The 115343-nt window shown below is 72.3% G+C and carries 77 protein-coding genes, 7 pseudogenes and 1 riboswitch (2 of these 85 cut by a window edge); of the genes and pseudogenes, 23 read left to right on the plus strand and 61 right to left on the minus strand.

Features of this window, described 5'->3' with window-relative positions:
• The 6 genes in view from K7B10_RS11805 to K7B10_RS11830 are tightly spaced (at most 43 nt apart) and all read right to left on the minus strand, a layout consistent with a single transcriptional unit that may run on beyond the window.
• On the minus strand, nucleotides 1-20 hold the beginning of the coding sequence (locus K7B10_RS11805) for an LLM class flavin-dependent oxidoreductase (protein ID WP_229336066.1). Its footprint begins 1312 nt before the window's first position; the window shows 20 of its 1332 coding nt (coding positions 1-20); it begins with the start codon at nucleotides 18-20; its stop codon lies off the left edge, out of view.
• Nucleotides 21-52: 32 nt separating this feature from the next.
• Complete coding sequence (locus K7B10_RS11810; RefSeq protein WP_229336067.1) at nucleotides 53-1006, minus strand: ABC transporter permease; 954 nt, start codon at nucleotides 1004-1006, stop codon at nucleotides 53-55.
• Nucleotides 1003-1848 carry an ABC transporter ATP-binding protein gene (locus tag K7B10_RS11815; protein ID WP_229336068.1) on the minus strand — a complete coding sequence of 282 codons (846 nt, stop codon included), beginning with the start codon at nucleotides 1846-1848 and terminating at the stop codon, nucleotides 1003-1005. Before K7B10_RS11815 ends, K7B10_RS11810 begins: the two co-directional genes overlap by 4 nt.
• Nucleotides 1849-1853: 5 nt before the next feature.
• Nucleotides 1854-2885 (minus strand): ABC transporter substrate-binding protein, encoded by a 1032-nt coding sequence (locus tag K7B10_RS11820; RefSeq protein WP_229336069.1) that lies wholly within the window; start codon nucleotides 2883-2885, stop codon nucleotides 1854-1856.
• A gap of 37 nt (nucleotides 2886-2922) precedes the next feature.
• Entirely contained in the window at nucleotides 2923-3486 is a 564-nt protein-coding gene (gene ssuE, locus K7B10_RS11825; RefSeq protein ID WP_229336070.1) for an NADPH-dependent FMN reductase, read from the minus strand.
• Between the two features lie 43 nt (nucleotides 3487-3529).
• Complete coding sequence (locus K7B10_RS11830; RefSeq protein WP_229336071.1) at nucleotides 3530-4465, minus strand: TauD/TfdA dioxygenase family protein; 936 nt, start codon at nucleotides 4463-4465, stop codon at nucleotides 3530-3532.
• Between the two features lie 947 nt (nucleotides 4466-5412).
• Here K7B10_RS11830 and K7B10_RS11835 point away from each other — a divergent pair.
• Genes K7B10_RS11835 through meaB form a run of 3 tightly spaced genes read left to right on the plus strand, consistent with a single transcriptional unit; the run spans nucleotide 5413 to nucleotide 10545 of the window.
• Nucleotides 5413-7347: a methylmalonyl-CoA mutase family protein gene (locus K7B10_RS11835; protein ID WP_229336072.1), complete on the plus strand. Its 1935-nt coding sequence runs from the start codon at nucleotides 5413-5415 to the stop codon at nucleotides 7345-7347.
• Nucleotides 7344-9530: a methylmalonyl-CoA mutase gene (gene scpA / locus K7B10_RS11840; protein ID WP_229336073.1), complete on the plus strand. Its 2187-nt coding sequence runs from the start codon at nucleotides 7344-7346 to the stop codon at nucleotides 9528-9530. Before K7B10_RS11835 ends, scpA begins: the two co-directional genes overlap by 4 nt.
• 10 nt (nucleotides 9531-9540) lie before the next feature.
• On the plus strand, nucleotides 9541-10545 hold the full coding sequence (gene meaB / locus K7B10_RS11845) for a methylmalonyl Co-A mutase-associated GTPase MeaB (protein ID WP_229336074.1): 1005 nt from the start codon (nucleotides 9541-9543) through the stop codon (nucleotides 10543-10545).
• Nucleotides 10546-10614: 69 nt separating this feature from the next.
• On the opposite strand, the gene K7B10_RS11850 is transcribed toward meaB, so the two are convergent.
• Nucleotides 10615-11616 (minus strand): asparaginase, encoded by a 1002-nt coding sequence (locus tag K7B10_RS11850; protein WP_229336075.1) that lies wholly within the window; start codon nucleotides 11614-11616, stop codon nucleotides 10615-10617.
• 132 nt (nucleotides 11617-11748) lie between these two features.
• Between K7B10_RS11850 and K7B10_RS11855 the strand changes: the two genes are divergently transcribed.
• A complete protein-coding gene (locus tag K7B10_RS11855; protein ID WP_030868896.1) occupies nucleotides 11749-12198 on the plus strand; it encodes an Lrp/AsnC family transcriptional regulator in 450 nt (149 codons plus the stop codon).
• A 156-nt stretch (nucleotides 12199-12354) separates the two neighbouring features.
• Here the strand turns inward: K7B10_RS11855 and K7B10_RS11860 are convergent, their stop codons facing one another.
• From K7B10_RS11860 to K7B10_RS11915, 12 genes and pseudogenes are all read right to left on the minus strand, one after another.
• Nucleotides 12355-13098, minus strand: a complete 744-nt coding sequence (locus K7B10_RS11860) for a hypothetical protein (protein ID WP_229336076.1) — start codon at nucleotides 13096-13098, stop codon at nucleotides 12355-12357.
• Nucleotides 13099-13115: 17 nt separating this feature from the next.
• Complete coding sequence (locus tag K7B10_RS11865; RefSeq protein WP_229344949.1) at nucleotides 13116-13427, minus strand: phosphopantetheine-binding protein; 312 nt, start codon at nucleotides 13425-13427, stop codon at nucleotides 13116-13118.
• Nucleotides 13416-14261 (minus strand): annotated as a pseudogene (gene ddaH, locus K7B10_RS11870) (dimethylargininase); the annotation flags it as partial. The pseudogene ddaH and the gene K7B10_RS11865, both read right to left, overlap by 12 nt.
• 96 nt (nucleotides 14262-14357) lie before the next feature.
• On the minus strand, nucleotides 14358-15902 hold the full coding sequence (locus K7B10_RS11875) for an AMP-binding protein (RefSeq protein WP_229336077.1): 1545 nt from the start codon (nucleotides 15900-15902) through the stop codon (nucleotides 14358-14360).
• Nucleotides 15903-15927: 25 nt separating this feature from the next.
• Complete coding sequence (locus tag K7B10_RS11880; RefSeq protein WP_229336078.1) at nucleotides 15928-16584, minus strand: FMN-binding negative transcriptional regulator; 657 nt, start codon at nucleotides 16582-16584, stop codon at nucleotides 15928-15930.
• A 2-nt stretch (nucleotides 16585-16586) separates the two neighbouring features.
• A complete protein-coding gene (locus K7B10_RS11885; protein WP_229336079.1) occupies nucleotides 16587-17879 on the minus strand; it encodes a lysine N(6)-hydroxylase/L-ornithine N(5)-oxygenase family protein in 1293 nt (430 codons plus the stop codon).
• 22 nt (nucleotides 17880-17901) lie between these two features.
• Nucleotides 17902-18258: a nuclear transport factor 2 family protein gene (locus K7B10_RS11890; RefSeq protein ID WP_229336080.1), complete on the minus strand. Its 357-nt coding sequence runs from the start codon at nucleotides 18256-18258 to the stop codon at nucleotides 17902-17904.
• 6 nt (nucleotides 18259-18264) lie between these two features.
• Entirely contained in the window at nucleotides 18265-18483 is a 219-nt protein-coding gene (locus tag K7B10_RS11895; RefSeq protein WP_229336081.1) for an MbtH family protein, read from the minus strand.
• 28 nt (nucleotides 18484-18511) lie between these two features.
• Complete coding sequence (locus tag K7B10_RS11900; protein WP_229336082.1) at nucleotides 18512-28114, minus strand: non-ribosomal peptide synthetase; 9603 nt, start codon at nucleotides 28112-28114, stop codon at nucleotides 18512-18514.
• A 1-nt stretch (nucleotide 28115) separates the two neighbouring features.
• Nucleotides 28116-32681: a non-ribosomal peptide synthetase gene (locus K7B10_RS11905; protein WP_229336083.1), complete on the minus strand. Its 4566-nt coding sequence runs from the start codon at nucleotides 32679-32681 to the stop codon at nucleotides 28116-28118.
• The gene (locus tag K7B10_RS11910) at nucleotides 32678-43723 is read right to left on the minus strand and encodes a non-ribosomal peptide synthetase (RefSeq protein WP_229336084.1); all 11046 of its coding nucleotides are present in this window, start codon (nucleotides 43721-43723) and stop codon (nucleotides 32678-32680) included. Before K7B10_RS11910 ends, K7B10_RS11905 begins: the two co-directional genes overlap by 4 nt.
• Nucleotides 43724-43797: 74 nt before the next feature.
• Nucleotides 43798-44835 carry a branched-chain amino acid aminotransferase gene (locus K7B10_RS11915; protein WP_267501376.1) on the minus strand — a complete coding sequence of 346 codons (1038 nt, stop codon included), beginning with the start codon at nucleotides 44833-44835 and terminating at the stop codon, nucleotides 43798-43800.
• A gap of 405 nt (nucleotides 44836-45240) precedes the next feature.
• On the opposite strand from K7B10_RS11915, the gene K7B10_RS11920 reads away from it, so the two are divergent.
• The 4 genes and pseudogenes from K7B10_RS11920 (at nucleotide 45241) to K7B10_RS11935 (ending at nucleotide 48741) form a co-directional block, all read left to right on the plus strand.
• Complete coding sequence (locus tag K7B10_RS11920) at nucleotides 45241-46047, plus strand: alpha/beta fold hydrolase (RefSeq protein ID WP_229336085.1); 807 nt, start codon at nucleotides 45241-45243, stop codon at nucleotides 46045-46047.
• 45 nt (nucleotides 46048-46092) lie between these two features.
• Nucleotides 46093-46794 (plus strand): formyltransferase family protein, encoded by a 702-nt coding sequence (locus K7B10_RS11925; RefSeq protein ID WP_229336086.1) that lies wholly within the window; start codon nucleotides 46093-46095, stop codon nucleotides 46792-46794.
• A gap of 109 nt (nucleotides 46795-46903) precedes the next feature.
• Nucleotides 46904-47356, plus strand: a pseudogene (locus K7B10_RS11930) (ATP-binding cassette domain-containing protein); the annotation flags it as partial.
• 56 nt (nucleotides 47357-47412) lie between these two features.
• Nucleotides 47413-48741, plus strand: a complete 1329-nt coding sequence (locus tag K7B10_RS11935; protein WP_229336087.1) for an Ig-like domain-containing protein — start codon at nucleotides 47413-47415, stop codon at nucleotides 48739-48741.
• A 426-nt stretch (nucleotides 48742-49167) separates the two neighbouring features.
• Here K7B10_RS11935 and K7B10_RS11940 read toward each other — a convergent pair whose 3' ends face one another.
• The gene (locus tag K7B10_RS11940; RefSeq protein WP_229336088.1) at nucleotides 49168-50499 is read right to left on the minus strand and encodes a class I SAM-dependent RNA methyltransferase; all 1332 of its coding nucleotides are present in this window, start codon (nucleotides 50497-50499) and stop codon (nucleotides 49168-49170) included.
• A gap of 96 nt (nucleotides 50500-50595) precedes the next feature.
• The gene (locus tag K7B10_RS11945) at nucleotides 50596-52644 is read right to left on the minus strand and encodes an APC family permease (RefSeq protein WP_229336089.1); all 2049 of its coding nucleotides are present in this window, start codon (nucleotides 52642-52644) and stop codon (nucleotides 50596-50598) included.
• A 209-nt stretch (nucleotides 52645-52853) separates the two neighbouring features.
• On the opposite strand from K7B10_RS11945, the gene K7B10_RS11950 reads away from it, so the two are divergent.
• On the plus strand, nucleotides 52854-53522 hold the full coding sequence (locus K7B10_RS11950; protein ID WP_030154367.1) for a potassium channel family protein: 669 nt from the start codon (nucleotides 52854-52856) through the stop codon (nucleotides 53520-53522).
• Nucleotides 53519-54181 (plus strand): potassium channel family protein, encoded by a 663-nt coding sequence (locus K7B10_RS11955; RefSeq protein WP_030859497.1) that lies wholly within the window; start codon nucleotides 53519-53521, stop codon nucleotides 54179-54181. The genes K7B10_RS11950 and K7B10_RS11955 overlap by 4 nt, the downstream gene beginning before the upstream one ends.
• A 65-nt stretch (nucleotides 54182-54246) precedes the next feature.
• Here the strand turns inward: K7B10_RS11955 and K7B10_RS11960 are convergent, their stop codons facing one another.
• The 7 genes from K7B10_RS11960 to K7B10_RS11990 all read right to left on the minus strand — a co-directional run bounded on the left by K7B10_RS11960 (nucleotide 54247) and on the right by K7B10_RS11990 (nucleotide 60801).
• On the minus strand, nucleotides 54247-54981 hold the full coding sequence (locus K7B10_RS11960; protein WP_229336090.1) for a DUF3159 domain-containing protein: 735 nt from the start codon (nucleotides 54979-54981) through the stop codon (nucleotides 54247-54249).
• A 3-nt stretch (nucleotides 54982-54984) separates the two neighbouring features.
• On the minus strand, nucleotides 54985-55404 hold the full coding sequence (locus K7B10_RS11965; RefSeq protein ID WP_078621928.1) for an OB-fold nucleic acid binding domain-containing protein: 420 nt from the start codon (nucleotides 55402-55404) through the stop codon (nucleotides 54985-54987).
• Between the two features lie 24 nt (nucleotides 55405-55428).
• Nucleotides 55429-56115 (minus strand): response regulator, encoded by a 687-nt coding sequence (locus tag K7B10_RS11970; protein WP_229336091.1) that lies wholly within the window; start codon nucleotides 56113-56115, stop codon nucleotides 55429-55431.
• Entirely contained in the window at nucleotides 56112-58736 is a 2625-nt protein-coding gene (locus K7B10_RS11975; protein WP_229336092.1) for a DUF4118 domain-containing protein, read from the minus strand. Before K7B10_RS11975 ends, K7B10_RS11970 begins: the two co-directional genes overlap by 4 nt.
• A 163-nt stretch (nucleotides 58737-58899) precedes the next feature.
• Complete coding sequence (locus tag K7B10_RS11980) at nucleotides 58900-59679, minus strand: DUF3710 domain-containing protein (RefSeq protein ID WP_030859504.1); 780 nt, start codon at nucleotides 59677-59679, stop codon at nucleotides 58900-58902.
• Nucleotide 59680: 1 nt separating this feature from the next.
• A complete protein-coding gene (gene dut, locus K7B10_RS11985; RefSeq protein WP_030859505.1) occupies nucleotides 59681-60217 on the minus strand; it encodes a dUTP diphosphatase in 537 nt (178 codons plus the stop codon).
• Nucleotides 60217-60801: a PaaI family thioesterase gene (locus K7B10_RS11990; RefSeq protein ID WP_229336093.1), complete on the minus strand. Its 585-nt coding sequence runs from the start codon at nucleotides 60799-60801 to the stop codon at nucleotides 60217-60219. Before K7B10_RS11990 ends, dut begins: the two co-directional genes overlap by 1 nt.
• Before the next feature lie 58 nt (nucleotides 60802-60859).
• On the opposite strand from K7B10_RS11990, the gene K7B10_RS11995 reads away from it, so the two are divergent.
• The gene (locus K7B10_RS11995; RefSeq protein ID WP_229336094.1) at nucleotides 60860-61315 is read left to right on the plus strand and encodes a DUF3093 domain-containing protein; all 456 of its coding nucleotides are present in this window, start codon (nucleotides 60860-60862) and stop codon (nucleotides 61313-61315) included.
• Nucleotides 61316-61387: 72 nt separating this feature from the next.
• On the opposite strand, the gene K7B10_RS12000 is transcribed toward K7B10_RS11995, so the two are convergent.
• The 4 genes from K7B10_RS12000 to K7B10_RS12015 all read right to left on the minus strand — a co-directional run bounded on the left by K7B10_RS12000 (nucleotide 61388) and on the right by K7B10_RS12015 (nucleotide 64919).
• Nucleotides 61388-62323 (minus strand): EcsC family protein, encoded by a 936-nt coding sequence (locus K7B10_RS12000; protein WP_229336095.1) that lies wholly within the window; start codon nucleotides 62321-62323, stop codon nucleotides 61388-61390.
• Nucleotides 62324-62335: 12 nt separating this feature from the next.
• Complete coding sequence (locus K7B10_RS12005) at nucleotides 62336-62632, minus strand: DUF4193 domain-containing protein (protein WP_030154344.1); 297 nt, start codon at nucleotides 62630-62632, stop codon at nucleotides 62336-62338.
• Nucleotides 62633-63015: 383 nt separating this feature from the next.
• On the minus strand, nucleotides 63016-64260 hold the full coding sequence (locus K7B10_RS12010) for a sensor histidine kinase (RefSeq protein ID WP_030859513.1): 1245 nt from the start codon (nucleotides 64258-64260) through the stop codon (nucleotides 63016-63018).
• A gap of 5 nt (nucleotides 64261-64265) precedes the next feature.
• Nucleotides 64266-64919, minus strand: a complete 654-nt coding sequence (locus K7B10_RS12015) for a response regulator transcription factor (protein ID WP_030154340.1) — start codon at nucleotides 64917-64919, stop codon at nucleotides 64266-64268.
• A gap of 244 nt (nucleotides 64920-65163) precedes the next feature.
• On the opposite strand from K7B10_RS12015, the gene K7B10_RS12020 reads away from it, so the two are divergent.
• Complete coding sequence (locus K7B10_RS12020; RefSeq protein ID WP_229336096.1) at nucleotides 65164-65331, plus strand: hypothetical protein; 168 nt, start codon at nucleotides 65164-65166, stop codon at nucleotides 65329-65331.
• Between the two features lie 86 nt (nucleotides 65332-65417).
• Here the strand turns inward: K7B10_RS12020 and K7B10_RS12025 are convergent, their stop codons facing one another.
• Complete coding sequence (locus K7B10_RS12025; protein ID WP_229344953.1) at nucleotides 65418-66218, minus strand: inositol monophosphatase family protein; 801 nt, start codon at nucleotides 66216-66218, stop codon at nucleotides 65418-65420.
• On the minus strand, nucleotides 66218-67402 hold the full coding sequence (locus tag K7B10_RS12030; RefSeq protein ID WP_229336097.1) for a ferrochelatase: 1185 nt from the start codon (nucleotides 67400-67402) through the stop codon (nucleotides 66218-66220). The genes K7B10_RS12025 and K7B10_RS12030 overlap by 1 nt, the downstream gene beginning before the upstream one ends.
• A gap of 184 nt (nucleotides 67403-67586) precedes the next feature.
• On the opposite strand from K7B10_RS12030, the gene K7B10_RS12035 reads away from it, so the two are divergent.
• Together K7B10_RS12035 and K7B10_RS12040 are read left to right on the plus strand one after the other, a co-directional pair.
• On the plus strand, nucleotides 67587-68843 hold the full coding sequence (locus tag K7B10_RS12035) for an MFS transporter (protein WP_229336098.1): 1257 nt from the start codon (nucleotides 67587-67589) through the stop codon (nucleotides 68841-68843).
• On the plus strand, nucleotides 68794-70131 hold the full coding sequence (locus K7B10_RS12040; RefSeq protein WP_229336099.1) for a D-arabinono-1,4-lactone oxidase: 1338 nt from the start codon (nucleotides 68794-68796) through the stop codon (nucleotides 70129-70131). The genes K7B10_RS12035 and K7B10_RS12040 overlap by 50 nt, the downstream gene beginning before the upstream one ends.
• Nucleotides 70132-70137: 6 nt before the next feature.
• Here K7B10_RS12040 and K7B10_RS12045 read toward each other — a convergent pair whose 3' ends face one another.
• Nucleotides 70138-70986 carry a hypothetical protein gene (locus tag K7B10_RS12045; protein WP_229336100.1) on the minus strand — a complete coding sequence of 283 codons (849 nt, stop codon included), beginning with the start codon at nucleotides 70984-70986 and terminating at the stop codon, nucleotides 70138-70140.
• 537 nt (nucleotides 70987-71523) lie between these two features.
• On the opposite strand from K7B10_RS12045, the gene sepH reads away from it, so the two are divergent.
• Nucleotides 71524-72552 carry a septation protein SepH gene (gene sepH, locus K7B10_RS12050; protein WP_229336101.1) on the plus strand — a complete coding sequence of 343 codons (1029 nt, stop codon included), beginning with the start codon at nucleotides 71524-71526 and terminating at the stop codon, nucleotides 72550-72552.
• Nucleotides 72553-72604: 52 nt separating this feature from the next.
• Here sepH and K7B10_RS12055 read toward each other — a convergent pair whose 3' ends face one another.
• Nucleotides 72605-73459: a sulfurtransferase gene (locus K7B10_RS12055; RefSeq protein ID WP_229336102.1), complete on the minus strand. Its 855-nt coding sequence runs from the start codon at nucleotides 73457-73459 to the stop codon at nucleotides 72605-72607.
• A 174-nt stretch (nucleotides 73460-73633) separates the two neighbouring features.
• Here K7B10_RS12055 and K7B10_RS12060 point away from each other — a divergent pair, with 174 nt between their 5' ends.
• On the plus strand, nucleotides 73634-74431 hold the full coding sequence (locus tag K7B10_RS12060; RefSeq protein WP_229336103.1) for a VOC family protein: 798 nt from the start codon (nucleotides 73634-73636) through the stop codon (nucleotides 74429-74431).
• Nucleotides 74432-74443: 12 nt separating this feature from the next.
• On the opposite strand, the gene K7B10_RS12065 is transcribed toward K7B10_RS12060, so the two are convergent.
• From K7B10_RS12065 to K7B10_RS12080, 4 genes are all read right to left on the minus strand, one after another.
• Entirely contained in the window at nucleotides 74444-75094 is a 651-nt protein-coding gene (locus tag K7B10_RS12065) for a thymidine kinase (protein ID WP_229336104.1), read from the minus strand.
• A 75-nt stretch (nucleotides 75095-75169) separates the two neighbouring features.
• A complete protein-coding gene (locus K7B10_RS12070) occupies nucleotides 75170-76372 on the minus strand; it encodes an alkaline phosphatase family protein (protein WP_229336105.1) in 1203 nt (400 codons plus the stop codon).
• Entirely contained in the window at nucleotides 76372-76977 is a 606-nt protein-coding gene (locus K7B10_RS12075; RefSeq protein ID WP_229336106.1) for a DUF5998 family protein, read from the minus strand. The genes K7B10_RS12070 and K7B10_RS12075 overlap by 1 nt, the downstream gene beginning before the upstream one ends.
• Nucleotides 76978-77032: 55 nt before the next feature.
• Nucleotides 77033-79810: a bifunctional acetate--CoA ligase family protein/GNAT family N-acetyltransferase gene (locus tag K7B10_RS12080; protein ID WP_229336107.1), complete on the minus strand. Its 2778-nt coding sequence runs from the start codon at nucleotides 79808-79810 to the stop codon at nucleotides 77033-77035.
• A 184-nt stretch (nucleotides 79811-79994) separates the two neighbouring features.
• Between K7B10_RS12080 and K7B10_RS12085 the strand changes: the two genes are divergently transcribed.
• The gene (locus K7B10_RS12085) at nucleotides 79995-80276 is read left to right on the plus strand and encodes an HPr family phosphocarrier protein (protein ID WP_048477591.1); all 282 of its coding nucleotides are present in this window, start codon (nucleotides 79995-79997) and stop codon (nucleotides 80274-80276) included.
• 223 nt (nucleotides 80277-80499) lie between these two features.
• Here the strand turns inward: K7B10_RS12085 and K7B10_RS12090 are convergent, their stop codons facing one another.
• The 4 genes from K7B10_RS12090 to K7B10_RS12105 form a co-directional block, all read right to left on the minus strand.
• A complete protein-coding gene (locus K7B10_RS12090) occupies nucleotides 80500-81165 on the minus strand; it encodes a GntR family transcriptional regulator (protein ID WP_229336108.1) in 666 nt (221 codons plus the stop codon).
• Between the two features lie 178 nt (nucleotides 81166-81343).
• The gene (locus K7B10_RS12095; RefSeq protein ID WP_229336109.1) at nucleotides 81344-82138 is read right to left on the minus strand and encodes a M23 family metallopeptidase; all 795 of its coding nucleotides are present in this window, start codon (nucleotides 82136-82138) and stop codon (nucleotides 81344-81346) included.
• Nucleotides 82139-82150: 12 nt separating this feature from the next.
• A riboswitch (cyclic di-AMP (ydaO/yuaA leader) is annotated at nucleotides 82151-82310 on the minus strand.
• 184 nt (nucleotides 82311-82494) lie between these two features.
• Nucleotides 82495-83862 carry a M16 family metallopeptidase gene (locus tag K7B10_RS12100; protein ID WP_229344955.1) on the minus strand — a complete coding sequence of 456 codons (1368 nt, stop codon included), beginning with the start codon at nucleotides 83860-83862 and terminating at the stop codon, nucleotides 82495-82497.
• Nucleotides 83863-83882: 20 nt separating this feature from the next.
• Nucleotides 83883-85241, minus strand: a complete 1359-nt coding sequence (locus tag K7B10_RS12105; protein WP_229336110.1) for a M16 family metallopeptidase — start codon at nucleotides 85239-85241, stop codon at nucleotides 83883-83885.
• Between the two features lie 252 nt (nucleotides 85242-85493).
• Between K7B10_RS12105 and K7B10_RS12110 the strand changes: the two genes are divergently transcribed.
• Together K7B10_RS12110 and K7B10_RS12115 are read left to right on the plus strand one after the other, a co-directional pair.
• The gene (locus tag K7B10_RS12110; protein ID WP_229336111.1) at nucleotides 85494-87950 is read left to right on the plus strand and encodes a DNA gyrase/topoisomerase IV subunit A; all 2457 of its coding nucleotides are present in this window, start codon (nucleotides 85494-85496) and stop codon (nucleotides 87948-87950) included.
• A gap of 100 nt (nucleotides 87951-88050) precedes the next feature.
• On the plus strand, nucleotides 88051-90147 hold the full coding sequence (locus K7B10_RS12115) for a restriction endonuclease (protein WP_229336112.1): 2097 nt from the start codon (nucleotides 88051-88053) through the stop codon (nucleotides 90145-90147).
• On the opposite strand, the gene K7B10_RS12120 is transcribed toward K7B10_RS12115, so the two are convergent.
• Nucleotides 90148-91314, minus strand: a complete 1167-nt coding sequence (locus tag K7B10_RS12120; protein ID WP_229336113.1) for a CobW family GTP-binding protein — start codon at nucleotides 91312-91314, stop codon at nucleotides 90148-90150.
• 14 nt (nucleotides 91315-91328) lie between these two features.
• Nucleotides 91329-92495, minus strand: coding sequence for a citrate synthase/methylcitrate synthase (locus K7B10_RS12125; protein WP_229344958.1), 1167 nt, complete (start codon nucleotides 92493-92495; stop codon nucleotides 91329-91331).
• Between the two features lie 55 nt (nucleotides 92496-92550).
• On the opposite strand from K7B10_RS12125, the gene K7B10_RS12130 reads away from it, so the two are divergent.
• Nucleotides 92551-93792: a citrate synthase gene (locus tag K7B10_RS12130; protein ID WP_229336114.1), complete on the plus strand. Its 1242-nt coding sequence runs from the start codon at nucleotides 92551-92553 to the stop codon at nucleotides 93790-93792.
• A gap of 48 nt (nucleotides 93793-93840) precedes the next feature.
• Here the strand turns inward: K7B10_RS12130 and K7B10_RS12135 are convergent.
• From K7B10_RS12135 to K7B10_RS12160, 6 genes and pseudogenes are all read right to left on the minus strand, one after another.
• Nucleotides 93841-95046 (minus strand): annotated as a pseudogene (locus K7B10_RS12135) (alpha-amylase family glycosyl hydrolase); the annotation flags it as partial.
• A gap of 56 nt (nucleotides 95047-95102) precedes the next feature.
• Nucleotides 95103-95747 (minus strand): annotated as a pseudogene (locus tag K7B10_RS12140) (carbohydrate ABC transporter permease); the annotation flags it as partial.
• Between the two features lie 14 nt (nucleotides 95748-95761).
• A pseudogene (locus K7B10_RS12145) lies at nucleotides 95762-96641 on the minus strand (carbohydrate ABC transporter permease).
• A gap of 46 nt (nucleotides 96642-96687) precedes the next feature.
• Nucleotides 96688-97367, minus strand: a pseudogene (locus tag K7B10_RS12150) (extracellular solute-binding protein); the annotation flags it as partial.
• Between the two features lie 289 nt (nucleotides 97368-97656).
• The gene (locus tag K7B10_RS12155) at nucleotides 97657-98667 is read right to left on the minus strand and encodes a LacI family DNA-binding transcriptional regulator (RefSeq protein WP_229336115.1); all 1011 of its coding nucleotides are present in this window, start codon (nucleotides 98665-98667) and stop codon (nucleotides 97657-97659) included.
• A gap of 113 nt (nucleotides 98668-98780) precedes the next feature.
• Nucleotides 98781-98984: pseudogene (locus K7B10_RS12160) on the minus strand (hypothetical protein); the annotation flags it as partial.
• Nucleotides 98985-99396: 412 nt separating this feature from the next.
• Between K7B10_RS12160 and K7B10_RS12165 the strand changes: the two are divergent.
• Nucleotides 99397-101013, plus strand: coding sequence for a sensor histidine kinase (locus tag K7B10_RS12165; RefSeq protein ID WP_229336116.1), 1617 nt, complete (start codon nucleotides 99397-99399; stop codon nucleotides 101011-101013).
• Nucleotides 101010-101717, plus strand: coding sequence for a DUF7342 family protein (locus K7B10_RS12170; protein ID WP_229336117.1), 708 nt, complete (start codon nucleotides 101010-101012; stop codon nucleotides 101715-101717). Before K7B10_RS12165 ends, K7B10_RS12170 begins: the two co-directional genes overlap by 4 nt.
• A 27-nt stretch (nucleotides 101718-101744) precedes the next feature.
• On the opposite strand, the gene K7B10_RS12175 is transcribed toward K7B10_RS12170, so the two are convergent.
• The 3 genes from K7B10_RS12175 to K7B10_RS12185 form a co-directional block, all read right to left on the minus strand.
• Entirely contained in the window at nucleotides 101745-103337 is a 1593-nt protein-coding gene (locus tag K7B10_RS12175) for a monocarboxylic acid transporter (protein ID WP_229336118.1), read from the minus strand.
• Complete coding sequence (locus K7B10_RS12180; RefSeq protein WP_229336119.1) at nucleotides 103334-103831, minus strand: DUF485 domain-containing protein; 498 nt, start codon at nucleotides 103829-103831, stop codon at nucleotides 103334-103336. Before K7B10_RS12180 ends, K7B10_RS12175 begins: the two co-directional genes overlap by 4 nt.
• Nucleotides 103832-103981: 150 nt before the next feature.
• Complete coding sequence (locus K7B10_RS12185; RefSeq protein ID WP_229336120.1) at nucleotides 103982-106102, minus strand: DNA gyrase/topoisomerase IV subunit B; 2121 nt, start codon at nucleotides 106100-106102, stop codon at nucleotides 103982-103984.
• Between the two features lie 444 nt (nucleotides 106103-106546).
• On the opposite strand from K7B10_RS12185, the gene K7B10_RS12190 reads away from it, so the two are divergent.
• Nucleotides 106547-106780 carry a DUF7455 domain-containing protein gene (locus K7B10_RS12190; protein WP_030154305.1) on the plus strand — a complete coding sequence of 78 codons (234 nt, stop codon included), beginning with the start codon at nucleotides 106547-106549 and terminating at the stop codon, nucleotides 106778-106780.
• 115 nt (nucleotides 106781-106895) lie between these two features.
• On the opposite strand, the gene K7B10_RS12195 is transcribed toward K7B10_RS12190, so the two are convergent.
• The 6 genes from K7B10_RS12195 to K7B10_RS12220 form a co-directional block, all read right to left on the minus strand.
• On the minus strand, nucleotides 106896-107876 hold the full coding sequence (locus tag K7B10_RS12195; RefSeq protein WP_229336121.1) for a serine protease: 981 nt from the start codon (nucleotides 107874-107876) through the stop codon (nucleotides 106896-106898).
• 126 nt (nucleotides 107877-108002) lie between these two features.
• Complete coding sequence (locus K7B10_RS12200; RefSeq protein ID WP_308284572.1) at nucleotides 108003-109577, minus strand: RNA polymerase sigma factor; 1575 nt, start codon at nucleotides 109575-109577, stop codon at nucleotides 108003-108005.
• A gap of 273 nt (nucleotides 109578-109850) precedes the next feature.
• Nucleotides 109851-110792 carry a FadR/GntR family transcriptional regulator gene (locus K7B10_RS12205; protein ID WP_308284573.1) on the minus strand — a complete coding sequence of 314 codons (942 nt, stop codon included), beginning with the start codon at nucleotides 110790-110792 and terminating at the stop codon, nucleotides 109851-109853.
• Between the two features lie 151 nt (nucleotides 110793-110943).
• Complete coding sequence (locus K7B10_RS12210; RefSeq protein ID WP_229336123.1) at nucleotides 110944-112713, minus strand: ATP-binding cassette domain-containing protein; 1770 nt, start codon at nucleotides 112711-112713, stop codon at nucleotides 110944-110946.
• A 116-nt stretch (nucleotides 112714-112829) separates the two neighbouring features.
• On the minus strand, nucleotides 112830-113576 hold the full coding sequence (locus tag K7B10_RS12215; RefSeq protein ID WP_229336124.1) for an NUDIX hydrolase: 747 nt from the start codon (nucleotides 113574-113576) through the stop codon (nucleotides 112830-112832).
• 69 nt (nucleotides 113577-113645) lie between these two features.
• Nucleotides 113646-115343: the 3' portion of a glycogen debranching N-terminal domain-containing protein gene (locus K7B10_RS12220; RefSeq protein ID WP_229336125.1), read on the minus strand. It continues 270 nt past the right edge of the window; only the last 1698 of its 1968 coding nucleotides appear in the window; the start codon falls outside the window, past its right edge — the gene reads right to left on this strand; its stop codon occupies nucleotides 113646-113648.

The following is a 115343-nucleotide window of genomic DNA, read 5'->3' on the forward strand; positions in this document are numbered from 1 at the left end:
AGGGTCCGGGGTGCGGTCATGGTGGTGTTCCTCGGGGTGGAAGAGACGGGTGTCAGGCGGGGACGCGCCAGAGGCTGAGGCGGCGTTCGACGATGACCAGGAGCTGGTTGAACGCCACGCCGATGGCCGAGATGGTGACGATGCCCGCGTACATCTCCGGGATCGCGAAGTTGAACTGCGAGGCGTTGATCAGATAGCCGAGCCCCGCCTTGGCGCCGATCATCTCGGCGGCCACGAGGACCAGGATCGAGACGGCGCCGGCCAGCCGGATACCCGTGAAGACGGCCGGTACGGAGGCCGGCAGGATCACCTTCTGGAAGAGCCTCGGCGTCGACAGGTCCATGGAACGGGCCAGCCTGACCAGGGTCGGATCGGCGTTGCCGACGGCGCTGATGGTGTTCAGCAGGATCGGCCAGACGCAGGCGTACACGACGATGGAGACCTTCGAGGTCTCGCCGATGCCGAGGAGCAGGACGAACACCGGCAGCAGCGCGAGGGCCGCGGTGTTGCGGAACACTTCGAGCAGCGGGCCGAGCAGCACCGCGACGGGGCGGTACCAGCCGATGAGCAGGCCGAGCGGGACCGCGACGACGACGGCGATGCCGAAGCCGCCGAACGAGCGGACCAGGCTGGCCTGCGTGTGCTCGGCGAGCTGGCCGTTGCCCGCCAGTTCCCACCAGGCCGCGGCGACCTCGCTGACCGGCGGGAGGAAGGTGGAGTCCACCAGCCCGAGCCGGGGGGCCGTCTCCCAGAGCGCGAGCAGGGCGAGGACCGCCGCCGAGCGCAGGGCCGCCGCGCGCAGCCAGTGGGCGGCGGCGCGCAGGGCGTTCCGTGCCGCCGGAGCCGCGGCCGGCCCGGGTTCGCGTGCCGGCGCCGTCTCCCGTACGGGCGCGGAGTCCGGCGCCTGGGCCGGTTCGCGTACCGGCGCGGGCGTACGGGTGGCCCGCACCCCGTCCCCGGGGGCCGCCCCGGCCCCGGTGGTCTTCGTATCGGCTGCGGTGCTCATACGGTGGCCTCCTCCTTCTCCAGTTGCTGGGCGCGGGCCACCTCGTCGTGGAGCAGGGTCCAGATCTCGTGGCGGTAGCGGGCGAATTCCGGGCTGGAGCGCAGCTCCTCCCCGCCGGCGCCGGTGGCCCGGTCGCCGAAGGAGACGGGGACGGCCTCCTTGATCCGGCCGGGGCGGGAGGTCATCACGGCCACCCGCTGCCCGAGGTACACGGCCTCCTCGATCCCGTGCGTGATGAACACGACGGTCTTTCCGGTGCGCTGCCAGATGCGGCGCAGCTCGTCCTGGAGGGATTCGCGGGTCTGCGCGTCGAGCGCCGCGAACGGCTCGTCCATCAGCAGGACGTCCGGGTCGTAGGCGAGCGACCGGGCGATGGCCACGCGCTGGCGCATGCCCCCGGACAGCTCGTGCGGGTGGCGGTCCTCGAAGCCGGTGAGGCCGACGAGGTCCAGGAACTCCCGGGCCCGCGCCGTGCGTTCACGGCGGGGGACGCCCGTCGCCTCCAGCCCGAACTCGATGTTGCCGAGGGCGGTGCGCCAGGGCAGCAGGGCGTACTGCTGGAAGACGATGCCCCGGTCCAGTCCGGGCCCGGTGACCGGCTCGCCGTCGAGCAGGATCCGGCCGGAGCTGGGCCGGGTCAGTCCTCCCAGCAGGTCCAGGAGGGTGGACTTGCCGCAGCCGCTCGGGCCGACGACCACCACGAACTCCCCTGCCCCGATCTCCAGGTCCACGCCGTCGAGGGCGGTGAAGCTGCCGCCGGCGCCGAGGACCCCGGCCCTCCTCCCCTTGGCCTGCTTCCTCGGGAAGGTCTTCGTCACGGACTCGAACACGATCTTCGCCATGGTGCTCAGCCCTTCCCCTGGCCGTTGAACTCGTTCGTGTACAGGTCAGCGGGCTTCAGCTGGCCCTTCTTGATCTCGCCGCGCTCACCGAGCCAGTCGATCCACAGCTGGAACTCCTTGTCGGCGATCCGGCCGCCGGTCTCGGCCACCCCGAACGAGCGCCAGTACCGGAGGGTGGAGGTGTCCTCGTTGCGGCCGCGCTTCTTGACGATCTCGGTCATCCGGGCGATGACCTCCTCGCGCGGGGTGGTCCGGGACCACTCGATGGCCTTGGCGACACCGGTCGTGAAGGTCCGTACGGTGTCGGGGTTCTCCTTGATGAACCGCCGCGTCATCACGTACGAACCGGCGCTGAAGGCGCCGAGCAGCTCGAAGTCCTTGAACAGCGGGCGTATGCCGCCGGTGGCGAGGGCCTTGTCCCGCAGGACCCCGCTGAGCACCCCGACCTCGATCTGCTTCTGGCGCAGTGCCTGCTCGGTGTTGACGGGCGGGACCACCAGGGACTCGACCTTCGCGGCCTCGGCCTTGGAGAGGCCGTTGCGCTCCAGGTAGATGTCCAGCAGCGCCTGGGCGTGGGCGCCCAGGGTGTTCATGCCGACCTTCTTGCCGATCAGGTCGCGGGGCGAGCGGATCGGGCTGTCCTCCAGGACGTAGTAGCCGAGGTAGGTGTCCTTGTCCGAGCCGTAGTAGGAGATGACGGACTGGATCTGGGCCTTGCTCGCGGCGAGTTTGACGATGGCTCCGTTGAAGGCTCCGCCGAAGTGGGTCTGGCCGGTGGCCGCGGACTGGATGTCCTGGGGGCCGCTGATGGTGTTGCCCACCCAGTCGAGGGTCAGGCCGCCCAGGTAGCCGAGGTCCGCTGCCAGTTCGGGGAGCAGGACGGAGCCGACGGCGCCCTGGTACTTCAGGGACGTGACCTGCTTTCCGGATCCGCCGGAGGCGGTGGCCGTACCGCAGCTCACCGCCGCCGCCGAGATGCCGAGCAGGGTGAGGAACTGGCGTCGGGAGGTGCGGGTGGAGCCGAGGGCTGCGGGCATGGGGGTTCCTTGTCCGAAATCAGGGGCTTCTCGACCGCTACGGGGCGGTCGTCACGAAAGCGGCGGCCGAGGCTCCGGCGCTCAGCGCCTCGGCGAATTCGTCGACGGCCTGGAAGAGGTCCAGCTCCGCCTCGGGCCGCAGCCGGCCGGGGCCGGTACCGCGCTCCACGGACGAGTCCAGGACGAACCGGCCGGCGGTGACGTGCCGGGCTCCGAGCGCGGCGAGCACCGGACGCAGGGCGTAGTCGAGGGTCAGTACGTGGGCGAGGCTGCCGCCGGTGGCGATCGGCAGAACCGTCTTGCCGGCCAGCCCGTCCTGCGGCAGCAGATCGAGGAAGGCCTTCAGCAGGCCGGTGTACGAGGCCTTGTAGACCGGGGTCGCGACGATGATCCCGTCGGCCGCCGCGACGGCTTCGAGGGCCCGGCGGATCTCGGGCTCACCGCGGCGGGCGGCGAGGAGGTCGGCCGCGGGGAGCTCCCGTACGGCGAGGTGGGCGGTGTCGAACCCGGCGTGGGCGAGCCGGCGCAGCACGTGGTCGGCGACGACGGCGGTACGGGAGTGCGGGGAGGGGCTGCCGGTGAGGGCGAGCAGGCTGGGCACGGTGCCTCCTGGGCTGTCGTACGGGCGGTGCGGGCGGGTCGCGTCAGGCGGTGGCGGACGCGCCCGACGGGATGCCGAAGGACGGGTCGGGGACGTTCTCCGGGCTGATCAGACGGGACGGGGCCCCGTCCGGACCGACGGGTACGTCACCGTCGACCGTCACGCGGCGCAGGGTGCGCTCGTGGTCGTCGGAGTCGTCGACGCCGTAGTGCTGGGTGGCCCGGTTGTCCCAGATCGCGACGTCGCCGGCCCGCCACTGCCAGCGGACGGTGTTCTCGGGGCGCTCGATGTGCGACTGGAAGAGGTCGACCAGCGCTCGGGAGTCCTGACCGGTCAGGCCGTCGATCCGCTGGACGAAATTGCCGAGGAGCAGGGTGCGTTCGCCGGTCTCGGGGTGGACGCGCACGACGGGGTGCTCTGTGCGGAACTTCGTGGACGTGAACACCTCGCGGTACTGGGCGAGGGCCTCGGGGAGCGCGTCGGGCTTGAGGGCGGCGTAGTCGTACTCGTTGGTGTGAACGGCGCGCAGGCTGTCGGCGAGGACACGGAGCGGCTCGGGGAGGTGGGCGTACGCGGTGGCGGTGTTGGCCCAGAGGGTGTTGCCGCCGTACGGGGGGATGGTGACGGCGCGCAGGACGGAGAAGGCGGGGTAGGCGGGGACGAAGGTGACGTCGGTGTGCCACTGGTTGGCGCGGGCGCCGTGGTGGGAGTCGATGCCGAGGGCGTAACGGCCGTCGGCGGAGGGCACGGTGGGGTGGGCGACGGGGGTGCCGAGCAGTCGGGCGAAGGCTTCGTGGCCGGCCTCGTCGAGGTGGTCCTGGTCGCGGAAGAAGACGACCTTGTGGGCGAGGAGGGCGGCCCGGATCTCGGCGACGACCTCCTCCGGAAGCTCGCCCCCGAGCCGCACGCCCCCGATCTCGGCGCCGATGCGGCCGCCGATCCGGGTGACGGTGGTCTGGGTGCGGGTGGCGGTGCTCATGGGGACTCCTTGGGATTGGTTCGGACAGCACGGGCCGGCCCGGGACGGCGAGGCCGGGCAGAGAACGGAGAAGGGTCCGGCCTGCGGGCAGGGCTCGTCGCGGGACGGGGACAGGGTGTGGCTGGGCAGACCCGTTGGCCGGAGGCCGAGCGGGCTTGGTGCCGGGCGGGACCGGTCGGAGACCGAAGGAGAACGGCCGGTGCGCTACCGGCCGACGACGGAGGGCCGGCCGGGAGGCGGGCCGTCCCGGGTCGGCGAGGGACCGGGGGCCGGTTCGGCGGGAGGCCGAACGGTCATCGGGCGGGACCCGGGGCGGCGCTCAGGCGCGGCGCGGGGCCTGACAGCGGCCCGGACACGCACCCGGCGCGGTACAGGAGCCGGGGGTGCGGAACCGCGGGGCGAAAAGCTCGAACGCGGACATGGCTCGGAGCCTGGCAGCGACTCCGGTACGGGTCAAGCCCCGCCCGACACGCCGAAACAAACCCGCGCCGAAGCCCCCACCCACTCCGGCGCACCCACCCTGACCAGGCACTTCAACCACGCCTCGAGAGGCCGTCCAGCACCCCCGAACGGCTGAAAAGCGTGGCTGGATTTCACGGTCCCGCAACGCGACCGCCACGCGGCGCCGACACCCCGGCCGTCACCCGCCCTCGCGGCCGAAGCCGCCGGCAGGGGTCGGGGGCGGGGTGGGGTGACGTCCGGAGTGTCAAACGTGATGTGTTGGCGCCCCGTCCCGAGCACGTCACCAACCCGGAGAAGGCGCCATAAATCATGCCCTGCTCCGGACGGCACCCCACCCCGCCCCCGATACCGGCCCCACCACGCTCCGCCACCCTGCGCCGCTGCTCAAAACGCTCTTTCGAGACACTCCCCATCTCACATGAGAGGGCGAGATCACATCCGGTGGTTATAGTCGTTCCCAAGGCGGCCCCCCTAGCATTCGAGCCATGACGGTCCTGCCTGATGACGGGCTCTCCTTGGCCGCCGAGTTCCCTGACGCGACGCATGAGCAGTGGCAGCGCCTGGTAGAGGGCGTTCTACGCAAGTCCGGCAAGGACGTATCCGGCGAAGCCGCAGAAGACGCGTTGTCCACGAAGCTCGAGGACGGGCTCACCACCCGCCCGCTGTACACCGCACCCGAAACGGCCGACGAAACCGGTTTTCCCGGCTTCGCCCCGTTCCTACGGGGCGGCAGCCCGGCCGGCGGTGCCGCCGCCGGCTGGGACGTACGCCAGCGGTACGTCGGACACGACCCCGTACGGGTGAACGAGGCCGTTCTCACCGACCTCGAGAACGGGGTCACCTCCCTCTGGCTGTCCCTGGGCAGCGGCCTCGGCGGCCTCCCCGTCGACGCACTCCCCCGCGCGCTCGACGGCGTCTACCTCGACCTGGCTCCCGTCTCCCTCGACGCCGGAGCCGAATACGCCGACGCCGCCCGCGCCTTGCTGCGCCTGTACGCCGAGCGGCAGGTGGCCCCCGAGGCCGCCCGCGCGAGCCTCGGCGCCGACCCGCTCGGCCACGAGGCCCGTACGGGTGAGGTCCTGGACGTCGCCGACGCCGTCGGCCTCGCCCGGGAGGCGTCCGCGCACTGGCCCGGCGTCCGCGCCCTCCTGGTCGACGCGCTGCCGTACCACGAGGCCGGCGGCTCGGCCGCCGAGGAGCTCGGCCTCTCGCTCGCGACCGGAGTCGCCTACCTCCGCGCCCTCACGGAAGCCGGAGCCGACACCGGCACGGACACCGGCACCGGCACCGGCACCGGCACGGACCCCGGCACCACCGCCGGAGGCCTCGGGGTCAACGCCGCCCTCGGACAGTTCGAGTTCCGCTACGCCGCGACCGCGGACCAGTTCCTCACGATCGCGAAGTTCCGCGCCGCGCGCCGTCTGTGGGCCCGGATCGCCGAGGCCTGCGGGGCCCCGGAGGCCGGTGCCCAGCGCCAGCACGCCGTCACCTCGCCCGTGATGATGACCCGCCGCGACCCGTGGGTGAACATGCTGCGCACCACCGTCGCCTGCATGGCGGCGGGCGTCGGCGGGGCCGATTCGGTCACCGTGCTCCCCTTCGACCACGAGCTGGGCCTGCCGGATGCCTTCGCGCGCCGCATCGCTCGCAACACCTCCACCATCCTGCTGGAGGAATCGCACCTGGCCCGCGTCATCGACCCGGCCGGCGGCTCGTACTACGTGGAGCGGCTGACCGACGAACTCGCGCACGCCGCCTGGGAGTTCTTCCAGACGATCGAGAAGGCCGGCGGCCTCGCCGCCGCCCTTCGCTCCGGCCTGGTGGCCGACCGGCTCGCCGCCACCTGGGCCGAGCGCGCGAAGAGGCTCGCGAAGCGCCGCGAACCCATCACCGGTGTCAGCGAGTTCCCGCTGCTCTCGGAGAAGCCCCTCGACCGCGAGCCCGCCCCGGCGGGCCCCGCCGGCGGGCTGCCGCGCGTACGGCGGGACGAGGCGTACGAGGCCCTGCGCGCCCGCAGCGACGCGCACCTGGCGGTGACCGGGAACCGTCCGCGGATCTTCCTCGCCGCGCTGGGACCCGCGGCGGCGCACACCGCGCGCGCCACCTTCGCCGCGAACCTGTTCCAGGCGGGCGGTGTCGAGCCGGTCCACGACCCGGTCTCGGTGGACCCGGCGACGGCCGCCGAGGCCTATGCCGCGAGCGGCGCGGACGGCATGGCCGTGCTGTGCTCCAGCGACGCGCTCTACGAGGAGCAGGCCGAGGCGGTGGCCGCGGCCCTGCGCGCGGCCGGCGCGACGACCGTGTTCCTCGCGGGCAAGCCCGGCACGTCGGCGCAGGCCGTGGACGAGTACGTCTTCGCGGGCTGCGACGCGGTCGCCGTGCTGTCCTCCGTACTCGACCGGATGGGAATCGCGTCTTGAGCATCCCCGATTTCTCCGAACTCGCGCTGACCGGCGTGGGCCCGGCCGCCGGGTCCGAGGACCAGTGGCGCGCCGCCGTCAAGGAGTCCACCGGGACCGCCGCAGGCGACCTGCTGTGGGAGACCCCCGAGGGCATCGGCGTGAAGCCGCTGTACACGGGCCGGGACCTGGAGGGGCTGGACTTCCTGCGGACCTACCCGGGCGTGGCCCCCTACCTGCGCGGCCCGTACCCGACGATGTACGTCAACCAGCCCTGGACGATCCGCCAGTACGCGGGCTTCTCCACGGCCGAGGAGTCGAACGCCTTCTACCGGCGCAACCTCGCGGCCGGCCAGAAGGGCCTGTCGATCGCCTTCGACCTGCCCACGCACCGCGGCTACGACAGTGACCACCCGCGCGTCACGGGGGACGTCGGCATGGCGGGCGTGGCGATCGACTCGATCTACGACATGCGGCAGCTCTTCGACGGCATCCCGCTGGACAAGATGACGGTGTCGATGACGATGAACGGCGCGGTGCTGCCGGTCCTCGCCCTCTACATCGTGGCGGCGGAGGAGCAGGGCGTCTCCCCCGACAAGCTCGCCGGGACCATCCAGAACGACATCCTCAAAGAGTTCATGGTCCGCAACACCTACATCTATCCGCCCACGCCCTCGATGCGGATCATCTCGGACATCTTCGCGTTCACCTCGCAGAACATGCCGCGGTACAACTCCATCTCGATCTCCGGGTACCACATCCAGGAGGCCGGGGCGACGGCCGATCTGGAGCTCGCGTACACCCTCGCGGACGGTGTGGAGTACCTGCGCGCCGGGCAGGCGGTCGGGCTGGACGTGGACGCCTTCGCGCCGCGCCTGTCGTTCTTCTGGGCGATCGGCATGAACTTCTTCATGGAGGTCGCGAAGCTGCGCGCCGCCCGCCTGCTGTGGGCGCGGCTCGTCAAGCAGTTCGACCCGAAGAACGCCAAGTCGCTGTCGCTGCGCACGCATTCGCAGACCTCCGGCTGGTCGCTGACCGCTCAGGACGTCTTCAACAACGTGACGCGTACGTGCATCGAGGCGATGGCGGCGACCCAGGGGCACACCCAGTCGCTGCACACCAACGCCCTCGACGAGGCGCTCGCGCTGCCGACGGACTTCTCGGCGCGCATCGCCCGCAACACCCAGCTGCTGCTGCAGCAGGAGTCGGGCACCTGCCGGTCGATCGACCCGTGGGGCGGCAGCGCGTACGTGGAGAAGCTGACGTACGACCTGGCGCGCCGGGCCTGGCAGCACATCCAGGAGGTCGAGGCGGCCGGCGGCATGGCGCAGGCCATCGACGCGGGCATCCCGAAGCTGCGCGTGGAGGAGGCCGCCGCCCGCACGCAGGCGCGGATCGACTCGGGGCGCCAGCCGGTGATCGGCGTGAACAAGTACCGGGTGGAGAACGACGAGCAGATCGACGTGCTCAAGGTCGACAACTCCTCGGTGCGCACGCAGCAGATCGAGAAGCTGCGGCGGCTGCGCGAGGAGCGCGACGAGGCGGTCACGCAGGACACCCTGCGGGCGCTGACGAACGCGGCCGAGCGCGGCGACGGCAACCTGCTCGCGCTGGCGGTGGACGCGGCGCGCGCCAAGGCCACGGTGGGTGAGATCTCGGACGCACTGGAGAAGGTGTACGGGCGGCACGCGAGCCAGATCCGTACGATCTCGGGTGTGTACCGCACCGAGGCAGGAGAGTCCCCGAACGTGGAGCGCACGCGTGCGCTGGTCGACCGGTTCGAGGAGGCGGAGGGCCGCCGTCCGCGTGTCCTGGTCGCCAAGATGGGCCAGGACGGGCACGACCGCGGCCAGAAGGTGATCGCGACCGCCTTCGCCGACCTGGGCTTCGACGTGGACGTCGGCCCGCTGTTCCAGACCCCGGCGGAGGTGGCCCGCCAGGCCGTCGAGGCGGACGTCCACGTGGTGGGCGTGTCGTCGCTGGCGGCCGGCCACCTGACCCTCGTACCGGCGCTGCGCGAGCAGTTGGCGGAGGAGGGGCGCGAGGACATCATGATCGTGGTGGGCGGTGTGATCCCGCCGGCCGACGTGCCGACGCTGCTGGAGATGGGCGCGGCGGCGGTGTTCCCGCCCGGCACGGTGATCCCGGACGCGGCCCACGACCTGGTGACGCGGCTGGCCGCGGATCTGGGCCACGAGCTGTAGGGCGCGGCCGATGCCTCCGAAGATCGAGATCGAGGCCTACGCGAAGGGAGTGCTCGACGGGAAGCGCGCGTTCATCGCGCGCGCCATCACCCTCGTCGAGTCCACCCTGCCCGCTCACCGCGCCCTGGCGCAGCAGCTGTTGACGGAACTGCTCCCCCACACGGGGCGGGCCCGCCGGATCGGGATCAGCGGGGTGCCGGGGGTCGGCAAGTCCACCTTCATCGACGCGTTCGGCACGATGCTGACGGGGCTGGGCCACCGGGTGGCGGTGCTGGCGGTGGACCCCTCCTCGACGCGCACGGGCGGTTCCATCCTGGGCGACAAGACCCGGATGGAACGCCTGTCGGTGGACCCGGCGGCGTTCGTACGGCCCTCTCCTTCGGCCGGCACGCTGGGCGGGGTCGCGAAGGCCACCCGCGAATCCATGATCGTCATGGAGGCGGCGGGCTACGACGTGGTCCTGGTCGAGACGGTGGGCGTGGGCCAGTCGGAGACGACGGTGGCGGGCATGGTGGACTCCTTCCTCCTGCTCTCCCTGGCCCGTACGGGAGATCAGCTGCAGGGCATCAAGAAGGGCGTCCTGGAGCTGGCGGACGTCCTGGCGGTGAACAAGGCGGACGGCCCGCACGAGCGCGACGCGAAGGCGGCGGCGCGGGAGCTGTCGGGCGCCCTGCGCCTGATGCACCCGGCGGACGCGGCCTGGACCCCGCCCGTACTCACGTGCAGCGCACGGGAGTCGGCGGGTCTGGACGAGGTGTGGAACCGCCTGGAGCAGCACCGCCGGCTGCTGGACGCGGGCGGCCGCCTGGCGGCCAAGCGCGCGGAGCAGCAGGTCGAATGGACCTGGTCGATGGTCCGTGAGGAGCTGCTGGAGCGGCTGCGCGCGAACCCGGCGGTCCGCGACCTGGCCCCCGGCCTGGAAGCATCGGTCCGGGCGGGCGCGGTGACCCCCACCTCGGCGGCGGACCGGATCCTCGCGGCGTTCACGGACAAGGGCGGCCCCGCCGGCGTGTGAGGCACGGGGGGCGCCCCCGGTACGGCGAGGGAGAGGTGCCGGGGACAGCGCCCCGGCACCCTGCCCGGCTCAGACGGTGACCAGCGCCGGTCCGGCCGAATCCACACTCCGCCGCAGGACGCGGACCCGGTCCGCGGCCTCCTCGGAGGCGAGCAGCGCCGACAGCACCGCGATCCGTGCCTGCGGCGCCCGCAGCGTCCCCGTCGGGACCGCCCCCGCCGCCACCAGGTCCACGGCTCCGCCGTGCGTGTAGATCTCCGTCACCGGCCCGGCGGCGACCCGCGTGGTCAGCGCCACCAGCACACCCCGCGCCACGGCGTCCTTCACCGCGTCCACGATCTCCGGCGTCGCGTTCCCCGCGCCGGTGCCGACCAGTACGAGACCCCGCGCGCCCGCCGCGAGCGCCGCGTTCAGGAGCACCGGGTCCCCGTCCGCGTGGTGCATCACGACGTCCACGCGCGGCGGCACCTGCGGCATCGCGGGCAGCGGCAGCGGCTCCGGGCGCTGCGGAGACCGCAACATCGTGACCTTGCCGAAGCCGATCTTCCCGAGCAGTTCCTTCGAGGGGTCGGCGAAGGCGTCCAGCGCCACCGCCTGGGTCTTCACCGTGCCGCGGGCCGCGTGCACCCGGCCGGCGAACGTGATGAGGACGCCGAGCCCCCGCGTACTCGCCGCGGTGAGCAGCGCGTCGTACAGGTTGCCCGGTCCGTCCCCGTCCGCGGTGCCCATCGGCCGCTGCGCGCCCGTGAACACCACGGTGCGCGGGTCGTGGTGGTGCAGGTCGACGAGGAACGCCGACTCCTCCAGGGTGTCGGTGCCGTGGGTGACGACGATGCCGTCCACGCCCGGGTCGGCCAGCACCTCGTGCACGGTGCGCAGCAGGGTGAGCTGGTGGGCGGTGGTCAGCCGGGGGCTGTTCACGCTGAACAGGTCCACCACCTCGACGGTGATGTCCTCGGGCAGCGGCGCGGTGGCCATGACCTCGCGCCCGTCGGCATCGGCCGCGAAGCCGGAACCCTGCCAGCGGCTGGCTATCGTGCCGCCGGTGCTGATGACGACGATCCGTCCCATGGCCACCCTCTCTCACGTACGGGTGATACCTCGTACATCCGTCCTATCGAAAGCAATGATAGTGAGATCTACGCGCAATACGATTGCCAGTTCAGGCCCACTAGGCGGATGACTCCGGTCAATAATTGCCCCATGGACGCCATTGACCGTGAAATCTTGCGCGAGCTCCAGGCCGACGGCCGCCTCAGCAACCAGGAGCTGGCCCAGCGTGTCGGCTTGACCCCCTCCCCCTGCATGCGGCGGGTACGCCAGCTCGAACAGGACGGGGTGATCCAGGGCTACCGCGCGGTGATCGCCCCCGAGGCGGTCGGCCGGGGCTTCGAGGTGCTGGTCTCGGTCGAGGTGCGCCGCGACCGCGCCGCCGTCGAGGCCTTCGAGGCGGCCCTCCAGGACATCCCCGACGTCATCGAGGCGTACCGCCTCTTCGGCAGCCCCGGCTGCCTCCTGCGCATCGCGGTGGAGGACCTCCGCGCCTACGAGCGCCTCTGGATCGAGAAACTGACGGCCCTCTCCGGCGTCACCGAGGTCAACTCGCAGATCATCATGAAGCGCATCAAGGAACCGACGGGCCTGCCGGTCTAGGCCGTGTCCTTCGGGTCAGGGTGGATCGTCCGGGCCCGTCCTGATCCCCACGAAACGGCCTGGCCGCCGGCCGATGAAGCCGGCCGGCGGACGGTGTCCCGGACCCCCCGATCCGGGACACCGCCGTTCCCCTTCCCCCGTCGCGTCCTCGCCGGCTCACGCCAGCAAGGACAGCACCGTGTCGCGGGTGGCCGCGTCGGCCAGCAGGCCCGCACGGTCCCGCGCCGTTCGCACGACCCGCGTGGCGCGGGCCCCCGGCCACTCCCCCTGGAACGGGTTCCCGGCCGACACGATGTTCACCACGTCCCCGCCCCAGGCGGGAGCCGACCCGTGGTAGGCGGCGATCTGGTGCGTCAGCAGGTCCAGGTACACCCGTACGATCTGCTCGGCGGCCAGGTCCACCTCCTCCTCGTCGAAGAGGTCCTCCGCGAGGGAGTTCCGCGTGTACCGGGTCATCTCCTCCCGCATGGCCCGCACGAGCTCTTCGGGAGTGCCGATGAGGGAGGCGACGTCCGTCCGTGAACCGCTCTCCTCGAACGCCGAGGCGTCGATCTGCTTGAGGACGGTCGCGTAGTCGTCGGTGATGTCCTGCGCGGTCAGCGGCGCCGCGTCGAAGAAGACGAGCGGGGGCGCCTGCCTCCCCGCCTCCACCATGTGGCGCGCCAGTTCCTGCGCCAGCGGGGCCGAGGCGCAGTAGGCGAGTATCGCGGCGGTCTCCCGCTCGGCGAGACCGTGTGCGCGCAAGAGCTCCTGCGCGTACTCACGACCGGTCAGCGCGTCGGGAAGCGGGGCGGTGAGCAGGTGCGCCACTTCGTATCCGTGTGCTTCGAGGCCGAGGTCGGCGATCTTCGCCTCCGCGCGGCGCCCCGGGTAGTCCAGGGCCAGCAGCGTTCGTACCACTTCGGCGTCCTTCCGGGTCAGGGCTGGGCGGGGGCCTGGGCGGACCGCACCATGAGGTCGATCTGTTCGGCGAGGTCCTTCAGCACGGGGTGGTCGAGCACGACCTGGACGGTCAGGCCGATGTCCCACGTCTTGCGCGCCCGCAGGACGACCCTGGTCACGAGCAGCGAATCCCCGCCGGCGCCGAAGAAGTCCCGCTCCCGGTCCTCCTGGGCGGAGCCCAGGACCTCCGCCCAGATGGCGGCCAGCGCACGCTCCGTCGCGGTCCGCGGCGCGCGGGACCGCGCGTCCGGGGAGCCGCCCGGGACGGGCCGGGAACGCAGTTCCAGGGTGCAGCACTTGGCGCTGCCGCCGGCCTTGAGCAGCTCGGAGAGGTCGACCCCGATCGGGTTGAAACCGCGCTGCCTGAGCTGCTCGGCGAGACCGGTCGCGGCCTCCGGCATGATCACGTTGTAGCCGTCGCTGAAGGCGTTGAGGCCGAAGACCGCCGCGTCCTCGGGGGAGGCCAGGACCGCGTCGGGGAAGAGCTCCTCCAGGACGGCCCGGCTGCCCGGCGAGAAGGCCTCCGGGTAGTACATGATCTCGGTGTCCGAGAGCACCGCGAGCGCGGTGTCCAGGTGGTAGTGCTCGGGATTGACCAGGGTCAGGCCCGTGACCGGAACACCGAAGAACTCCTGCGCCTCGGCGTGGGAACGCGGGTCCGTGCGGAAGCCGGTTCCCGCCAGGAGGCGTCGGCCGACCAGGAGGTAGTCGCCCTCGCCCTCGTTGATGAACTCCGGCCACAGGACCTGGTCGAAGCCCTGCTCGTGGAGCCAGGAGAGGTAGGCGGGACCCTCGGCGGTCCGCTCGGCGTGCCGGAAGCGGGCACCGAGGACCTTGCCGTCCACCACGGTCGCGCCGTTGGCGGCGAAGACCATGTCGGGCAGGCCCGCGAGGGGGTCGATCACGTCCACGGTGTGGCCGAGCGAGCGGTAGAGCTCGTACAGCTTCTCCCACTGGGCGAGGGCCAGGCCGGCGTCGCACGGCTTGTCGGGGTGCATCCACGGGTTGATGGAGTACACCACGTCGAAGTGCTCGGGCCGGCACATCAGCAGGCGGCGTGGGGTGGCCACGCGCCGGCTGGCGTACTGCTGGGCCGGGAGGATCGCATCGGTGATGGGCACGGACTTGCTCCTACGGGGAGTGAGGGGATGGTGCTCGATGTACGGGGACGGCCGCTGCGGCCTGTTCACGGTGCGGCGTCGGGGAGGCGACGAGGGCTACGGAGCGCTCGCGAGGAGTTCCCTGCCGATCCGCTGCCGGTCGATCTTCCCGCTCGCGGTCCGCGGCAGTGCCTCGACCACGGTGATCGACACCGGCACGGCGGGGGCGGGGAGCACCTCGGCGAGGCGGCGCAGGAGCTCGTCGGTGTCGGTCGGTGCCGCGTCCTCTTCCACGGTGATCACGGCTCGGAGGGTGCGGGAGCCCTGGGCCGCTTCGACGGCGACGCAGGCGGCCTCGACCACGCCGGACTGCTCGAGCAGCCAGACGTCGACCTCCAGCAGGTTGACGCGGAAACCGCGGATCTTGACGTCGTGGTCGCGCCTGCTCAGGAACTGCACCACGCCGTCGTCGAGCCGGACCAGGTCGCCGGTGCGGAACACCCGGGTGTGGCCCTGGGGCGACGGGTCGACGGTGACGAAGCGCTCCGCATTGAGCTGCTCCTGGTTGAGATAGCCGAGCGACACCGGCAGGCCCGCCACGAGCAGTTCGCCCACTTCGGGCTCCGCCGGGTCCACGGGATCGATCAGGAGCTCGCACCCCGGCAGGGGGATGCCGATCGGCGGCAGCGCCGGCCAGGTCGAGGCCGGTCCTGTGAGCGTGTGGGCCGTGACCATCGCCGATTCGCTCTGGCCGTAGTGGTTGTTGAGCCGGCATGCCGGCAGGCGCTCGAAGAATTCGCGGATCGGGCCGGTGCAGACGAACTGCTCGCCGGCGGTGTTGATCTCCTGGAGGGCCATGTGGTCCAGGGAGTCCTCCGCCGAGGCCGCCACGGCGAGCATGTTGAGGGCGAGGTACGGCAGGAAGAGCCGCTCGATCCTGTTCTCGCCGAGCCAGTCGAGCAGCGAGAAGGCGTCCCGCCGCAGCTTCTCGGGCACGATGACGAGGGTGCCTCCCCCGCAGAGCGTGCCCAGCACCTCCTGGAAGCAGACGTCGAAGTTGAGGGGTGCGAACTGTCCGGTGCGCAGGTCGCGGCGGACCGAGTGAGAGGTCTGCCAGGCCGCCATGCCGTCGAGGCAACTGTGCGGGATGCTCACGCCCTTCGGCCATCCGGTGGTGCCGGAGGTGTAGATGACGTAGACGGGGAGGTCGGGGTGGCACGCGACCGGCTGCCACCGGGTGTCCACCGCCACCGATTCCGGCTCCGGGATCCGCAGCAGTGCCGCCGAGGTCTCGAACCCGGGCTCGTCCCCGGTGTACAGCAGCACCTTGGCTTCGCTGTCGTTCAGCATGTGGGCGAGACGCTTGACCGGGTACTCGGGGTCGAGCGGGACGTAGGTGGCCCCGATCGCGACCGTTCCGAGGAAGGCCGCGACCACGGCGGCGCTGCGGGGCCCGGTGACGGCGACCCGGTCGTGCGGCCCGATCCCCGAAGCGGTGAGCAGTGCGGCCACCGTTCCCGCCCAGTCCCGCAGCCGGGCGTAGGTGAGCTCGGTCTCCCCGTCGACGACCGCCACCGCGTCGGGCCGTTCGGAGACGACCTCCAGGAAGGAGTCGATCAGGCAGTTCGGGGTGGCGGGGCCACCCCACAGGTTCAAGAGCACGGGGCTCACGGCGCCTTTCGGGGTATCAAGCGGCATGGTCTTCGTCGAGGTAGAACTCGCGCATCAGGTGTCCGAGGTCGCGGCTGGGTCCGGCGTCGGCGGTGCTGAGCCGCTCGGAGACCCGGCTGCGGACCTCCGGGTCCTTCTCCTGGCTGAGCTTGAACATGCCGTCGGCGGACTCCACCTCGAAGCGGAAGGCACCGACCGCCGTGCCGATCCGGGCGAAGTAGTCGAGCGAGCCGTCCATCTGCCAGCCGTCGCCGTGAGCCGACTCGTACGCGTCGACCGTCAGCTGCACGACGTCGAGGGTCTCCTCCATGGTCCGCAGCAGCCGCAGCCTGCCCTGCACGTGCACCGAGACGAAGTTCCAGGTCGGCGCCGCCGGCGTGGTCCGGTAGAGCGTGGGGGTGACGTATCCGTGCGGCCCGGTGAAGACGAGCTGGGCGCTCGCACCGTCGGTCAGGGAGTCCCAGTGGGAGTTGGCCCTGTTCATGTGCCCCAGCAGCGTGGCTCCCTCGGGGCCTCCGGTGCCCGCGGCGTCCTCGGGCGAGAAGATCACCGGGAGGTGCGTGGCGTACGGCATCCGCTCCCCGTTGGTGATCATGGTGGCCAGGGGGTAGCGCTGGATGATGCGGCGGAGCCAGCCGCGGTCTTCGGGCTGATAGATGGGCGGTACGTACATCGTTATCCCTTGAGGATGGAAGCGGCGATCTCTCCGGACCGGACCGCGGTGTTGGACAGGAGGCCGGCGGCGAGGCCGTGGGAGTGCTCCGTGCTCGCGCCCTGGAGGTAGATCCCGCACCGGACCGCGTCCGAGGTCGTGACGCGGTAGTCCCGCCCCACCACCAGCCGTCCCTCCCCGTCCCGCTTGCAGTCGGCGAGGAGCTCCCGGAAGAGCGGCAGCGGGTCGCTCGGCCGGTAGCCGGTGGCGTAGACGACCACGTCCGCGTCGATGACCCGGGAAGAGTCGCCCGCGAGCGAGTCGACGGTCACGCGCACGCCGTCCGCGTGTTCCTCCGCGGCGGTGGCCCGCGCGGCGTTGAGCATCTTGAACCGCTGGGTCCCCAGGACCTTCTCCTGGTAGATCCGGCGGTAGAGCTCCTGCGACAGGTCGAGGTCGACCACGGAGTAGTTGGTGTTGCTGTGGTAGCCGATCAGCGTCTGCTTCACGTCCTGGGGCGCGGAGTAGAACTGGCCGACGGCGTCCGGGTCGAAGATGCCGTTCACGAACGGGCTGTCGTCGGCGACGCTGTACCCGTAGCGCGAGAGCACCGCGTTGACCTCGGCACCCGGGAAGGTGCGGTGCAGGTAGTCGGCGGCCTCGGCGGCGCTCTGGCCGGAGCCGACGACGACGACGGTGCGGGGCGCACGGGTCAGGGCGGCGGTGCGGTGCAGCAGCCGGGAGCTGTGCCAGATGCGGTCGCTCTCCTCGACTCCGGCCGGCATCCGGGGCGAGAGACCCGCGCCGATCACCACGTTGCGGGCGCGGCTCACGACGGTCGGAGCGGCGCCGGGAGAGGTGCGGGCGAGGATGTCGAGGTATTCCACCGCACCGTTCTCGACCACCGGTCGGATTCCGGTGATGTCCGATGCGTACGAGACCACCGAGGCGAACTGTTCGGCGACCCATTCCAGGTAGTCGTGGAACTCGACCCGGAGCGGGAACAGCGTCTTGCTGTTGATGAACTCGGCCATCCGCCCCTTCGCCTTGAGGTAGGAGACGAAGGTGTAGGCGCTGGCGGGATTGCGCATCGTCGCCAGGTCCTTCAGGAAGGAGACCTGCATGGTCGCACCTTCCATCAGCATGCCGCGGTGCCAGCCGAACTCCTCTTGCCGCTCGAAGAACCGCATGCCGACGCCCGGGTTTCCCGAAGCCGGGCCGGCCGATTCCTCCAGGGCGATCGCCAGTGCGAGGTTCGAAGGGCCGAACCCGACCCCTACTACATCCTCCGTGAGCGGTCCTGACCGTGCAGTCATGCCGTGGACTTCCTTCCCTTTTTCATATCGCTCGATCGGCGAAGTAGGTGTACCGGCGCCATATCTTCCCGCCGCGGAAGAGATGGAAGTCCGCCCAGTTGACGGACACTTCCTCGGCGGTCTTCAGCTGCCCGGTGAACACGCCGCGGGCGGCCACCCAGTCCCCGCTCTCCACGATCGAGGCCACATCGTGCCGACCGGACTCGATGATCCTGTCGGCCAGATAGAAGCGTTTGAACTCGTCCATTCCGACGATCGCTTCGGTGCCGCCCCGCTCGTAGACCAGGTCCTCGCAGAACATGTCGAAGACCGCCTCGTAGTCGGCCGCGTCCACGCGTTCGTAGTATTCGCGGACCGTGCTCTCTCGACTCGCCGCCATGTCGGGCTACTTCTCGTGCAGGGCCATCGCCCGGACCAGTGAGGCGGGCCGCAGATCGGTCCAGTTTTCATTGACGTAGTCGAGGCATGCCGCCCGGTCGGACTCGCCGAAGACGGTCGTCCAGCCGGCCGGGATGTCCGCGAAGGCCGGCCAGAGGGAGTGCTGGCCCTCGTCGTTGGCCAGCACGACGTATACGCCTTCTTCCTTCTCGAACGGGTTGCTCATGGTGTCCCCACCTTTCGGGAGATTCTTGTCAGTTCGTTTCGCCGCGCATCTTGGCGGCGACGATCTTTCCGATGCGCGCGATCATGCGCGGCTGGGTCATTCCGCCGTGGTCGCAGTCGAGGTCGTGGTTTTCGATGCGGCCGTCGACGTGCGGGCTCCAGGCGTCGTGTCCGAACGACGCCTCGGTCCGGCCTTGCAGTGCGGTGAAGAAGAGGAGGTCCCCGCGGAACCGGTCGGGTTCGAAGATGCGGAGCTGCTTCATGCTGTTCAGGCAGATTTCCTTGACCGCTTCCAGGTGCGACTCCTGCAGCTCGCCCAGGACGCCGCCTTCCCGGCGGATCGTCTCCATCAGCAAATGACCCTGAAGCAATTCACCCTTGGTCTGGTCGACTTCCCGCAACACGACCTGGAACAGCGCGGGGAGGACTTCGTCCTCGGGCACCTGGAACATGGCTTCGTCCTGGACCGGGAAAGCGTCCATGAGGGCCAGCAGTGCGACTTCTTCACCCTGTCGCTGCAATTCGGTCGCCATGGCGTAGGCCAGATGCCCGCCGAATGACCAACCCAGCAGATGATAGGGGCCGCTCGGCTGGACCTTTCGGATCCTGTCCACGTATTCGGCGGCGGATTCCACTATATCCACGGGAAGTTCGCCGCCACCGGCCAGCCTCGGGGACTGGAGACCGTATATCGGTCGATCCTTGCCCACGTGCGGAACCAGGCCAGAATAGCACCAGCTGAGACCACCGGCCGGATGCATGCAGAAAAGGGGCGGGAGTTCACCGCTTTCCCGCAGGGGCAGGACGACGTCGAAAGCATCGTGATGCGCGACTTCGTCGAGCCGTTCGGCCAGAGCCGCGACCGTGGGGTTCTCGAAGAGGTGGCGCAGGGACGTGTCCACGCCGAGCGCCACGCGCACCTTGCTCATCAGGCGGGTCGCGGCGAACGAGTGGCCCCCGAGCTCGAAGAAGTCGTCCTCCAGGCCCACCCGGTCCACGCCGAGCACCTCGGCGAACAGCTCGCACAGGATCTGCTCCCGCGCCGTCCGGGGTGTCCCGTCGCCGCGGCCGCTCCCGGAGTCGGGTGCGGGCAACGCCGCCCGGTCCAGGGCGCCTTCCGCGTCGAGGGGAAGGCGGTCCACGACCGTGAGGACCTCGGGCACCAGGTGCTCAGGCAGGAGCCCGCGCGCCGCCTCGCGGACGGAGCCGGCGAGACCGTCCCGCCCGTGCACCGCGTCCGCGCCGCCGGCGGGGACCAGGTACCCGACGAGCCGGTGGACTCCGGCCGCGTCCGCCCGTACGGCCACGGCCGCCGCGGCGACCCCCGGGTGCCCGCCGAGTACCGCTTCGACCTCGGCGGGCTCGACGCGCAGGCCCCGGACACGCGTCCGGTCGTCCGTACGGCCGAGGAACTCGAGCGCGTTCCCGGCTCCCCAGCGGACCAGGTCGCCGGTGCGCAGCATCCGCGCCCCCGGAGGGCCGAAGGGGTCGGCCACGAACCGCTCGGCGGTCTCGCCCGGCAGGTCGTGATAGCCGCGGGCCAGGCCGTGGCCCGCCGCGTAGAGCTCGCCGGGAACGCCGCGCGGGACCGGGCGCAGCCGCGCGTCCAGCACGTACACCCGCCGGCCGGGCCTCGGGCGGCCCGTCGGCACCGCCGAGTCGGACAGCGGCCCGTCGCCCACCGGGCCATCGCCCACCGGCCCGTCCTGCGGCAGGTGCTGCGCGAAGGGGCCGGCGGCCTCCGCCTGGCCGTGGCCGTGGGCACCCGGGGCGACGGCCGTGTCGCCGGCGGGCGCCACCGTCAGCCGTCCGCCGGAGAGCAGGGGCCGCCACCACGCGGCAGACGGTCCCCCGGGCAGCTGCTCGGGGAGGAGCACCGTCCGGGCTGCGTCGGCCGCCGGGATCCCGCCGGTGACCTGGTCCGCCATGTCGCGGTGGGTGAGGGCCACGCCCAGCGGGCCCGTCGTCCCCGACACGTAGTGCACGCGGGCGAGCCGGTCCGGCTCGACCGCGAGGCCGAGGTCGTCCGTACGGCCTCCGTCCGCCCCGTCGTCGATCGGCAGCTCGAGCGCGCCGGCCGTACCTCCCGTGCCGTCCGCGGCGCGGTCGACGATCACCACGCGGGCGTCCGCCGCCGTGAGGACGGCCTGCCACCGGGCCGTGGGCGCGGCCCCCTCCAGGGTCACGTACGCGCCTCCCGACTTGGCCACCGCGACCGCGGCGGCCATCAGGTCCAGGGGCCGCTCCAGGCGCAGGGCCACCCGGGATTCGGCGCTCACGCCGGCCGCGACGAGCCGGTGGGCCAGGCGATTGGCCCGGGCGTTCAGCTCCGTGTACGTCAGGGACTCGCCGTCGGCCTCCACGGCCACCGCCGAGGGCGTCAGCGACACCTGTCGCTCGAAGAGCGCGGCCAGGCCCTCGGCCGGGGCAGGCGTCTGCGCGGCGGTGCCGGCCGCGAGGAGCTCCTCGCGCTCGCCCGGCACGAGCACCTCGTACCGCCCGATCGCCAGCGCGGGATCCGTGACGGCCGCCTCCAGCAGCCGCTCCAGGCGCGCGGCCAGAGCGGCCACGTCCTCGCGGTCGAAGAGGTCGGTGGCGAACTCGACGAATCCGGCGACTCCTTCGAGCGTTCCGTCGGCGGCGAGCTGCTCCCGGAAGAAGAAGGAGAGGTCGAACTTGGCGGTGTGCGTCCCCATGGGCTCCACGGCCATGCTCAGACCGTCGAGCGCGAAGTCGGGCGTCGCCATGTTCTGCAGGACCAGCAGCACCTGGAACAGCGGCTGATGGGCCTGCGAGCGGGTGGGGTTCAGCGATTCCACCAGCCGCTCGAAGGGCACGTCCTGGTGGGCGTGGGCGGCCAGGTCCGTGTCGCGGACCCGGTCCAGCAGCTCCAGGAAAGCGGGGTCGCCGGAGGTGTCCGTACGCAGCACCAGGGTGTTCGCGAAGAACCCCACGAGGTCGTGCAGCGCCTCGTCGGTGCGGCCGGCGACGGGGGTGCCGATCGGGATGTCGGTTCCGGCGCCCATGCGGGTCAGCAGGGCGGCGAGGCCTGCCTGCAGGACCATGAACAGGCTGGTGCCGGTCTCCCGCGCCAGCCGGACCAGCCCCGCGTGCAGTTCGGGCGACAGGCGCAGGTCCAGCATGTCGCCCCGGTAGCTCGCCACGGGGGGCCTGGGGCGAGCCGCCGGCAGCCGCAGGGTCTCGGGCGCGCCGGCCAGCGCGTCCTTCCAGTAAGCGAGTTGGCGCGCGGCGCGGCTGGAGGGGTCGCTCTCGTCGCCGAGGAACTCGTCCTGCCACAGGGTGTAGTCCGCGTACTGCACGGGGAGCGCATCCCGGTGCGGTGCCTCGCCCGCCGTCCGGGCCCGGTAGGCCTCGGCGAGGTCGCGGGCCAGCGGCGCGAGGGAGGACCCGTCGCCGGCGATGTGGTGGATGAGGATCGTCAGGACGTGGTCGTCCGGCGCGAGGGCGAAGAGGGAGGTCCGCACCGGCGGCCTGGAGGCGAGGTCGAAGGAGTGGGACACCGCCTGCGCGAGCAGGCCGGGCAGGGCGTCGGCGGTCGTGTGCGCCGTGTGCAGCCCGCCCCAGGCCTCGGAGGTGTCCAGGACCTGCTGGCGGGGGACGCCGTCGACCTCGGGGAAGACGGTGCGCAGGCTCTCGTGCCTCTCGGTCACGTCGCGCAGGGCGGCCGCCAGGGCCTCGCGGTCCAGTTCCCCGGTCAGGCGCAGTACCAGCGGGATGTTGTAGGTGGGGCTGGGGCCTTCGATCCGGTGCAGGAGCCACATGCGGCGCTGCGCGAAGGAGAGCGGAACGGTCTCCGGGCGCCGTACGGGACGCAGCGCGGGCGGCGCTTCGTCCGCGCCGTCGAGCCTCGCCGCCAGTCCGGCGACGGTGGGGGCGTCGAAGAGGAGCCGGATCGCCAGGTCCACCCCGAAAGCGGCGCGGATCCGGGCCATCAGACGGGTCGCGAGCAGCGAGTGGCCGCCCAGCAGGAAGAAGTCCTCGTCGATGCCGACGTCCTCCCGCCCGAGGACCTCGGCGAACAGGGCGCACAGGACCTCCTCGCGGGGCGTGCGGGCCTGTCGGCCGGCCGGCCGCTCCTGCGGGGCGGGGGCCGGAAGGGCCTTGCGGTCGAGCTTGCCGCTGGCGGTCGACGGGAGCTCGTCCAGGACCACGAACGCGGCCGGCACCATGTGTCCGGGCAGGCCTGCGGCCGCCAGGGCGCGCAGCTGCGCCGGATCGAGGTCCTGCGACGCGCGGCGACGGGCCACGTACGCCACGAGGCGCTGGTCACCCGGCTGGTCCTCGCGCAGGACCACCACGGCCTGGCCCACCCGCGGGTCCTCCTCGAGCACGGCTTCGATCTCGCCGGGCTCGATGCGGAATCCCCTGAGCTTGAGCTGGTGGTCGGCGCGTCCGGCGAACTCGAGCTGTCCGTCCGCCGTCCAGCGCGCCATGTCCCCCGTGCGGTACATGCGGGAGCCGGCCGGCCCGAAGGGGTCGGCGACGAAGCGCTCGGCCGTCAGTGCGGGGCGGTGCAGGTAGCCGCGGGCGAGGCCGGCGCCGGCGATGTACAGCTCGCCCACGACGTGGGCGGGCACCGGCTGGAGTGCGGCGTCCAGGACGTAGACGCGGCTGCCCGGGACGGGGCGGCCGATCGGGGGCGCCCCGGCGCCGTCCAGCGGCTCGCTCATCGTGGCGGCCACGGTGGACTCGGTCGGCCCGTAGGCGTTGATCATCCTGCGGCCCGGCGACCACCTCGCCACGAGGGCGGGCGAGCACGCGTCTCCGCCGACCACGAGGGTGGCGAGGGAGGGCAGCTCGTGCTCCGGCATGCTGGCGAGCGCGGCCGGGGAGATGAACGCGTGGCTGACGGCCTGCGCCGCGAGGAGTTCGGCCAGTTCGCGACCGGCCAGCGGGCCGTGCGGCGCCACGACGAGCGTCGCGCCCGCGGCGAAGGCCATGCAGATCTCCAGGACCGAAGCGTCGAAGCTGGGCGAAGCGAGCTGGAGGACCCGGCTCGCGGGCCCGACGCGGAAGCGGTCCACCTCGGCGGCGGCGAAGGCGGCGATGCCCGAGTGGGTGACCAGGACGCCCTTCGGCCGGCCCGTGGAGCCCGAGGTGTAGATCACGTAGGCCGGGGTGGCCGGCCCGGTCTCCACCGCGGGGTCCTGCCCGGGGTACGCGGCCAGGGCCTCACGGCACTCGGCGAGGTCGAGCAGGTCCGGGAACCCGAGCACGGCGGGGGGCACCGGCCCGGCGCCGGTGTCCGCGACGGCGTACGCGGGGGCGGCGTCGGACAGCATGAAGGCGATCCGGTCGTCCGGGTAGTCGGGGTCGACCGGCAGGTAGGACGCGCCGGTCTTGAGCACGGCCAGCACGGCCACGATGAGCTCGGCGGAACGGGGCAGCGCGAGGGCGACGATCCGCTCCGGACCCACGCCCCGGGCGAGCAGCAGGTGTGCCATGCGGTTGGCGGCGGCGTTCAGTTCGGCGTACGAGTACGCGTCCTCGCCGCACACCAGGGCGGTCGCGGCGGGCGTCGCGGCGGCGTGCCGTTCGAAGATCGTGTGCAGCGGGGTGGCCGGCGCCTGTTCGCCGGTCTCGTTCCACTCCCCCAGGATCTGCAGCCGTTCGGCCGGGGCGACGACCTCGATCTGGCTGAGGGGCAGGTCCGGCTCGTCGGTGACGGCGGTGAGCAGCCGCACGAAGCGCTCGCCGATGCGCCGCGCGGTCTCCTGGTCGAACAGGTCGGTGCCGTACTGGATCCAGCCCTCGATCCCGGCGGCCTTGCCCTCCTCGGACCGGTTCTCGCTGAGGTGCACCGAGAGTTCGAACTGGGAGAGTCCGAGGTCGACCGGTTCCAGGCGGGCGTCGGCACCGGGCAGCCGGAAGACCGGCCGGGTGTTGTTCTGGAAGGCGAGCATGACCTGTACGAGGGGCTGGTACGAGGACGTGCGCGCCGGGTTGAGCGCTTCCACGAGCCGCTCGAAGGGCAGGTCCTGGTGCGCGTAGGCGGCCAGGTCGGCAGCCCGGACGCGCTTGATCAGCTCGCGGAAGCCGGGGTCCCCCGAGGTGTCCGTACGCAGCACGAGCGTGTTGACGAAGAGCCCGACGAGGTCGTCCAGGGCGTCGTCGGTACGGCCGGCGACCGGGCTGCCGACGGGGATGTCCGTCCCCGCCCCGAGACGGGTGAGCAGTGCCGCCAGACCGGCTTGGACGACCATGAAGAGGCTGGCCCGGTTGCTCCTCGACAGGTCCCACAGCTTCTGGTGGAGTCCGGCGTCGATCCGGAAGGGGACCGCGTCCGCCCGGAAGCTCGCGACGGCGGGGCGCGGCCGGTCGGCGGGCAGGGCCAGGTTCTCCGGGAGGCCGTCCAGTGCCTCGGTCCAGAAGGCCAGTTGACGGGCGAGCGGGCTGTCCGGATCCGCCTCGTCCCCGAGCGTGCGGTGCTGCCACAGGGCATAGTCGGCGTACTGGACCGGGAGGGGCGACCAGGACGGCGCGCGGCCGTCGCACCGGGCGGCGTAGGCCTCGGCGAGGTCGTGCGCGAGGGGCGCCAGGGACCATCCGTCGCCGGCGATGTGGTGCAGGAGGAACAAGAGCACGTGCTCCCGCGGGCCGGTCCGGAAGAGCGAGGGCCGTACGGGCGGCTCGGCGGCGAGGTCGAAGGTGTGCCGCGCGGCCTCGGCGAGGGCCCGGGGCAGTTCGGCTTCCCGGACGTCGACGACGCGCAGGCGCGCGGGCAGGGCCTCACGGCCCAGGACGACCTGGTGCGGTCCTTCGGCCGTTTCGGGGAAGACCGTGCGCAGGCTCTCGTGGCGCTCCATCACGTCGAGGAGCGCCTGTTCCAGGGCCCTCAGGTCCAGGTCCCCGGAGACCCTGAGGGCCGGCGAGATGTTGAGGGCCGGGTTGGCCCCGTCGAAGTGGTTGAGGAACCACAGCCGGCGCTGGGCGAAGGAGAGCGGTACGCGTTCGGGCCTCGGCGCCGCCGTGAGGGGGTCGGCGGCCGATCGGCCGCTTTCCAGCACCTTCGCGAGGGCGGTCACCGTCGGCGCGTCGAACAGCGCCCGGACGTTGAGGTCCACGCCCAGGGTGGAGCGGATGCGGCTGGTGAGCCGGGTCGCCAGCAGGGAGTGGCCGCCGAGGTCGAAGAAGTCCTCGTCGACGCCGACCCGGGGCAGACCGAGGACCTCGGCGAACAGGCCGCACAGGACCTCCTCCTGGGGGGTGCGCGGCGCGCGGCCCTCCCGGGGTACGGAGGGTGCCGGAGATGCGGGCACCGTCGTGTCCGTCGCGGGTCCGGCCGCGGACCCGTCGGCGCGGCGTACGGGCTCCAGGGCTCCCGAGGGTGTGCGGCGCGCGAGTTCGCCGGTGCGGTACATCCGCCCGCCGGGGGCTCCGAAGGGGTCGGAGACGAAGCGTTCGGCCGTCAGGTCGGCGCGGTGCGCGTAGCCCCGCGCGAGCCGGGTTCCGCTCAGGTAGACCTCGCCGACCCCGCCGGGCAGTACGGGCCGCAGGGCGTGGTCGAGTACGTGCGCCCGGATGTTCGGCACGCGCGGGGCGGTCGCGGCGGCTCCGGTGGCCTCGGGCAGCCCCTCGGACCTCGGCGCCGGCAGGTCGGGCAGGGCCTCGATCGTGCCGCCGCTCATCAGCGCGGGCAGCAGCGCCAGCGGGGAGACGGCGGAGGTGAAGAGGTCGGGGACCGACACGCTGGACCGGCGGGGGGCGTCCTGTACGAGGTCCACCACGTTGGCGTGGGGCAGCAGGACGCAGGAGCCGTCGGCGGAGGGCAGGACGCAGGCGGTGTTGGAGTGCAGGAGGGGCCTGCGGCGGACGGCGTCCGAGAGGTCGGTCTCCGGGCCGGTCCGCAGGGCCGCGGCGCTCTCCGGGGAGTCCAGCACCACGGTCGGCAGCTCCGCGGGAAGCGCGAACCCGGTGGCGGAGTCGACGAGGGCGCAGACGGGCCGGGTTTCGGCGAGGATCCGGGCGATCAGGTCCCGCGGGGTGTCCGCCGCCAGGGGGAGGCACGCCGCTCCCGCCTTCAGTACGGCCAGCAGGCCCACCACGGTGTCGGCGGTCTTCGGCAGGGCGAGGGCCACGACGTCCTCCGGGCCGGCGCCGCGCGCGACGAGGAGCCGCGCGAGCCGGTTGGCCCGTACGTTCAGCTCGTCGAAGTCGATCCGTGCGTCGCCGAGGGCGAGGGCCACCGCCTCCGAGGTGAGCGCGGCCTGCGTCTCGAACATCGCCGCGAGGGTGAGGGGTTCGGTCGGCCGCGCGGTGTCCTCGTCCGGGGCCGGGGCGGCCCGGCCGGCCTTCCGGGGCGCCGGCAGACCGGTCCGGCCGATCGCCTGGTGCGGGTCCCGGGCGATGGACTCCAGCATCGCCAGGAGGCGGTGGGCGAGCTGCTCGGCCGTGTCCCGGTCGATGAGGTGGGGCTGGAAGTCGAGGCGTATCAGGAGGCTCTCGGCCGGAACCACGAGAAGGGTGAGCGGGTAGTGGGTCCCGTCATGGGTCTCCACGCCCGCGATGCGCACCCCGCCCGGGTCCGCCTGGAGCGCGTCGGGGTCGCTCGGGTAGCTCTCGAACGCCACGAGCGTGTCGAAGAGCTCTCCGTGGCCGGCGAACTGCTGGATGTCCGCGAGCCCGACGTGCTGGTGGTCCATGAGGGCGGTCTGCCGGTTCTGGAGCCGGGAGAGCGTGGTCAGCACGCTCTCGTGGGCGCTGAAACCGACGCGCACCGGGAGGGTGTTGACGAAGAGGCCGATCATGCTCTCGACGTCGGGGACCTCCGGCGGGCGTCCGGAGACGGTGGCCCCGAAGACCACGTCCTCCCGGCCGGTCATACGGCCGATCAGGACGCCCCAGGCACCCTGGAAGACCGTGTTCAGCGTCAGGTCGTTCTGGCGCGCCAGGGCGGTCAGGGCGGAGGCGAGCCCGGCCGGCACCTCCAGCGTCACGCGCTCGGCGGTCACGGGCACGGCGTCCCGCGCCTGGGGGGCGACGAGCGTCGGCCCCGTGAGTCCGTCGAAGGCCTCGCGCCAGGCGGCCTCGGCGCTCTCCCGGTCCCTCGTGGCCAGCCAGCTCACGAAGTCCCGGTACGGCGCCGCCGGGCGCAGCGCGCGCTCGTCGCCGCCGCTCCCGTACAGCGCCAGCAGGTCCGCCATGAGCAGCGGCACCGACCAGCCGTCGATGAGGATGTGGTGGACGCTCAGGACGAGGCTGTACTTCTCCTCGTCGAGACGGACCAGGGTGCAGCGCATCAGCGGCGGACGGGCGAGGTCGAACCGGCGGGTCCGGTCGGACGCCCGCACGGCCGCGAGGGCCTCCTGCCGGGCCTCCGCGGGCGTGTCGCGCAGGTCGACCTCCGCCCACGGCAGCTCGCAGTGGCGGGGGATGACCTGCACGGCCTGGCCCCGGCCGGTGATCCGGAAACCGGCGCTCAGGTTGGGGTGCCGTCGCAGCAGCGCCTCGGCCGACGTCCGCAGCGCGGAGGCGTCCAGCGGCCCGTGCAGTTCGAAGGCGAACTGCACGAGGTAGAGGTCCGCGGCCTGGTCGTCGTAGAGGGCGTGGAAGAGGAAGCCCTCCTGCATGGGTGACAGCGGGAGAACGTCCTTCAGCCCTGACTGCTTCACGTTACAGCTCCCACTCTGAGTCGAGATCGTCGATGTCGGCCTGGCTCAGCGAGACCAGGGGCAGGTCGGACGGGGTGTGGCCGCCGGACCGGAGGGTGTCGATGCGCTCGGGCAGCGCCCGGAGCACGGCCACGAGGGCGTCGGCCAGTTCGTGCACGGCGCTCTCGGGGAGGAGGGCCTCGGGCCACATGAGGCTGATGTCCAGGCGGGGGCCGTCCGCCTCGTCGCGGGTGAGCATGGCGACTTCCAGCGCGTGGGGTACCGGCATCCCGTCGTCCGAGCCGCTGCCGAGCAGGTCCTCGGCCGGGGCGGGGGCCCAGTCGCCGGCCGTCGGGGCCGAGAACCGGCCCAGGTAGTTGAAGCCGATCTGCGGTGGGGCCTGCGTTTCGAGTTCCGCCGCCGTGCGGGGGTTGAGGTGGCGCAGGAGTCCGAAGCCGATGCCGTGGTCGGGCAGTGCCCGGCGCTGCTCCTTGACCCGCTTGAGGCCCTGGAGGAGGGAGGGGCTGGTGCGCCAGTTCGACACCTTGGGGTCCAGACGCACCGGGTGGATGCTGGTGAACCAGCCGACGGTCCGGGAGAGGTCGACGCCTTCGCCCAGCTCCTCCCGGCCGTGGCCCTCGACGTCGACGAGCACGGCGGTGTCCTCGCCCGCGCCGCGGCGGCGGCGCCAGTCGGCGGTGGCGAGCGCGAGGCCCGTGAGCAGGACGTCGTCGACACCGCCGTTGACGGCCGCGGGCACGGTGGTCAGCAGCTTCTCGGTGGTGCCGGCCGGGAGCTCGCGGCGGACGTAGCGCACGGTGCCCGCGGTGTCCCGGGCCGGGTCGAGCGGACGGTCGGTCAGCAAGGGCTCCGAGGCACCGAGTACGCGTCGCCAGACGGGCAGTTCCGCCTCCCGCGTCGGCGCCTGCGCCTGCTGACGGAGCAGCTGCGACCAGCGGCGCACGGAAGTGGCGCCCCCGGCGGTGTCGGGCCTGCGGCCGGCCGCGAGGGCCGCCGCGGCCTGCGCCAGGTCGGGCACCAGGATCCGCCAGGACACTCCGTCCACCGCGAGGTGGTGGACGACGAGCAGCAGCCGCCCCGGACGCTCCGGTCCGGCGTCGAACCAGACGGCCTGCACCATCGTGCCGTCCTCCGGAGCGAGCCGGGCCCTGGCGGCTTCGGCGTGCCGGCCGGGCCAGGCATCGCCTTCGGCGGCGAGGTCGACGCGGTGGAGGCAGTCGGCGGCCCGGACCGTGCCCTTCGGCGGGATCTGCAGCGTCCACCGATCGGGGCCGCGGTGCAGCCTCATGCGCAGCGCGTCGTGCCGGTCGAGCAGGAACTGCAGTGCGTCGCGGAGCAGTTCTCCGTCGAGTCCGGCGGGTACCTGGAGGGTCATCGACTGGTGGAACCCGTCGATCGGCCCGCCGAGGCCGCGCAGCCATTCCATGACCGGGGTGGGCTGCAGCTCGCCGACGGGCTCGTCGGCCACGGTGTCCGGGGCCGTGTCCACGGCGCGGGCCGCGGCGGCCAGCGCCTCGACGGTCTTGAGCTCGAACACCTGGCGCGGGCTCAGGACGAGTCCTGCCTTGCGGGCCCGCCCGACCAGCTGGATGGACATGATGCTGTCGCCGCCGAGGTCGAAGAAGCTGTCCGCGACCCCGACCCCCGGCACCGCGAGGACGTCCGTGAAGAGGGCGCACAGCACCTCCTCGCGGGGCGTGCGGTGCAGTCGGCCTACCGGGGCGTGCTCGATCGCGGGGCGCGGCAGGGCGGCGCGGTCGACCTTGCCGTTGCGGGTCAGCGGTAGTTCGTCGAGGACGACGAACGCCACCGGGACCATGTACGCGGGGAGCGCCTCGGCCGCGTGCCGGCGCAGCTCCTCGGTGTCGAGGACCGCTCCGTCGGCGGGGACCAGGTAGGCGGTGAGACGCTTGTCGCCGGGCCGGTCCTCGCGGACGACGACGGCGGCGCGGCCGACGGCGGGGTGCCGGCCGAGGATGGTGCGCACCTCCCCCGGCTCGATGCGGAAGCCGCGGATCTTGACCTGGTCGTCGGCGCGGCCGACGAACTCCAGCGCTCCTGCCGTGCCCCAGCGAACGAGGTCGCCGGTGCGGTACATCCGCGATCCCGGCGCCCCGAAGGGGTTGGCCAGGAACCGCTCGGAGGTGGCCGCGGTCCGCCCCAGGTAACCCCGGGCCAGGCCCTCACCCGCGACGTACAGCTCTCCGACGGCTCCGCGGGGAACGGGTCGCAGCCGCTCGTCCAGGACGTGGACCTGGTGGTTGTCGAGCGGACGGCCGATCGGGACCGACGCCGCGGGCGGCGTGTCGGTGTCCATCCGGTGGTGGGTGGCGAACGTCGTCGTCTCGGTCGGCCCGTAGCCGTTGACCACGGCGGTGCCCGGGCAGTGGTCGAGGACGCGGCGCACCGCCTCGGCGGGGACGACGTCGCCGCCGGTCCAGACCTCCCGTACGCCGGCGAAGAGTTGGGGCCGCTGCTCGGCGGCCAGGTCGAAGAGGCCGGCGGTGAGCCACACCCGCTCCACCCGCTCGTCGGCGATGACCCGGGCCAGGGCGTCGATGTCGAGGTCGCCCGCCGGGGCCACCACGAGCCGGCCGCCGAAGAGCAGCGGCACCCACAGCTCCGCGGTGGAGGCGTCGAAGGCGTGCGGTGCGTAGACCAGGGTCCGGGCGGGCCCGGTGGCCTCCCAGGAGCGGTCGTACGCCAGGCTGACCACGTCGCGGTGCGTGGCGGCCACTCCCTTGGGCTCGCCGGTGGAGCCCGAGGTGTACATGACGTACGCCAGCCGGTCGGGGGCGGCCGGCAGGCCGAGGTCCGCGGAGGGCCCCTCGTGCGACCGGTCGCCGATGACGATCTCGCGGAGCCCGGGTCCGCACTCGCGCCCCCGGCCGGCCCGGTCGGTCAGGACGACCCGGGCGCCGGTTTCGGCGGCCACGCTCTGCCACCGGCTCTTCGGCGCGTCCGCGTGCAACGGGACGTACGCGCCGCCGGCCTTGAGGACGGCCAGGATCGCCACGACGAGGTCGGGCGAGCGGTCCGCCAGCAGCGGCACGCAGCTCTCCGGACCGACGCCTTCGGCGACGAGGCGACGCGCCAGCCGGTTGGCGAGGGCGTTCAGCTCCGTGTACGTGAGCCGGACCTCCCCGGACACCACGGCCACGGCCGCGGGTGTCCGCCGGGCCTGCGCCTCGAACAGCGCCGCCAGATCGTGCTCGGGCAGGGCCGTGGAGGCGCCGGTGCCCGGCTGCGAGGACTCCGGGGACGGCGGCGGCGTGAGCGCCTCGGCCTCCTCGACCGGCGCCAGCAGGTTCTGCGTCATCGTGACGAGCAGCCGGCGCAGGCGGTCCGCGATCTCGGTGACGGCCTCCCGGTCGAGCAGGTCTGGCCGGTGGTCCAGGCGGAAGCGCAGGCGCGGGCCGGGCATGGCCGCCACGGTGAGCGGGTAGTGGGTGGCGTCGTAGCTCTTGGCCCGGGTCACCCGCAGTGCGCCGGCGGCCGGCAGGGCGTCCGGTGCGAAGGGGTAGTTCTCGAAGACCAGGAGCGTGTCGAACAGTTCCCCCGCGCCCGCCTGCCGCTGGATGTCGGCCAGGCCGACGTGCTGGTGCTCCATCAGGCGGGCCTGGCGGTCCTGGAGGGCCCTGCAGGTGTCCAGCAGGGAGTCGGTCCGCCGGTACGGGAGGCGCACTGGGACCGTGTTGATGAAGAGGCCGACCATCGACTCGATGCCGTCGATCTCGGGCGGCCTGCCGGAGACGGTCGTGCCGAAGACCACGTCGTCACTGCCCGCGAGACTGCCGAGCAGCAGCCCCCAGGCGGCCTGGACGAGGGTGTTGAGGGTCAGGCCGTGGCGGCGGGCGGTGGCCTCCAGCGCCGCGGAGACCTCTTCGGACAGCTCCAGTTCGACCGTGTGGGGCATGGCGGTGGCCCGCTCGTGGTCGCCCGGGACCAGCAGGGTGGGCCCCTGGAACCCGGCGAGGGCCTCGCGCCAGGCGGCGAGGGCGGGCTCGCGGTCGCGGCCCGCGAGCCAGGCCAGGTAGTTCTTGTACGGGACGGCCCGGGGCAGGGTCCCGCCGGCGTACAGCCGGAAGAGCTCGTCGAGGAGCACCGGCAGGGACCAGCCGTCGAGCAGGATGTGATGGTTGGTCAGGACGAGGCGGTGGCGCTCGGACGCCAGGCGCACCAGGGTGCAGCGCAGCAGCGGCGCGTCACCGAGGTCGAAGCGCCGGTCCCGGTCCCGCGTCAGCAGGTCCTCGAACTCCCGGTCCTGCGCGTCCCCGGTCAGTGCGCTCAGGTCGCTCTCCTGCCAGGGGAGCTCCACCTCGTGCGGGATGACCTGCATGGTGCGGTCCAGCCCCTCGTGCCAGAACATCGCGCGCAGGTTGGGGTGCCGGCTCAGCAGGGCTTCCACCCCGGCCCGCAGGGCGGGGGCGTCCAGCGGGCCCTGGAGGTCCAGGACGAGCTGGGTGTTGTAGAGGTCGGGTGCATCCGTGTCGTACGAGGAGTGGAAGTACATGCCTTCCTGCAACGACGTCAGCGGCAGGATGTCGGCCAGCCCGGAACGCTTCACTTCCTATTCCTCCATACGGCTTCAAGCAGGTCGATGTTGGTCTGGTCGAGAGAGACCAGGGAGAGGTCCGATGCCGTCAGACCGCCCGCTTCGGGGGCCGCGCCGTGTGCGGCGAGCCCGTCCAGTGCGGCGGCCCACAGCTCGGTCAGTTCGTGCACCTCGGCCTCGGTCAGCAGCCCGTCGGGCCACGACCAGGTGCAGGTGAGACGGGGGCCTTGGCCGTCGTCCCGGGTGAGCGCGTTGAGTTCGAGCACGTGCGCCGCCGGGGCGGCGGCATCCGTGCCGCCGCCGTACGCCCCGTCCTCGGCGACGGGCGCCCAGTCGGTGTCCGCCGCGCCGTTGAACCGCCCGAGGTAGTTGAAGGCGATCTGCGGGCGGGTGGCCAGGGCCGGCAGGCCCGCGGTGTCGGGGTTGAGGTGGCGCAGGAGTCCGTAGCCGATGCCACGGTCGGGCAGGGCCCTCAGCTGCTCCTTGATCCGCTTGACCGCCGCGCCCACCGCGGGGCCGCCGGCGAGCACCTCGCTCCAGGCCACGGCGCCGGGGTCGAGTCGCGCGGGGTGCATGTTGGTGAACCAGCCGACGGTGCGGGACAGGTCCGTGCCCTCCGTGAAGGGCTCCCGTCCGTGGTCCTCCAGGTCGATCAGGACCGCGCTGTTGGCGCTGCGCCCCGTGGTGCGCCGCCACTGGGCGACGGCGAGGGTGAAGGCGGCGAGCAGGATGTCGTTGACGGTGCCCCGGAAGGTCGACGGCAGGGTCGTCAGCAGCGGTTCGGTGCTCTGCGCGGACAGCACCCGGGTGAGGCTGCGGGTCGTGGCGTGGGTGTCCAGCCGCGCGTCCAGGGGACGCTCCCCCAACTCGGGGTCGGCGGTGGCGAGCACCTCGGTCCACAGCGGCAGTTCCGCCAGGCGCCGCGGTGAGCGGGCCTCGTCGCGCAGGGTCCGTGCCCAGGTCCGCAGTGTGGTGGTGACGGAGGGGAGTCCGGGCTCCTGGTCCCGCACGGCGGCCGCGGCGGCGGTGGCCAGGTCGGGCAGCAGGATGCGCCAGGAGACTCCGTCCACGGCGAGGTGGTGGACCATCAGCTGCAGCCGTCCGGAGCGATCCGGGCCGGCGTCCAGCCAGACGGCCTGGAGCATGACGCCGTCCTGCGGGCTCAGCCGGGACCGGGCGGCCTCGCCCGCGGCGGCCATTGCGGCCCGCATCCCGTCGGCGGGTACTCCCGTGGCGTCGACGCGCGTCAGGCACCGGCCGGCGTCCACCGCGCCCGGCGGCGGCACTTCGAGCGCCCACCGCTGCTGCGTACGGTCCAGTCGCAGGCGCAGGGCGTCGTGGTGGTCGAGCAGGGTCTGCAGCGTACGGACGAGACGGGCCTCGTCGATGCCCGCGGGCACCTTCACCACCACCGACTGGTGGAACCCGTCGACCGGGCCGCCCCGCTCGCGCAGCCAGTGCACGATGGGCAGCAGGTCGACCTCGCCCGTGCCGATGTCGGGGGCCCGCTCGGGTGCGGACTCCAGGGGGCGTGCGACGGAGGCCAGTTCGGCGACCGTCGGGTTCTGGAACACGTCCCGCGGGGTGATCTCCAGACCGGCCCTGCGCGCCCGCCCGACGAGCTGGATGGACATGATGCTGTCGCCGCCGAGGTCGAAGAAGCCGTTGTGCACGCCGACCGACGGCACTCCCAGCACCTCGGCGAACAGCTCGCACAGGCTCTCTTCGAGCGGTGTCCGCGGCGCCTGCCCGGCCGCCTGGGCGCCGTAGTCGGGGGCGGGCAGGGCGCCTCGGTCGATCTTGCCGCTGGAGGCCAGCGGGAAGGCGTCGAGGAGTACGACGGCAGCGGGCACCATGTAGTGCGGGAGCCGGCCCGCGAGGTGGCTGCGCAGGTCCGACGCGGAGGGGGAGCTCCCGTCCACCGGTCCCGCGTAGGCCACCAGGCGCCGGTCGCCCGGCCGGTCCTCGCGGACCGCGGCGACCGCCCGCGCGACGTCGGGATGGTCCGACAGTGCGGCGGCCACCTCCTCCAGCTCGATGCGGAAGCCCCGGATCTTGACCTGTCCGTCGGCCCGGCCGAGGTAGTCCATCCGCCCGTCCGCCCTCCAGCGGACGAGGTCGCCGGTGCGGTACATGCGCTCTCCCGGCGCCCCGAAGGGATCGGGCAGGAAGCGCTCCGCCGTCAGGTCGGGACGGTTCAGGTAGCCGCGGGCGGGGCCCGCGCCGCCGACGTAGAGCTCTCCCGTCACCCCGGCGGGCACCAGGCGCAGGTGCTCGTCGAGCACGTACGCCCGCACGTTGGGCAGGGGCCGGCCGATCGGCGGGGTGCCGCCCTCGGTCAGGGCGGTGCTCACCGTGGAGCAGACCGTGGCCTCGGTGGGCCCGTACGCGTTGAGCAGGCGTACCCGGCCCGACCAGCGGCGGACGACGTCCGGCGGACACGCCTCGCCGCCGGTGAAGATCGTGGCCCCGGGCCCGAAGGCGTCCTCGGGCAGGACGGCGAGGGCCGACGGCGGCAGGAGCGCGTGGGTGATGCCGCTCTCGCGGGCCAGTTCCGCCAGCGGCCTGCCGGGCGCCAGCCGGGCGGCCGGTGCGAGCACCACCGCGCCGCCCGACAGCAGCGGCATGAACAGCTCCATGACCGACGCGTCGAAGCTCAGCGAGGCGAACTGGAGGAACCTGCTGCCGGGACCGACGTCCGCCGCGTCGTTCAGGGCGCGCACGAGGTTCGGGATCCCCGCGTGCGGTACGAGGACCGCCTTGGGGCGCCCGGTGGAGCCCGAGGTGTAGATGACGTAGGCGGTGTTGCCCGTCGTCAGCGGGGCCACCCGGTCGGTCTGGGCCGGGGCGTGTCCGGGACCCGCGGCCAGCTCCGCCGAGACCTCGTGCGCGTCCAGTACCAGCATCCGTGCGGCGGGGGCCGGCGCGAGCAGCGCGGCGGCCTCCCGCGTGGTCAGGATCACGGCCGGGTCGGCGTCGGACAGCATGAAGGCGATCCGGTCCGCGGGGTGTTCCGGGTCGATCAGCATGTAGGCGGCGCCGGCCTTGAGCACGCCGAGCACGGCGACGGCCAGCTCGGTGCTCCGGGGCAGGGCCAGGGCCACGATCGCCTCCGGTCCGACCCCTCGCCGGATCAGCGCGTGGGCGATCCGGTTGGCCCGGGCCTCGACCTCGGCGTACGAGAGCTCGGTGCCCTCGAAGACGACGGCCGTGGCAGCGGGGGTCCGTGCGGCCTGGAGCTCGAACAGCTCCCCCACGCAGCCGTGCGGGACCGGCGGGGTGCCGGTGTTCCCGTGCCGCAGGAGTTCCTCCCGCTCGGCCGGGGAGAGGACGGGCGCCTGGCTCAGCCGGGCGAGGGGGTCGGCCGTCATGGCCTCCAGGACCCGTACCCAGCGCTCGGCGAGCCGTTCGACGGTGGAGCGCTCGTAGAGGTCCGTGCTGAATTCGACGAAGCCCGTGACGCCGGCGGGCTCCCCGGCGTCGTCCTGGCGCTCGGACATGCCGAAGGACAGGTCGAACTTGGCGACTTCCAGCTCCACCGGTTCCCGCGTGACCGCGACACCGGGGAGGTCGAGGTCGTACGCGGGCACGTTCTGCAGCGCGAGCACGACCTGGACGAGCGGCTGGACCGAGAGCGAGCGCTCCGGCTTGAGGGCGTCCACCAGGTGTTCGAAGGGCAGTTCCTGGTGGGAGAAGGCCGCCAGGTCCGTCGCGCGGACCCGGTCCAGGAGCTCGGTGAAGGTGGGGTCGCCCGAGGTGTCGGTGCGCAGCACCAGCGTGTTGACGAAGAAGCCCACCGCGTCGTCGAGCGCCTCGTCACCGCGCCCGGCGACCGGGGTGCCGATCGGCAGGTCGGTGCCGGCTCCCAGCCGGGTGAGCAGGGCGGCCAGGCCGGCCTGGAGCACCATGAAGAAACTGGTCCCCCGGGCCCGTGCCAGCTCGTGCAGAGACCGGTGCAGGCTCTGCGGCAGGTCGAAGCCGACCATGGCTCCGCGGTGGCTCGCCACCGCGGGCCGGGGCCGGTCCGTGGGCAGTTCGAGCCGGTCCGGCAGGTCCCGCAGGGCCTCGCGCCAGAAGGCGAGCTGCCGGGCCGCGAGGCTGGAGTCGTCCTCCGCCTCGCCCAGCACCTCGCGCTGCCACAGCGCGTAGTCGGCGTACTGGGCGCCGGGCGGCGTCCAGCCGGGCTCCTGCCCCGCGGTCCGTGCCCGGTACGCGGCGCCCAGGTCGTCGGCCAGGGGTGCGAGGGACCAGCCGTCGCCCGCGATGTGGTGGAGCACGAGGTGCAGGACATGGGTGTCGCCGTCCAGGCGGAACGCGTCGACGCGCAGCGGCGGTTCGGCGGCGAGGTCGAAGGCGTGGCCCGCGGAGGCGGTCAGAGCGGCCGGCAGGTCGGCCGCCGCGACGTCCGCGACCCGGAAGACCGGCGGCACCTCGGTCGCGGGCAGCACCTTCTGGTACGGCACTCCGTCGCGCGCCGGGAAGACGGTGCGCAGGGACTCGTGGCGGCCGATCACGTCCTGGACCGCCCGGCGCAGCGCCGGGACGTCCAGGGCCCCGGACAGGCGCAGCGCCAGGGAGATGTTGTAGGTGGCGCTGGGGCCTTCGAGGTTCTGTACGACCCACAGCCGCCGCTGGGCGTACGAGAGCGGCAGCACCGCCGGGCGCTCGGCCGCGCGCAGGGCGGGCAGGGCCCGCGGCGTACCGGCGATGCGGGTGGCCAGCGCGGCCACCGTCGGCGTCTCGAAGAGGGCGCGCATGGGCAGCTCGACGCCCAGGGCCGACCGGACGCGGCCGACGAGGCGGGTCACCAGCAGGGAGTGGCCGCCCAGTTCGAAGAAGCCGTCGTGGATGCCGATCCCGCCGACGCCGAGGACGTCGCGGAAGAGGCCGAGGAGCACCTCTTCCTCGTGGGTGCGGGGGGCCGCGTCATCGGCTTCGGCGCCCGCCCCGAGGGCGGGGTGGGGCAGGGCCGCCTGGTCCAGTTTGCCGTTGGCCGTCATCGGCATGGCGTCCACGGTCACGAAGGCGGCGGGCACCATGTGCTCGGGCAGGTTGCCGGCCAGGTGCCGGCGCAGCTCGCCGGCGCCGGGGGCCTCGCCCCGGTCGGCGACGACGTAGGCGACCAGGCGCCGGTCGCCCTCGCCGAACTCCCGCAGGACGACGGCCGCGCGGGTGACGGCCGGGTGCTCGGTGAGCGCCGTCTCGATCTCGCCGGGCTCGATCCGGAAGCCGCGCACCTGGATCTGGTGGTCGGCGCGACCGAGGAACTCGAATCCGCCGCCGGGGAGCAGCCGGGCCAGGTCCCCGGTCCGGTACATCCGGGAGCCGGGCGGGCCGAACGGGTCGGCGACGAAGCGCTCGGAGGTCACGCCCGGCCTGTTGAGGTAGCCGCGGGAGACTCCCGGTCCGCTGACGTACATCTCGCCGATGACACCGGCGGGCAGCGGCTGCAGGGCCTCGTCGAGCAGTCGCACCCGGAGGTCGGGCAGGCCCTCGCCGATGAGGCTGCGCGGGGCGGCCGCGGCGTCCTGGCCGAGGGCGAGGTGGCTGACGTGCACGGTGGTCTCGGTGATCCCGTACATGTTGACCAGGACCGGGGCGTCGTCGGCATGGCGTTCGTACCAGTCCGCGAGCTGTCCCAGGTCCAGCTGTTCCCCGCCGAAGACGACGCGGCGCAGGGCGAGCCGGCTGCCCAGCCGCGGGTTCTCGCGATCGCTGCGCATCAGCTCGTAGAACGCCGAGGGGGTCTGGTTGAGGATCGTGACCCGCTCCTCGACCAGCAGCGCGAGGAGCTCCGCGGGTGATCGGACGATCTCACGCGGGATGACGACGAGGCGCCCGCCGTGCAGGAGCGGTCCCCAGATCTCCCAGACGGAGAAGTCGAACGCGTAGGAGTGGCACAGGGACCAGACGTCCTCGGCGCCGAACCGGAACGAGTCCTCGGTGGTCCCGAAGAGGCGGACGACGTTGTGGTGCGGGACCACGACCCCCTTGGGGGTGCCCGTGGAGCCGGAGGTGTAGATGATGTACGCGGCGTTGCCCGGCCGGGGCGCACCGGACGGGTGGGCGTCCCCGAGGTCGAGCGGTGCCTGCGCGGCGAGTTCGCCGATCACGCCGCGGTCGTCCAGCAGGATCGTCGGGGTGCCGTCCGGCAGGGCGCACGAGACCGCGGAGGTCGTCACCGCGCACAGCGGGGCGGCGTCGCCCACCATGAGGGCCAGCCTCTGGGCCGGGTAGTCGGGGTCCATCGGCAGGTACGCGGCTCCGGACTTCAGCACCGCGAGGATCGCCACGATCATCTCGGGCGAGCGCGGCAGGAGCAGCGCGACGACCCGCTCCGGGCCTGCGCCCCGCGCGACCAGCAGCCTGGCCAGCCGGTTCGCCCGCTCGTTGAGCTCGCGGTACGTCACGGAGGTCCCGTCGAAGGAGACCGCGACGGCCTCGGGGGCCCGCCGGACCTGCGCCTCGAAGAGTTCCGGCAGGGTGCGGCCGGGCGCCTGCGACGGGCCGTCCGGCTCCGTCGCCAGGAGGCGGCGCTCGGTGTCGGTCAGCAGGTCGATGGTCGTGACGCGGCGCGCGGGATCGGTCACGGCCGCCCGCAGGAGGCGGGTGAACCGCTCGGCGATGGACCGGGCCGTCGCGCGCTCGAACAGGTCGGTGCTGTATTCCAGACCGCCGACGAGTCCGTTCGCGGTGCCGTCGGCCCCGTACCGCTCGGTGAGGTTGACGAGGAGGTCGAACTTCGCGGCCAGGGCCTCGATGGGTTCGAAGCGGGTCGTCGCGCCGGGGAGGGAGAGCGTGCCGTCCTCGCTCCCCTGCAGCGCCAGCATGACCTGGAAGAGCGGGTGGCGGCCCAGGGCGCGCGGCGGCTTCAGGGCCTCGACCAGGTGCTCGAACGGGACGTCCTGGTGGGAGTAGGCCTCGAGCGCGCTGTCGCGGACGCGGCCGAGCAGCTCCTCGAAGGTCGGGTGGCCGGACGTGTCGGTGCGCAGTACGAGGGTGTTGACGAAGAACCCGACCAGGTCCTGGAGGTTCTCGTCGCCGCGGCCGGCGACCGGGGTGCCGATCGGTATGTCCGTACCCGCGCCCAGCCTGGTCAGGAGGGCGGCCAGCGCGGCCTGGAGCACCATGAAGACACTGGTGTTGGTCCGGGCGGCGAGTGCGGCGAGCTCCTGGTGGAGCTCGCCCGGCAGCCGCAGGGGGACGGTGTCCACACCGTGGGTCGGCCGGGCGGGGCGCCCGCGGTCGCTCGGCAGCGCCAGTTCGTGCGGGAGTCCTTCGAGCTCGCGACGCCAGAAGTCGGTCTGGCGTGCCGCCGGGCTCTGCGGGTCGTCGACGTCACCGAGGACGGCCCGCTGCCAGAGGGTGTAGTCGGCGTACTGCACGGGAAGTGCGCTCCACTGCGGGGCGCGGCCCGCGGTGCGGGCGGTGTAGGCCTCGGACACGTCGCGGACGATGGGACCGAGCGACCAGCCGTCGGCGGCGATGTGGTGGAAGAGGAGCAACAGGACGTGCTCGGAGGGGCCCAGGCGCACGACGGTCGCGCGCAGCGGGAGTCCGGCGGTCAGGTCGAAGGCGGCGCGGGCGGCTTCGGCGAGTACGGCGGCCGCCGTCTCGCCGCTCCCCGTGCCGGCCTCGTCGCCCTCCACGAGACGCACGTCCACGCGGGTCTCGCCGGGCGCCAGGATCCGCTGGTACGGGGCCCCGGCCAGGACCGGGTAGACCGTGCGCAGCACCTCGTGGCGGTCCACGAGGTCGTCGAGGGCCGCACGCAGGACGGTGAGGTCGAGCGCGCCGGAGATCCGGAAGACGAGGGGCACGTTGTAGGCGGGCGCCGCCTCCTGCACCTCGTTGAGGAACCACAGGCGGTTCTGTGCGTGGGACAGCGGAACGTGTTCGGGGCGGGGCCCGGCCACGAGCGCGGGCCTGTCGGCGCCGCCGGTCTCGTGGGCCGGCGCGGCGAGCTGCCCGACGGTGGGGTTGTCGAAGAAGGTGCGCAGCGTGAATTCGACGCCCAGCTGCGTACGGATCCGGTTGATGAGCCGGATCGCCAGGAGCGAATGGCCGCCCATCTCGAAGAAGTTGTCGTCCACCCCCACGGACGGCAGCCCCAGCTCCTCGGCGAAGAGCGCGCACAGCGCCTCCTCACGCGGGTTGGACGGGCCGCGCGCGGCGCTCTTGGCACCGAACTCCGGGTTGGGCAGCGCCGCACGGTCGAGCTTGCCGTGGCTCGTGAGCGGCAGGCCGTCCAGCAGCACGAAGGCGGCCGGGACCATGTACCCGGGCAGGATGGCGGCGGCGTGCTCGCGCAGCCGCTCCTCGTCGGGTGCCTCGGGCCCCGCAGCCGGGACCACGTAGGCGATCAGCCGGTCGTCGCCCGCCCGGTAGCGCCGTACGAGGACGGCGGCCCGGGTCACTCCGGGGTGGCGGGTCAGGGCCTCCTCGATCTCGGCCAGCTCGATGCGGAACCCGCGCAGCTTGACCTGGTCGTCGGAGCGGCCGACGAACTCCAGCTCGCCGTCCTCGCAGCGGCGGACGAGGTCGCCGGTGCGGTACATCCGTGAGCCCGCCGGGCCGAAGGGGTCGGCGACGAAGCGCTCGGCGGTCAGCCCGGCCCGCCCGGCGTAGCCGCGCGCCAGGCCGGCCCCGGCCACGTACAGCTCACCGGTGGTTCCCGGGGGGACGGGGAGCATCGCGCCGTCGAGGACGTAGAGCCGCATGTTGTCCAGCGGCCGGCCGATGGGAACCGCCGCGCCGAGCACCTCGCCCGCGGAGATCGGGTTGCGCGTGGCGAAGACCGTGGTCTCGGTGGGGCCGTAGCCGTTGACGACCGTCAGCTTCGGGTTTTCGGCCAGGGCGGCCCGCACCGCCGCGGGCGAGACGACGTCTCCGCCGGTCCACACCTCCAGGACGTCGCGGAAGCATTCCGGGCTCTGCTCCACCAGCAGGTGGAAGAGGCCGGCGGTGAGCCAGAGCGCGGTGATCCCCTCGTCGACGACGAGCGTGCGCAGGGTGGGCAGGTCGAGGTCCCCGGCCGGCGCCAGGACGACCTCGCCGCCCGTGAGCAGCGGCACCCAGGCTTCGAGGGTGTAGGCGTCCCAGGCGTGCGGCGAGTGCAGCAGGACGCGTGCGGTGGCGCCCGTCTCCCACCAGCCGTCGTGGGAGAGCTCGGCCACGTCGAGGTGGGTGATCGCGGCGCCCTTGGGCCGGCCGGTGGAGCCGGACGTGTACATCACGCAGGCCAGCTGGTCGGGGTGGACCGGGACGCCGGGGTCGGTCGCGTCCATCCCGGCCCACCGGTGCCGCTCGTCCACGACGAGGACGGTCGCCTCGTGAGTGAAGCGGTCGTCGCGCAGGGCGCGGTCGGTGAGCAGGACCGGGGCCGCGGTCTCCGCCATGATGACTTCCCGGCGGGCGGCCGGGTAGCTCGGGTGGATGGGGACGTACGTGCCGCCGGCCTTGAGGACGGCGAGCGTGGCGACGACCAGGTCGACGGAGCGCTCCATGAGCACCGCGACGGGCGTCTCGGCACCCACTCCCATCGTCAGGAGCTGCCGTGCCAGGCGGTTGGCGCGCGCGTCCAGCTCGCGGTAGCTGAGCCGCTCCTCCGGCGAGCGCAGCGCCGGCGCGTCCGGCCGCTCGGCCACGAAGTGGGCGAACCGGTCGACGATGGTCCGGGCCCGGCCCGCCGTCTCGCGGGCCGTCGCGTTGTCGGCGACCAGGACCTGCTCGCGTTCCCGCTCGTCGAGGAGGTCGAGGCGGCCGACCCGGCCGCCCGGGTCGGCCGCCATGGCGTGCAGCACGGCGAGGAAGCGGCGCCGGTGGGTCTCGACCTCCTCGGCCGTGTACATGTCCGGGTTGGCGTCGAAGTCGATGCGTATGCCCCGGCCGTCCATCCGGTCGTGGACCACCACGGAGAGGTCGGGGACGGGCCCGGTGGAGAGGTTGTGCGCGACCGACGTGCAGTCGCCGAAGCGGAGGTCGTAGCCGAACCGCATCACGTTGACGATCGTGCCGAACAGCCGTCGTCCGTCGCCGACCTGCTTGAGGTCGCGCCGGAGGTCCTCGTAGCGGTAGCGCTGATGGGCCATCACCCGGCGGACTTCCCGGGACACCTCCGCGACCAGCTCGGCGACGGTGTCCTGCGGACGTACCGTCAGCCGGAACGGCATGATGTTCGAGGCCATGCCGGGGACGGCGCGCTCGGTGTCGCTCACCCGTCCGGTCACGGGCAGCCCGAGGACGACGTCGGTCGCCCCGGTCACCCGGTGCATGTACGCCGCCGTCGCCGCGATCACCAGCCGCGGCCAGCTCGCGCCGATCCCGCGCGCCGCCTCGCCCAGGGCGTCCACGGCGGCCGCGTCCAGGTGCACGCTGCGCCTGATGAACGTCGCCGCGGTGACCGCCGGCCCCTCGGCCAGCACCGGGACCTCGGGCAGGTCGCCCACGCGCTCCAGCCAGTATTCCCGGTCCGCCTCGTGCTCCGCGGAGCCGCGGTAGTCGCTGTCCTCGTCGAGCAGCAGCCGCAGCGAGCCGAACGCCCCGTCCTCGTGGGGGGTTCCGGCGACCAGGGCGGTGTACACCTGCGCGACGCGCCGCACGATCAGGGAGAGGCCGAAGCCGTCGATCATCACGTGGTGGATGCGCTGGTACCACAGGACCCGGTCGGGCGCCGCCCTGAACAGGACCTGGGTGAAGGCGGCTTCACGTTCGAGGTCCATGGGGCGGGCGAGGTCCGCGCGCATCCACCGCTCCGCCGCGAGCGCGGGGTCGGGCTCGTCGCTGACGTCGACGTGCCGCAGCCGCCAGCCGGAGTCGGGCCGGACGGCCTGTCCCACCGCCCCGGAGCCGGTGACCACGCGCGCCCGCATCGTCTCCGCCTCCCCGATGACGGTCCGCAGCGCCGTCTCGAAGAGTTCCGTGTCGAGTTCGCCCCGGATGTCGAGGTACTCGCCCCACGTGAAGATGGGATTGTCGGGATCCAGCTGCTGGGCGAACCACATGCCGGACTGGGCAGCGGACAACGGCCAGTGGCCGTCCACGGGGGCAGACACGGTACAGCGCCTTCCGGTCGTACGTGAGATCAGCTAAGGGACAGAAGAGGTGGAGCCCGCGAAACGCGGGGGAGTCAGTCGACGAGGTGCATCCACCGGTGGGAATCCGGCCGGCGGCCGTACTGGATTCCCTGGAGCGCCTCGGACAGCGCGGCGGTGACCGGGCCGACGGACCCGTCCGCGATCTGCCAGGAGGCGCCGGCCGTGCGGACCTGCCCGACGGCCCGGACGCCCGCGGCGGTGCCGGAGGCGAAGACTTCCGTGATCCGTCCGCTCCGGCAGTCGTCCTGCCATTCGCCGACCGACACGCGGTCTTCCAGGACCTTCAGTCCCATCTCCCCGGCCAGGACGGTCAGGGAGTCCCGGGTCACTCCGGGCAGCAGGCTTCCCGACAGCGGCGGGGTGACCAGTTCGTGCGACCGGCCCGACGTCCGGACGAAGAAGAGGTTCGTGGCGCCCAGTTCCTCGACCCAGCGCAGCTCGGCCGGGTCCAGCCACACCACCTGATCGCATCCGTTGTCCTGAGCCACCGCCTGGGCACGCAGGGCCCCCGCGTAATTGCCGGCGCACTTGACGCTGCCGGTTCCGCCGACGGCGGCGCGGGGGTGGTCCTCGTTCACCCAGACCTTCAACGGCCTCGGCTCGCGGCCGAAGAGCGCGTCGGTGACGAAGGCGATGAGGAGGAACCGGTACTCGCGGGCCGGACGCACGGCCAGGTCCGGCTCACTGGCGAACATGACCGGACGCAGGTAGAGAGTGGCCGAGGAATCACCGGGAACGGAGCCCTGGTCCTGGCGTACCAGCTCGTCGAGTGCCTCGAGGAAGACCGCGTCGGGGAGCTCCGGCATCATCATGCGGCGCGCGGACGTACGAAAACGTCGGGCGTGGTCCTCGGGGCGGAACACGGCCATTCGACCGTCGGCGCGACGGAATGCCTTGAGCCCCTCGAAGATGACCTGACCGTAGTGGAGACCGACCATCGCCGGACTCATGGGTATGGCTGCGTGGGGCAGCAGTTCAGGGCTTTCCCAACCACTCCCCTCGCGCCAGTTCGCCACGACCATGTGGTCCGTGAACGCCGAACCGAACGGATAGCCGACAGGAGACGGCAATGCCCCAACCCCTTATTGGACGGATGATTGACCTTTTGGCCGAGAACGAGCCGGCGGATGGGGTACCGCATTACCGGGAAAACACCCACCGCGGAAGATCATCCAGAATCTAACCTGATGCATCCAATCAGGCCAGCATGGCCGAACACTCTGTCACTAATCCTCAGCCCACATCCGACATCACACGCAAGTCGGGCGAACCGATTGGGCCATAAGGGGCAAATCAACCGGATGCTCGCACGAGGGGCGGTGGACGAATGCAATTGACAGAAGCCGCCGAACAGGCTTCTCTTTATCCCCGTCGGCAGGTCCACCACTCCTGCAACAGCCGGTCGGGTGAGGCACGTCACGGGTTGGAACTGACCCGGTACCCGACACGCACCCACCGGATCACACGAGGATCGAATGGCTGTAATATCCGCCAATGGAATTGATCTCAGCTACACGGAATCCGGATCCGGAGATCCCGTCCTGTTGGTGATGGGAACGGGTGGCCGCGGGCACGTGTGGAACCTCCATCAGGTTCCGGCGCTGCACCGGGCCGGATATCGGACCATCACCTTCGACAACCGCGGCATATCGCCCTCTTCGACGCCGGACCGCTTCACTCTCGACGATATGGTCGGGGACACCGTCGCGCTCATCGAAAAGCTGGGTCTGGCACCGTGCCGTATCGTCGGGGTGTCACTCGGGGCGTTCATCGCACAGGAACTCCTCGTCATCCGTCCCGAATTGGTGGACCAGGCCGTTCTGATGGCCACGCGCGGTCGTACCGACGTGCTGCGGGCGGCGATGTCGGAGGCCGATCTCGCCGCGTGCGACGCGGCCGGCCGGCCGTCGGGACAAGAGGCCGTCAGCCGCGTCCTGCAGAACCTCTCGCCCCGCACGCAGAACGACGACGCCCTGGTACGGGACTGGCTGGACCTCTTCGAGATGTCACCGCAGTACCACCCGGGCGCACGGGCCCAATTGGCCTTGGACAGGATCCCGGACCGCCGCTCCGCATACGCGGGGATCCGGACCCCCACCCTGGTGATGTCCTTCCGCGACGACGTCATCTGCCCGCCCCACCTCGGACGGGAGGTGGCCGACGTCATTGCGGGCAGCCAGTACGTGGAGGTGGCGGACAGCGGACATCTCGGTTACCTGGAGCGACCCGAAGCGGTCAATTCCGAGATAGTGAAGTTCTTTTCCGACCATCGGCGACGATGATTTTTCAGTTCTGCCACCTTCGGCACCGCGCGCTTAGGGGAACGAGTGAACATTTACATATCAGGACGCGGATTCTTCGCGGTGGAGGTGGCGGAGGCCCTCGTGGACGCCGGCCACCACGTGGTCGGCGTGGCCTCTCCGGCGCTCCGCGACGGCCACTCCGACGAGAGCAGCGCCCTTTCATGGGACCGGCTCCGCTCGTGGGCCTTTCCGCGGGACGTTCCGTGGACGGACTCCAAGACGCTGCGGGCCCGCCACCTGCCCGACTCGGTGGACATCATCCTCGCCGCCCATTCCCACGCGTTCATCGGCCGCGAGACGCGCGCCCGGGCCAAGGTTGCGGCCATCGGCTACCACCCCAGCCTGCTGCCCCTGCACCGCGGCCGGGACGCCATCCGCTGGACCATCCGGGACGGTGACAAAGCGGCCGGCGGAACCGTCTACCACCTGACGGAGCGCACCGACGGCGGCCCGATCGCGGCCCAGGAACACGTCCTGGTCCCCCGCGGGTCGACGGCCCGGAGCCTGTGGCGCGAGCATCTGGCCCCGCTCGGGGTGCACTTGCTGCTGCGCGTGGTGAACGACCTCGCGCAGGGCCGTCGGGTCGAGGTGCCGCAGGACGACGAACTGGCCACGTGGGAACCCGCCATGGATTCGGCCCCGCTCTTCAAGCCCGAACTCATCGCCCTGCCCGGCAGCGCGTCGGACGCCGTCGTCAGCGACAGCTGGGCGCTGCGCACGGGGTGAGGCCGCATTCCCCTCCGGGGGTGCGAAAACCGGACGACGCGACTGGCTGAATTCCATCGCCGGTCGGCTCCTCGAAAGGCCGGCCGCACTCATCCAATAGGCTTGCACCATGGCAGAGTTGATTTACGCAATGCGCAACGTCCGTAAGGCGCACGGCGACAAGGTAATTCTTGACAACGCGACGCTTTCCTTTCTCCCGGGAGCGAAGATCGGTGTGGTCGGCCCGAACGGCGCCGGCAAGTCCACCGTTCTGAAGATCATGGCGGGCCTGGAGCAGCCCTCCAACGGCGAGGCCTACATCACCTCCGGCTTCACCGTCGGCATCCTCATGCAGGAGCCCCGGCTCGACGAGTCGAAGACGGTCCTGGAGAACGTCCAGGACGGCGCGGCCGAGACCATGAAGAAGGTCAAGCGGTACAACGAGGTCGCCGAGCTGATGGCGACGGACTACTCGGACGCCCTCCTCGACGAGATGGGCAAGCTGCAGGAGGACCTGGACCACGCCAACGCGTGGGACCTGGACGCCCAGCTGGAGCAGGCCATGGACGCGCTGGGCTGCCCAGCGGCACCCCCACCGGAACCGTCACCTTCACCGGCCCCGGCGGACTGAACACCACGGTGCCACTGAACGCCAGTGGCACGGCATGCGTCACCACCAACAGCCTCGCCAGCGGCACGGTCACGGCCGTCTACAACGGCGACGGATGCTTCTCCGCGTCGACCGGCACCGCGCCGGTGACGGTCAACCAGGCAGCCAGCACCACCGCCGTATCGGTAACCCCCAACCCCTCGGTATGCGGCCAGACCGTGACCGTCTGCGCCACCGTCACCCCAGTGGCACCCGGCAGCGGCACCCCCACAGGGACGGTCACCTTCACCGGGGCCGGACTGAACACCACGGTGCCACTGAACGCCGGCGGCACGGCATGCGTCACCACCAACAGCCTCGCCAACGGCACGGTCACGGCCGTCTACAACGGCGACGGATGCTTCTCCGCGTCGACCGGCACCGCGCCGGTGACGGTCAACCAGGCAGCCAGCACCACCGCCGTATCGGTAACCCCCAACCCCTCGGTATGCGGCCAGACCGTGACCGTCTGCGCCACCGTCACCGCAGTCGCACCCGGCAGCGGCACCCCCACCGGAACCGTCACCTTCACCGGCCCCGGCGGACTGAACACCACGGTGCCACTGAACGCCAGCGGCAAGGCATGCGTCACCACCAGCAGTCTCACCAACGGCACGGTCACGGCCGTCTACAACGGCAACGGATGCTTCAAGCCGTCGACGGGCACGACGGGCGTGACCGTGAACAATGCCCAGACCACGACCGCGCTCACCATCACCCCCAACCCCGCGGTCTGCGGCAGGCCGGTGACGTTCTGCGCCACAGTCACGACCAACGCACCGGGCAGCGGCACTCCCACAGGGACGGTCACCTTCACCGGTCCCGGCGGCTTCAGCCAGACCGTGGCGCTCAACGCGAGCGGCACGGCCTGCGTCACCACCACCGCGGGCACCAGTGGCATGGTGACCGCCGTCTACAACGGAGGCCCCTGCCACAGTCCCTCCGCCGCGGCGGCGAACCTGACCGTGAACCCGGCTCCCACGACGCTGACGGCGGCCCCGGCGCAGATCCGCCTGCGGACGAACGGCACATTCGTCATCCCGTCGATGAGCGCTACGCTCAAGGTCACCTCCAGCGCCGCTCCGCTCCCGGGACAACTGGTCACCTTCAAGGCGAACACGCCGCTCGGGCCCATCGCCCTCGGGACCGCGCTCACCAACGCCAGCGGGGTGGCGACACTGGCACCGCCGATGCTGCCGGTTCCCAGCACGGTGATCACGGCGACGAGCTACACCGCGTCCTTCGCGGGGACGAGCTGCTACGCCTCGTCCTCCGTGACGGCGCCGCTGACACCCGTCCTCCTCCCGCTCCTTCCCTGACCGAACGCCGGTCACCGCTCCGGGATCCACGGGCCGGGGCGGGGCCGGCTGACCGGGGCGGCAGCCGCCGACCCGGTCAGCCGGCGACCGTGAAGACACACGTGGTGCTTGGAGATGGGCCGGGGCGGCGCCGACGAAGGACTCGGCGTCGCCCCGGCCCGCTGCGCGGGCCGCCCTGCGCCGGCATCGCCCCGTCGCCCTGTCCTGCCTCCAGGTCCGACTGACCCACCGCGACCGCAAGAGGTCATCGGAACGGTGTCAGCCTGGGCGTCAGCAACCTGAGCCGCGCCCGGACGACGCGAGCGGAGACCAAGATGGTCCAACCGGAACTGCAGGTCAGGCGCGGATAGCCGAACAGTCACGCGCTTCACCTGTTGGACGGGCGGAAACAGGTGAAGCGGACAGCGACCAGCACAAAACCGCAGGTCAGGTGGCCTTCGCGATCGGCTCCAGGATGGCGACGCACTCCATGTGGTGCGTCATCGGGAAGAGGTCGAAGACGCGGAGGGTGCGGGGCTTGTAGCCGGCCTCCTTGAAGTAGCCGAGGTCGCGGGCCAGGGCCGCCGGGTCGCAGGCCACGTACGCGATGCGGCGGGCGGAGAGGCCCGCGATGTGGCGGACCGTCTGCTTGCCCGCGCCCGCGCGCGGCGGGTCCAGGACGACCAGGTCGCATTCCGTGATGCCGGTCTTCGGGAGGATCTGCTCGACCTTGCCCTGCTCGATGCGGACCCGGGGGAAGTCCGCCAGGTTGTGCCGGGCGTCCTCGACCGCGCGCTTCGTGGACTCGATGCCGAGCACCGCGCCCGTCTCGCCCAGGCGTTCGGCGAGGGCGCCCGCGAAGATGCCGACGCCGCAGTAGAGGTCGAGGGCCATCTCGCCCTTGCGCGGCATCAGGCCCTGCATGACGGCCTTGATCAGGGTGTCGGCGGCCTGCGGGTGGACCTGCCAGAAGCCGCCCATGCCGACGCGGTACGTACGGCCGTCCGCGCGCTCGCGCACGAAGGGGCGGCCGTGGACCCGGTGGACCCCGCCGTCCTTCTCCTCGACCCGCAGGACCGAGACCGGCTTGTCGAGCTCGACCAGCGGGAGGCGGCCGCCCGGGCGCGGGGTCAGGACGACCTGGCGGTCCTGGGAGCCGGTCGCGGCGATCGCCTCGACCGTGGCCATCTGGGGCCAGTCCTGCTTCTCGATGCCCAGCTCGCTGACGCCCGGCGCCGCGATCATGCAGTGGTCGACCGGCTCGATGTCGTGCGAGCGGTGCTTGCGCAGGCCCGCGTTGCCGTCCTCGTCGATCGCGAACTGGACGCGGGTGCGCCACTGCGGGACCTGACCGGCCGGCAGCTTGTCGCCCTCGGCCGGCATGACCGTGCCGTCCCAGCCGGCCTCCTCCGGGGTGAGCCCGGCGAGCCGCAGCAGCTGCTCGGCGACGACCTCGCCCTTGAGCCGGCGCTGGGCGCCCGGCTTGGCGTGCTGCCAGTCGCAGCCGCCGCACTTGCCGGGACCGGCGTACGGGCACGGGGCCTCGACCCGGTCCTTGGAGGCGTCGAGGACGGTGATCGCGTCGGCGCGCAGGAAGCGGGAGTCCGACTCGCCCTCGGTGACCTTGGCGATCACCTTCTCCCCCGGGAGGGTGTGCCGGACGAAGAGGACGCGGCCGTCGGCGGTGCGGGCGATGCAGTGGCCGCCGTGCGCGACGGGACCGACCTCGACCTCGTACTCCTCCCCGACCAAGGACTGCTTCTCGTTCTGCTCGGTCATGGTGGGGAGGCTCCAAAACATAAAGGGGAACGGCCGGACGACCGACCCACCAGTTTACGTGGATCTCGTCCGGCCGTTCGCCACACCGGGGCGGCGCTACTTGCCCGCGCGGTCCTTCGGGCGCGGGGTGTCCACCGGTCCGCGGCGCACCGCGCCCGGGGCGTTCCAATCCTGCCGCTTCTTCGCCCGCCTCTTGGCGAGCTCCGAGGACTCCAGCTGGTACGGCACCGAGGTGACCATCACGCCGGGGGTGAAGAGCAGGCGGCCCTTGAGCCGCAGCGCGCTCTGGTTGTGCAGCAGGTGTTCGTACCAGCGGCCGACGACGTACTCCGGGATGTACACGCTGACGGCGTCGCGCGGGTTCTCGCTGCGCAGACCCTTGACGTACTCGACCACCGGGCGGGTGATCTCGCGGTACGGGGAGTCGAGGATCTTGAGCGGCACGTTGATCCCGCGCCGCTCCCACTCGTCCTTCAGCGCCTTCGTCTCGACCGGGTCGACGCTGATGCTGAGCGCTTCCAGGGTGTCCGAGCGGGTCAGCTTGGCGAAGGCCAGGGCGCGCAGCGTGGGCTTGTGCACCTTGGAGACCAGGACGATGGAGTGGACCCGCGAGGGCCGCACGCTGTCGTCACTGGGGCCCTCGGCGGCGGCGATCTCGGTGGCGACCCGGTCGTAGTGCTTGCGGATCGCGGACATCGTGCCGTAGAAGATCACCATGCCCAGCAGGGCGACCCAGGCGCCGTGCGTGAACTTGGTGGCGAGGACCACGACGAGCACCAGGCCCGTGAAGATCGCGCCGAAGGTGTTGATCGCCCGGGAGCGGTGCATCCGGCGCCGCGCGGCCTGGTCCTTCTCGGTCCGCAGGTGGCGGTTCCAGTGCCGGACCATGCCGATCTGGCTCAGCGTGAAGGAGACGAACACGCCGACGATGTAGAGCTGGATCAGCTTGGTGGAGTCGGCGTCGTAGATCCACACGAGCAGGATGGCCGCGCCCGCGAGCAGCACGATGCCGTTCGAGAAGGCGAGCCGGTCACCGCGGGTGTGCAGCTGGCGCGGCAGGTAGCGGTCCTGGGCGAGGATCGAGCCGAGCAGCGGGAAGCCGTTGTACGCGGTGTTCGCGGCCAGGAACAGCACGAGCGCGGTGGCGGTGGCCAGCACGATGAACAGGAAGCTGCCGTTGCCGAAGACGGCCTCGGCCACCTGGGAGATCACCGGGTGCTGGACGAACTCGGGGCCGACGGGGACGCCGTTGTCCAGGAGGTTGGTCGCGGGCGCCTCGGCCATCTTCACGTCGGTGGCCATGGCCAGGCCGATGATCCCGCAGAACATGGTGACCGCGAGGGCTCCCATGAGGGCGAGGGTGGAGGCGGCGTTCTTGCTCTTGGGCTTGCGGAAGGCGGGGACGCCGTTGCTGATCGCCTCGACACCGGTCAGGGCGGCACATCCGGAGGAGAAGGCCCGCAGCAGCAGGAAGACCAGCGCGAAGCCGGCCAGCCCCTGGTGTTCGGCCTTGATCTCCAGGTGGGCCGTCGGAGCCTGCATGGTGTCGCCGGCGACCAGACCGCGCCAGGCGCCCCAGGCGATCATCACGAAGACGGCTCCGACGAACACGTACGTCGGAATGGCGAAGAGCTTCCCGGATTCCTTCACACCGCGCAGATTCATCAGCGTGAGCAGCAGAATCATGATCACCGCGGAGAGCACCTTGTGCTCGATGACGAAATCCACGGCGGAGCCGAGATTCTCGACTCCGGAGGAGATCGACACGGCGACGGTCAGGACGTAGTCGACGAGCAGCGCGCTCGCGACGGTGAGTCCGGCCTTCGGCCCGAGATTGGTGTTGGCGACCTCGTAGTCACCGCCGCCGCTGGGGTACGCGTGCACGTTCTGGCGGTACGAGGCGACCACGGTGAACATCAGCACGACGACCGCGAGGGCGATCCAGGGGCTGAAGTGGTACGCCGACACGCCCGCGATCGACAGGACCAGCAGAACCTCGCCAGGGGCATATGCCACCGAGGAGAGGGGGTCGGAAGCGAACACAGGAAGGGCGATCCGCTTGGGGAGGAGCGTTTCCCCGAGGCGGTCGCTGCGTAGCGCCCGGCCGATCAGGATCCGTTTGGGCACGTCGGTCAGTTTGGACACGCAGAGGATCGTAAGCGTTCGAAATCGGCCTGACGAACCCCCCGCCCGTATTACAGGGCAATGACACCCGCATTGAGACCCCGCGCGTGCCGCAAAGGTCACATGGGGGACCGCCCGTGTGTAGCTTGGGCCATGGTCTGAGACCCTGTGAAGCCAGAGCATGCAATGAGGCTGGGAACCAGCGAGCGCTGACAGCCGGAAGGACGGCCGTGCACATCGTCATTATGGGCTGCGGAAGAGTGGGCTCCGCCCTCGCGCAGACCTTGGAACAGCAGGGGCATACGGTCGCTGTCGTCGACCAGGACCCCACCGCATTCCGCCGGCTGGGAGCCGGATTCGGCGGGCGCCGCGTCACCGGGGTCGGCTTCGACCAGGACACGCTGCGCGAGGCCGGGATCGAGGAAGCGGGCGCCTTCGCAGCCGTCAGCAGTGGTGACAATTCCAACATCATCGCCGCCCGCGTGGCGCGCGAGATGTTCGGTGTCGAGAACGTCGCCGCCCGCATCTACGACCCCAAGCGCGCCGAGGTCTACCAGCGCCTGGGCATCCCCACCGTCGCGACCGTGCGGTGGACCGCCGACCAGATGCTGCGCCGGCTGCTGCCGTCCGGGGCCGAGCCGCTGTGGCGCGACCCGAGCGGCGGGGTCCAGCTCGCCGAGGTGCACACCTCCGCCGCCTGGATCGGCCACAAGGTCAGCAAGCTGCAGGAGGAGACCGGGGTCCGCGTGGCGTTCCTCACCCGACTGGGCGAGGCCATGCTGCCGACCTCCCAGACGGTGCTGCAGGAGGGCGACCTCGTCCACGTGATGATGCGTACGGACGAAATCGACAAGGTCGAGGCGTCCTTCGCCGAGGGCCCCGAGGAGGCACACGCATGAGGGTCGCGATCGCCGGAGCCGGCGCGGTGGGCCGTTCCATCGCGGGCGAGCTGCTGGAGAACGGGCACGAGGTGCTCCTCGTCGACAAGGCTCCGACCGCCATCTCCGTGGAGCGGGTGCCGCAGGCCGAGTGGCTGCTGGCCGACGCCTGCGAGATCACCTCGCTCGACGAGGCCGCGCTGCAGCGCTGCAACGTCGTCATCGCCGCCACCGGCGACGACAAGGTCAACCTGGTCGTCTCCCTGCTGGCCAAGACCGAGTACGGGGTCCCCCGGGTCGTGGCGCGGGTCAACAACCCGAAGAACGAGTGGCTCTTCAACGAGTCCTGGGGCGTCGACGTCGCGGTCTCCACGCCGCGTCTGATGTCGGCCCTGGTCGAGGAGGCCGTCAGCGTCGGCGACCTCGTACGGCTGCTCCGCTTCAGCCACGGCGACGCCAACCTCGTCGAGCTGACCCTGCCCGCCGACTCCTCGGTCGCCGGCACCCAGATCAGCGAGATCACCTGGCCCGAGGACACCTCGCTGGTCACGATCATCCGCGGCAACCGGGTCCTGACCCCGCACGGCGAGGAGACCCTGGAGCCGGGCGACGAACTGCTGTTCGTGGCCGCGCAGGCCCGTGAGGAGCAGCTGGAGGACCTCCTCCAGGCCCGTCACTGACGGACGCGCGCGTGAAGGGGGCGGGCAGCCGGTCGGCTGCCCGCCCCCTTCACGTGGGCACTACGTCACTTGGCGTGCTTGGCCTGGGTCTTGCGGGCCTTCTCCGCGGCCTCCTCGGCCTCCCACTCGGCGATCACGTCGATCGGCGGCGGCGCCTTCGCCAGGAAGACCCACGTGAAGTACACCGCGAGCACCATCGGCGGCAGCTTCAGCGCGATCAGCACCCAGCCCAGCTGCGTCGCGTCGCCCCACCAGTACAGCGGGAAGAGGATCGCGTACTTCGCCAGGAAGATGAGTCCCCAGGCCAGACTGGCCTTGGTGTACGCCTTCTTCCGCCCGGGGTTGCGCGTCCGCCAGGACAGGTTCTCCTTGAACACCGGCCCCAGGATGACGCCCAGCAGCGGGAACCCGACCAGCGCGGACAGCGTGAAGGCCACGCCCAGCCCGGCGCCGTAGATCATGCCGGGCAGGTAGAAGCCCTTGGCGGTGCCGGTGAACAGGGCGAAGGCCACGCCGACGCCCACGCCGAAGACCCCGCTGAACGCGTGCTTGACGGTGTCCTTGCGCAGCAGCCGCACGATCACGAGCAGGACGGCGACCGCGCCCGCCGCGATCGCGGACATCTTCACGTCCTTGTTGACCGTGTAGATCATCACGAAGAGCAGCCCGGGGAGCATCGTCTCCACGGTGCCCCGCACGCCTCCGAACGCGTCGAAGAGCGCCGCCTGCGTCACGGCCTTCTGGTCCGCGGTCGGTTCGCCCGAGGGATCCGGGGTGATCGGTTTGTCGAGTGACGTCACCGGCTAGTGCTCCTGTCCGAGCGGTCGGAGTTCGTACTTCGGGTTGAAGAGGACCCGGCGGCCGTGGCTCATCGCGATCCGCCCGGAGGCGATCATGCGCCGGCCCGGTTCGATTCCCACGATCGAGCGACGCCCGAGCCAGACCACGTCCAGCGCCGCCGAGCCGTCGAAGAGCTCCGCCTCCAGGGCGGGCACCCCGGCGCGCGGCCGGAGGGTGACGGTACGCAGGGTTCCCGTCACCTTGACTATCTGGCGGTCGTGGGAGTCGCAGATCCGCGTGCACCCCGCGGCTTCTGCGGCCTCCTGCAGTTCCGCCGAATGCAGCTCCTCCTGCGAGGTGGACAGCCGCTCTATCATCCGCCGGAACCGGCCCGCCGGCCTGACCGGCTTGACGGACTTCTCGGGACGCGGTTCAGCACTCATACAGGAAGCGTACCGGCGCCCGCACTACCTCTCGAAGCGGTATCCCATGCCCGGTTCCGTGATGAAGTGCCGCGGATGCGAAGGGTCCGCCTCCAGCTTGCGCCGCAGCTGGGCCATGTAGACCCGCAGGTAGTTGGTCTCGGTGCCGTACGAGGGACCCCAGACCTCCTGCAGGAGCTGCTTCTGGCTGACCAGCTTGCCCCCGTTGCGGACCAGCACCTCCAGCAGGTGCCACTCGGTGGGCGTCAGGCGTACGTCGCGCCCCTCGCGCACGGCCTTCTTGGCGGCCAGGTCCACCATGAAGCCCTCGGTCTCCACGATCACCTCGTCCTCGCCGGAGCCCGTGCCCGGCTCGGCCCGGCGGACGGCGGCGCGCAGCCGCGCCAGCAGCTCGTCCATCCCGAAGGGCTTGGTGACGTAGTCGTCGGCCCCGGCGTCCAGGGCCTCGACCTTCTCGTCGGAGCTGTGCCGCGCCGAGAGGACCAGGATCGGCACCCGGGTCCAGCCGCGCAGGCCCTTGATCACCTCGACCCCGTCCATGTCGGGCAGGCCCAGGTCGAGGACGACCACGTCGGGGTGGCGGGCCGCCGCGAGCTCCAGGGCCTGGGCCCCGTCCGCCGCGGCGTCGACCTCGTACTTGCGCGCCTTCAGATTGATCACGAGGGCTCGGACGATCTGCGGCTCGTCGTCCACCACGAGCACCCGGGTCATTGAGGTCCTGCTTTCTGTCGTATGGGGTCGAGATCGATGGGTTCGGTGCCGTCGGCGCCGATGCCGTCGGCGCCGGCGCCCGCGAGGCCGCCGTCCGCGGGGTGTCGCGGTCCACTGTCGCGCGGCGCGGCGCGCAGCGTGAGCACCATGGTCAGTCCGCCGCCGGGGGTGTCCTCGGCCGCCAGGGTGCCGTCCATGGCCTCGGCGAAGCCCCGGGCCACCGCGAGGCCGAGGCCGACCCCGGTGCCGCGCGGGGCGTCCCCGTGCCGCTGGAAGGGGGCGAAGATCCGGTCCTTGGCCTCGTCGGGGACTCCGGGCCCGCGGTCCACGACGCGTACCTCGACCCGGTCGCCCAGGTGGCTCGCCCGGACCAGCACCCGCTCGTCGGCCGGGCTGTACTTGACGGCGTTCTCCACCACGTTGGCCACGGTCCGCTCCAGCAGCCCGGGGTCCACGGCCACCATCGGCAGCGTCTCGGGGACGTCCAGCACCACGCTGTCCTCCGGTACGCCGCCCAGCGCCATCGGGACCACCTCGTCGAGGTCGATCTCCCGGATCAGCGGGGTCACCGTGCCGGTCTGCAGCCGGGACATGTCGAGCAGGTTGCCCACCAGGTGGTCGAGCCGGTCGGCGCCGTCCTCGATGCCTTCGAGGAGCTCGGCCCGGTCCTCCTCGGACCAGTCCACGTCGTCGGCGCGCAGGGAGGACACGGAGGCCTTGATGGAGGCCAGCGGCGTACGGAGGTCATGGCTGACGGCGGCCAGCAGCGCGGTCCGGATCCGGTTTCCCTCGGCGAGCCGGCGGGCCTCCTCCGCCTCCCCGACCAGCCGCTTCCGGTCCAGGACGACGGCGGCCTGGGCGGCGAAGGCGCCGAGCACGCGGCGGTCCTCGGCGGGCAGCACCCGGCCGGACAGGGCCAGTGCCATGTGGTCCCCGATGGGCATGTCCACATCGGCTTCCTCGGGGCGGCCGACCGGGCGCGGACCGACGCTGCCGGCCCGTTTCCAGGGCTCGACGTCGCTCGTGCGCTCCAGCAGCGCCACGGACTCCATGGCGAAGGTCTCGCGCACCCGCTCGAGCAGCGCGTCCAGCGAGGTCTCGCCGCGCAGCACGCTGCCGGCCAGGAAGGAGAGGATCTCGGACTCGGCGCGCAGCCGGGCGGCCTGGTGGGTGCGCCGGGCGGCCAGGTCCACCACGGAGGCCACGGAGACCGCCACTCCGAAGAAGACGGCGATGGCCACGATGTTCTTCGGGTCGGAGACGGTGAACCGGTGGACCGGCGGGGCGAAGAAGTAGTTCAGCAGCAGCGAACCGAAGGCGGCCGAGGCCAGCGCCGGCCAGAGCCCGCCCAGCAGGGCGGCGGCCACGGTCAGCGCGAGGAACAGCAGCATCTCGTTGGCGAGGCCCGGGTCGGCGTTCACGTGCGTGAGCAGGACGGCCAGCAGGGCGGGGAAGAGGATCCCGACGATCCAGCCGGCGATGATCCGGGGGCGGCCGAGCCGGGCGGCCGAGCGGACCACGGGCAGTCCGCGGCCCCGGGCGACCTCCTCGTGCGTGACGATGTGCACGTCGAGGTCGGGCCCCGAGTCGCGGGCCACGGTGGCGCCGACGCCGGGGCCGAAGACGTACTGCCAGGCCTTGCGGCGGCTGGAGCCGAGCACGATCTGGGTGGCGTTGACCCCGCGGGCGAATTCGAGCAGCGCGTCCGGGATGTCGTCGCCGATCACATGGTGAAACGTTCCGCCCAGGTCTTCGACCAGCGTCCGCTGGACCGCGAGCTCCTTCGGCGAGGCTGCCGTCAGCCCGTCGCTGCGGGCGATGTAGACGGCGAGGATCTCGCTGCCGGAGCCCTTCGCGGCCATCCGGGAGGCGCGGCGGATGAGCGTACGGCCCTCGGGCCCGCCCGTGAGCCCGACGACGATCCGCTCGCGGGCCTGCCAGGTGGAGCGGATGCCGTGCTCCCCCCGGTACTGCTGGAGGTACTCGTCGGCCCGGTCGGCCACCCACAGCAGCGCGAGCTCGCGCAGGGCGGTGAGGTTCCCGGGCCGGAAGTAGTTGGACAGGGCCGCGTCGACCTTGTCGGACTGGTAGACGTTCCCGTGCGCCATCCGCCGGCGCAGCGCCTGCGGGGACATGTCGACGAGCTCGATCTGGTCGGCCCGCCGCACCACCTCGTCCGGCACGGTCTCCCGCTGCCGCACCCCGGTGATGGACTCCACCACGTCGCCGAGCGACTCCAGGTGCTGGATGTTCACGGTGGACACGACGTCGATGCCCGCCCGCAGCAGCTCCTCCACGTCCTGCCAGCGCTTGGCGTTGCGCGAGCCCGGCACGTTGGTGTGGGCGAGCTCGTCCACGAGCGCGATCGCCGGCCGGCGCGCCAGCACGGCGTCCACGTCCATCTCGGTGAAGCCGGCGCCCCGGTACGAGAGCTCCTTGCGCGGGACCTGTTCCAGCCCGTGCAGCATCACCTCGGTGCGCGGCCGCCCGTGGTGCTCGACGAAGCCGACGACGCAGTCGCTCCCCCGCTCCACCCGGCGATGGGCCTCGGACAGCATCGCGTACGTCTTGCCCACACCGGGCGCCGCGCCGAGGTAGATCCGTAGCTTGCCGCGTCCCATGCGCCCATTCTCGGGGACGTTTGCGCCGATCACGCACTTTCGGGGCCCGTCCGCCCATCCCTGACGGATTCCTGACACCCGGGGCCGCGATGCGCGGGTACGACAGCGGGCCGTACCCCCGGAGGAGTACGGCCCGCGGCCGGAAACGGTCGGTCAGGACCGGTCAGCGGACCTCGGTGATCGTCGGACCCTGCTCCAGCTGTCCCATGCCGCCGGAGAAGCGCGAGCCCTCCTGGTCCTCGGTCTGCACGCCGTCCGGCACCATCTGGGCGTCGTTCGGCAGCTTCAGCACGATCGGGTCGCGCGGAGCCATCGGGCCGTCGCCGCGCACGATGACGGTCTCGCGGAAGATCTGCTCCAGCACGCCCGCCGACTCGGGGCGCACCGCACCCTGGCCGGAGATGACGCCGCGCAGGAACCAGCGCGGGCCGTCGACGCCGACGAAACGGACCAGCTGGGCGCCGGTCTGGCCGTCGGGCATCGGTACGGGCACCTGGGCGCGCAGCTCCCAGCCCAGCGGACCCTCGACCTCGTCGATGATGCCGCCCTGCTGGGTGATGCCGGTGGCGATCTCCTCGCGGACCTCGCCCCAGATGCCTTCCTTCTTGGGCGCCGCGAAAGCCTGCAGCTGTACGGCGCTGTCGCCGAGGACGACCGTCGCGGCGACGATCGCGTCACCGGCGACCTCGACGCGCAGCTCCATGCCCTCGACACCCGGTACGAGAATGCCGCCCAGGTCGACGCGACCCTCCTCGGGTGCACCGGGCACCTCGGAGACGTCCCACGGGCCGTCGGGCCGCGGGGCCGGCGGCAGATTCACCCTGCGGGGCGCGGAGTCGAGCTCCTCGCCACCGTCCTGCTCATCGGCAGCCACGCCGTCCACGACCTGCTCGGCCGCGCCGCCGTCCTTGGCGGAGTCGTTCTTCTTGCGACGTCCGAACACGTCACTGTCCTTCCCGGTCGGATACGACCGAAGCGTAGCCATTCCCACCCTGCTGACCAGCGCCGGATCCGGCCACGGCCGCATGACCGCCGGTGGAGCCGAAACCCCCCTCGGCCCGCGCCGAGCCGGGAAGTTCCGCCACCTCGTGGAAGCGCACCTTCTCGACCCTCTGGACAACCAGCTGGGCAATGCGGTCGAAGCGCTCGAACCGGACGCTCTCGCGCGGGTCGAGATTGACCACGATCACCTTGATCTCCCCACGGTACCCGGCATCCACCGTCCCCGGGGCATTCACGAGCGCGAGCCCGCAGCGAGCGGCCAGGCCCGAGCGCGGGTGCACGAAGGCCGCGTACCCGTCGGGCAGGGCGATGGACACCCCCGTGGGCAGTACGGTGCGCTCGCCGGGCTCCAGCACGGCCGCCTCGGTGGTCACCAGATCGCAGCCGGCGTCGCCGGGGTGGCCGTACGCGGGCAGGGGCACCTCGGGGTCGACACGCTTGATGAGCACGTCGACCGGCGCGTGGTTGTTCTCAGACATCAGGGGTTCACCTCGAAGGCGCGTGTGCGCCTGACCTGGTCCGGGTCGGACATCGCCGCCCGGATCTCCTCGGGTCGACCGTTGTCGATGAAGTGGTCGACCTTCACCTCGATGAAGAGCGCGTCGGCGCGCACGGCGACCGGGCCCTCGGGCCCGCCTATACGGCCGATCGCGGTGGAGTAGATCTTGCGCCCGGCGACGGCGGTCACCTCGGCCTCCAGGTACAGCACGGTGCCCACGGGCACGGGCCGCACGAAGTCCGTCTCCAGCCGTCCGGTCACCGCGATGACGCGCAGCAGCCAGTTCAGGGAGCCCAGCGTCTCGTCGAGCGCGGTGGCGAGCACGCCGCCGTGGGCGAGGCCGGGGGCGCCCTGGTGCGCGGGCTTGACGGTGAACTCGGCGCTGACGCGGACGCCCTCCCCGGCACGGGCCTCCAGATGGAGTCCGTGCGGCTGGCCCTCGCCGCAGCCGAAGCAGTGCCCGTAGTGCGCACCGAGCAGCTCGCCGGGTGCCGGGGCGTCGGGGTGCCGGACCGGTGCGGCGGCATCGGCCGGAGGCGTCAACGCTGTGTTTCGTCCACTCACAGGCGCAGACCTTACCCGCGCCGCTACCCGCCGGTCGCCTCGTGGCAGGCTTGGTCGTATGCAGCTCTCCCCCGCGCACCACGACGAACGTCTGACCGCCCCCCGCTCCTGGTGGGCCATCGCCGTGCTCATCGGCCTCGCGTGCGCGCTGATGCTGCTGCCGCTGGGCACGCTGCCGCTGCTGGCGGGGCTGGTCGGGGGCACGGCGCTGGCCGGGATGCTGGTCAGTTCGTACGGCTCCGCGCGCGTGCGCGTGGTGAACGGTGCGCTGGCGGCCGGTGAGGCGCGGATCCCCGTGGCCGCCCTGGGCGAGCCCGAGGTGCTGGACGCGCAGGAGGCGCGCGCCTGGCGCACGCACAAGGCGGACGCGCGCGCCTTCATGCTGCTGCGCAGCTACGTGCCGACGGCGGTGCGCATCCCGATCACCGACCCGCAGGACCCGACTCCGTACGCCTACGTCTCGACGCGCGAGCCGCAGGCGCTGGTGAAGGCGATCCGCTCGGCCAAGGGCTGACGGATACGGCCGCGGCCCGGCCCGCGCCGGGGCTCAGGCCACCCGAGCGGGCCGGTGACTCAGGCCGGTGACTCAGGCCGGTGGCCAGTCGCGTGGGTCTTCGATGACGACCCTGCCCTCGAGTGCGGCCCTGGTGGCCTCGGGAAGGGGCTGGGAGGGCTGCTCAAGGGGCGGGAGCTGCGGGAGGGAGTCCCAGGCCACGGCCCGGCTCCGCAGGTCGGCACGGACCTTCTCGGCGAGTTTGCGGGTGTCGCGGTGGTTCATGACCGCGCCGACGGTGGCGCCCACCATGAACGGCATCAGGTTGGGCAGGTTGCGGAAGGTCCGCTTCAAGATCTGTTGGCGCAGTTCGCGCTTCATCTGACCGCCGAGCGCGATGTTCAGCGTCGTCGGCTTGGTCAGGTCCACCCCGCGCTCCTCCGTCCACGCGGTCAGGTAGGCGAGGCTGCGTTCCTTGATGTTCCCGGCCGGCCGCTGGCCGTACACCTCGTGGAGCTCCGCGACGAGCTTCAGCTCGATGGCGGCGACCCCGGTGATCTCCGCGGCCAGTTCGGCGGGCATGGCGGGCGGCACCGGCAGCATGGCCGCCGCTCCGATGCCCGCGCCGATCGTGGAGGTGCCGTACGCGGCGCCCGCGATCAGCTTGTCGGCAAGCTGATCGGGACCGAGGCCCGGGAACTGCGCGCGCAGGGTCGCGAGATCCCGAACCGGAACGCGCGGTGCGTTCTCGATCACACGGTCCGTGATGTGCAGGACGGCGGCCCTGGCATGTTCGCCGCCCTTGCGCACACCGCTTTTGACGGCTTGCAGCCGACGAGCCCCGGACCTGCGCCGGGCTCCCTCGCCGGACTCTGCGGCCGACGGCACCGCCGCGGCGGTGCCGGACGACACGGCGGGTTCGCCGGAGGCTGCGGGGCCCGTTTCCGGGCCCGTGGCCACCTCTTGCGCCTCCGCCGGATCACCAGCTTTTCGGAAGCGTCGCTTCCGAAACGGTGTCGAGCCGGTCACGGCCGACGCCTCTCAGTCGCAGTCGCGGCAGATCGGCTGACCGTTCTTCTCGCGTGCCAGCTGGCTGCGGTGGTGCACCAGGAAGCAGCTCATGCAGGTGAACTCATCGGCCTGCTTGGGGAGCACCCGAACGGCCAGTTCCTCGTTGGAGAGGTCTGCGCCGGGGAGCTCCATGCCCTCCGCCGCGTCGAAGTCGTCGACGTCGACGCTCGAAGACGACTTCTCGTTACGCCGGGCCTTCAGCTCTTCAATGCTGTCGTTGTCGACGTCGTCGTCGGTCTTGCGTGGGGTGTCGTAGTCCGTTGCCATTTTTCGCTCTCCCCCTCTGGGATTTAGCGGTGTCTCAGCGCACGTAACGCGCGAGAGGCCGGACTTGTGCCCGACCTGAGGCGGAGATTTTGCCTCACATCAAGGTCTGTTACTCAATCGACACCCAGCCGCACGCCTGAAGGAGCAATTGGCTGGGATGACGACCGGGACCGTACACGGTCCGGGGGCCGTCTTGCACAAACGCCACCCCGTGTATTTCCCGCCGTTCGAGGGGCGGGAAACCCGGACTTCCCGGGCTTTCCGGCCCTCTGTGGGGTCACTGAACGCACACGCCCCGACACTCGACAATGTGATCGATCACACAGGCACCACCTTCGCCACCCCCTCACCATTCAGCCAAGAGCGAACAAGCGGGCTGGGACTCACAGGGGCAAAGTGACACGCATCACGAGGCCACCGCCCTCGCGCGGCGTCGCGGAGATCCGCCCGCCGTGCGCGCGGGCCACAGAGCGCGCGATCGACAGGCCGAGCCCCACACCCTTGTCACTGCCCGTGCGCTCCGTACGCAGCCGTCTGAAGGGCTCGAAGAGGTTGTCCACCTCGTACGCGGGAACCACGGGACCCGTGTTCGAGACGATGAGGATCGCCTGGCCGTGCTGGGACTCGGTGGTGACCTCCACCCAGCCGTCCTCCGGCACGTTGTACCGGACGGCGTTCTGCACCAGGTTGAGCGCGATCCGCTCCAGCAGGACGCCGTTGCCCTGGACCACGGCGAGCGCGCGCTCGCCGCGGATCTCCACGCCCTTCACCGCGGCCTCCCCGCGCGCCTGGTCGATGGCGCGCGAGGCGACCTCCGCCAGGTCCACGGGTTTGCGCTCGACTATCTGGTTGTCGCTGCGGGCCAGCAGCAACAGGCCCTCGACGAGCTGCTCGCTGCGCTCGTTGGTGGCCAGCAGCGTCTTGCCCAGCTGCTGGAGCTCCACCGGCGCACCCGGGTCCGACAGGTGCACCTCCAGCAGCGTCCGGTTGATGGCGAGGGGCGTGCGCAGCTCGTGCGAGGCGTTCGCGACGAACCGCTGCTGGGCGGTGAAGGCCCGCTCCAGCCGGTCGAGCATCTCGTCGAAGGTGTCGGCGAGCTCCTTGAGCTCGTCGTCCGGCCCGTCCAGCTCGATCCGCCGGGTCAGGTCGGAGCCGACCACCCGGCGGGCGGTCCGGGTGATCTTGCCGAGCGGCGAGAGCACCCGCCCGGCCATCGCGTAGCCGAAGGCGAAGGCGATGATGCTGAGGCCGAGCAGGGCCATCAGCGACCGGCTGAGCAGGTCGTCCAGCGCGTGCCGGCGCTGCTCCAGGATGCAGGTGTTGATCACGGAGTTGAACTGGTCGGGCGTCTGGCCCGTACCGATCACGCCGGGGCAGCTGCTGGTGACCTTGATGTCCCTGCCGTCGAGGATCTTGAACGGCAGGCCGTTGCCCTCCCGCAGCGCCTGCGCCGCCAGCAGGTAGATGATCGACAGCAGCAGGATGCCGGCGATCAGGAACATCCCGCCGTACAGCAGCGTGAGGCGTATGCGGATGGTCGGCCGCAGCCAAGGGAAGGGACCCTCGGGCTGGCCGGGGTCCCAGGTCGGTCTCGGCGGCACCGTGGGCGGTGCCGGGGTCGCCGCCACCCGCGTCAGATCCGGTAGCCGGAGCCGGGCACGGTCACGATGACCGGCGGCTCCCCCAGCTTGCGGCGCAGGGTCATGACCGTCACCCGCACCACGTTCGTGAAGGGGTCGGTGTTCTCGTCCCATGCCTTCTCCAGCAGCTGCTCGGCGGAGACGACCGTCCCCTCGCTCCGCATGAGAACCTCCAGCACCGCGAACTCCTTGGGCGCCAGCTGTACCTCCCTGCCTTCACGGAACACCTCCCGCCGGTTCGGGTCCAGCTTGATGCCGGCCCGCTCCAGCACGGGGGGCAGGGCGACGGTGGTACGCCGCCCCAGGGCACGCACGCGGGCGGTCAGCTCGCTGAACGCGAAGGGCTTGGGCAGGTAGTCGTCCGCCCCCAGCTCAAGGCCTTCCACCCGGTCGCTCACGTCGCCGGACGCCGTCAGCATCAGTACGCGGGTGGGCATGCCGAGCTCGACGATCTTGCGGCAGACGTCGTCACCGTGCACGAGCGGGAGGTCCCGGTCGAGCACGACCACGTCGTAGTCGTTCACCCCGACGCGCTCCAGGGCCGCGGCGCCGTCGTACACGACGTCCACGGCCATGGCCTCCCGGCGCAGCCCGGTGGCCACCGCATCGGCGAGCAGCTGCTCGTCCTCGACGACGAGTACGCGCACGTCGTTTCCTTCCATCGAGCCCTGAGGGCACACGTGTATTGCGTCGCCCATCCTGCCCGTTTCAGCCGTAAACCGGCTGTAAGGCGCCCCTCCGGGGCCCGCGGGGGCCGGAAGTGAGGATTCCCTCGCCTCCCGAGGTTTCTGGGCCCAGGGTGCCGGGGAGGACGACAGCACACCCCAACCACTCCCTGACGGCGGACTGCCACGTGCCGCCGCCGACCCACGAAGAGGGGGCGAACCCATCATGGACGCATTCACCGCGGGTCTCCTGCAGCGCATCCGGGCCACGCAGTCGGACCTCATCCAGGCCCGCGAGACGGGCGACGACTTCCTCGTGGAAGTGGAGCAGGCGGAACTGGAAGACCTCCAGCGCCTCGCCGCCGAACACGGCGTTCCCGTTTCCGTCTGCTGACGGCCTCTCCTGTCCGGCAAGAACCCCGGCGGCCGCACGCGGCAGCCGGGGTTCCCTCATGTCGGGGCGCGTGTCGGGGCGCGGTCTCAGTCGTGCCAGGCCCCGGCCTCGTCCAGCAGCGGCTGGAGCGAGGCGAACACCGCCGGAGTGGCGGCCAGCGCCAGCTCCCCCGAGGCCGGCCGCCCGGGCCTCCCGCCCGTGAGCGCCCCGGCCTCCCGGGCGATCAGCTCGCCCGCCGCCAGGTCCCAGGGGTTCAGCCCGCGCTCGTAGTACGCGTCCAGCCGCCCGGCGGCCACGTCGCTGAGGTCCAGCGCCGCCGATCCGCCCCGCCGGATGTCCCGCACCCGGGGGATCACCCGCCGCGCCACCTCGGCCTGCTGCTCCTTGCGTGCCTGGAGGTACGCGAACCCGGTCCCGACCAGCGCCTGGTCCAGCGGCGCCGGCGCCCGGCAGGCGAGGCGGACCCCGTCCAGCCAGGCCCCGCCCCCGAGCACCGCCGTGTACGTCTCGCCCCGCATCGGGGCCGCCACGACCCCGACCACGGTCTCGCCCCCGTACTCGGCGGCGACCGAGACGCTCCAGCTCGGCAGTCCGTACAGGTAGTTGACGGTGCCGTCCAGCGGGTCCACGACCCACCGCACGCCGCTGGTCCCGGGGACGTCCGCGCCCTCCTCGCCGAGCAGCCCGTCCTCGGGCCGCCGCCGCGCGAGGATCCCGGTGATCAGCTTCTCCGCCGCGATGTCCATCTCGGTCACCACGTCGATCGGGCTGCTCTTCGTCGCCGCCACCGCGAGATCGGCCGGCCGGCCGTCCCGCAGCAGCCGCCCGGCCTGGCGGGCGGCGTCCAGGCCCACGTCCAGCAGTTCGGCCTTCAGCTCTTCGGAAATCACGCTCGCCCCTTCTGGGCGTACGGGCTGTCGGCGCCCGCGGCCGCCGGCCGGGGCGCGCGCGCCGGGCAGCAGCCCACCGCGCACAGATCGTGGCTGGGCCCGAGCAGCCCCAGCGCACACCGCTCCACCGGCCGGCCCCGCTCCGCGGCGGCGCGCTCCAGCACCAGCTCCCGGACCGCGGCCGCGAACCGCGGATCGGCCCCGACGGTCGCCGACCGGGCGACGGGCAGCCCGAGTTCGGCGGCCTTCGCCGTGGCCTCGGTGTCGAGGTCGTACAGGACCTCCATGTGGTCCGAGACGAAGCCGATCGGCACCATCACCACCGCGGGCGCCCCGGCCCCGTGCAGCGCCTCCAGGTGGTCACAGACGTCCGGCTCCAGCCACGGGATGTGCGGGGCGCCGCTGCGCGACTGGTAGACGAGCTCCCAGGGCAGCTCCGTGCCCGTCTCGGCCCGTACCGCGTCCGCGATCACCCGCGCGACGTCCAGGTGCTGCTTGACGTACGCCCCGCCCTCGCCGCCCGTGGTGTGCTCCTCTACCGGGCCGGACGTGTCGGCGGCCGCGGTGGGGATCGAATGGGTGGTGAAGGCGAGGTGCGCGCCGGCGCGCACCTCCTGCGGCAGCGACTCCAGTGCGGCGAGCACCCCGTCGATCATCGGCTGGACGAAGCCCGGGTGGTTGAAGTAGTGCCGCAGCTTGTCGACCTCGGGCAGTTCGGCGACGCCCTCCTCCGCCAGCGTCGCCAGCGCGTCCGCGAGGTTCTCGCGGTACTGCCGGCAGCCCGAGTACGAGGCGTACGCGCTGGTCGCGAGCACCGCGATCCGGCGGCGCCCGTCGGCGGCCATCTCCCGCATCACGTCGGTGAGGTAAGGGGCCCAGTTGCGGTTGCCCCAGTACACGGGCAGGTCCAGCCCGTGCTCGGCGAAGTCCTTGCGCAGGGCGTCCAGCAGTTCGCGGTTCTGCCCGTTGATGGGGCTGACCCCGCCGAAGCCGAAGTAGTGCTGCCCGACCTCCTTGAGCCGCTCGCGCGGGATGCCTCGCCCGCGCGTGACGTTCTCCAGGAACGGCACGACGTCGTCGGGTCCTTCGGGACCGCCGAAGGAGAGCAGCAGGAGGGCGTCGTACGGGGCGGCGAGGCCTTCGGCCGGGGGCGAGGCGGCGGCGCGGAGCTGGTCTGACATGGTCCGAATCCTGCCACCCGGGGACCGCGCCCGGGAACCGGCCCGGCGGCGCGCCCACACCCTCAACCTGAGTAAGGTAACCCTAAGTTTCCATGTCGGGCCATGGTCCGGATTCTCCCCGTGCGGGTGCCTTGTCGGCGGTCGTAACCTGTATGGGCCAATGACGTCCCTTACGGAGGGCACCTTGCCCAGTCCCTACCGCGCGATATTCGCGGCCCCCGGCACTGTGGGGTTCAGCGCCGCAGGCCTCATAGGCCGCCTGCCCATATCCATGGTCGGCGTCGGCATCCTGACGATGATCTCCGAGATCACCGGCCGCTACGCCATGGCGAGCGCCCTCACCGGCACCCTCGCCCTGGCCGCCGCGTTCATCGGCCCCCAGGTGTCCCGCCTGGTGGACCAGTACGGGCAGCGGCGGGTGCTCCGTCCCGCCACCCTGATCTGCGTGGCCTCGGTCGCCGTCCTGCTGGCGGCCGCCGCCAACGGGTGGCCGGACTGGACCCTGTTCGCCTGCGCGGCCGTCGCCGGCTGCGTCCCGAGCGTCGGCTCGATGGTCCGCGCCCGGTGGACCGTGATCTACCGGGACTCCCCGCGCGAACTGCACACCGCGTACTCCTTCGAGTCCGTCGTGGACGAGGTCTGCTTCATCTTCGGCCCGATCATCGCCATCGGCCTGTCCACCACCTGGTTCCCCGAGGCCGGTCCGCTGATCGCCGCCCTCTGCCTGCTCGTCGGGGTCTGGCTGCTCACCGCGCAGCGCTCCACCGAGCCCGAGCCGCACCCGCGCGAGGAGCACGGGGCCCGCACCTCGGCCCTGCGCTCCCCCGGACTCCAGGTCCTGACCGCGACGTTCGTGGCGACCGGCGCGATCTTCGGTTCCATCGACGTGTCCACGCTGGCCTTCGCCGAGGAGCAGGGCCACAAGTCCGCCGCCAGCTTCGTCCTGGCCATCTGGGCCTTCGGATCCTGTCTGGCGGGCGTCGTCTTCGGCCTGCTCCACCTCAAGGGCAAGAGCGAACGCCGTTGGGTACTGGGCGTATGTGCGATGGCCGTGAGTATGATCCCCCTCCTACTGGCCGGGAACCTTCCGTTTCTGGCCGTGGCGCTCTTCGTCTCGGGCCTCGCCATCGCTCCCACGATGATCACCACGATGGCCCTGATCGAGGCGCACGTACCACGCGCGAAGCTGACCGAGGGCATGACCTGGATCAGCACCGGCCTCGCGGTCGGCGTCGCGGTCGGCTCGTCGGTGACCGGACTGGTCATCGACGCGTCCGGGGCGCGCAGCGGGTACGTCGTCTCCATCTCGTCGGGAGTGGCCGCGGCGGCGGTTGCGTTCGCGGGATACCGCCGGCTGACGAGGCCGGCGCAAGGGGAGGAGCCAGCAACCGATGGGGACGGCGACAGCAGGGCACGACAGCACGGCGACCGCGTGGCGTAACTGGGCGGGCAACGTCACGGCCACGCCCGCCCGGGTGGTGACCCCGGCCTCGGTCGAGGAGCTTCAGGAGGCGGTCCGCCGGGCCGCCGAGGACGGGCTGAAGGTGAAGGCGGTCGGCACCGGCCACTCCTTCACCGCGGCGGCCGCGACCGACGGGGTGCTCGTACGTCCGCAGGCGCTGGCCGGGATCCGGGAGATCGACCGGACCGCCGGCACCGTGACGGTGGCCGCGGGAACGGTGCTCAAGGACCTGAACGTGGCCCTGGCCCGGGAGGGCCTCTCGCTCACCAACATGGGCGACATCATGGAGCAGACGGTCTCCGGAGCCACCGGCACCGGAACCCACGGCACCGGCCGGGACTCGGCTTCCATCGCCGCCCAGATCCGCGGCCTGGAGCTGGTCACGGCGGACGGGCGGCTGCTGAACTGCTCCGCGAAGGGAGACGACGAGGAACGCGCGGTCTTCGCGGCCGCCCGGATCGGCATCGGCGCCCTCGGCATCGTCACCGCGATCACCTTCGCCGTGGAGCCGCTCTTCTTCCTGACCGCCCGCGAGGAGCCCATGGGCTTCGACCGGGTGACCGCAGAGTTCGAGCAGCACTTCGCGGAGAACGAGCATTTCGAGTTCTACTGGTTCCCGCACACCGGCAACTGCAACACCAAGCGCAACAACCGCAGCCAGGGTCCCGCTGCCCCGCCCGGAGCGGTGGGCGCCTGGATCGAGGACGAACTGCTGTCCAACGGCGTCTTCCAGGCCGTCAACTCCCTCGGCCGCGCGGTCCCGGCGACGATCCCCTCCATCGCCCGGATCGCCAGCCGTGCCCTGTCGGCGCGCACCTACACGGACATCCCGTACAAGGTGTTCACCAGCCCGCGCCGGGTGCGGTTCGTGGAGATGGAGTACGCGCTCCCGCGCGAGCAGGTGGTCGAGGCGCTGCGGGAGCTCAGGTCGATGGTCGACCGCTCCGGTCTGCGCATCAGCTTCCCGGTGGAGGTGCGGACGGCTCCCGCCGACGACATCGCGCTGTCGACGGCCTCCGGGCGGGAGACCGCGTACATCGCGGTGCACATGTACAAGGGCACGCCGTACCAGGCCTACTTCACGGCCGCCGAGCGGATCTTCACCGCGCACGGCGGGCGGCCACACTGGGGCAAGGTCCACACGCGCGACGCGGAGTACTTCGCCGGCGTCTACCCCCGATTCGGCGAGTTCACCGCGCTGCGCGACCGGCTCGACCCGGACCGGCTCTTCGGCAACGACTACCTGCGGCGGGTCCTGGGCGGGTAACCCGGCTCAGGGGGCTTCCTGTTGCCCCTTGCCGCCCGGAGCAGGCGTGGCTGTGGGCGTCGGAGTCGGGGTGGGCGTGGGCTTCGGGCCCGGCGTCAGCGGGCTCGGACTCGGCGCCGGGCCACCGGAGTCGGGGGAGCCCGAAGGGTCCGGGGACGCGGGGTCGGGGCTCGGACTCGGGCTCCGGTCCCGTCCGCCGTGCGGGGCCGATGGGCTCGGGGAGGTCCCGGACCCCGGACCCGCCCCGCCCTTCCCGCCGGTGCCGGGCTCCTTGCCGGGGTCGGCGGGCCGCTCGTCGCCCGCCTTGCGCGTGCCGCCGGACCAGATGGTTGCGCCGCCCTGGCTGATCGCCGTGCCGGAGAAGGCCTCGTACGCCCCGAGGCCGCCGAGCGCGAGGGCGAAGGCCGCGCCCGAGGCCACCGCCGTCCGCTTCCAGCCCCGCACGCGGGTGCCGTGCACGGTGGCCGCGCCGAACTCCCCGGAGGGCGCTGCCGTACGGAGCGGCAGGGTGCCGTCGGGCGTCTCCTCCCCGACGGGCGGCGGGACCTGACGGGCCCGGGGGCGGGCGCTCTCGCGGAGCTGGTCGCCGGTGCTCTTGAAGAGGTGCTGGATGACGGGGCCGCCCGCGGTGGCGACCACGCTGACCACGCCGGCGCCGAGGATGGTCCCGTAGACGCCGAGCTTGGAGGCGAGCAGGGCCGCGGCGACGGTGGCGAGGGAGGAGCCCGCGATCTGGGCCACGCTCAGATCGAGCTTCTTCTTCTCGGCGCCGTCCGCGCCGTCAGCGCCGTGCGGTCCGTCCGGCCCCTTCGTCCAGGACCCCGGTCCGATCTCGGGCGTGGACTTCTGACCCATCCTCATCCCCTGCGTGTTCTGCCTCTCGCGACGTCTCGCGCTTCACCGCTCTCAGCAGTTACTGACAGCTGAGCGAAACGGATAGTTCCGTTTCTGGTGATTCTGTGAAGCAGGACACGCGGATTCGGGTGCGGACGCAGGTCCCGCCCGATTCAGGGCAGCCCAACTCCCGCCGCCCGCGACAAGTTCGGCGGCGCGGCGGTCCACCCAGGTGGCCCGAATGGAGTACTGTGGCGAGCCCTGGGGCCGTCCTTCCTTACGGATGTCCGGACTCGGGAGAGGGGGCCGACTGATGGAGAAACGGCACTCGAGACCGGTGATGCCGCGGCATTGCACGCGTTCCTGATGCGCACAGTAACCGTTTGGTCACTGTGCGTGCCCAACAGGTAACCGTGCCATAACGGCGATCAAGGGCGCATGCCCGACACGCCGGTTGAACTCGGCAAGGTTGTGGCAGGCTGCACCCGGGCAGGCCACACTCGACTAGCGGAAGCAGCGACGCACGTGACGTCGGCAGGCACCACCCGGGAGGTCCCCATGCCCGAACTGCGTGTCGTGGCCGTCTCAAATGACGGCACACGACTGGTGCTCAAGGCTGCGGACAGCACGGAGTACACGCTTCCGATCGACGAGCGGCTGCGGGCTGCCGTGCGCAACGACCGCGCGCGCCTGAACCAGATCGAGATCGAGGTGGAGAGCCACCTCCGCCCCCGTGACATCCAGGCCCGCATACGAGCCGGTGCCTCCGCCGAGGAGGTGGCGCAGCTCGCCGGCATCCCCGTCGACCGCGTACGCCGCTTCGAGGGCCCGGTGCTGGCCGAGCGCGCGTTCATGGCGGAGCGAGCCCGCAAGACGCCCGTGCGCCGCCCCGGGGAGAACACCGGACCCCAGCTCGGCGAGGCCGTTCAGGAGCGGCTCACGCTGCGCGGCGCCGAGAAGGACTCCGTGCAATGGGACTCCTGGCGCCGCGACGACGGCACGTGGGAGGTCCTGCTGGTCTACCGGGTCGTGGGCGAACCGCACTCGGCGAGCTGGACCTACGACCCGCCGCGCCGGCTGGTCGTCGCCGTGGACGACGAGGCCCGCTCGCTGATCGGCGAGGCCGACGACCTGCCGGCGACGCCGGAGCCGAGCTTCCCGTTCGTACCGCGGATCGCGCGACTGCCGAGGGACCGGCCGCTGGACCGGGCCCTGGACCGGCAGTTGGAGCGGGCCCCCGGCAATGCGGCTCCGGCGCCGGAGCCCGAGGAGGAACGGGACACGCTGACGAGCCTCCTGGAGGCCGTGCCGAGCTTCCGCGGCGACCTGGTGGTCCCGGAACGCCCCGAGCCCCCGGCGGAGGAGGAGCCCGAGGCCGAGGAGCCCCCGGCGGCCTCGGCGAGTGCCGGTGCCGGCTCCGCCTACGCGGACGTCCTGATGCCGCGCACGGTCGCGGGCCACCGCGACCGTCTGACGGGCACCACCGACCGGCAGGCGGAGGCCGACGGCGTCCGCCCGGGCCGCCGCGCCGCGGTCCCGAGCTGGGACGAGATCGTCTTCGGCACCCGCCGCAAGAAACAGGAGTAACCCGGGCGGCACCTCCCGCCCGGGCCGGGGGCCCGACCGGGGCGCGGCCCCGCTACTGCGGGTCCGGGCCCGTGGCCACGGGCCGGGCCGGGTCCGCGGACCACTGCGACCAGCTGCCCGCGTACAGCGCGGACGGAATCCCCGCCACCGCGAGCGCCAGCACCTCGTGCGCCCCCGAGACCCCCGAACCGCAGTACACGCCGACCGGCGCACCGCCCGCAGCGCCCAGCCCGGCGAACCGCACCCGCAGTGCGTCCGCCGCGAGGAACTTCCCGTCCGCGTCCACGTTCTCCGTCGTCGGCGCCGACAGCGCACCCGGGATGTGCCCGCCCACCGGGTCGATCGGCTCGACCTCTCCCCGGTACCGCTCCCCCGCCCGCGCGTCCAGCAGGATCCCGCTGCGCGCGAGCGACGCCGCGGCGTCCGCGTCCAGCAGCCCCATCGCCCCGGGGTTTGGCTTGAAATCGCCCTCCGTGACGGTGACGGCATCGGCTGTCACCGGACCGCCCGCCGCCGTCCACGCGGCCAGCCCGCCGTCCAGCACCCGTACGTCCGTGTGACCCGTCCAGCGCAACAGCCACCATGCCCGTGCGGCGGCCCAGCCCAGCCCCCCGTCGTACACGACCACCGGCGCGTCCGCCGAGACCCCGGCGCGGCGCATCGCGGCGCCGAACTCCTCCGGCTGCGGCAGCGGGTGGCGCCCGCCGGCTCCCGGCGGACCTGCCAGTTCGCGGTCGAGGTCCACGTACGCCGCCCCGGGCAGGTGGCCCGCCTCGTACACGGAGCGCAGGTTCGGACCGCCCAGCTGCCAGCGGACGTCGAGCAGCACCGGCGGCCGGGAACCGGCCAGCTCGTCCATCAGTTCGGCAGCGGAAACGATCACGGGGGGCGCAGAGTTCGCAGTCATGCGGCCCATCTTCCTCCCCGCTCCGCGGCCGGTGTGACAAGCCCGGCATCGACAGGTCGCATCGATTCGGTCATCTCTCCCCGCGTCGGCGAAACCCGGCCGGTCGAGGCGCGCCGGACCCGCCGTAGTGGAAGCATCTGGTCCGGGATGAGCGACGACGAGGAGACGGCTGACATGACCGAGGAACCGGAAGAAACGCGGCGCCCGCCCGGCACGCCGTGCTGGTCGAGTCTGATGGTGCACGGCCTCGGGACCACCGAGGCCTTCTACACCGACCTGTTCCGCTGGGAGTACGAGCCCGGCCCCCAGCCCTTCGGCCCGTACGTCCGCGCCCTGCTCGACGGCCAGGAGGTGGCCGGCATCGGCGAGATGCCGCCGGACCGGCACCTGCCGGTCGCCTGGACCACGTACTTCGCCACCGACGACGCCGACTCCACGGCCGAGACGATCCGCGCCTGCGGCGGCACGGTCGCGGTGGGCCCGCTGGACGCGGGCGGCGAGGGGCGCGTGGCGATCTGCTCCGACCCGCTGGGGGCGATCTTCGGGATCTGGCAGGCCGAGGAGCACATCGGAACCCGGCTGTCCGGTGTCCCCGGGACCCCGGTCTGGGCCGAGCTCGTCACGCAGGACACCTCGACCGTCGGCAAGTTCTACGAGCACGTCTTCGGCCACGAGGCCGAGACGCACGCCACCGCCACCTCCGACTTCGACTACGTGACGCTGCTGCTGGACGGGCGCCCGGTCGCCGCCGTGCACGGGGTCGGGCGTTCGCTCCCCCACGACCGGGGCCCGCACTGGATGACGTACTTCGAGGTCGAGGACGTGGACGCGGCCGCGGCGCGGGTCCACCTCCTGGGCGGGCGCGTCGTCCAGCCGCCCCGCGAGGGGCTGACGGGCCGGGTCTCGACGGTCACCGACCCGGAGGGCGCGGTCTTCACCCTCGTCGAACCCCGCCCCGCGAACGACCGCTGACCGCCGGCGTGCTCAGGCGGGGTTGACCGGGAGGACGTCCGGGGAGAGGGCGGCGGCGTGGGCCGCGGCGCTCGTCATGCGGCGGCGGTGGTGGCGGCGGCACAGCACTTCGTAACCGACCTCCTCCGACGACCGGTTGACGTCGCCGACGACGACCTGCTCGCCCTCCACGACCATCTCCCCGCCCACCGTGCGGGCGTTGTGCGTGGCGCGCGCCCCGCACCAGCACATCGCCTCCACCTGGAGGGTCTCGATCCGGTCCGCCAGCTCGATCAGGCGCTGGGAGCCGGGGAAGAGCTTGGTGCGGAAGTCCGTGGTGATGCCGAAGGCGAAGACGTCCAGGTCCAGGTCGTCGACGACGCGCGCCAGCTGGTCGATCTGGTCGGGGGCGAGGAACTGCGCCTCGTCCACGATGACGTAGTCGACCTTGGCGCCCTTCGACATCTGACCCACCAGGTACCCGTACAGGTCCATGCCCGGCCGGGCCTCGACCGCCTCGGTGACCAGGCCGAGGCGGGAGGAGAGCTTGCCCTCGCCCGCGCGGTCGTCACGGGTGAAGATCACGCCCTGCAGGCCCCTCGCCGACCGGTTGTGGCCGATCTGGAGCGCCAACGTACTCTTCCCGCAGTCCATCGTGCCGGAGAAAAACACCAGTTCGGGCATGGCGGGAACGGGACCTTTCGGGTCGTGGGGGGGGAGGTGAGGGGAGGAGGATCGGACGGCGGCGGGAGCGGGCGGTCAGGTGCGGATCTCGAGCAGCGGGACCAGCTGCTCGGCCGCGGTCATGGAGCCGTGCATCCCGGCGAGCGCCGACTCGTTGGGCTCCTTCACCGACGCGGTGATCGCGGCATCGGCGTACGCGGCGGCGACCACGTCCCCGATCCTGCCGAGCACGCGCTCGTCGCACTGCCCAGGCGGCCCGAACCAGCCCAGTTCCAGGGCCTCTTCGCGGCTCGCGATCCAGAACCGGTCGCCCAGCACTTCGCGCCACACGGTCAGCACGTCGGCCTCGGCGCCCGGGACGGCGTACACGTGCCGGGCCCGGCCCTCGCCGCCGAGCAGGGCCACGCCCGCGCCCAGCTCCCAGTCCTCGTCGAAGTCGATCCGGGAGTCCTCGTCGAAGGGGACGTCCACCATGCCGTGGTCGGCGGTCACGTACAGCGCGGTGCGCGGCGGAAGTTGTTCGGCGAGCCGCTGGACCAGCCGGTCCACGTACATCAGCTGGCCGCGCCAGGCGTCGGAGTTCACGCCGTGCCGGTGGCCGGCCCCGTCGAGCTCGCTGTAGTACGTGTACACCAGCGAGCGGTCGCCGGCCGCGAGGCGCTCGGCCGCGAGGTCCATCCGCTCCTCGCCGGTCATCCGGCCGAGGAAGGTGCCGCCGCTCAGCGCGATCTTGGTGAGCGGGGTGGTCTGGAAGGCGGGCGAGGACACCTGCGCCGTCGCCACGCCCGCCTTGTCGGCCTGCTGGAACACCGTCGGGTACGGCTGCCAGGGCTTCGGCTGGGTCCAGGGGTACCAGCGGAGCTGGTTCATCAGCTCGCCCGTGGCCGGGTTGCGCACGGCGTAGCCGGGCAGGCCGTGCCGGGCGGGCGGCAGGCCGGTGCCGACGGAGGCCAGCGAGGTGGCGGTGGTCGCCGGGAAGCCCGCGGTGATCGGGCGGCCGGTGCCGCCGCGCGAGCTGCCGAGGAGGGAGGTCAGGTACGGGGCCTCGTCCGGGTGGGCCTTGATCTGCTCCCAGCCCATGCCGTCGACCAGGAACACGCAGTTCCGGTCGGCCGGGGTGAGCTCGGCGATCGCGGCGGTGAACCCGGGGACGCCCTGGCCGGCCACGAGGGTCGGCAGCAGGTCGGCGAGCGAGCCGGTTCCGTACTCCGGGACGGGTGCGCCGGTGAGGTCCAGCAGCTCCGGCTCGTCCCAGTTCGATGGTGCGGAGTAGGACATCAGCGGGCGGGACCGGACGTGGCCGCCGTCGCTTCGGAGAGTGCCTGCGCGAAGACGAGGGTCTGGCGGACGGCCTCCGGGCCGTCGCCGGCCTCGCTGACGCGCAGGCTGAGGTCGTCGGCGGTGGAGTTGCCCGTGTAGCCGTGGTCGGAGTCGCAGTTCGGGTCGCCGCAGGCGGCGGGCTCCAGGTCGATCCGGGAGACCGCGCCCCAGCCGATGGTCAGGACGACCTCGCGGGGCAGGGTGCCGGGGGTGTACGACTCGGGGTTGGCGACGACGCGGCTGAGCACCACGGAGGAGATCGCACCGATCTTGACCGACTCGGTGGAGGTGGTCGCGTACGGGGACGGGGACCCGGCGTCGGCGGCCTGCTCGTCGGTGTGGCTCACGATGAAGCGGTTGCCGGTCAGGACCAGGACGGTGACGTGCCGGCGCACCTCGTTGGAGTCGAAGGTCGTCTCCTGGTGGACCAGGTACGACGAGATCGGCTCGCCGCCCACCGCGGCCTCCACGGCCTCGGCCACGAGGGCCGGGTAGTAGCCGCTGCGCTCGATCGCCGTGCGCAGCCCCTGGGTCGTCGTACCGGATTTCGCCATGGGGCCCATCCTAAGGCCCGTACGGGGCACCCAGGGCGCCCAAGGTGCTGGACTAACGACCCGGTCAGTAGCTCGGCAGTGTCCGGGGGCCGAGATCGGTGCGGGCGGGCGGGTGGGCCACGCGGACGGCGGCGCTGAGCACGGAGAGGCCCTCGGTGGCGACGACGACGGGTTCGAGCGTGACGCCCACCACTTCTGGGTGGTCGTCGACGAGCCGGGACAGCCGCAGCAGGAGCTCTTCCAGGGCGGCGGTGTCGACGGGGTCGCTGCCGCGCCAGCCGAAGAGGAGGGGCGCGGTCCGGATGGACCGGATGAGGCCGGCGGCGTCCCGGTCGGTGGCGGGGACGAGGCGGTGGGCGGTGTCGCCGAGCAGCTCGGAGGCGACGCCCGCGAGCCCGAAGGAGAGGACGGCGCCGGCGGCGGGGTCGATGACGGACCGCACGACGGTGTCGACCCCGCGGGGCACCATGGCCTGGACCACGGGGAGCAGCTCGTCGGGGGTCCCGAGGAGGTCGGTGAGCTCCTCGTAGGAGCGGCGCAGGTCGGCCTCGCCTCCGAGGTCGAGGCGTACGCCGCCGAGGTCCGCGCGGTGGCGCAGGTGCGGGGCGGTGGTCTTGAGGGCGACGGGGTAGCCCAGGCTCCGGGCGGCCCGGACGGCGGCGTCGGCGGTGGGCGCGGGCAGGGTGGGGAGCACCTGGATCCCGTAGTGGGCGAGCAGTGCGGCCGCGTCGGGTTCGGAGAGGGTGAGCACGTCGTCGCCCACGCCGGCCAGGAGGGCGGCGAGGCGGGCGGCGGCTCCGGCCTCGTCGATGTCCTCGTACTCGGGAACCTGTCCGGCGTCGGCGTTGGCCCGCCGCCACTGGCCGTACCGGACGGCCTCGGCGACGGCCCGTACGGCCCGCTCGGCGGCGGGATACGCGGGGATCCGCACGTCCGGTCGGGCGTACCCGCCCTCGTCCTCGTCCGTGGGGCGGGGGCGCGCGGGCAGCGACCCCGTCGCGGGCGCCGCGGTGAGCCCGGCCGGGGACAGGGCGTCGACGAGCTCGGCCAGTTCCACGTGGACCACCGCGACCGGTTTGCCGGGGTACGCGGCCACCGCGTCCCGCAGGGCGTCGGCCAGGTCGTCCTGCGGTTCCTGCTCGTTCACCCACGGGATCACGGTGACGATCACCGCGTCGCTCTCGGCGGAGCCCAGTGCCGCGCGCAGTGCCGTCCGGAAGTCCTCCGGGGTCGCCGCCGTCGTCAGGTCCTGCGGGGCTCCGGGCCGCAGCCCCTGCGCGAGGCAGGCGTCGTACGTGAGGACACCGAGCGACTCCGAGTTCCCGAGGATCGCCACGCGCGGTCCGGCCGGCAGCGGCTGCGAGGCCAGCAGCAGCCCGACGTCCACCAGCTCCGTCACCGTGCCGACCCGGATCACCCCCGCCTGCCGCAGCAGGGCCGAGACGGTGGCGTCCGGCAGCCGGGTCCCGGGGACCACGTGCCCCGCCGGGGTGTGGCGGCCGCCCCGCGCGACGACCACCGGCTTCACGGCCGCCGTCCGCCGCGCGAGCCGTGTGAACTTCCGCGGGTTGCCGAGGGTTTCGAGGTACATGAGCGCGACGTCGGTGGCCTCGTCCTCGTACCAGTACTGGAGGATGTCGTTGCCGGAGACGTCCGCCCGGTTGCCCGCCGAGACGAAGGACGAGAGCCCCTCCCCCCGCCGCAGCAGCGCGGAGAGCAGCGAGATGCCGATCGCCCCGGACTGGGTGAAGAGCCCGATGCGGCCCCGGATCGGCGCGGGCGCCGGGGTCAGGGAGGCGTTGAGCCCGACCTCGGGGGCGGTGTTGATCACGCCGTACGCGTTCGGCCCGATCAGCCGCATCCCGTACGAGCGCACCTGGCGCACCAGTTCGCGCTGCCGTTCGAGCCCGGCCGCACCGCTCTCCCCGTACCCGGCGGAGAGCACCACGAGCCCCTGCACCCCGTGTTCGCCGCAGGCGGCCACGGCTTCGGGGACGCGCTCGGCGGGGACCGCGATCACCGCGAGGTCGACGGGGGCCTCGACGCCCGCGAGCGCGGGATAGGCCCGTACGCCGTCCAGCAGATCGGTGGTGACGGCCTCGTTCACGGCGTAGAGGTGGCCGCGGAAGCCGCTGTCGCGCAGGTTGCGCAGGGCCGCCGCGCCGACGCCGACGCCGGAGCGGCTGACTCCGATGACGGCCACGGAGCGGGGGGTCAGCAGCCGCTGCACGGAGCGGGCCTCGGCGCGCTGCTCGCGGGCTCGCTGGACGGCCAGGGATTCGGCGGTGGGTTCGAGGTCGAGGGTGAGGTGGACGGAGCCGTCCTCGAAGCTGCGCTTCTGCCCGTACCCGGCGTCCTTGAACACCTTGATCATCTTGTTGTTGGCGGGAAGCACCTCGGCCGCGAACCTGCGGATGCCGCGCTCGCGGGCGACCGCGCCGATGTGTTCGAGGAGGGCGGAGGCGACCCCGCGGCCCTGGTGGGCGTCCTGGACGAGGAAGGCGACCTCGGCCTCGTCCGCGGGGGCGGAGGCGGGCCGCCCGTCGGGGCCGATCCGGTCGTAGCGGACGGTGGCGATGAACTCCTCGCCGATGGTCGCCGCGAGGCCGACCCGGTCCACGTAGTCGTGGTGGGTGAAGCGGTGCACGTCGCGGGCCGAGAGCCGGGGGTAGGGCGCGAAGAAGCGGTAGTACTTCGACTCGTCGGAGACCTGCTCGTAGAAGCTGACCAGCCGGCCCGCGTCCTCCGTGGTGATCGGCCTGATCCGGGCGGTGCCGCCGTCGCGCAGGACGACGTCCGCTTCCCAGTGGGCCGGGTACGAGGGGTCCGACGCGGTGGTCATGCGGCGATCTTAAGGCCAGGGCTGGCCGGATAGCTCCTGCGCGGCGCACGCGGCGGGCATGGGCAAACCAGTGCAAGCTGGGGTAGGTCGAACGGCGGTGGATTCGGGCCGAAGGTCGGTCGGAGCATGAGGGGCGTCGTGAGAGACTGGTCTAGACAACCGTAAGAACCTGAAGGGCATCACCATGGCAGAGCGCCGCGTCAACGTCGGCTGGGCCGAGGGCCTGCACGCTCGTCCCGCCTCGATCTTCGTCCGCGCGACGACCGCTTCCGGCGTCCCGGTGACCATCGCGAAGGCCGACGGGAACCCCGTCAACGCCGCGTCCATGCTCGCGGTGCTGGGCCTGGGCGCGCAGGGTGGCGAGGAGATCGTCCTCGCGTCCGACGCCGAGGGCGCCGAGGCGGCGCTGGACCGCCTCGCGAAGCTGGTCGCCGAGGGCCTCGAGGAGCTCCCCGAGACCGTCTGACCCTTCGGGTTCACCCCGGGCACACGAAGAAGCCGCGGCCACCACCGGCATTCCGGTGGCCGCGGCTTCTTCGTCCCCCGCATTCGGTAATTCAGCGCGCACGCGCAGGACGGCAGGATATGCGGCGTGAATTCCACCGCAGCCCTCACCCGACGAGCCGCCCTCGCTTTTCAAGCCGCCCCTATTCCTCAGGCCGCTCTCACCCTTTGATACGCGCCTTTTGTTAATGCGGGCCGCTCGACATGTTTACGGCATGTTGCGAAGTCCTCACCCGGAGCCGGTGCGCCCCCGCCGCGCGCTCCGCGTGCACCGCCGTCAGCGCCCGGGCCCGCTCGGCGTCCCCGCGCGCGACCGCGTCCACGATCGCGCCGTGCTCCGCCCAGGAGTCCACGGGCCGGGCAGGCGCCTCCACGGCGTACATCCAGGCGACCTTGTGCCGCATCTGCGTGAGCAGCGCGATCAGCCCGGGGCTGCCGGAGGCCTGGGCGAGGGTCTCGTGGAACCAGCCGCCCAGGGACCGCAGATCCTCCCCCTGCCCCCTCCTGGCCCGCTCCTGGCCCAGTCTGACCAGCCCGCGCAGCACCTTGAGGTGGCCCTCGGTGCGCCGCCGGGCCGCGCGGGCGGCCGCCAGCGGCTCCAGCAGCAGCCGCAGCTCCAGGAGGTCGGCCGCCTCCTGCTCGGTGGGCTCGGCGACGCAGGCGCCCGCGTGCCGGCGGGTGGTGACGAAGCCCTCGGACTCCAGGGTCCGCAGCGCCTCGCGGACGGGGACGCGCGAGACGCCGTACCGGCGGGCCAGCAGTTCCTCGGTCAGGCGGGCACCCGGTTCGAAGACCCCGGAGACGATGTCTTCGCGGATTGCCGTGCATACCGCGTGCGCAGGAATACGCAAGTCCGGACCTCCGCCTATTTCCGACTGCCGACACCATTGACGCGACCGTATCCCGATCGTACGGGGACTCTATTGCACTGCGCGTTAAATTCCGAGCGCGGGCGTGAATAGCGGATGTTTACGGCCAACACGAAGGCCCCGGCTCGGGGAGCCGGGGCCTTCGGTTCGGTGCTGCGGGTCAGACGTTGACGCCGTGCTGGCGCAGGTACGCCACCGGGTCGATGTCCGAGCCGTACTGGGCGCCGGTACGGGCCTCGAAGTGCAGGTGCGGGCCGCTGGAGTTGCCGGTGGAGCCCGACAGGCCGATCTGCTGGCCGGCGGTGACCTGGTCGCCGACGGAGACGCTCAGCGAGGACATGTGGCCGTACTGCGTGTACGTGCCGTCGGCGTGCTTGATGACGACGTTGTTGCCGTACGCGCCGCCCCAGCCGGCCTCGACCACGGTGCCGAGGCCGACCGCGTGCACCGTGGTGCCGGAGGCCGCGTGGAAGTCGATGCCCGTGTGGCTGCCGGAGGACCACATGCCGCCGCCCGCGTGCCACTGGGTGCTGATGTAGGACTCGTCGACGGGGGCGACGAAGGTGTTGAGGCGCTTGCGCTCCTCCTCGCGGGCGGCGCGCTCGGCGGCCTCGCGCTCGGCCTTGGCCTTCTCCTCGGCCTTCTGCCGGGCCTCGGCGGCGCGCGCCTTCGCGTCGGCCTCCGCCTTCGCCTTGAGGGCCGCGGCCTCGGCCGCGTGCTCCTGGGCATCGGCCTGGGCCTCGATCTGCCCGGGGAGGTCCTCGGCCGTCACGACGGCGTTCAGGCCGGTGTCCTCCATGGAGGGGGCCTTGTCCGACGCGGCGAACGCCGGGCCTGCGAGGGAGCCGACGACACCGGTGGTGGCGAGGGCGGCTATGCCGGCGTAACCGGCGGTCTTGCGGCTCAGACGACTGGAACCACGGTGCTTACCGGCGGCACGACTGCCAAACGCCATGAAGGGGCTGATCCTTTCCTTCCCTCTCGCCTACCGGGTTAGCTGACGGGTTCGGAGCAGGAAGGTCTCCTACGGGCCCCCTCTGACGAGGCGGTCCGATTCACCCCAGGGACGCATGTGGGTCCCCGGCTCCCCAGGCTCGCGCCTGACGGGGACTCGGCGATCGCTGCCCGGTGCCGCGGATGCGGCGGGTACAACTGACGGACAGCACGGCCGACGCTAGGCGGATCATCAGTCAATCGCCAAACACACACGCGTTTTTGTTGCATACGCCACACCCCATACGAGCAACCTCTCGACGAAACAGACAAAAGGGGCCCCGACGGACAAGCCGCCGGAGCCCCTTGAAAGGTCCGTCAGTTGGTGACGACGGTGACCTCACCGATCCCGAGCGCCCGCACCGGCTCCTCGATCTGCGCGGCGTCGCCCACCAGGACCGTGACCAGGCGGTCCACCGGGAAGGCGGCCAGGACGGCCGAAGTCGCCTCCACCGTTCCCGTCTGGGCCAGCTGCGCGTACAACTGCGCCTGGTAGTCGTCCGGGAGCTCCTGCTCGACCTGGTCGGCGAGCGTGCCGGCGACGGCCGCGGCCGTCTCGAACTTGAGCGGGGCCACACCCACCAAGTTCTGCACCGCCACGTCCCGTTCGGCGTCGGTCAGGCCGCCCTCCGCGAGGGTGCGCAGCACCTTCCAGAGGTCCTCCAGCGCCGGGCCGGTGTTGGGGGTGTCCACCGAGCCGCTGATGGCGAGCATCGAGGCGCCCTTGCCGTCGGCCGTGGAGCGCAGCACCTGGCCGAAGGCGCGCACGCCGTAGGTGTAGCCCTTCTCCTCGCGCAGCACCTTGTCCAGGCGCGAGGTGAGGGTGCCGCCCAGGCAGTACGTGCCGAGCACCTGCGCCGCCCAGACCCGTTCGTGCCGGTCCGGCCCGATCCGGCCGATCAGCAGCTGCGTCTGGACCGCGCCGGGCCGGTCCACGATGACCACGCGGCCGGTGTCGTCCGCGGTGACCGGCGGGACCGGGAGCGGCTCGGCGAAATTGCCGGTCCAGGCGCCCAGGGTGTCCCCCAGGACGGCGTCCAGGTCGATGCCGGTCAGGTCGCCGACGACCACCGCAGTGGCGGTGGCGGGCCGCACGTGGGCCTCGTAGAAGGCGCGTACGGCCGTGGAGTCGATCCGGGCGACCGTCTCCTCGGTGCCCTGGCGCGGCCGGGACATCCGCAGGGTCGGCGGGAACAGCTGCCGGGAGAGCTCCTTGGCGGCCCGGCGCTGCGGGTTGGCCAGCTCGTGCGGGATCTCGTCGAGCCGGTTGCGCACCAGCCGGTCGACCTCGCTGTCGGCGAAGGCGGGCGCGCGCAGTGCCTCGGCCACCAGGCCGAGCGCCTTGTGCAGGCGGGAGGCCGGGACCTCCAGCGAGACCCGCAGGCCCGGGTGGTCGGCGTGCGCGTCGAGCGTGGCGCCGCAGCGCTCCAGTTCGGCCGCGAACTCCTCGGCGGAGTGCTTGTCGGTCCCCTCGGACAGCGCGCGGGCCATGATGGTCGCCACGCCGTCCAGGCCCTGGGGCTCGGCGTCCAGCGGAGCGGCGAGGTTCACCTCGACGGCGACGACCTGCTGCCCGGGCCGGTGGCAGCGCAGCACGGTCAGGCCGTTGGGCAGCGAGCCGCGCTCGGGGGCCGGGAAGGCCCACGGCCGGGCCTCGCCGGCCTGGGGCTGCGGGTGGAAGGTCATCGTGACGGCTGCGGTGTCGCTCACTGCTCCGCCCCTTCGTTCTCGTCGTTCACGTCGGCCTCGTCCGCTTCCCCGGCTTCCGCCGGGAGCGGCTCGTACACCAGCACCGCGCGGTTGTCGGGGCGCAGTCGGGCCGCGGCCACGGCCTGCACCTCCTCGGCGGTGATGTCGAGGACGCGCCCGACCGCGGTGAGCGCCAGCTGCGGGTCGCCGAACAGCACCGCGAAGCGGCACAGTTCGTCGGCGCGCCCGGCCACCGTGCTCAGCCGGTCCAGCCACTCGCGCTCCAGCTGCGCCTGGGCGCGCTCCATCTCCTCGGCCGTCGGGCCCTCGGCGGCGAACCGCGCGAGCTCCTCGTCGACGGCCGCCTCGATGGCGGGCACCTCGACCCCGCTGGAGGTCTTCACGTCCAGCCAGCCCAGCGAGGGCGCGCCGGCGAGCCGGAGCATGCCGAAGCCGGCCGCGACGGCGCTCTGGTCGCGGCGTACCAGGCGGTTGTGGAGCCGCGAGGACTCACCGCCGCCCAGGACGGTCAGCGCCACGTCGGCGGCGTCGCACTCGCGGGTGCCGTCGTGCGGGAGCCGGTAGGCGGCCATCAGCGCGCGGGCCGGGACCTCTTCGACGATCTCCTCGCGGAGCTCGCGGCCCATGATCTCGGGCAGCGTGCCGTCGCGCGGCGGCTGCTTGCCGTCGTGCCCGGGGATGGAGCCGAAGTACTTCTCGACCCAGGCGAGCGTCTGAACGGGGTCGATGGCCCCGACGACCGACAGCACCGCGTTGTTGGGCGCGTAGTACGTGCGGAAGAAGGCGCGGGCGTCCTCCAGGGAGGCCGCGTCCAGGTCGGCCATGGAGCCGATCGGGGTGTGGTGGTACGGGTGGCCCTCGGGGTAGGCGAGGGCGGTCAGCTTCTCGAAGGCCGTGCCGTACGGGACGTTGTCGTACCGCTGGCGGCGCTCGTTCTTGACCACGTCGCGCTGGTTCTCCATGGACTCGTCGTCCAGGGCGGTCAGCAGCGAGCCCATGCGGTCGGCTTCCAGCCAGAGCGCGAGCTCCAGCTGGTGGGCCGGCATGGTCTCGAAGTAGTTGGTGCGCTCGAAGCTGGTGGTGCCGTTGAGCGAGCCGCCGGCCCCCTGGACCAGCTCGAAGTGGCCGTTGCCGGGTACGCTCGCCGAGCCCTGGAACATCAGGTGCTCGAAGAGGTGAGCCAGGCCGGTCCGTCCCTTGACTTCGTGGCGCGAGCCGACGTCGTACCAGAGGCAGACCGCGGCGACCGGGGTCAGGTGATCCTCGGAGAGCACCACGCGCAGGCCGTTGGCCAGCCGGTGCTCGGTCGCTGTCAGGCCGCCGGAGCCGGCCTGGGCTGTGGCCGTGTGACCCATGGGCATGTGGTCCCTTCGATCGCGATGCAGAGTTTTCCGTCAGACCTGCCACTGTATGCAAGCGCGTCGGGCACCGGAGAAGTTCCCGACTCACACTCGCCCACCCCTCCGTCCGGGGGGGGGACCCCAGGGTCGGAGTCGGCGTTGTCGGTGCCTCGGGCCACAATGGTCCGCGACACCCCCGTCAACGCCGATCAGACCACCCGCCAGACCCCAGCACACTCTCTTTCTTGGTTAAGGAGCCGCGCAGCGATGGCCCGCCGCAGCACGAAGACCCCGCCGCCGGAGGATTTCGAGGAGAAGATCCTCGACATCGACGTCGTCGACGAAATGCAGGGCTCCTTCCTCGAGTACGCGTACTCGGTGATCTACTCCCGCGCCCTGCCCGACGCCCGGGACGGCATGAAGCCGGTGCACCGGCGCATCGTCTACCAGATGAACGAGATGGGCCTGCGCCCCGACCGGGGCTACGTGAAGTGCGCCCGCGTCGTCGGCGAGGTCATGGGCAAGCTGCACCCGCACGGTGACGCGTCGATCTACGACGCCCTCGTGCGCATGGCCCAGCCCTTCTCGATGCGGCTGCCGCTGGTCGACGGCCACGGCAACTTCGGCTCGCTCGGCAACGACGACCCGCCGGCCGCGATGCGTTACACCGAGTGCAAGATGGCGGACGCCACGTCACTGATGACGGAGTCGATCGACGAGGACACCGTCGACTTCACCGCCAACTACGACGGCCAGGAGCAGGAGCCGGTCGCGCTGCCCGCGGCGTACCCCAACCTGCTCGTCAACGGCGCCTCCGGGATCGCGGTCGGCATGGCCACCAACATGCCCCCGCACAACCTGGGCGAGGTCATCGCGGCCGCCCGCCACCTGATCCGCTACCCGCAGGCGGACCTGGAGGCGCTCATGCGCTTCGTGCCGGGTCCGGACCTGCCCACGGGCGGCCGGATCGTGGGCCTCGCGGGGATCAAGGACGCCTACGAGAACGGCCGCGGCACGTTCAAGATCCGCGCGACGGTCGCCGTGGAGAACGTGACGGCCCGCCGCAAGGGCCTGGTCGTCACGGAACTGCCCTTCACGGTCGGTCCCGAGAAGGTCATCGCGAAGATCAAGGACCTGGTCGGCTCCAAGAAGCTCCAGGGCATCGCGGACGTCAAGGACCTCACCGACCGCTCGCACGGCCTGCGCCTGGTCATCGAGATCAAGAACGGCTTCCACCCGGAGGCCGTCCTGGAGCAGCTGTACAAGCTGACGCCGATGGAGGAGTCCTTCGGCATCAACAACGTCGCCCTGGTGGACGGCCAGCCGCTGACGCTGGGCCTCAAGGAGCTGCTGGAGGTCTACCTCGACCACCGCTTCGAGGTCGTGCGCCGGCGCAGCGAGTTCCGCCGCACCAAGCGCCGGGACCGGCTGCACCTGGTCGAGGGCCTGCTGGTGGCCCTGGTCGACATCGACGAGGTCATCAGGATCATCCGGGACAGCGACAACTCGGCGCAGGCGATGGAGCGGCTGATCGAGCGCTTCTCGCTGAGCGAGATCCAGACCCGGTACATCCTGGACACCCCGCTGCGCCGCCTCACCCGCTTCGACCGGATCGAGCTGGAGTCCGAGCGCGACCGGCTGACGGGCGAGATCGACGAGCTGACCGGGATCCTGGAGTCCGACACCGAGCTGCGCAAGCTGGTCTCCACGGAACTGGCCGCGGTCGCGAAGAAGTTCGGCACCGAGCGCCGTACGGTCCTGCTCGAATCGGCGGGGACGACGGTCGCCGCGGTCCCGCTGGAGGTCGCGGACGACCCGTGCCGGGTCCTGCTGTCCTCGACGGGCCTGCTGGCGCGCACCGCCAACGGCCAGCCGCTGCCGCAGGAGGAGGGCGGCTCCCGCGCGAAGCACGACCTGATCGTCTCGCAGGTGGCGGCGACGGCCCGGGCCGACGTCGGAGTCGTGACCTCGTACGGGCGGCTGCTGCGGCTCGCGGTGATCGACCTCCCGCAGCTGCCGGACACCCACGCCGCGCCGAACCTGGCGGGAGGCGCCCCGGTCTCGGAGTTCCTCTCCGGCCTGGAGGCGGACGAGAAGGTGGTCTGCCTGACCTCGCTGGACGAGTCCTCGCAGGGCCTGGCCCTGGGCACCGAGCAGGGCGTGGTCAAGCGGGTCGTGCCGGACTACCCCGCGAACAAGGACGAGCTGGAGGTCATCACCCTCAAGGAGGGCGACCGGATCGTCGGCGCGGTCGAACTGCGCACGGGCGAGGAGGACCTGGTCTTCCTCACCGACGACGCCCAGCTGCTGCGCTACCCGGCGGGCCAGGTGCGCCCGCAGGGCCGCCCCGCGGGCGGCATGGCGGGCATCAAGCTCGCCGAGAACGCCAAGGTGATCCACTTCTCGGCGGTGGACCCGGCCCGCGAGGCCGTGGTGTTCACGGTGGCGGGCTCGCACGGGACGCTGGACGACTCGATGCTGTCCGGAAAGCTCACCCCGTTCGACCAGTACCCGCGCAAGGGCCGGGCCACCGGCGGCGTGCGCTGCCAGCGGTTCCTTAAGGGTGAGGACCTGCTGGTGCTGGCCTGGGCCGGCAACGCTCCGGTCCGCGCGGCCGCGGCGAACGGCAGCCCGGCCGAACTGCCGGCCGTGGACCCGCGCCGCGACGGATCGGGGGCCGCGCTGCCCGCGGTCGTCGCCGCCCTGGCGGGGGGCGCGCTGTAGGACGTACTGCGGCGTTCGGGTGGTGCGACCGGGGGGACGTACCACCCGAATGCCGACTAGTGTTTTCCCTCAGGGCGTTGGTGGGGGGAGTACACAGCTGATGAGTCGTCGGTCGGGCGGATTGATCGGGGACTGGGCCGAGGCCCAGCGCCGGCAGCAGCAGACACAGGTGATCCAGCAGCGGGAGGCGGAGCGCCGGCTGCTGGCGTACGAACGGGACCGGCAGCGGACCCACGAGCGGGACGCGAACCGCAGCCACCGGCAGTTCCGTGAGGCCGAGGCCTTGCGGCGGACCGCGCAGATCGACGCCGAGGTCGACGCCCTCAAGGGGCTGCTGGTCGCGGGCTGCCGGGCGCCGGCGTTCCGGATAGCCGCCCTGGCCCGGCCCGAGCAGCTGGAGCCCTTCAACCCCGGGGCCCTGGCGCATCCGGTGCCGATGCCGCGGATCGACCAGTTCCAGCAGCAGAGCAGCGGCTGGACGCTCGGCTCGAACCACCGGGCGCAGGCGGAGCGGGAGGCCCACGCCCGGTACACCGAGGCCTGGCAGGCCGCGAGCGCCGCGGAGGCGCAGCGGCAGCAGCAACTGGCCGCGTACCGGCAGCAGTACGACCGGTGGGCCGCCGAGCAGCTCGCCGGGGTACGGGCCCACAACAGCGGGCTCACCGAGCTGGCCGCCGCCCTGCGCACGGGTGACGCGGAGGCGGCGGTGGAGTACTTCTCGGCCGCCCTGTACGCCTCGACGGCCTGGCCGGAGGCGCTGCCGAGGCAGGTGGCGGCCGCGTACGACCCCTCGGCGCGCCAGCTGGTGCTGGACTGGGAGCTCCCCGGGTACGCGGTGGTGCCGGAGGCCAGTGCGGTGCAGTACCTGCCGAGTACGGACCAGGACAGGGTGAAGCCCCGCCGGGTGACGGAGCGTCGGGCCCTGTACCGGGACCTGCTGGCGCAGTGCATGCTGCTGGTGGTGCGCGAGCTGTTCGCGGCGGACGAGTTCGGTGTACTGGACTCGGTCGTGGTCAACGGGTTCGTGGACTGCCACGATCCGGCGACCGGGCAGGAGGCGCGGTTCGTCCTCTCCACGGTGCCGGCGGCGCGGTCCGCCTTCGAGGGGCTGCGCCTGGAGCAGGTCAGCGCCGTGGACTGTCTGGTGTCGGGGTTGGGCGGCCAGTTGTCGGGGCGGCCCGATCAGCTGACGGCGGTGCGCCCGGGGCGGCGGCCGGACGAGGTCGGCGGAGGGGTCGTCAGCCACGGAGGGCAGGCGGGAGACGCGGACGAGGACGAGCCGGACCTCTTCTTCATGGATCCGATCGCCTTCGAGAACCTGGTCGCCGAGTTGTTCCGGGCGATGGGCATGGAGGCGGTGACCACGCAGCGGTCGGGGGACGGCGGGGTGGACGTGGAGGCGCTGGACCCGGCGCCGATCCGGGGCGGGCGGATCGTCGTGCAGGTCAAGCGCTACCGGAACACGGTGCCGCCGACGGCCGTGCGTGATCTGTACGGCACGGTCCAGGACAAAGGGGCGAACAAGGGGGTCCTTGTCACCACCGCGTCCTTCGGTCCGGGGTCGTACGCCTTCGCCAACGGCAAGCCGCTGGAGCTGGTTCCCGGGACGGACCTCGTCGAGCTCCTGCACCAGTACGGGCTGCGCGGTCGGCTCGGCGGCGGGCCGGCGCAGCGCGCGCCCGAGCCCGATCCCGGGCCCGCCGCCCCCTCGGCGGACCACAACGTGCTGGGCATGTCCTGGACGGGGGCCGTGGCGCTGGATGTGTGCGCCCTCGTCTGCACGGGCAACCGGGTGCTGAGCGAGGAGCACTTCGTGTTCTTCAACAACCCCCGGACCCCGGACGGTTCCGTCCGGGCCCGCGCGCACGCGGCGCCCGACAAGGCGGCGCTGGAGGTCTCCTTCGACGCCCTGCCCGGGCCCGCCGACCGGCTGGTCCTCGTGGCCGCGATCGACCCGGAGGTCGATCCGAACGCCGACCTCGCCGGGTTCACGGACGCCCACATCCGCCTGCTGTCCGCCGGCGGCGAGGAGCTCGGCCGGCTGGACGTCTCCGACGGGCGGGCCGGGGAGACCGCTCTGGTCCTCGGCTCGTTCCGGCGCCGCTCCAACGGCGACTGGGACTTCGTGATCGGCGGAAAGGGCTACCGCGGCGGTCTGGAGGACCTGCTGGGCGAGTACGGCGTCGAGGTCGCCTGATCAGTCGGAGCCGGGATCGCCGTACGGTTCGGGTTCGCAGGGCTCCGGCTCCGGTTCGGGCTCCTGCCCGGCCTCCGGCTGCGGCGGGCGGTCGACGTAGCGCAGGACGCCCCACATGCTCTCCGGGGGTGCGTCCTGCGGGGCCGGTTCGCGGCAGGCCTCCAGCTCGCGGAGCAGGGCGGGGCCGTCCGTACCGGCGCCGATCAGGACCAGTTGGCTCCGGCGCGGCTCGCCACGGCCCCAGGGGCCCGGCACGAAGCGGAGGAAGCGGCCGACGGCGTGGACCTCGTAGCGCTCCTCGTGGCCGGGGACGCCGAAGTGGACGTAGCCCTTGATCCGGTACAGCCCGGCCGGGCGGCGGTCGAGGAAGTCGATGAAGCGGCGCGGGTTCAGGGCCTGCTCGGACACGAACTCCGTGCTCTCGTACACCGTGTGGGCGTGCCCGGTGTGGTCCTGGTGATCGGCGTCGTCGCCGTCCCTGGCCTGTGAGATCAGGTCCTCGAAGGACAGCTGGCCCCGGGTCTCGGTCCACGGGCGCCGGTCGAAGAGCAGCTCCGGGTCGATCCGGCCGTGGTCGGCGGCCACCACCGGCGTGCCGGGGCAGAGCGTGCCGAGCTCGGCCTCGATCCGGGCGAGGCCGGCCGGTTCCGCCCGGTCGGTCTTGTTCAGCACGATCAGGTCCGCGACGGCCAGGTGGCGGTCGGTCTCCGGGTGCTTGGCCCGGGTCGCGTCGAACTCCGCCGCATCCACGACCTGGACCAGCCCGCCGTACCGGATCGCCGGATTCTCGCTGGCCACCAGCATCCGGATCATCTCCTGGGGCTCGGCCAGCCCGCTCGCCTCGATGACGATCACGTCGATCCGGTGGACGGGTGCGGAGAGCTTCTCCAGGTACGCGTCCAGCTCGCTGCCGTCGACCGCGCAGCACAGGCAGCCGCCGCCGAGCGAGACCATCGAGTCGCCGACCTGGCCCGCGACGGCCATCGCGTCGATCTCGATCGAGCCGAAGTCGTTGACGACGACGCCGATCCGGGTGCCTCCCCGGTTGCCGAGGAGGTGGTTGAGAAGCGTCGTCTTGCCGGATCCGAGGAATCCGGACAGGACGACGACGGGAATCGGCTGGGCGGGCGTCCCGGCGGGCCGCTGGGCGGGATGACTGCTGTTCACACCGCCGATCGTAGTCAGCCGAGCGCCGGAACCGGCTCGGGCGGGTTCGGGCCCACGTACCGGGCGGCCGGACGGATGATCTTCGAATCGGCGGCCTGTTCGAGGATGTTCGCGCTCCACCCGACCACGCGGGCCGCGCAGAAGGTCGGGGTGAACATCTCGCGCGGCAGCCCGCACAGCTCCATGACCACGCCGGCGTAGAACTCCACGTTGGTGTGCAGCTCCCGCCCCGGCTTGAGCTCGGCGAGGATCTCCTCGACGTGCCGCTCCACCTCCACGGCGAAGTCCACGAGCGGACCGCCGAACCCCAGCGCGATGTCGCGCAGCATGCGCGAACGCGGGTCCTCGGTGCGGTACACGGGGTGCCCGAAGCCCATGATCCGGTCCCCGGCGAGCACCCGCTCGCGGACCCACGGCTCGATGCGCTCGGCGGTGCCGATGGCGTCCAGGGTGTCCAGGGCCCGGCTGGGCGCGCCGCCGTGCAGCGGGCCGGAGAGCGCGCCGATCGCGCCGGTGAGCGCGGCGGCGACGTCCGCTCCCGTGGAGGCGATCACTCGGGCGGTGAAGGTGGAGGCGTTGAAGCCGTGGTCGATGGTGGAGATCAGGTACCGCTCCACGGCCCGCGCCTTGGCCGGGTCGGGCTCCTGACCGGTGAGCATGTACAGGTAGTTGGCGGCGTACGGGAGGTCCGCGCGCGGCTCGACCGGCTCCAGGCCCTGCCCCAGCCGGTGCAGGGCGGTGAGCAGGGTCGGCACGGCGGCGCAGGCGGCCAGCGCGTCGGCGGCCCGGCGCCCGGGGTCGATGTCGTACACGGGGCGGAACCCGGCGGAGGCGCCGAGCAGGGAGAGCGCGGTCCGCAGCCCGGCGAGCGGGCCCGAGAGCGCGGTGGCCCGGGCGAGGGCGGGCAGGGCCTCCCGCACCGCGTCGGGCAGTCGGCGCAGCGGGGCGATCTCGGCGGCGAACGCGGCCCGCTCGCCGGCGTCGGCCGGGAGGGTGCCGCGGAACATCAGGTGCCACACGTCCTCGAAGCTGCGGCTCGCGGCGAGCTCGACGGCCGAGTACTGGCGGTAGTGGTAGAAGCCCTCGCGGCCTCGGACGTCACCGAGTTCGGTCTCGGTGACCACGACTCCCGCGAGACCGCGGGGCACATCGACGGTGGTGTTCATGGATCGACCATCCATCATGGATTGAATCCTTGTCAATGTTGATCGAATCAATATATGTAGGGTGGGTGTCATGAACGACCAGGCGGATGGCGAGCGCCGACTCAGCACCCGGCAGGCGGCGGAACTGCTGGGGGTGAAGCCCGCGACCGTGTACGCGTACGTCAGCCGCGGCCAGCTCACCAGCCGCCGCGATCCGGTCGGCCGCGGCAGCAGCTTCGACGCGCGCGAGGTGGAGGCCCTGGCCCTGCGCAGCCGGCGCGAGGCGGCGGCGCCCCCGGGCGCGGAGCTCTCCGTACGCACCTCGCTCACGCTCATCGAGCGCGACCGGTACTACTTCCGGGGCGTGGACGCCGTCGAGCTGGCCTCGCGGTACCCCTACGAGGAGGTCGCCGAGTGGCTCTGGACCGGGACGCTGCCGCGCGGCGCGCGCTTCACCACGCCCCCGCGGACGCTCGCCGCCGCCCGGCGCGCGGTGGCCGCGCTGCCCGAGCACAGCGGTCCGATCGACCGGCTGCGGGTGGCGACGGCGGCCGCCGCGGTCGCCGATCCGCTGCGCTTCGACCTCTCCGCCGAGGCCGTACTGGGCTCCGCGCGCTGTCTGATCCCCACCCTGGTCGGCGCGTTGCCCGAGCTGGGCCGGCCCGGCTGGCGCGGGGACGGCCGGCTCGCCCGGCAGCTGTGGACGCGGCTGACGCCGCGTGAGCCGGATCCGGACGCGCTGGCCACGCTGGACCTGGCCCTGGCCCTGCTCATCGACCACGATCTGGCCGCCTCGACCCTGGCCGTACGGGTGGCCGCGTCGGCTCGGGCCCATCCGTACGCGGCCGTCTCGGCCGGCCTCGGGGCGCTCGAAGGGCCGCTGCACGGCGCGGCCGGACGGCTCGCGCACAGGACGCTGGCGGAGGCACTGGAGCGGGGCGGGGCCGCGCCGGTGGTCGCCGACCACCTGCGGGCGGGGCGGCGGGTTCCGGGGCTGGGGCACCGGCTGTACGAGGGCGAGGACCCGCGGGCCACGGCGCTGTTCGCGCGGCTGGAGGGCGTACCGCAGGCGGGGCCCGCGCTGGCGGCCGCCCGGGAGGTCGTCGCGACGGCGGCGGCCCGGCGCGGCGGGCTCCACGCCAATGTCGACCTGGCGCTGGCGGTGCTGACGGTGTCCTGCGGGATGTCCGCGGAGGCCGGGGAGACGGTGTTCGCAGTGGCCCGGACCGCGGGCTGGATGGCGCACGCGCTGGAGGAGTACCAGGAGCGGCCGCTGCGGATGCGCCCGAGCGGCCAGTACCAGGGGCCCCGCCCGCCGCAGCCGATGCCGTGACGCGCGCCGGCCCGTGCGCTCCTTCGTGCCGGCGGTCCGGCTGCGGGGTCAGGTCCGCAGCCAGACCGCCGTGTCCTGCGGGAGCAGCCCGGCCGCGCCGAGGGCGGAGCTGCTCAGCAGGAGGCTCGTGTGCGCCGGCAGCGCGACCGGAGCGCCGGACAGGTTGACCACGCAGACCAGCCCGTCGGGGCGGGCGAAGGCCAGCACTCCGGGCGGCGCGGGCAGCCACGCGAGCGAGCCGCCGCCGAAGCCGCCTGCCGCGCGGCGCAGTCCGAGGGCCGTCCGGTAGAGGGTGAGCATCGAGTCCGGGTCCTCGCCCTGGCGGTCCGCGGCGTACGCGCCCCAGCCCTCGGGCTGCGGCAGCCAGGGGTCGTGCCACGGCTCGGCGGTCCACGGCAGCGGGACCCGGCAGCCGTCGCGCCCCGGGTCGGTGCCACCGGAGCGGAAGTGCATCGGGTCCTGGATCCGGCTGATCGGTATGTCGGCTTCCGGCAGGCCCAGTTCTTCGCCCTGGTAGACGTACACGGCGCCGGGCAGGGCGAGTGTCAGCAGGGCCGCGGCCCGCGCCCGCCGGGTACCGAGAGCCAGGTCGGTGGGGGTGCCGAAGGCCTTGGCGGCGAAGTCGAAGGCGGTTTCGGCGCGCCCGTAGCGGGTGACGGTACGGGTCACGTCGTGGTTGCACAGCACCCAGGTGGCCGGAGCGCCGACCGGGGCGTGCTCGGCGAGGGTCTCCTCGATGGAGGTGCGCAGTCGCCCCGCGTCCCACGGGCAGCTGAGGAAGGAGAAGTTGAAGGCGGTGTGCAGCTCGTCGCGCCGCAGGTAGCGGGCGAAGCGCTCGGAGTCGGGCAGCCAGACCTCGCCGACGAAGACGGCTCCGTAGGCGTCGGCGATCGCGCGCCACGAGCGGTAGATGGTGTGCAGGTCGTCCCGGTCGATGTACGGGTGGACCTCGCCGGTGCCGGGCGGCCAGGGCTCGGGCGGACGGCCGGCGAGGTCGGGCAGGGCCGGGTCTTTGGCGAGCAGGGCGGCGGAGTCGATCCGTACGCCGGCCACCCCTCGCTCGAACCAGAAGCGCAGCACGTCCTCGTGCTCCCGGCGCACGGCGGGGTGGTCCCAGTTGAGGTCGGGCTGCTGCGGGGTGAACAGGTGCAGGTACCACTCCCCGTCGGGCACGCGCGTCCAGGTGGCCGCGCCGTTGAACTCGGAGGGCCAGTCCCCCGGCGGCAGTTCGCCCCCTGCGCCGCGGCCCGGACGCCCGCGAGATCGCCCATGCCGTCCCCCGTCGCCGTCGGCGAAGCTGCGGACGTGCACACGACGCCGAGGACGGGCCGGGACATCGGCAGGACCACGGATCGCAGGGTGCGCAGGGCGCTCGCACCGTCGATGGAGGCGGCGTCGATGATCTCCTGCGGGATGGAGTCGAAGAACCGCTTCAGCAGGAAGATGCTGAAGGCGTTCGTGACGGACGGCAGCCAGATGCCCCAGGGCGAGTCGAGCAGGTTCCGCTGGATGAGCGGCATGTCGAGCACGGTGAGGTACTGCGGTACGACGAGGACGGTGGCCGGGATCATCAGGGTCGCCAGCATCATGCCGAGGACCGCCTTGCCGAAGACCGGCCGCAGCCGGGACAGGGAGTAGGCGGCTCCGACGTCGAGGACGAGCTGGAAGGCGAGGGCTCCGAAGGCGTGGTACAGGGTGTTGAACAGCAGCTTGGCGAGGTCCATGACCTTCCGGGCGGCCGTGTAGTTGGCGGTGTGCACGGAGTGCGGCACCAGGGTGGGCGGGACGCGGGCGAACTCCTCGGTGCTCTTGAGGCCGCCCGCCACCATCCAGTAGAGGGGGCCGAGGAAGACGGCGGTGAAGCCGATGACGACCACGGCGAGGACGGTCCAGTAGAGGATCTTGCCCCGGGTGCGGCCCAGCTGGGCGGGGGATATCAGCGTGCGCTCCGCCATCGCGGGGGCTCCTGTCAGCTCTCGTTGTCGCGGCTGAGGCGGACGTGCAGGGCGGAGAAGCCGGCCAGCAGGACGAGCAGGCACAGGCCCAGGGCCGCGGCGCCGCCGTACTGGTTGAAGCTGAAGGCGTACTGGTAGATGAGGACGACGACGGTGGTGGTCGAACCTTCGGGGCCGACGCCGCCGGTCAGCAGGAACGGTTCGGTGAACACCTGCATCGTCGCGATGATCTGCATCAGCAGCATGAGCGAGAGGATGAGCTTGGTCTGCGGGACGGTGACGTGCCAGATCTTGCGCAGCAGTCCGGCGCCGTCGAGCTCGGCGGCCTCGTACAGCTCGCCGGGGATGCCCTGGAGGGCTGCGAGGTAGATCAGGGTCGCACTGCCCATGTTCATCCAGGTCGACGCGATGACGAGGGACAGCATGGCGGTGTCGCTGGATTGCAGCCAGTCTTGCGCCGGCAGGTGCAGGAATTCCAGGGCCCTGTTGAAGAGGCCGTATCCGGGGTCGTAGAAGTCCTTGAAGAGCAGGACAGAAGCCACCGGCGGCATCATCGCGGGCAGGTAGACCAGCAGGCGCAGGTAGCCCTGCGCGTGCCGGAACTCGTTGAGGACGACCGCGACCACGAAGGGGAGGACGAAGCCGAGGACCAGGGCGAGTCCGGTGAAGAGCAGGGTGTTGCGCCAGGCCTGCCAGAAGCCGGGGTCCTGGAAGACGTGGCGGAAGTTGTCCCCGCCGGACCATCGGGTACCAGGAAAAGAAGGAGAAGCAGAGGACGGCGCCGATCAGGAATCCGTGGGCCGTGAGGTTCCGCTTGAACGCCCGGCGGAACTCCTCCTTCGAGGCCGCGCGTGCGGCGCGGCCGGCGGGCAGGGTGGTGGCGGGAGCCGACATCGCCGCTCGCCCTACTGGTTCGCCAGCAGCTGGTTGACCGCTTTCTCTTGAAGTTGAGCCAGGCGACGGCGGCCTTGATCTTGTCGGGCGAGGCGCCCTTCTTGATCATGTAGCCGTTGCCGCCGGCCCGGGTGGCCGCGCCGCCGGGGAGCGGGCCGATGCCGAAGTTCTCGTACTCCGCGCCGAGCTGCTGGACCATGTACGTGATGTCGTCGGGCGCGGCGAGGAACATGCCGAGCTTGCCCGAGGCCATCTGCTTCTGCAGGTCGCCCCACTTGAGCAGCTGGGTCTTGCCCATGCTGTCGTCCTCCCAGCGCATGGCGCGGAGGTTGTCGACGATCTGCTTGCCGGAGGGACTGTTGAAGGCGGCCTTGCCGTCGGCGCCGACGATGTCGCCGCCGAGGCCGTACATGGCGGCCGTGTAGTGCCGGCCTCCGGTGTTGTCGACGCTGTACTCGCCGTAGCCGGCGGTGCCGTTGCCGAAGGCCGCGATCTTCCTGGCCGCCGCCCGGACCCCGTCCCAGGTCCGCGGCGGGGTGTCGGGGTTGAGGCCCGCCTGCCGGAAGAGCTTGCGGTTGACCAGCAGGCCCATCGTGCAGTTGCTGGTGGGGAGGGCGTAGAGCTTGCCGTCGCGCGTGAGGACGCCCAGCACGTTCTTGTCGATGTCGTCGAGCGCGGGGTGACGTAGGCGGAGATGTCCTCGGCGCCGTCGTCGTCGAGGACCTGCTGCTCGTACCGCAGGCCGCGAGGGCCGTGACGGCGAGGGCGCAGACAAGGGCGGTCGCGGTGCCGCGGCGGGGGCTGGTTCTCATCGGCGGTCCCCTTCGAGCATCGGGCAGCAGGCGTGGGGGCGAGCGCGGCACACTCAACCACCACCCACAGATGTGCGCAATATCTCGCGCGGACTTCGTAAGATATTGACATTGTGATGCCGGGTGCGAGACGCAAGAAGGGCTCCGGAACGCCCAGAGGACGTTCCGGAGCCCTTCGCCGTGCGGGCGCGGCCGGTACGGGACTACCTGCGCGGGGCCTGCGCCGTGGAGCCGCGGACCACCAGCTCAGGCTCGAAGAGGAGTTCGCCGGGCTGTACGGCGGTGCCCTGGATCTGTGCGGTGAGCAGCTCGACGGCGGCCCGGCCCATGGCCTCGATGGGCTGGCGGACGGTGGTCAGCGGGGGCTCGGTGCAGTTCATGAACGCCGAGTCGTCGTAGCCGACCACGGAGACCTCCCGGGGCACGCCGAGCCCCCGGCGGCGGGCCGCCCGTACGGCGCCCAGCGCGAGCGGGTCGCTGGCGCAGATGATGCCGGTGACCCCGCGGTCGAGCAGTCGGGAGGCGGCCGCGCGGCCCCCCTCCAGCGAGAACAGCGCGCGCTCCACGTGGGCGGCGGGCAGCTCGGTGCCGGCCGCGGCCGCGACCGCCTGGGCGGCCGTCAGCTTGCGCAGGGACGGGATGTGGTCGGGCGGGCCCAGTACCAGGCCGATGCGCTCGTGTCCCAGGGAGGCCAGGTGGCGCCAGGCCTGCTCGACGGCGACGGCGTCGTCGCAGGCCACGCAGGGGAAGCCGAGGTCCTCTGTGGAGGCGTTGATGAGCACCACCGGGACCTTGCGGTCGGACAGCAGCCGGTAGTGCCCGTGCGGGGCGTCGGCCTGGGCGAAGAGACCGCCCGCGAAGACGACGCCGGACACCTGCTGCTGGAGGAGGAGCTCGACGTAGTCGGCCTCGGAGACCCCGCCGGTGGTCTGCGTGCACAGCACTGGGGTCAGCCCCTGCTGGGCCAGCGCGCCGCCGATGACCTCGGCGAAGGCGGGGAAGATCGGATTCTGCAGCTCCGGCAGGACCAGGCCGACCAGGCGGGCGCGCTCGCCGCGCAGCTGCGTGGGCCGCTCGTACCCGAGGACGTCGAGGGCGGTGAGCACGGACTGGCGGGTGGCCTCCGAGACGCCCGGCTTGCCGTTGAGCACCCGGCTGACCGTTGCCTCGCTGACTCCCACCTTCTTCGCCACTTGAGCAAGTCGTCGCGTCATGCGCGCAAGACTAGCGCAAGAAATGCAAGTCGCTTGCGGCTCGGTGGAGCGGCCCCGGGAGTGCCCCGGAGCCGCACCACCACCCGCTCGGGCGCTGCCGGTCTACGCAGTCGGTTGATCCTGAACGTCGAAGTCGTGTTCCGTACGTCCACGGCGTTGTCGCTGGTCTTCAGGTTGTGGACGGTGACCTCACCGATCGCCGGGCCCTGCCCGTCCTCGGGCATCTCGTTCGCCCAGAGTCCGAAGCCGGACTTGGCGTCGAAGGCGTCCCCGCTCTTCTTCGCCCCGGTGACGGTGATGTCCTTCAGGACGGTATCCGTGTACGTGGACTGGTCGCCGTCGGTGGCGTTGGCGGCCGTGTAGGCGCCGTCGCTGCTGCTCGCCGCGGCGGGGCGGCCGGCCGAGATGCTCGGGCCGCCGGCGGCCTCGGCGCTCAGGGCGGGCCATCCCAGCATCAGCAGGGCCGTGGCGGTCAGGGCGGCCAGCGCCCGTCCTCTCCAGTGGAGCCTTCTCATATGTCCTCGTCCCTCGGCATGAGTTTCTGAACCATGTGAGATAGGAATTTGCGTCGTACCGTGCGAAAATTGCAGAGCTTTGCGCAGTAATCTACTGCTCTGACCGCACTTTCATGCCGTCATCGCTTGCGCAAGCTGGACGCACATCACGCAAGCCATTTGCGTGCACATGGGAAATTCCGCTTCGGCCGAAGGCCACCTACCGTTGCTGGTCATGCGGTTCCCCCACATGAGCGCTCGGCGCCTCGGGCTGCCCAGACGGGCCGTCTCGCAGATCCTGCTCACCCAGCTCGCCATCGCCGCCGGGGTCGTCGTGCTGGCCACCGGGCTCTTCCTGGCTCCGCTCGGCGCACAGCTCGACGACCAGGCCATGCGGCGCGCCCTGGCCATCGCCCAGAGCGCGGCGGCGGACCCCTCGCTGGCCGCGGACCTCCTGGACTCCGGGCCGACGGCCGACAGCCCGGTGCAGGCCTCGGCCGAGCGGATCCGGCGGGCCACGGGCGCCGAGTACGTGGTCGTCATGGACCTGGACGGCATCCGCCGCTCGCACCCCGGCGCCGACCGGATCGGACTGCCCGTCTCCACCGACCCGAGCGAGGCCCTCGCGGGCCGCGAGGTCATGGAGATCGACGAGGGCACGCTCGGCCGCTCCGCCCGCGGCAAGGTTCCCCTCGTCGCGGCCGACGGGGAGATCGTCGGCGCGGTCTCCGTCGGCATCGCCTACGACAGCGTCCGCGACCGGCTGCTCGGCGCGATTCCGGGCCTGCTCGCCTACGCGGGCGGCGCCCTCGCGGCCGGCGCGCTCGCCGCCTACCTGCTGTCCCGCCGGATCCAGCGGCAGACCCGCGACCTGGCCTTCTCCGATATCGCGGGACTGCTCGCCGAGCGCGAGGCGATGCTGCACTCCATCCGCGAGGGCGTGATCGCCCTCGACCGCGACGGCCGGGTCCGCCTGGTCAACGACGAGGCCGCCCGGTTGCTGGGCCTGGCTCCCGACACGGCCGCCACCGTCGCCGGGCGCCCGCTGGACGAAGTGCTGGGCGCCGGCCGCACCACCGACGTCCTCGCCGGCCGCGTCACCGGCCGGGACCTGCTCACCGTCCAGGGCCCCCGGGTACTGATCGCCAACCGGATGCCCACCGAGGACGGCGGCGCCGTCGCCACCCTGCGCGACCGCACCGAGCTGGAACACCTCGGCCGCGAGCTCGACTCCACCAAGGGCCTGATCGACGCCCTGCGCGCGCAGGACCACGAACACGCCAACCGCCTCCACACCCTCCTCGGCCTGCTGGAGCTCGGCCTGCACGAGGAGGCGGTGGAGTTCGTCACCGAGGTCGTCGGGGTGCACCGCAGCACCGCCGAGCAGGTCACCGAGAAGGTCCACGACCCGCTGCTGGCCGCCCTCCTGGTGGGCAAGGCGACCGTCGCGGCCGAACGCGGCGTCGCGCTGCGGCTCGCCGACGCCACCTTCCTGCCCGACGGCCTCGTCGACCCCGGCGGGCTCGTCACCATCACGGGCAACCTGGTGGACAACGCCCTGGACGCCGCGGCGGGCTCCGCCACGCCCCTGGTCGAGGTCGAGCTGCGCGCCGAAGGCCGTACGGCGATCCTGCGGGTGCGGGACAGCGGCCCCGGCGTACCGGCCGCCCGCCGCGAGGAGATCTTCACCGAAGGGTGGTCGACCAAGCAGCCCAAGGCACACCGCGAGCGCGGACTGGGTCTCGCGCTCGTACGCCGCCTCGCGGAGCGGCAGGGCGGCACGGCCCGGGCCGGCGGGACGGCGGACGGAGGGGCGGAGTTCTCCGTCGTACTCCCGGAGGCCCTGCGATGAACGAGACCCCGGTCCACGACATCCACGTATTGGTCGTCGACGACGACGTGCGTGTTGCCCGGATCAACGCGGCCTACGTGGCGAAGGTTCCCGGCTTCCGCGTCGTCGCCCAGGCCCATTCGGCGGCCGAGGCCCTGGCCTGCCTCGACACCCGCACCGTGGACCTGATCCTGCTCGACCACTACCTGCCGGACGAGAACGGCCTGGACCTGGTCCGCAGGCTGCGCCAGCTCGGCCACCGCACCGACGTGATCATGGTCACGGCCGCCCGCGACCTGGCCACCGTCCAGTCCGCCATGCGCCTCGGCGCCCTCCAGTACCTGGTCAAGCCCTTCACCTTCGCCGGTCTGCGCTCCCGGCTGGAGGCGTACGGCTCCCTGCGCCGCACCCTGGAGACGGGCGGCGAGGCCGAACAGGCCGAGGTGGACCGGATCTTCGGCGCCCTCGCCGCGGCCGGCTCCCCGAACGAGATGCCCAAGGGCCACTCCGCCACCACCGCCGAGCTGGTCCGCCAGGTGCTCCGCTCCGCCGAAGGCCCGCTCTCCACCCAGCAGATCGCCGACCGAGCCGGCATCAGCCGCCAGACCGCCCAGCGCTACCTGAAGCTCCTGGAACGCACCGGCCGGGTCACCCTGGCCCTGCGCTACGGCGAGACGGGCCGCCCGGAACACCGCTACTCCTGGCTGCCGTCCGAGAGCCAGTGACCCGGCGGGCGGCGCCGGCCGCCCCGCTCAGACGGCCCCGGCCCCGGTCAGCGAGCGGACCTCCGTCTCCGCGTACTTCGCCTCGTCCGGATCCTCGGCCGAGGTGACCGTACCCATCCAGCCCGCGAGGAAGCCCAGCGGGATCGATACCAGGCCCGGGTTCTGCAGCGGGAAGAACTGGAAGCTCACGCCCGGGAACAGGGAGTCCGGGCTGCCTGAGACCACCGGCGACAGGAGCACGAGCACCACCGCCGGCACCAGGCCCCCGTACACCGACCACACGGCTCCGCGCGTGGTGAACGCCCGCCAGAACAGCGAGTACAGCAGCACCGGAAGATTGGCCGAGGCCGCCACCGCGAAGGCCAGCCCCACCAGGAACGCCACGTTCAGGTCCTGGGCGAGCAGCCCCAGGGCGATGGCCACCGCACCGATCCCGACGGCCGCGACCCGGGCCACTGCCACCTCGCTGCGCTGGCGCGCGTGACGGCGCTTGAGCGAGGCGTACAGATCGTGCGCCACCGAGGCCGAGGAGGCCAGCGTGATCCCTGCGACCACGGCCAGGATCGTGGCGAAGGCGATCGCCGCCACGACGGCGAACAGCACCGCTCCCCCGGTCGACTCGGCCCCGCCGCCCAGGAAGGCCGCGAGCAGGGGAACCGCCGTGTTCCCCGAGGCGTTGGAGGCCCGCACCTCGTCCGGGCCCACCAGCGCCGCCGCCCCGAAGCCGAGCACGATGGTCATCAGGTAGAAGCCGCCGATCAGCGCGATCGCCCACACCACCGACCTGCGGGCCGCCCGTGCCGTGGGGACCGTGTAGAAGCGCGAGAGGATGTGCGGCAGCCCGGCCGTACCGAGCACCAGCGCGAGACCGAGGCTCATGAAGTCGAAGCGGGAGGTCCAGTCGGCGCCGTACTTGAGCCCGGGGCTCAGGAACCGCGGCCCGTGCCCGCTGCGCTCCGCGGCGCTGGTGAGCAGCTGGCCGAAGTCCCCGTGGAAGCGCAGGAGTACGAGCACGGTGAGGGTGACGGCCCCGCCCATGAGCAGCACGGCCTTCACGATCTGGATCCAGGTGGTGGCCCGCATGCCGCCGAAGGACACGTAGACCACCATCAGCGCGCCGACCCCGATCACGGTCAGCGTCCGGGCGGCGGTGCCCGAATCGCCGAGCAGCAGGCCCACCAGACTGCCCGCACCGACCATCTGCGCGACGAGGTACAGCACGGAGACGGTGACGGAGGAGGCTCCGGCCGCGATCCGTACGGGCCGCTCGCTCATCCGGGCCGCGACCACGTCGGCGAGGGTGAAGCGCCCGCAGTTGCGGACCAGTTCGGCGACGAGGAAGAGCACGACGAGCCAGGCCACGAGGAAGCCCACCGAGTACAGCAGGCCGTCGTAGCCGAAGAGGGCGATGAGGCCGGAGATGCCGAGGAAGGAGGCGGCGGACATGTAGTCGCCGGCGATGGCGAAACCGTTCTCCATCGGGGAGAACAGCCGTCCGCCGACGTAGAACTCCTCGGCGGAGCCGTGCCGGTTGCGGCTGACCCAGGTGGTGATGCCCAGGGTGACGGCGATGAAGAGGCTGAACAGGATCAGGGCGAGCGTCTGGTGTTCGGTGGTCACCGGCCGGACCCCCGGCTCTGGTTCCGGTTCCGCTCCTGGTCGCGTTCCTGCTCGAAGACCGTCCAGCGCAGGTCGAGCGCCGCCCGGTCCCGGCGCAACCGCGCGTGCCGGGCGTACGCCCAGGTCAGCAGGAAGGTGCTGAGGAACTGGCCGAGGCCCGCCAGCAGCGCCACGTTGACGGCGCCGAACACGGGCCGGGCCATGACGCCGGGCGCCATGGTCGCCGCGACCACGTAGGCGACGTACCAGAGGAGGAATCCGGCGGTCGCGGGGACGACGAACCCGCGGTAGCGGCTGCGGACCTCCTGGAAGGCGGCGCTGCGCTGCACTTCCAGGTAGATGTCTGATGCCCCGGGCGCGGCCCGGCCTCCGGCCGCCTGACGCGGGGGCGGCGGATCCCCGCCCTCGCCCTCCCCCCAGCCGACGGCGAGCGCGTCGTACCAGGGGTCGTCGAGCCGGATCGTTCCGGCATCGGGACCTTCGTGCTTGTCCACCGAACTCTCCTTGTCCGCTGCCGCATTGGCCGCGTGCCCACAAGGATGTGCGGTATGAACGTTTTCCGGACTGGTGTCCCGGTGCTCTTCACTCCAACAGGTGATGGAGCGAAGAGCACCGGTGTGCCGTGGTCCCGGTGTGCGTCTCGGTCAGGCGTCGATGCGCGAGCGGTCCAGGGTCGCCGCGGAGCTCGTGATGAACTCCTTGCGCGGCGCCACCTCGTTGCCCATCAGCAGGTCGAAGACCTGCTCGGCGGAGTCCAGGTCGCCGATGTTGATCCGGCGCAGCGTGCGGAACCGCGGGTCCATGGTGGTCTCCGCCAGCTGGTCCGCGTCCATCTCGCCGAGACCCTTGTAGCGCTGGATCGAATCCTTGTACCGGACGTTCTTGCGCTGGAATTCGAGCAGGGTCTGGCGCAGTTCGTTGTCCGAGTACGTGTAGACGTACTTGTCCTGGCCCTTCTTGGGCTGGACGAGTTCGATCCGGTGCAGCGGCGGCACCGCGGCGAACACCCGGCCCGCCTCGACCATCGGCCGCATGTACCGCTGGAAGAGCGTGAGCAGCAGGCAGCGGATGTGCGCGCCGTCGACATCGGCGTCTACGAGCAGGACGATCTTGCCGTAGCGCGCGGCGTCGATGTCGAAGGTCCGGCCCGAGCCGGCCCCTATGACCTGGATGATCGCCCCGCACTCGGCGTTCTTGAGCATGTCCGAGACCGAGGACTTCTGGACGTTCAGGATCTTGCCGCGAATCGGCAGGAGCGCCTGGAATTCCGAATTCCGCGCGAGCTTGGCGGTACCGAGCGCGGAGTCGCCCTCGACGATGAAGAGCTCGCTGCGCTCCACGTCGTCACTGCGGCAGTCGGCCAGCTTCGCGGGCAGCGAGGAGGTCTCCAGAGCGGTCTTGCGGCGCTGCGCCTCCTTGTGCTGGCGGGCGGCGATCCGGGTCCGGGCGGCCGCGACGATCTTCTCCATCACGGCGCGGGCCTGCTGCTTGTCGTCGCGCTTCGTGCTGGTCAGGAAGGCCTTGAGCTCCTTGGCGACCACGGCCGCGACGATCCGGGCGGCCGCCGAGGTGCCGAGCACCTCCTTGGTCTGGCCCTCGAACTGCGGCTCGGCCAGCCGAACGGTGACGACCGCCGTCAGGCCCTCCATCGCGTCGTCCTTGACCACGTCGTCCTCGGCGACGCGCAGCAGCTTCGCCGAGCGGAGCACCTCGTTCACGGTCTTGGCGACCGAGCGCTCGAAGCCCGTGATGTGGGTGCCGCCCTTGGGCGTGGCGATGATGTTGACGAAGGACTTGACCTGGGTCTCGTACCCGGTGCCCCAGCGCAGGGCGATGTCCACGCCGAGCTCGCGGGTGACCTCGGTGGGGGTCATGTGGCCGCGCTCGTCGAGGACGGGGACGGTCTCCTTGAAGGTGCCCTGGCCGGTCAGGCGCAGCACGTCGCAGACGGCCTTGTCCTGCGCGAGGTACTCGCAGAACTCGCTGATGCCCCCGTCGAAGCGGAAGGTCTCCTCCGTCTTGCCCGCCCCGTCGATGGCGCGCTCGTCGCGGACGACGATGGTCAGGCCGGGGACGAGGAAGGCGGTCTGGCGGGCGCGCTGGTAGAGCGTGTCCAGGGTGAGCCGGGCGTCCTTGAGGAAGATCTGCCGGTCGGCCCAGTAGCGGACCCGGGTGCCGGTCTTGCCCTTGGCGATGCGCTTGATCTTGCGCAGGCCGTTGGCGGGGTCGAACGGGCTGTCGGGGCCCTGCTCGGTGAACATGCCCGGGACACCGCGGCGGAAGCTGATCCCGTGGGTGGAGCTGCCCCGGTCCACCTCGACGTCCAGCCGGGCGGAGAGGGCGTTGACCACGGAGGCGCCGACGCCGTGCAGGCCGCCGGAGGCCGCGTACGAGCCGCCGCCGAACTTGCCGCCGGCGTGCAGCTTGGTCATGACGACCTCCACGCCGGACAGCCCCGTCTTGGGCTCGACGTCGACGGGGATGCCGCGGCCGTTGTCCCGGACCTCGACCGAGGTGTCCTCGTGGAGGATCACCTCGATGTGGTCGCAGTAGCCCCCCAGGGCCTCGTCCACGGCGTTGTCGATGATCTCCCAGAGGCAGTGCATGAGGCCTCGGGAGTCGGTGGACCCGATATACATGCCGGGGCGCTTGCGGACGGCCTCGAGGCCTTCGAGGACGAGCAGGTGCCGCGCGGTGTAGTTGGAGCCGTCCCGGTCTGCTCCGGACAGCAGCGCGCTGGAAGGCACGGACGTGTCGGCGGTCACGCAGTTCGCTCCTCGCTGAATTTCTTTTTCTGGCCCGTCGGGCGCAGGGTGGCTCGGTTGCCCGTCGAAGGGTACCGAGGCCTGGTAGAGCCGATGCAACGCCACCCTCGCGCCTTCATCAGCCTAGTGCAGGACCGCACGGATGTTCGATCCCCCGGTCGGGTGAAGCAAACATCACGTTCCCTTCCAGGCATGAACCATTTAGGGTTCGGGCACGTCCTCATGCACAACCGGCACTCAGCCGGGGAGGACGGAACTGCAACAAGCGAACGACTGACAACGCGAAACCGTAAAGCAACGCAATACGGCTCCTTCGCCGCCAACCGGCAGCAGCCGGCCAGCTTCGGAAGGAAGTTTCGAGGAAAAGCCGCGAGCGGGAACGTTTTCGGCCTGGTTGGATGTTGACCCTGGTACGACAGCTCGTCGAGCTAGAGAAGAGGCGACGTGACTACTGTTCTGACACCCGCGACCCCGCTGACGGCCGCTGACCGATGCGACCGTTGCGGCGCCCAGGCATATCTGCGCGTCGTCCTGCTGAGCGGCGGTGAACTGCTGTTCTGCGCCCACCACGGGCGTAAGTTCGAGCCGGAACTCAAGAAGATCGCCGCGGATATACAGGATGAGACCGAGCGGCTCACGTCCGCTCCGACGGCCAATGCCGACACCGAGGACCGCTGACACAGGCCTATACCTCGCATCCGACGAGCCAGGACCGGCCAGGCCGGTCGACGGGCGGCACCCCTGAGACCCAGGGGTGCCGCCCGTCCTCACATCCGGAGCCGGGCCCGGCGGCCTAGCGCCCCCCGGGCCGGTGTTCGCCCCCGGGCGCTCCTGCGGGACCCTGCGGCTCCTGCGCCACATGCCCCTGTACGGGCCGTGCTGCCGGTCCGGAGCGCCGTTCGGCACCCCATGCGATGTCGCGGCCGCCGCTTCGCCGCGGGGCCGCCTCCGGGGCTGTCACGAACCCGGTGAGCGGCGCGATCTTCGTGTACACCCCCGGACTGTCGGGGCGGCCGCAGCCGCGCCCCCAGGACACCAGCCCGATGAGCCTGCCCTGGGCGACGAGCGGCCCGCCGCTGTCCCCCTGACAGGCGTCCCGGCCGCCGTCGCGGTGTCCCGCGCACACCATGGAGTCGGCCCGGTACTGCCCGTCGGCGTCCCCCGGGTAGGCGCGCCGGCAGACGTCGTCCGCCAGTACCGTCACGCGCGCGGCCCGCAGCGCGTACGCGTAGTCGCCGAATCCACTCGTGTCCCCCCAGCCGTACACGGCGGCCTCGCCGCCCGCCGCGTAGCCCGGATGCCCCGCCCCGGCCATGGGGAGCACGTAGTGGGCGGGCACGGCCTCGGCCAGCTCCAGTACGGCCAGGTCCCCGGCATTGCTGCGGGCGTCGTAAGCCGGGTTCACCCTGGCCGAGCGGATCGGGATCTCGTGGCCCTCGGCAGCGCGCAGCTCCGTACGCCCGGTGATCACCCGGAAGTCGGGGACGGACTCGATCGGGCCGCCCAGCACCTGGCGGCCCAGGCAGTGGGCGGCGGTCAGGACCTTGGTCGGGCCCACGATGACTCCGCCGCAGAACTGGCCGCCCCGCGTACCCCCGAACCGGTCACGGCTGGCGAGGGCCACCACCCACGGGCTGTCGGCCGCCTTCACCGGCTTCCCGCCGATCACCACACTGTCCGCGGCTGCCTGCGGCGCCTGGGCCAGCGGCGCCGCGGCCGCCCCCGCCACCAGGGTCAGCGCGCCCGCCAGAGCACGGGAAAAGGGACGACGCATGAGGCCTCCTGACTCTGAGTGTGCATGACTCCACCCAGAGTGGGACGCCAAGTGGCCGTGCGCACCCGCGCACGGCCACCTCCGTACGGTCCCGGCCCGGCCACCCCGCGCCCGGCCGGTCCGGGATCAGTCCAGGTAGTCGCGCAGGACCTGCGAGCGCGACGGGTGGCGCAGCTTCGACATCGTCTTGGACTCGATCTGACGGATCCGCTCGCGCGTGACGCCGTAGACCTTGCCGATCTCGTCTAGGGTCTTCGGCTGGCCGTCGGTGAGGCCGAAGCGCATCGAGACCACGCCGGCCTCGCGCTCGCTGAGGGTGTCGAGCACCGAGTGCAGCTGCTCCTGCAGGAGCGTGAAGCTCACGGCGTCGGCCGGGACGACCGCCTCGGAGTCCTCGATGAGGTCGCCGAACTCGCTGTCGCCGTCCTCGCCGAGCGGGGTGTGCAGGGAGATCGGCTCGCGGCCGTACTTCTGGACCTCGATGACCTTCTCGGGGGTCATGTCGAGTTCCTTGGCCAGCTCCTCCGGGGTGGGCTCGCGGCCCAGGTCCTGGAGCATCTGGCGCTGCACACGGGCGAGCTTGTTGATGACCTCGACCATGTGCACCGGGATGCGGATGGTGCGGGCCTGGTCGGCCATGGCACGCGTGATCGCCTGGCGGATCCACCAGGTCGCGTACGTGGAGAACTTGTAGCCCTTGGTGTAGTCGAACTTCTCGACCGCGCGGATCAGGCCCAGGTTGCCCTCCTGGATCAGGTCCAGGAAGAGCATGCCGCGGCCGGTGTAGCGCTTGGCCAGGGAGACCACGAGGCGGAGGTTGGCCTCCAGCAGGTGGTTCTTGGCGCGGCGGCCGTCCTCGGCGATGATCTCCAGCTCGCGCTTGAGCTTGGGCGCCAGCTTGTCGGAGTTGGCCAGCTTGTCCTCGGCGAACAGGCCCGCTTCGATGCGCTTGGCGAGCTCGACCTCCTGCTCGGCGTTGAGGAGGGGGACCTTGCCGATCTGCTTGAGGTAGTCCTTGACCGGGTCGGCGGTGGCGCCGGCGACGGCGACCTGCTGTGCCGGGGCGTCGTCCTCGTCGTCGGAGATGACGAAGCCCTTGCTCTCGCCGCCGTCCTCCTCCTCCTCGCCCTCCGCCTTGACCGCGCCGGGACCCTCCTCGGAGGACTCGTCCTCGCCGCCCTCGTCGGCGTCCTTCTTGGCCGCGGTCTTCTTGGCCGCGGTCTTCTTCGCGGCGGTCTTCTTCGCGGGGGCCGCCTTCTTGGCCGCCGTCTTCTTCGCCGCGGTCTTCTTCGCGGCCGGCTCCGTTCCGGGCTCGTCCGCGAGGGCGTCCGCGGGCTCCGGGTCCACCGTCTCGGCCGCGGGTGCAGCGGCGGCGACGGTCTGCGCGGCCGTCGTCTTCGCCGCTACGGTCTTCGTGGCCGTCCGCTTGGCCGGGGTCTTCGCTGCGACGCTCTTGCGGGTGGTGCGCTTGGGCGACTCCGCGGCACTGACCATCAGCGTCACACCCTCTTCCTCGAGGATCTGGTTGAGGCTGCGCAGAACATTCTTCCACTGGGTCGCAGGAATCTGGTCAGCCTCGAAGGCCCGACGCACGTCATCGCCGGCGATCTGCCCCTCGGCCTTGCCCCGCTCGATGAGCGCCATCACAGACTCGGAATCGGCGATCTCCGGCGGGAGCGTACGGGATGTGCTGGCCGACACGAACAACCTCTCGGAACGATGGAAACGGCTTCCGACCCCGGCCGGATGGTGCTGAACCGGAGCCGACGACCACCGACTGGGGATGGGCCGGGGGCGCGGGCAGGGGCCGGGGAGCTGCACAGCACCCGCAAGGGCTGCTGTCTTCCCTCCGTCGGCCATCACCTCTCTAGGTCATCGCTCGACCTCGCGGAGTGTTACGCCCAATCTTCGTGGCCCGAGTCACACCCCGACCGCCCGACCGCCCCGCCGCCCGCGCCGCCGTGCCCCCGCGCGTCAGTGCTCGCGCGGGGCGGGGACCACGCGCTCGACCTCCGGGTGCACCGTCAGGAGCTGGCGCATGGCGTTCTCGGCGCCCACGGCGTCGCCGGCCGCGAGGGCCTCGACCATGCGCGCGTGGTGCGCGACGCACGTCTCGCTGGGACGGTCGCAGGCGGTGATGGGGCTGCCGGAGACCTGCAGGGCGGCGGAGACGATGCCGGAGAGGTGCTCCAGCATGCGGTTGGCCGCGACCTGGATGAGGAGCGCGTGGAACTCGTTGTCGGCGCGCGCGAAGGTGATCGCGTCGCCCTGGCCGAGGGCGTGGCCCATGATCTCGACCATGTCGGCGAGGCGCTGCTGGATGTCCGGGCGCCCGTGGCCGGCGGCGAGGCGGGCGGCGAGCGGCTCGATGGTCCAGCGGAGCTCGTTGAGCTCGCGGCGCTGGTCGTCGCGCTGGGGGCCGAAGGCGCGCCACTCGATGATGTCGGGGTCGAGCAGGTTCCAGTCGGCGACCGGCCGGACGCGGGTACCGACGTTGGGGCGGGCGCTGACGAGGCCCTTGGCCTCCAGTACGCGCAGCGATTCGCGGACCACCGTGCGGGAGACCTCGAAGCGCTGGCCGATCTCCTCGGGGACCAGGGGGCGGTCTGCGCCGAGGTCGCCGGAGACGATCATCTGGCCGAGCTGCTGGACGAGTTGGCCGTGCAGTCCGCGGCCGCGGCTGCCTGCCGCGCGGCGGCCCACCCGGCTCAACTCGACGTCGGCGCCGTCCCAGTGGGGCGCTGCGACGCGGTCGGTCCCGGAGGCCTCCGCGTAGGGGTAGCGGTCGAGTTCGCCCGGGCCGGCGAGGCCGGAGTCTGCATGGCGGGCGGCGGTCATCATGGTGTGCGCAAGGGTACTCACGAATCCTTTGTCGGTCGTGCCTGGATGACCCTTGAGGTCTTTGGTGAAAAGCACACGAAAGGGTGATCGGTGCCACCTACGCAATTGACGACTTATCGTAAAGAACCGGGCTCTTTGCGGGGAGTTGTGGTCCGGTTCACGTGATGTGGACCGGATCGGTCCCTTTCAGACCCTCTCCGGCACCACATCGATCACCAACGGTCCTTCACCAACGGACGCGGCTGCGCAGTCCTGTGAACGCATAGGCGCACAACAGAACCATCAGCGACAACAGCAGTGCCGTGCCGACGGGTTGGGCCATGACCCGCAGGGCGCCCAGGACCAGACGGTCCGCCTCGGGGGGCCACTGTGCCCAGGCCAGCCCGCGCAGCCGGGCCGCGAGCCCGCTCGCCGCGTACGCGGACGGCCCGTCCAGCGCCTTGCGTACCAGCGGCACGACGATGACCGGTACGGCGAGCACGGCGGCCAGGCCCGCGACCGCCGACCGGAAGACGCCTGAGGCCAGCACCCCGGCCCAGGCACAGCCGACGAGCAGTCCGGCCCAGCTCACCGCCGGGGAGAGCCATTCCCCGGGGGCGCGCAGCGGGCCGCGGTCGAAGACGAGTTTCAGCGCGGCGGCGTCGGCGGTGACCGCGAGCGCGCCGAAGGCCAGGGCGAGAGCGGCGCAAACCGCGAGCTTGGCGGCGAGCAGGCCCATGCGGCGCGGCACGGTGCCGCGGTCGGCGGCGAGCGCGGGGTAGCGGTACTCCTCTCCGAAGGCCAGGGCGCCGAGCAGTCCGGCGCCGAGGGCGGCGGGGGGCAGGGGCAGCAGCTCCGGCCAGGCGGCGAGCAGCCGGTTCTGCGGGGTGCCGCCGGCCCGGGCCAGCACCAGTGCGGTGACGGCGGAGACGGCGACGACCACGGCCGCGGTCAGGAGGGGCGTGGCGGTGCCGAAGACCCGGCACAGCTCGTAGCGCAGCGGCCGCAGCGGCCCGCCCATCCGGCGCACCGCGGAGGCGGGCCGTGTACTGCCGGAGGTGGCGGCGGAGCTCCTGGGTGCCGGGTCCGCGCCGTCCGGCTCCGTGCGCGCCTGCGGCACCGGCGGTACGGGCGGGCGCGGTGCGCCCGCGTCCCCGGTCTCGTCGGCGAGCTGGTGGACCAGCACGCCGTGCCGGAACGCCGCCTCGCCCACCTCCGCGCAGCTGCTGCCGTACACCGACAGGCGGCTGCCGCTCTCCTCGACGATCTCCACCGCGCGCTGGGCGGCCCGGGCCTCCCGGCCGAGCACGTCGGCCAGCCGGCCCGCGTACGGGCTGCGTACGGCGACCCGGGGCCGCAGCCGGGTCCGGGCGAACTCGGCCGCGTCCTGGTCGGCGACGAGCCGGCCCGCCGCGATGCTGACGACCCGGTCCGCGCTGCGGGCGGCCTCCTTGGCGTCGGCGGTGGTGAAGAGCACCGCGCCGCCCTGGGACGCGTGTCCGCGCAGCAGCCCGTGGAGCCAGCCGCTTTCGCGGGGCGAGAGCCCGGCGGCGGGTTCGTCGAGGAGCAGCGTGCACGGGTCGGCGAGCAGGGCCGCGGCGAGTGCGACCCGGCGCTCCATGCCGTACGAGAGCGAGCCGAGCCGCTGGTCGCGCAGGCCTGCGATGCCGACCACCTCCAGCATGGTGTCGGCCCGGGAGGCCGGCACCCCGGCGGCGGCGCACAGCATCCGCAGCTGGCTCAGGACGGTCCGCGACGGGTTGCCGGGCACGTCGGCGAGCAGCACCCCGACCTCACGGCCGGGATACGGGATCCGGTGCAGCGGGCGGCCGCGGAAGTAGGTGACGCCGCGGCCCGGTTCGAGTTCGAGCATGAGCCGCAGTGCGGTGGTCTTGCCCGATCCCGGTTCGCCGAGGAGGGCGGTCACGGTTCCCGGGCGGGCCTCGAGGGTGAGGTCGTCCACCAGGGGCGGGAGGTCTCGACGGGGTGTGCTGGTGAGTCCGATGGCCTGGAGCATCGCTTCTCTCGCGGGGGGTGAGACCGCTCTGCGGCAATGTGAGTACCGCAAACAAGATAACGCGATATGTCCGATTTTCGGGGTAACCGGGGCGCGTTCGCGCCCGTGTCGACGCGTCAGACTTCGGGGCGCAGCATCGGCGGGTTGAGCAGGGTCGCCCCGCCTGCCCGGAACAGCTGGGCGGGACGGCCGCCCTGACGGGTCGTCGTCCCCCCGGCCGGCACCAGGAATCCGGGCGTCCCGGTGACCTTGCGGTGGAAGTTGCGCGGGTCGAGGGCCACGCCCCACACGGCCTCGTAGACCCGGCGCAGCTCGCCGACGGTGAACGCGGGCGGGCAGAAAGCCGTGGCCAGCGAGGAGTACTCGATCTTGGAGCGAGCCCGCTCCACGCCGTCGGCGAGGATCCTGGCGTGGTCGAAGGCGAGCCCCGCGGCCGCCTCGTCCGAGGCCGCCAGGAGTTCGTCGATGGGGGCCCAGCGCGCGCTGTTGGCGTCTCCGCCGGCCCGGGGTGCGGGCAGGTCCGGAGCCAGGACCAGATGCGCGACGCTGACGACACGCATGCGCGGATCGCGCTTCGGATCCCCGTACGTGGCCAGCTGTTCGAGGTGCGCCCCGTTGCCCGCGCCCGGATCGGCCGGGTCGTGCGCGCACAGGCCGGTTTCCTCGGCGAGCTCGCGGGCGGCGGCCGCGGACAGGTCCTCGTCTCCTCGGACGAAGCCGCCGGGCAGGGCCCAGCGTCCCTGGAACGGCTGCTCACCCCGCCGGACGACGAGCGCACAGAGCGCGTGGCGCCGCACGGTGAGCACGACCAGGTCGACGGTGACAGCGAAGGGCGGATAGGCCGACGGGTCGTAGGGCGACATGCCGCGATCATAGTCGTCTGCCTGACGATAAACAGAGCTTTGGTGATCCTGGAGGCGGCGGTCCCAAGGCTACCCGCCCAGTTGGAGCGCATCGGCCGCCTCCTCCACCATGCCGAGACCGAGCCGGCTGATCCGGACGGCGAACGGTTGCCCCGAGACCCGCAGGTCGCAGAAGCGCAGGGCGCCGAGCGGAGCACCCGGCAGAGGGACGACGGCGACGGTGCCCGCGGGGGCGTCGGGACGGATCCCGGCGAGGGCGGTCAGGGCGTGCACCCCGGCGGCCGCGGCCACCGCGGCGGGGCGGCAGGCCGCCGGATGCGGAAGGGGCGCGCTGCCCGCGGTGCGCTGCTCGGCGGCGTACATCTCCGGCAGCCGGTACCCGAAGCTCTCCGCGGCGTCGAGCAGCCCCCGCAGCAGACCGGCGGCCTCCTTCTCGAAGCCGGCCTGGGCGAGCCCCGCGACGGCCACGGCGCTCTCGTACGCCCGCACCGCTCCGGAGCGGTGGCCGAAGGGGTTGTGGCCCGGCTCCCGGGACGCCATGCTCCGCAGTCCCCAGCCGGAATCCATGGCGGGGGCCCCGAGGAGGCGGGCGAGCTGTTCCGCGCGGACCCGGTCCAGCAGCCCGGGCGCGAGCAGCCCGCCGCCCAGCAGGCCGGTGTCCAGGAGGTGGGCCGCGGTTCCCGTCAGCCGGGGCAGTGGCCTCCCGTCGGGGTGCAGGGCCGCCGCGGGCCGGCCGCCGTCCGGGCCGTCGATCCAGAACCCGTCCCGGAAGCGCTTGCCGAGTGCGGCCGCCCATTCCCGCCACTCCTCGGCGCCGGGCCGGCCGCATCCGGCGAGCAGGTCGGCCCCGAGCAGCGCGGCCCGGTGGGCGTGGGCCTGGGTCTCGCAGCGCCGCGGCCCGGGATCGGGATCGGCCAGGAGGCCGTCCGGTCCCAGGGCTCCGCGCAGCCAGTCCAGGCACCGCTCGGCCGCGGGGAGGAGCCGGGCCACCTCCTCCTCGGGCATCCCCCAGCGCCGGGCCTCGGCGAGCACCGCCGGGAAGGCGAGGGTCGCCTCGGTGCCGGTGCACCCGGGCGGCAGCTGCGGCCCCGCCCCGCGCAGCGGCCCCGGAATCTTCCCGGCGTCGGGGCCCCGGCCGCCGGTCTGGGTCCGGGCCAGGGTGCGCAGGGTGGCAGCCGCGAGCCCGGTGCCGAGCGGCAGCGCCATCCTGGCGGCCCAGAGGGACTCCGCCGGAGCCAGTCCGAGCCGCCACGGCACCCCGGCGGCGGCGAAAGCGTCGGCCGGCTCCTCCCGGTCCCGCATCAGCAGCGCGCCGAGGTCCTCGACGCTGCGGCGGAACCAGGTCTCGACCCGCGGGTCGTCCCCCTCGGCCCGGGCGCCGGCCAGCGGATTGGCCACCTGCCCCGCCGGGGCCCGCGAAACGCGGTCCTGCGTGGTCCGCAGCTCGATGGTGCGGGACTCGCCGGGCCCCAGTTCGAGCTGCCAGCGCAGCAGCCCCGCCGAGGCCAGCGCGTCGTCCGGGGCCGGCTCGGCCGTGGTGACGGCCTGGGCCTCACCGCTGGTCCAGCGCAGCCCGGCGGCGTGCACCCCGGCCGGCAGCTCGGGCCCGGCCCGGCCGGCCGCCACCGCGGCCAGCTCGGCCAGGTCGGTGCCGAGCAGCAGCTCCACGGGCAGGCGCAGCGGCCGGGCCGTGAAACTCCGCACGGTGATCCGCTCGGTGCCGTCCGCGTGCCGGACCCGCTCCACCCCGATGTCGGGATCGGGGCC

Source organism: Streptomyces flavotricini, assembly GCF_020639365.1.
Lineage (GTDB): Bacteria > Actinomycetota > Actinomycetes > Streptomycetales > Streptomycetaceae > Streptomyces > Streptomyces flavotricini.

Bases quoted from the DNA above. Each gene is read 5' to 3' on its own strand.
- K7B10_RS11850 (WP_229336075.1), bottom strand. From the start codon at position 11,616: ATGGGACGGATCGTCGTCATCAGCACCGGCGGCACGATAGCCAGCCGC.
- K7B10_RS12100 (WP_229344955.1), bottom strand. From the start codon at position 83,862: ATGACCTTCCACCCGCAGCCCCAGGCCGGCGAGGCCCGGCCGTGGGCC.
- K7B10_RS12055 (WP_229336102.1), bottom strand. From the start codon at position 73,459: ATGACTGCGAACTCTGCGCCCCCCGTGATCGTTTCCGCTGCCGAACTG.
- K7B10_RS12065 (WP_229336104.1), bottom strand. From the start codon at position 75,094: ATGCCCGAACTGGTGTTTTTCTCCGGCACGATGGACTGCGGGAAGAGT.
- K7B10_RS12030 (WP_229336097.1), bottom strand. From the start codon at position 67,402: ATGTCAGACCAGCTCCGCGCCGCCGCCTCGCCCCCGGCCGAAGGCCTC.
- K7B10_RS12085 (WP_048477591.1), top strand. From the start codon at position 79,995: ATGGCAGAGCGCCGCGTCAACGTCGGCTGGGCCGAGGGCCTGCACGCT.
- K7B10_RS12125 (WP_229344958.1), bottom strand. From the start codon at position 92,495: ATGGATGGTCGATCCATGAACACCACCGTCGATGTGCCCCGCGGTCTC.
- K7B10_RS12070 (WP_229336105.1), bottom strand. From the start codon at position 76,372: ATGTCCTACTCCGCACCATCGAACTGGGACGAGCCGGAGCTGCTGGAC.
- K7B10_RS11890 (WP_229336080.1), bottom strand. From the start codon at position 18,258: ATGGCGGCGAGTCGAGAGAGCACGGTCCGCGAATACTACGAACGCGTG.
- K7B10_RS12170 (WP_229336117.1), top strand. From the start codon at position 101,010: ATGAACGAGACCCCGGTCCACGACATCCACGTATTGGTCGTCGACGAC.
- K7B10_RS11820 (WP_229336069.1), bottom strand. From the start codon at position 2,885: ATGCCCGCAGCCCTCGGCTCCACCCGCACCTCCCGACGCCAGTTCCTC.
- K7B10_RS12080 (WP_229336107.1), bottom strand. From the start codon at position 79,810: ATGACCACCGCGTCGGACCCCTCGTACCCGGCCCACTGGGAAGCGGAC.
- K7B10_RS12060 (WP_229336103.1), top strand. From the start codon at position 73,634: ATGACCGAGGAACCGGAAGAAACGCGGCGCCCGCCCGGCACGCCGTGC.
- K7B10_RS12045 (WP_229336100.1), bottom strand. From the start codon at position 70,986: ATGGGTCAGAAGTCCACGCCCGAGATCGGACCGGGGTCCTGGACGAAG.
- K7B10_RS12210 (WP_229336123.1), bottom strand. From the start codon at position 112,713: ATGCTCCAGGCCATCGGACTCACCAGCACACCCCGTCGAGACCTCCCG.
- K7B10_RS11970 (WP_229336091.1), bottom strand. From the start codon at position 56,115: ATGACCCGGGTGCTCGTGGTGGACGACGAGCCGCAGATCGTCCGAGCC.
- K7B10_RS12165 (WP_229336116.1), top strand. From the start codon at position 99,397: ATGCGGTTCCCCCACATGAGCGCTCGGCGCCTCGGGCTGCCCAGACGG.
- K7B10_RS11955 (WP_030859497.1), top strand. From the start codon at position 53,519: ATGAGGGTCGCGATCGCCGGAGCCGGCGCGGTGGGCCGTTCCATCGCG.
- K7B10_RS11975 (WP_229336092.1), bottom strand. From the start codon at position 58,736: ATGGGACGCGGCAAGCTACGGATCTACCTCGGCGCGGCGCCCGGTGTG.
- K7B10_RS12075 (WP_229336106.1), bottom strand. From the start codon at position 76,977: ATGGGCCCCATGGCGAAATCCGGTACGACGACCCAGGGGCTGCGCACG.
- K7B10_RS11815 (WP_229336068.1), bottom strand. From the start codon at position 1,848: ATGGCGAAGATCGTGTTCGAGTCCGTGACGAAGACCTTCCCGAGGAAG.
- K7B10_RS11965 (WP_078621928.1), bottom strand. From the start codon at position 55,404: ATGAGTGCTGAACCGCGTCCCGAGAAGTCCGTCAAGCCGGTCAGGCCG.
- K7B10_RS11885 (WP_229336079.1), bottom strand. From the start codon at position 17,879: ATGACTGCACGGTCAGGACCGCTCACGGAGGATGTAGTAGGGGTCGGG.
- K7B10_RS12115 (WP_229336112.1), top strand. From the start codon at position 88,051: ATGAGTCGTCGGTCGGGCGGATTGATCGGGGACTGGGCCGAGGCCCAG.
- K7B10_RS12195 (WP_229336121.1), bottom strand. From the start codon at position 107,876: ATGCGTCGTCCCTTTTCCCGTGCTCTGGCGGGCGCGCTGACCCTGGTG.
- dut (WP_030859505.1), bottom strand. From the start codon at position 60,217: ATGTCTGAGAACAACCACGCGCCGGTCGACGTGCTCATCAAGCGTGTC.
- K7B10_RS12020 (WP_229336096.1), top strand. From the start codon at position 65,164: ATGGACGCATTCACCGCGGGTCTCCTGCAGCGCATCCGGGCCACGCAG.
- sepH (WP_229336101.1), top strand. From the start codon at position 71,524: ATGCCCGAACTGCGTGTCGTGGCCGTCTCAAATGACGGCACACGACTG.
- K7B10_RS12110 (WP_229336111.1), top strand. From the start codon at position 85,494: ATGGCCCGCCGCAGCACGAAGACCCCGCCGCCGGAGGATTTCGAGGAG.
- K7B10_RS11830 (WP_229336071.1), bottom strand. From the start codon at position 4,465: ATGAGCACCGCCACCCGCACCCAGACCACCGTCACCCGGATCGGCGGC.
- K7B10_RS11995 (WP_229336094.1), top strand. From the start codon at position 60,860: ATGCAGCTCTCCCCCGCGCACCACGACGAACGTCTGACCGCCCCCCGC.
- K7B10_RS11855 (WP_030868896.1), top strand. From the start codon at position 11,749: ATGGACGCCATTGACCGTGAAATCTTGCGCGAGCTCCAGGCCGACGGC.
- K7B10_RS11895 (WP_229336081.1), bottom strand. From the start codon at position 18,483: ATGAGCAACCCGTTCGAGAAGGAAGAAGGCGTATACGTCGTGCTGGCC.
- K7B10_RS11880 (WP_229336078.1), bottom strand. From the start codon at position 16,584: ATGTACGTACCGCCCATCTATCAGCCCGAAGACCGCGGCTGGCTCCGC.
- K7B10_RS12095 (WP_229336109.1), bottom strand. From the start codon at position 82,138: ATGGCGTTTGGCAGTCGTGCCGCCGGTAAGCACCGTGGTTCCAGTCGT.
- meaB (WP_229336074.1), top strand. From the start codon at position 9,541: ATGCCTCCGAAGATCGAGATCGAGGCCTACGCGAAGGGAGTGCTCGAC.
- K7B10_RS12040 (WP_229336099.1), top strand. From the start codon at position 68,794: ATGGGGACGGCGACAGCAGGGCACGACAGCACGGCGACCGCGTGGCGT.
- K7B10_RS12215 (WP_229336124.1), bottom strand. From the start codon at position 113,576: ATGTCGCCCTACGACCCGTCGGCCTATCCGCCCTTCGCTGTCACCGTC.
- K7B10_RS11940 (WP_229336088.1), bottom strand. From the start codon at position 50,499: ATGACCGAGCAGAACGAGAAGCAGTCCTTGGTCGGGGAGGAGTACGAG.
- K7B10_RS12130 (WP_229336114.1), top strand. From the start codon at position 92,551: ATGAACGACCAGGCGGATGGCGAGCGCCGACTCAGCACCCGGCAGGCG.
- K7B10_RS12155 (WP_229336115.1), bottom strand. From the start codon at position 98,667: ATGACGCGACGACTTGCTCAAGTGGCGAAGAAGGTGGGAGTCAGCGAG.
- K7B10_RS11810 (WP_229336067.1), bottom strand. From the start codon at position 1,006: ATGAGCACCGCAGCCGATACGAAGACCACCGGGGCCGGGGCGGCCCCC.
- K7B10_RS12105 (WP_229336110.1), bottom strand. From the start codon at position 85,241: ATGGGTCACACGGCCACAGCCCAGGCCGGCTCCGGCGGCCTGACAGCG.
- K7B10_RS12005 (WP_030154344.1), bottom strand. From the start codon at position 62,632: ATGGCAACGGACTACGACACCCCACGCAAGACCGACGACGACGTCGAC.
- K7B10_RS11920 (WP_229336085.1), top strand. From the start codon at position 45,241: ATGGCTGTAATATCCGCCAATGGAATTGATCTCAGCTACACGGAATCC.
- K7B10_RS11835 (WP_229336072.1), top strand. From the start codon at position 5,413: ATGACGGTCCTGCCTGATGACGGGCTCTCCTTGGCCGCCGAGTTCCCT.